The sequence below is a fragment of the Streptomyces sp. NPDC088400 genome, from assembly GCF_044753355.1.
Classification (GTDB): Bacteria; Actinomycetota; Actinomycetes; order Streptomycetales; family Streptomycetaceae; genus Streptomyces.
In genome coordinates this window covers 94,628-208,927 of record NZ_JBIVMZ010000003.1, presented here as the reverse complement: position 1 = coordinate 208,927, position 114,300 = coordinate 94,628, and the positions used below count along the sequence as shown (strand labels likewise).

The following is a 114,300-nucleotide window of genomic DNA, read 5'->3' as shown; positions in this document are numbered from 1 at the left end:
TCCACGTTCGCCAGCTCGGTGGCGAGTGCCTCGCGCACCACATCGAGCGGGGGCAGCGCGGCCGGTGCCTCGCGCACCGTGCGCCTGACCCGCTCACCGACCTCTCGGTCGATCATGACGAACGCGTCGTCGTGACTGTCGAAGTAGTTGAAGAACGTACGCGGCGAGACCCCGGCGGCTTCGCTGATCGCCTCGACGGTGACGTTCTCGGCGCCGTGCTCGGCGGCCAGCCGCACCGCCGCCTCCGCCAGGGCCGCCCGGGTGGCCCGCTTCTTGCGCTCGCGGAGTCCCAGATCCCTACCTTCGTTTCTCACATATTGCAGAGTATGCAAAAGTGCACGATCCGCAAAATTAATTCGGAGGCGGCCCACGTAGCATGCTCCGCATGGAGCAGCGCGTATGTGGCAGGACCGGTCAGGAAGTCTCCGCCGTCGGGCTGGGGACATGGCAACTCGGCGCGGACTGGGGGCAGGTGTCCGAGTCGGACGCCTTCGCCGTCCTGGACGCGGCGGTCGAATCGGGCGTCACGTTCTTCGACACGGCTGATGTGTACGGCGACGGCCGGAGCGAGCAGCTGATCGGCCGCTATCTCAAGGACCGGCCCGACGCCGGGGTGTTCGTCGCGACGAAGATGGGGCGACGGGCCGACCAGGTGGAGGAGAACTACGTCCTGGACAACTTCCGCGCCTGGAACGACCGCTCACGGGCCAACCTCGGTGTGGACACGCTCGACCTCGTACAGCTGCACTGCCCGCCCACGGCCGTCTATTCGTCGGACGAGGTCTTCGACGCACTCGACACCCTGGTGGCGGAGCGGCGGATCGCCGCCTACGGCGTGAGCGTCGAGACCTGCGCCGAGGCGCTCACCGCCCTCGCCCGTCCCGGCGTCGCGAGTGTGCAGATCATCCTCAACCCCTTCCGGCCGAAGCCGTTGGAAGAGGTGCTGCCGGCCGCCCGGGAGGCGGGCGTCGGCATCATCGCGCGGGTCCCGCTCGCCTCCGGTCTGCTGACCGGGAAGTACACCAGGGACACGGTCTTCGCCGCCGACGACCACCGTACGTACAACCGGCACGGCGAGGCGTTCGACCAGGGCGAGACCTTTTCCGGCATCGACTACGAGACGGGCCTGGCGGCGGCCGTCGAGTTCGCCGGGCTGGCGCCCGAAGGAGCCACGGCGGCGCAGACCGCGCTGCGGTGGATCATCCAGCAGCCCGGTGTCACCAGTGTCATCCCCGGCGCCCGTTCGGTGGAGCAGGCACGTGCCAATAGTGCGGCCGCGGGCCTCGCGTCCCTGCCGCGGCCGACCCTGGAAGCCGTGCGCGAACTCTACGACCGTCGGCTGCGCGCCTCGGTGCATCACCGCTGGTAGTAGTACGAACAGGTGATCATGTCCCGTTTTGCGGTCTGATCGCGCGGCACAGACGCAAGAGTTGGTTGTTTCTGTGGCTGTATCGCTTCGCGCCCTGTAGCGTCTTGATCAGCTGTCGTGGTTCCGAAGTACCGCTCGCCCGTGACGTGCCGTCACGGGCGTTTGTGCTGTTCAGCGTCTCTGCGGACCAGGGCGATCACCTCCGGTTCCCGCATGGTGCGGGAACCACGCGTCCCTCGAAACGGAGACTGAGCATGGCCAGTGGAACAGTGAAGTGGTTCAACTCGGAAAAGGGCTTCGGCTTTATCGCGCAGGACGGCGGTGGCCCCGACGTGTTCGCGCACTACTCGAACATCTCGACGTCCGGCTTCCGTGAGCTCACGGAGGGCCAGAAGGTCACCTTCGACGTCACCCAGGGCCAGAAGGGCCCGCAGGCGGAGAACATCCTCCCCTCCTGAGGTCTGAGCTGAAATGTCCCTCCCGCTCCCGCAGCGCCTGCGGGGGTACGGACGGACAGGGCGCCGGTCCGGTGGATACCTTCCACCGGGCCGGCGCCTTTTCGCGGTCCTGTCCGGATTTTCGCAGTCCCTGCCGGACCGGCGTCTTCTCGCCCTCCCGGCCGGCTCGGGTCAGGGCGCGCTCTCCCGCTCGGGTGGCGTGGCGCGCAGGACGCTTTCGGGCAGCGTGAGATTCCACGCGGTGATCACCGGCCGGTCGTGCTCCGTGCCGAGGCGGGACAAGGTCCCGGTGGCCAGCTGGAAGAGCGCTCCCGCGGCCGGGGCCAGTCCGAGATAGCGCGCGGTGAGCACACGGAGGAAGTGGCCGTGCGAGACGAGAGCGATGTCGCTGTCACCGGCCTGTTCGAGCGCGTCCAGCGCCCCGGCCAGGACGCGGTCGGCGCGATGGCCGACTTCCGAGGGGCTCTCCCCGGGCTGGTCGGGTCCTGGGACTCCGCCGTCCGTCCAGAGATCCCAGTCGGGGCGGGTGCGGTGGATCTCGGCGCTGGAGACGCCCTCGTAGCGGCCGTAATTCCACTCGTGCAGATCCGGCGTGATCCGGAGGGCGTCCAGTCCGGCCAGCTCGGCGGTGCGCCGTGCCCGGACGAGGGGGCTGACCAGCGTGAGCCCGATGCGGCGCTCGCCGAGAAGAGGTGCCAGAGAGCGTGCCTGGTTCTCGCCCCGCTCGGTCATCGGGAGGTCGGTGAAGCTGGTGTGCTGCCCGGACAGGGACCAGGCGGTCTCTCCGTGCCGTACCAGGATCAACTCGCCCATCTGTGCCGCCCACTTCCCGCTCGCGCTCCGTCATCGGAGCTGTTCTTTACGTCCAGTGTCTCTCGTTCCAGTGTCCGGGACCTGCCCATGGGGTCCCGTGCGACGGGCCGGTCACCCGGCGGGAGCCCGACCGGGCCGTAGCCGCACACCACTGACGAGGCCCGGGCCGGCCTGCCCCCGACCGCGTCCACCGCATGCCTGCCGCGCCGGCCGTCGCTGAGCGCGCCGAGGACGACGTCGTTACGTTGGTCATCGGTGTGCCCCTCTGTCCGCAGCGCGCGCTTCTCGCCCCCCTCCGAGAACCCCACGGAAGAACCCCGCTGGGAAACCCCACCCCGCAAAGAAAAGGAACACCATGACCTCCGTCCCCCATGTCGTACTCAACAACGGCGTCAAGATCCCGCAGCTCGGATTCGGTGTCTTCCAGGTCGAGGACGACCGGACCACCGACGCCGTCCTGGCCGCGCTCGAAGCCGGTTACCGCAGCATCGACACCGCGGCCGTGTACGGCAACGAGGCGGGCGTCGGCCGCGCCATCGCCGCCTCCGGTCTGCCTCGCGACGAGCTGTTCGTCACCACCAAGCTGTGGAACGACGACCAGGGTCACGACGCGACCCTCGCCGCGTTCGAAGCCGGCCTGGCCAAGCTCGGCCTGGACCATGTGGACCTGTACCTCATCCACTGGCCCACTCCCGCGCGCGACCGCTACCTGGACACCTGGCGTGCGATGGAGAAGCTGCTGGCCGACGGCCGGGCCCGCGCCATCGGCGTGTCCAACTTCCAGCCCGCCCACCTCCAGCGCCTGATGGACGAGAGCGACGTCGTGCCCGCCGTCAACCAGATCGAGCTGCACCCGGGCCTCCAGCAGGCCGCGCTGCGGGACTTCCACGCCCAGCACGGCATCGCGACCGAGGCCTGGAGCCCGCTGGCACAGGGCGCGCTGCTCCAGGAGGAGGCGATCACGGAGATCGCGGGCCGGCACGAGAAGACCGCCGCGCAGGTGGTGCTGCGCTGGCACCTCCAGCTCGGGAACATCGTGATCCCCAAGTCCGTCACCCCCGCGCGTATCCGCGAGAACATCGACGTCTTCGACTTCGAACTGTCGGCCGGGGACATGGACGCGCTGGGCACACTCGACCGGGGCCTGCGCACGGGCCCTGACCCCGACACTCTCAACTGACCGGTGGCCTCAACCGGCCGGGAAGATCCGGCAGTTACCGCCTACGACGGTCATCCCGCCCTCACACCTCACGGGTGTGGGGGCGGCGCTGCGTCGTTCACCGGGTCCGCTCGACCGTTCACCACTGTCCGATGACGAGCCGTCAGGTCGCGTCGTCCGGGTTCCAGTCCAGGAGGCGCACCTTCGCCACCGTCCGTACATGGCGTCGCATCGCGGCGGCGGCGGCCTTGCCGCGCCGGGTCTCGATCGCGTCCAGGATCGCGCGGTGCTGAGCCAACGACCGCTTGGGGCGGCCGGGTTGACGCAGGGATTCGTTACGGCTCTCGGCGATCTGCTCGGTGATGGAGTGCATGAACTCCGCGAGCAGGGCACTGTGCGCGGCGGCGGTCACGGCGGTGTGGAAGAGCCGGTCGCCCTCCACGCCGTAGCCGCCCGCCTCGATCTCGTCGGACATATGGTGCAGCGCGTCGTACAGCGCGGCCAGATCCAGGTCCGTGCGGCGCTCGGCGGCGAGTTCGGCGAGTTTGGTCTCCAGTGCCTCGCGCGCCTCCAGTACGTCGGGGAGCCGGCGCTTGCGCTCCACCAGGCGTTCGACCGGCTCCGGGTCGAGGCTGTCCTTCGCGAGGTAGGTACCCCCGCCGTGCCGCACCTCGACCAGGCCCTGCACCTCAAGGACGACTATCGCCTGCTTGACGGAGGCACGGCTGACGCCGAGGCGCTGCGCCAACTCCCGTTCGGGCGGCAGCCGGTCGCCCGCCCCGAGGTCTCCCTCGGTGACATAACTGCGCAGCCGGTCGAGGACCTGTTCGTACAGCCGTGGCCGGGCCATCGGCCGTAGCGCGTCGGACATCCGGACCCCCAATCCCTGCCCATCCCGCCCTGATATCACCCGGTCCCTGCGACCCGAGCCTAGCATCGGGCGGTCAAGTGGCTGAGCCAATTCCTGTCAGATCCCTTGACGCTCCCGCCGGCCGACGGCCAATGTGGTTCAGCCACTTGGCCAGTCGTCCAGTAAGCCAATTGGCCGGCCGAACCGGTCAGTTGGCCGAGCGGCCGGCCAACTCAGCCATGCCCCGCGCATCAAGGGACCCAAGGACGGGAGCCCCCGCCATGTCCGCCGAACTGATCTCGATCCTTGTGCTGGTGGTGGTCTTCGTGATCGCCACCACCCGCTCCATCAATATGGGCGCGCTCGCCTTCGCCGCCGCGTTCGGCGTCGGTGAGCTGGTCGCCGGCCTCGACGCGGACGGTATCTTCGCCGGTTTCCCCGGCGATCTGTTCGTGGTGCTCGTCGGTGTCACCTATCTGTTCGCGATCGCCCGCGCCAACGGCACCACGGACTGGCTGGTCCACGCCTCGATCCGGCTGGTCCGCGGCCGTATCGCGCTGATCCCCTGGGTGATGTTCGCGATCACCGGCGCGCTGACCGCCATCGGAGCCGTCTCGCCGGCGGCCGTGGCGATCGTCGCGCCGATCGCGCTGAGCTTCGCCGCGCAGTACGGGATCAGCCCCCTGCTGATGGGCGCCATGGTGGTGCACGGCGCACAGGGCGGCGGATTCTCGCCGATCAGCATCTACGGTTCGATCGTCAACGGGATCGTGGAGCGCGAGAAGCTCCCCGGCAGCGAACTCACCCTCTTCCTCGCCTCCCTCGTGGCCAACCTCCTCATCGCAGGCATCGTGTTCGTACTCTGCGGCGGACTCAAACTCTCCTCGAAACAGCGAGGACAGGCCGACGGTGAGACGAAGACGAAGACGATGACGAAGGAGAAGGAGACGGATCGAGAAGAAGAGGAGACGGACGGAGAACGGGGGAGTTCCCGCCTCACCCCGGCCCGTATCGCCACCCTCGCCGCCCTGGTCGTGCTCGTCGTCGCCGTCCTCGTCTTCGACCTCGACGCCGGACTCACCTCCGTCACCCTCGCCGTGTTCCTCAGCGCCTTCTGGCCGGACACCAGCCGCAAGGCCGTCGGCGAGATCGCCTGGCCGACCGTGCTGCTCATCTGCGGTGTCCTCACCTACGTGGGCGTCCTGGAGGAGATGGGCACGATCGACTACGCGGGCAACGCCGTCGGCGACATCGGCATCCCGCTCCTCGCCGCCGTGCTGCTCTGCTACATCGGCGCGATCATCTCGGCCTTCGCCTCCTCCGTCGGCATCATGGGAGCGCTCATCCCGCTCGCCGTGCCCTTCCTCGCCCAGGGCGAGATAGGCGCGATCGGCATGGTCGCGGCGCTCGCGATCTCCGCCACGGTCGTCGACGTCAGTCCCTTCTCCACCAATGGCGCCCTGGTACTGGCCGCGGCTCCCGATGTCGACCGTGAGCGTTTCTTCCGGCAGCTCATGGTGTACGGAGGGATCGTGGTGGCGGTGGTACCCGCTGCCGCCTGGCTCCTGCTGGTGGTGCCAGGCTTCGGCTGACCCGGACCGATCGGCCGGACTCGACGACCGTCACAGACAGCAAGGAGAACGACGCGTGTCCCCTCTCTTCCCGGCGCTCACCGCCCGCTCGGATCAGCCCGCGCTCCAGTTCGGCGACCGTACCCTCACGCACGCCGAACTGGCCGACGCGGCTGGTGCCCTGGCCGTCCGTATCGCCGGTGCGCGGCGGATCGCGGTCTGGGCCACACCCACTCTCGGCACCGCCGTGGGGGTGGTGGCCGCGTTGCTGGCCGGGGTCCCCGTCGTACCGGTCAACCCCAGGAGCGGCGAACGCGAGCTGGCTCACATCGTCGCCGACAGCGCCCCCGAACTCGTCGTCGCCGAACCGGGCGTGGCGCTCCCGCCCGCCCTCGCCGCGCTGGACCGGCTGGACGCGGTGACCGACGGTGCCCCGGAGCCGGTGGCCACCGGGCCGTTCCCCGAGCCCCCGCCGGAGTCTCCCGCCCTGGTCGTCTACACCTCGGGCACCACCGGGCCGCCGAAGGGCGCCGTACTGCCGCGCCGCGCCCTCGCCGCGACGCTGGACGCGCTGGAGGACGCCTGGCAGTGGACCGCCGACGACGTACTCGTCCACGGCCTGCCGCTCTTCCACGTCCACGGGCTGATCCTCGGCATCCTCGGCCCGCTGCGGCGCGGCGGGTCGGTGCGCCACCTGGGACGGTTCGACATCGAAGGTGTCACCCGGGAACTCCTCTCCGGGGCCACGATGCTCTTCGGCGTACCGACGATGTACCACCGCATCGCCGAAGCGCTCTCCGAAGATCCCTCACTCGTGAAGGCCCTGGCCGGGGCGCGGCTGCTGGTGTCCGGGTCCGCCGCGCTGCCCGTGCACGACCACCGGCGGATCGCCGCCGCGACCGGCCGCCGGGTCGTCGAGCGGTACGGCATGACGGAGACCCTGATGAACACCAGCGTGCGCGCGGACGGCGAGCCGCGCGCCGGTACGGTCGGTGTGCCGCTGCGCGGCGTCGAGTTGCGGCTCGTCGAGGAATCGGGCGCCACGATCGAGGCGTACGACGGCGAGACGGTCGGTGAGATCCAGGTCCGTGGCCCGAACCTGTTCACCGCATACCTGAACCGCCCCGACGCGACCGAGGAGGCCTTCACCGACGGCTGGTTCCGCACGGGCGACATGGCGATCCGTGACCCCGACGGCTATGTCCGTATCGTCGGCCGCAAGGCCACCGACCTGATCAAGAGCGGCGGTTACAAGATCGGGGCGGGTGAGATCGAGAACGTGCTGCTGGAGCACCCGGGGGTACGGGAAGCCGCCGTGACCGGCGAGCCCGACGCGGACCTCGGCGAACGGATCGTCGCCTGGATCGTTCCGGCGCGTGCCGAAGAACCGCCGTCCGCAGGGGAATTGGCGGACCACGTGGCCGCGCAGCTCGCCGCGCACAAGCGCCCGCGGGTCGTGCGCTATCTGGACGCCCTGCCCCGTAACGACATGGGCAAGATCATGAAGCGTGCGCTCCATGACTGAGCGGGCGCCGCGAGGGAACGGGCCGGGGACCGAGCGGGGACGGCGCGGGAACGGGCCGGGGCAGCGGGAGCGGTGGAGCGCGCGCGAGGCGATCGAGGCCGTGGCCGACGCCGGGACCTTCGCCGAACTGCCCGCGACGAAAGAGCTCTCCCCGTCGAGGGGCGCGTCCCCGCCCAACGGGCCCCTCGGCTGGGAAGGGTACGACGCGATGCGCGTGCGCGCCGGGGAGCGTACCGGCGAGGAGGAGTCCGTCGTCTGCGGCACCGCGCGGGTCGGCGCCACCGAAGCGGTGCTGATCTCCTTCGAGTTCGGCTATCTCGGTGGATCGCTGGGCGAGCGCACCGGCGACCGTCTCGAAGCCGCGCATACCCGCGCGCGTGAGCGGGGCCTGCCGGTCGTCTCGTTGATCGCGACCGGCGGCAGCCGGATGCAGGAAGGCATGCGCGCCCTGCTCCAACTCCAGCGGGTGGCACGGCAGTCCGCACTGACGCGCGCCGCCGGTCTGCCCCAGCTGGCGGTTGCCCGTGACCCGACGACGGGCGGCGGCTGGGCCACTCTGGGCGCGGGCGCCGATGTCGTACTGGCCCTGCCGGACGCCCAGATCGGGTTCGCGGGCTCACGGGTGCGCCCGGCCGACGCCGATCCGGACGCCTATACGGCGCGGGCGCAGCTCGCCGCCGGCCATGTCGACGCGTTGGTCAGCGAGGACGAACTGCGCGCTACCGTCGATCGCTGGCTGACACTGCTGACCGGTGGTACACGGGAAGCGGCACCGCCCCCGGCCGGCCTCGGTCCCGCCCGGCCGCCCGCCACCGGCTGGGACGCCGTCCTTCGGACCCGGTCGCCCCAACGCCCGCGTGCCTCGGCCTACTTGGACACGTATTTCAGCCACCGGGAGGCGATCGTCGGAGACCGCTGCGGTGGTACGGACCCCGGGATGTTGTGCGGTTTCGGGGAGCGCGAGGGCCGGACCGTCGCGTACGCGGCACAGTGTGGCACCCCCACCCTCCCGGCCGGCTACCGCCTCGCGGCCCGGCTGATCCGCCTCGCGGACCGGCTGGGCATCCCCGTACTGACCCTGGTCGACACTCCCGGCGCGGCCAATGACGCCGAGGCGGAGCGCGGGGGAGCGGGCAGTTCCATCGCCGATCTCTTCGCGGCGGTGGCCACCGTCCGGGTGCCCGTCACCACCTTGCTGATCGGCGAGGGCGGCTCGGGCGGGGCCCTGGCGCTGTCGGCGCCGGACAACACCTGGGTCACGCCGGACAGTTATTTCTCCGTCATCGCGCCCGAACTGGCCACGGCGATCCTGAAGCGACCACCCGAGCAGACCCGCGCGACGGCCGACCAACTCATGCTGCGCCCACAGGATCTGGTGGAACTCGGTGTGGTGCGCGGCATGGTGCCGGTCGTCTGAGGCGGCCGCCGGTCCGTCCCCACAGCCGGTTCACGTCGTCCTGTGGGGACGGTCCCGCGTAACGGATTCTCATGGGTCTCTTACCGGCTTTTAAGACAATGTGCTTAAGGTGAGGACCGTGACGTACACGACTCCGCCCGGCTGGCATCCCGATCCAGGTCACTCAGGTGACGGCCCCCGCAAGGAGCGCTGGTGGGACGGTGCGGCCTGGACCGACGAACTCCGCGACACCGCCCCGGCCGAGTGGGGTCCGCCCGCGGCGCCGCCCTATCCCGTCCCGCCCCCGCCCGGTCCGCCGAACCGCGGGCGGCGGATCGCCGTCGGCGTGATCGCCTCGGTCGTGGTGCTGGCCATCGCGGGCGGCTTCTACCTGCTCGGGCGGAGCGGCGACAGCAACACCGCTACGGGCCAGGCGGGTTCCGGTCCCTCCTCGGTGCCCTCGCAGCCGGGACAGCCCGGACAGCGCAGTCCCGGACCCGATGGGCAGCAGGACCCGCGCGGTCCCGGCGGCGGGGAGAGCGGCGCGCCCCAGCAGCCGGAGACCGAGGACGGTTACGCCACCGACGCGGCCAGCGGGATCAGCATTCCGGTACCGGACGGCTGGACCGGCGAGTCCGGGACCGTCGGCGCCGGGGTGACAACCGGGAAGTACTCCTGCCCGGGGGACACGTCCACGGAGTGCGTGCGCGGTGGGGTGTTCTCCGCACCCGCGGCGGCGCTGAAGATCGAGGCCACCGGGGCGAAGGCGGCAGCCGAGAAGGACATCGAGGCCAACGCCGAGGAGTCCTACGGCGGTGCGACCTACGGGAAGATCTCCTCGCACGAGCAGCTGAGGTCCGAGGCGGTCACCGTGGCCGGGCAGAAGGGCTATCTGGTGCGGTGGAAGGTCATCACGAGCAAGGGTGACGACGGCTACGTGCAGTCGCTCGCCTTTCCCTCGCCCGCCTCCTCCAAGATGATGGTCATGGTCCGCTCCGGCTTCGACGTCAACGACAAGGCGCCCAAGTTGTCCGTCATGGACGAGATGACCAAGGGGATCAAGGCGGCCTCGGGCAGCGGCGGGGGTGGCAACGGCCAGGGAGTCTGACGTCCCTGAGCCCGTTTTCCCCCGATTGTCCAGTGATCGTTCAGTAACTGTCCGGCGCCCGACCGCCGTGACACCCCGGGCGGGCCGCTCCCTGCGGCCCGCCCGTTGTTCTGGATCCCAGGGGGCCCGGACGGCGATCCGCGGGTCTTCGGGCCGGATCGCGAGCCGCGCGGCGCCGCGAACGTCCCGGCGCCCTTACACTCCACACATGGGTTGTACACGTGAAGCGGGAGAGTGCCTCCCGCGGGCTCTCCGCGCGCCGTGCGCCGACGCGGGTGCGTCGGCCGCGGGGCCCGGCCCGGTGCCCGCGTCGGAAGCCGGCTGTCGCGCCGTGCACGGCCACGGCTAGCAACCTCCACGCCGCGGTCCGACACCGCTCCGCCCTTCCGAGGCTCTTCGGCACCCTGCCGCCCGAGTGCGGGCGCGTCCTCACGGCCCGCCCCCTTCCGACGCTCCCCTGGCCCCCGTAACGCAGTGGAGCGCTGTCCGCCGGCCCGGTCCGTGACGCTCGCGCCTTCCGGTCCGCTCTCCCCACTTCTTCCTTCACCTTCCACGCACCGCGTTTTCCGCACCGCGCACCGCGTTTTCCGCACCGCGCACCCCCCACCACCTCCGTGGCGCCGGGCCGGGCCGTCGGCGCCTCCTCGGCGACCGCCGGAGACCGGCCGTGCGCCGCACCTTCGAGAGGATCCCTGTGAAGTTGAGCGAGTTGCTCGCCGGGCACGACCACGAGATTCAGCAGGGCGATCCGGAGACGATGATCACCGCGGGCACCTGCTTCGATGCCCATCGGGTCTCACCGGGTTCACTGTTCATCGCGGTGCCCGGGCATCGCGAGGGTGGTCCCGAATCCATCGGCCCGGCCCTCGCGCGTGGCGCGGTGGCGGTGCTGGTCGATGCCGGGGGACCGGATTCGTCGGCGTCGGTGTGGGCGGACACGGAGGTGTGTGTCGTACGGGTACGGGACACCTGCACGACCGCCTCGGTCCTCGCCTCCCGCTACCACGGCGAGCCGGGGCGGAGCATGGACATGGTGGCTGTCACCGGCACCAACGGGAAGACCTCGGTCTCGTACATGGTCGAGTCCGTACTGCGGCTCGCCGAGGGTGCGTCCGTCGGGGTCATCGGAACGGCGGGCAGCAGGATCGGCGACGAACTGATCCCCATGCCGAGGTCGGTACTGTCCACTCCCGAGGCGCCGGACTTCCAGTATCTGCTGGGACGCATGCGCGACCGCGAGGTCGGCACCGTGGTCCTGGAGGCCACCTCCATGGGGCTGTTGACCCACCGGGTGGACCACGCGTTCATCGACGTCGGCATCTTCACCAACCTGACGCAGGATCATCTGGACGACCACGGGACGATGGAGAACTACCGGGACGCCAAACTCCGTCTGTTCCGAGGGCTTTGCCGACGCGCTCTGGTCAACGCCGATGATCCGGTGGGCGTCGGGATCAGCGCGCTGATGCCGGGTGCGGTGACGACGTACGCGCTCGACACCGAGGCGGACTACCGGGCGACCGACCTGACCATGGACGCGTTCGGGACGCGGTTCACCCTTCACCACGAAGGGCGCAAGTACCCGGCGGCGATCCCCGTGCCCGGCCGGTTCTCGGTGTCCAACGCCCTTGCCAGTGTGGCCGCCTGCCATCTCCTGGGGCACGATCTGCGCGGACTGGTCGGCGCTCTCGACCGGATGCCCCCGGTCCCGGGACGGTTCGAACGCTTCGAGACGCCGAACGGCGCCTCCGTCATCGTGGACTACGCGCACTCACCGGACTCGCTGGACAAGGTGCTCTCCGCCATCCGTGAATTCGCCCGCGGCCGGGTCATCACGGTCTTCGGCTGCGGCGGCGACCGTGACATCACCAAGCGCGCGCAGATGGGGGAGATCGCCGGGACACACTCCGATCTGTGCGTTCTCACCTCGGACAACCCGCGCAACGAGGACCCCGGGGCGATCCTCGATCAGATCACCCCGGGGCTCGCGGCCACCGGCACACGGTTCGAACGGCTCGCCGACCGCCGCGGTGCCATCGCCTTCGCCCTGGCCGAGGCCGGGCGCGACGACATCGTCCTGATCGCGGGGAAGGGCAGCGAGCCATACCAGATCGTCGGTGAACAGCTGATTCCGTTCAGCGACATGGCGACGGTCCGCGAACTCGCGCGGTAGCGGCGGGGCAGTGGTACGGGTGGGCCGGCATCGCCGGGCACGGCGGGCCGGGCGTCAGCCCGCCGCGTTCGGCCCCTCGGCGCGGAGGTGATGCAGGTGCGCGTGCAGCGGCGGTGTGCGCTCCGCCCCGTTGTTGTCCGCGCCGTCGTCATGGTCGTGCGGCGAAGGCGGACTACGCGGTACGGGCGCTGGTCGAACTCGCCGCCGACACTGGCGCCACCGGGCGGAGCTGTCCGGATCGGCACGGGAAACGGGCCGGTGTGGCTGCACCCCGACGAGGCCCGTGTGTACCCCAATCTCCCGTGGCTCTCAGAGCTGGGGGAACAGGACGATCAGGAAGACGGCGGCGAGCGGTAACGCGATCCACCGGAGCGTGCGGAAGGACGCGTTCCTGTGGTGGCCGAGCGCGCGGTCGGCGTCATGCGCGTCGGACAGATGCTCACCCGCGATGTCCTGGAAGGTCTGGCGGAAGCTGAGCGAACCGTAGGACCAGTCGCAGTGCGCGCAGACCAGGAAGTCCCGGTGGGGCTTGTACTGGAAATTACGCTCGACGTTGACCGTGAAGGTCTGCCCGCCCGCGTCGTCCGCGGTGATGTGGTGAACGGCGGCGCCCATGAGCGGGTGCTCCTTACCGGGGGTTCACGAGCCGGCGCGCGAGCCGGCCCATGGGTGAGTGTGGGTGGTCCATCCAATCCGATCATGAGGCGCGACAGCAACCGCTCAGAAGGTGCGGCAGCAACCGCCGGGCGCGGGCGCGGTGGGGCGAGCCGCTCGCCGAGACCGCCGAGCAGATCGCCTCCGTGCGCGCGGCCGCGGCGGCCGCCGGCCGTACCGAACCGCCCGGCATCAGCGTGTCCTTCCGTCCGATCCTCGGCGCCACCGAAGAACTCGCCTGGGAACGCGCCCACCGCATCCTGGACACCATCAAGTCCGGTGCCGGACGGCCCTTCTTCGACCAGGCGCGCCACCACGGGAACCAGAACGGACCGCGGAACGCCGGCTCGCAGTGGCATCGACCGCTTCGCCGGTGTCCCCTGGACGGAGGGCCACGACGGGCTGCCCGTGCTGGACCGTGTACCGGTGTGGCTCACCGCCCGGGTGACTCTGCGCCAGCACGTCGGCGACCATCTCCTCGTCGTCGGAGAGGTCGACTCCGGAGGGGGCCACGGCGAGGGACCCGCACTGGTCCACCACGACGGCGCGTTCGCCACGGACGTACACCTTCCACCGCACAACGCGGGCTGACGCCGCCCGGCCCCGGGGCACGGCACGGCGTGGCCGGGCCGTGCCCCGGGGCCGGGCGGCTCTCTGGAATGCTGACGGCATGCAGCCCGCACCGGACGCACCGGAACCGATCAGCCCCGACCCGCCCCGGGATGAACCGAGGCCGCTGCTCACGCAGTCCTGGCTGGATCTGGCCTTTCTGCACTGGGCCGTCGATCCTGCGGAAGTGGCGCCGCTGCTGCCGCCGGGGACGGTCCCCGACACCCTCGACGGGGTGACCTACGTGGGTCTCGTGGCCTTCCGGATGCACCGGGTCGGGTGGCTGGGACTCCCCGGTGTCCCGTATCTGGGCACCTTCCCCGAGACCAATGTCCGCCTCTACTCGGTGGACGGACAGGGCCGCCGGGGTGTCGTCTTCCGTTCCCTGGACGCCTCGCGCCTGATTCCGGTGGCGGTCGGCCGCGCGGTCTTCCGGCTGCCGTACGTGTGGTCCCGTATGACCGTCGACCGTGACGGCGACACCCTGACGTACACCAGCCGGCGGCGCGTGCCCGGGCCCAGGGGCGCCCACAGCCGGATCGGTCTGCGGATCGGGGAACGCATCGAGCGGCCCAGCGCGCCGGAACACTTCATGACCGCACGCTGGGGGATGCACACCACACTCCTCGGCCGGCCGGCGTATGTGCCGAACACACACCCGCGCTGGCCGCTGCACCGGGCGGAACTGCTGGAGTGCACCGAGGACTTGCTGACCGCGGCGGGGCTGCGGGCCCCGGCCGGGGATCCCGTCAGCGTGCTCTATTCGCAGGGTGTCCCGGTCCGCTTCGGCCGCCCTGTCCGAGCCGACGGCTCCGGGGCCCGCTGACCGCGTGCGAGGGGCGCCCCGGCCGAGGACGGTCCATCGTCGACCTGCCCCGGGGGCCCGTTGGCGGCACGCTCAGGACGCGGTGCCGTCACCACGGCCGGCGGTGACGGTGGTTCCGAACGTCTCCGGCCTGCTGGTGTACGGCAGTTCGTCCAGCGGGCGGTCGGCGCAGAAGCGTGCCATGAGGTCGGCGAAGTCCGCGATCCGCTCCACCGGGGCCAGATGGTCGGTCTCGTCGATGGTCATGAACCGTGCCTCGGGCAGCTGGGCCGCCACCTCGCGCCCCATGGTGGGCGTGCACAGCGTGTCGTGCTCGCCGGTGACCACCAGGCTCGGTACGGCCGGCAACGGCTCCGGCCGGTACCACTCGTGCCGCATCAACCGGGTGTTGTGTTCCGCGGACTTGCCCAGCTGCTCGGGGTCCTGCCCGACGATCTGCTGGTAGACGAGCCGGGACACGGCGGCGTGCTTGCGGACCCGGCCCGTTCCTGGCGGCGACATGAAGTGGTCGGCCAGCTCGCGCGCGATGGCCTCCGTCTCACCTCGGTCGATCATGACGGCCCAGCGTTCCATCGCCGCCGCGTAGTCCGCCGGGATCCGGGTGGTCATGCCGACGAGCATCAGCCGGGCCAGCATGTCGGGGTAGTGCTGGGCGAAGCGCATGCCGACCGCACCGCCGTAGCAGGCGGCGATCAGATTGACGCGCGGCACGCCGAGTTCGCCCAGGAGATGCCGGATGGTGGCGGCGAGGAAGTCGACGCCGTAGAACGCGGGCAGGAAGTCCGAGGTGCCGTAGCCCGGGAGATCCACGGTGATCACTTGTCCCACCGGCCTCAGCCATTTCTCGTGCCGTGCCCACGAGTAGCGGTCCTGGGATGAGCCGCCCAGCACCAGAATCGGCTCGGTCACCGGATGTTCCTCGGGGTGGACGATGCGGCAGGTGTAACGGAAGCCGTCGAACGTGAAGTCACGCTCCTCGACCTGTTCGCCCGCCCCGCTCTCATCGGTTGCCTGCCCGGGGATCATCGGGGTACGAGGCGATTCCTGGTCGTGAGTGAGAACGGCGTCGACGGGCATGGGGTACTCCAGGGTTCCGGAACGGGCGATAGCCTCCCTGCCTAGCAGTTGGGCCCGTCCGGCCACGCATCGATGACCCGATCGTGGGCGATTCGCGCGTCGCGGTCCGCAGGTGGATTCGAGTGCCGCTCAGCCGCCCGGGGTGGGCCGCCGTTCCGGGAGCCGGCGGGAGGTGGGAGTCGGAGTGAATCCGGTGTGAGGCGGTCGGTGCGCTTGACTTCGAGAGCGCTCCAATTCGTACCGTCGGACACATGACCACTCCTCAGCACACGATCGGATCAGGGTTCGGAGCCCGGAGCACCGCGGCGGACGTCCTGCGCGGGATCGACCTCACCGGACAGCTCGCCCTTGTCACCGGCGGTTACTCGGGCCTCGGCCTGGAGACGACGCGCGCGCTGGCCGGCGCCGGCGCCCAGGTCGTCGTACCCGCCCGGCGGCGCGAGGCCGCCGAGCAGGCCCTCGCCGGTATCGACCACGTCGAGGTGGACGAGCTCGACCTCGCCGACCTCGACAGCGTCCGCCGGTTCGCGGAGCGCTTCACCGCCACGGGACGCACCATCGACCTCGTCATCAACAACGCCGCGATCATGGCCTGTCCGGAGACCCGGGTCGGCCCCGGCTGGGAGGCCCAGTTCGCGACCAACCACCTCGGCCACTTCGCGCTCGTCAACCGGCTCTGGCCGGCGATCGCGTCCGGCGGGGCACGGGTCGTCTCGGTGTCCTCGTCCGGCCACCGGAATTCGGACATCCGCTGGGACGACGTGATGTTCGAGCAAGGCTACGACAAGTGGCAGGCCTACGGCCAGGCGAAGACGGCCAACGCCCTGTTCGCCGTACAACTCGACGCGCTCGGCCGGGACGCCGGCGTACGGGCCTTCTCGGTGCACCCCGGCGGCATCCTCACGCCGTTGCAACGCCACCTCGCCAAGGAGGAGATGGTGGCCGCCGGCTGGATCGACGAGGAAGGCAACACGATCAACCCCGCGTTCAAGACACCCGAGCAGGGCGCGGCCACGCAGGTGTGGGCGGCGACCTCGCCGCAGCTGGCGGGCGCGGGCGGGGTCTACTGCGAGGACGTCGACATCGCCGCGCCGGCCGCTGCCGACACGTCGGTCCCCGGTGGCGTGCGCGCCTATGCGACCGACCCCGAGCAGGCCGCGCGCCTGTGGCAGCTCTCCGCCGAGCTGACCGGGGTCGACGCGTTCGCGAAGAGCGCCTGAGCGCTTCTTGGTACGAGGTCACCGGCCGCGTACTGCTTCACGATCACGGACCGGCTGTTCAGCACAGTTCGCCGGGCCCAGCCGTGAGGGGTGAGCCGAGAACATCGGCTCACCCCGGTGAGTACATCGGTGCTCACGCGCTTTGGCGGCGGGTCAGCGTCGTCGGCAGGGTGACGTGCCGGCGAGGCGTGGCCGGGTCGTTGATCTCGTCGAGGAGAAGCCGGGTGATGGCGCGTCCGATGTCCTCGCTGGGCTGGCCGACGCTGGTCAGGGGCGGCACGGTGTGCCGGGCGACGATCGAGTCGTCGAAACCGACCACCGCCACGTCGTCGGGCACCCGCCGCCCCCGCTCGCGCAGTTCGGTCAGTGCCCCCGCCGCCATGACGTCGGACGCGGCGAAGACGGCGTCGATGTCCGGCCGTCGTTCGAGGAGTTCACGCATGGCCGTACGGCCGCCCTCCTCGGTGAAGTCGGCGGGCGCGACCAGTGATTCGTCCGGCCGCACGCCCCGTTCGCAGTGGGCGTCGCGCCACCCCTGGAGCCGGGTGTGGCTGACGTCCATGTCGAGGGGGCCGGTGATCGTGGCCACATTCGTACGTCCCCGGCCGAGCAGATGCCGTACGGCCTCGGCCGCCCCGCCGGCGTTGTCGGCGTGGACATGACTCAGCGACTCGGCGGGCGAACGCCGCCCCGCCAGGACCGTCGGTATCCCCAGCTTCTCCAGGAGCGCGGCCAGCGGGTCGTCGTGATGGACCGAGATCAGCAGCACCCCGTCGACCCGTCGCGCCTCCACGAACCGCGTCAGCCGGTCGAGCTCACGCTCGTCGCGTACCAGTATCAGCAGCAACTGCATCTCGGTGTCGGCCAGTTCCGTACTCACACCGCGGATCACGGCGGTGAAGTACGGCTCCGCCGTCAGCCGGCTCTCCGACTCGGGGATCACCAGCGCGATACTGTCGGTCCGGCTCGTGACCAGACTGCGGGCGGCGGGATTCGGTACGTAGTGGAGTTCCGCGACGGCCGCCTCCACCGCGGCCCTGGCCTTCGCACTCACGCCCGGCGCACCGTTGACGACCCGCGAGACCGTCCCCCTGCCCACCCCCGCCAGTTGCGCGACGGCTTCAAGAGTTGGCCTCCGGCCCGGCCGTTCACGGCTGCTCATCACGTCTCCTGACTCTTGCCGCTCCTGCTGAGCGCACAGCTCACCAGGAGATTGTCAGGGGTGTCCGGCGCGGATGCGCCCCGGGGGCCGGTATCCGGGATCAGTCACACAACGGAACCGGCTTCGAGTCTTGACAGAGATCGACGTCTGCGGAGAGTCTTCAACCATCACCTGGGAGCGCTCCCAGAAGTTGGAGCAGTGCGCGACTTCGCGCGCGACTCGCCGACTCACCGTCCAACTCGCCGCTGTACGTGCGCCGTTCGACGTTCCACCTCTGCGGAAGGACCCCTTGTGGCGACCTCCACCTCCGTACCCTCCACACCCTCCACCGGGACAGCCCCGGACCCCTCGGCATCCCTGACCTTCCCTCCGGGCTTCCTCTGGGGCACCGCGACCGCCGCGTACCAGATCGAGGGCGCCGCCCAGGAGGACGGCCGTTCCCCCTCCATCTGGGATGTCTACTCGCGCACTCCGGGCAAGGTGCGCGACGGCGACACCGGTGACGTCGCGACCGACCACTACCACCGGTGGCGCGAGGACATCGGGATCATGTCCGAACTGGGGGTCGGCGCCTACCGCTTCTCGGTGTCCTGGCCCCGTGTGCGGCCCACCGGCAGTGGACCGGCCTCCGCGAAGGGGCTTGACTTCTACCGGCGGCTGGCCGACGGGCTGCTGGAGAAGGGGATCCAGCCCGTCGTCACGCTGTACCACTGGGATCTGCCCCAGCACCTGGAGGACGCCGGAGGCTGGCCCGAGCGCGACACCAGCTACCGCTTCGCCGAGTACGCGGGCATCGTCGCCGACGCCCTCGGCGACCGCGTGAAGACCTGGACCACCCTCAACGAACCCTGGTGCAGCGCGTTCCTCGGCTACGGCTCCGGCGTGCACGCCCCCGGCCGTACCGACCCCGCCGACGCGCTGCGGGCGGCCCACCACCTCAACCTCGGCCACGGGCTCGCGGTGCGGGAACTGCGCGAGCGGCTGCCCGCCGACGCCCAGGTGTCCGTCACGCTCAACCTGCACCACGTAAGGCCCCTGACCGACAAACCGGCGGACATCGACGCGGCCCGCCGTATCGACGGCATCGCCAACCGGGTGTTCACCGGCCCCATGCTCGCCGGGGCGTATCCGGCCGATGTCGTCGAGGACACCGAGCACATCACCGACTGGTCGTTCGTCCGGCCGGGAGACACCGAGCTCATCCATCACCCGCTCGACTTCCTCGGAGTCAACTACTACTCGCCGACCCTGGTCTCCCACCACACGGGCCCGGCCGCCCACGGGTCGGACGGGCATGGCGCGAGCGACCACACCCCCTGGCCGGGGGCGGACCGGGTCGCCTTCCACCAGACCCCCGGCGACCGTACCGCCATGGGCTGGACCATCGACCCGAGCGGTCTGTACGAGCTGCTGATGCGCGTACGGCGGGACCACCCCGACCTGCCCGTGATGATCACCGAGAACGGAGCGGCCTTCGACGACCGCGTCGGCCCCGACGGAGAGGTCGACGACCCGGAACGGATCGCCTACCTGCGGGATCACCTCGCGGCCGTCCGGTCGGCCATCGAGGCGGGCGCCGACGTCCGCGGCTACTTCCTCTGGTCGCTGCTCGACAACTTCGAGTGGGGGTACGGCTACAGCAAGCGCTTCGGGGCGGTGTACGTGGACTACGCGACCCAGCACCGCACCCTCAAGTCCAGCGCCCACTGGTACGCGCGACTGGCGCGCACCGGCACCCTGCCGGCGCGGCGGTAACGCGCGGGGACACCGGCCTGGGGCGCGTCGGCGAACCGCAGGCTCTCGGCCGCGCCCGCCGCTTCGGCCCTCCCGCTGTCCCGACCGTACGGCCGGGACAGCGGGAGGGGAACCCTCAGCAGATACGCGGCAGTTGCTCACCCAGCGGGACATCCACCACCCGGGTCCCGCCGAGGCCTGTCCTCGCCACGACCATGCCCGGATGCTCCGCCGTACAGCTGCCGATCACCACCGCCCCGCCGCCCTGGGGATGCGCGCGCATCGCGGCCAGCACCGCGTCGGCACGCCCCGGCGGGACGAACGCCACGAGCTTGCCCTCGTTGGCGACATACAGCGGGTCCAGGCCCAGGAAGGCGCAGGCGTTGGCGACCGCGTCCGGTACCGGAAGCGCCTGTTCCTGGAGGGTGACACCGACCCCGGCCGCCGACGCGATCTCGTTGAGCGAGGTCGCCAGACCACCGCGGGTCGGATCGCGCAGCACATGCAGATCGGGGCAGACCGCCAGCATGGCCTGGACGAGCGAGGCCAGCGACACCGTGTCGCTCTCGATCTCCACCCCGAACTCCAGCCCCTCACGGACGCTCATGACGGCCACGCCGTGCTCGCCGATCGGCCCGCTCACGATGACCACATCGCCCGGCGCCGCGCGCCGCGGCCGGATGTCGATGCCGTCGGGGATCAGCCCGACACCCGCCGTGTTGATGAAGATGCCGTCGCCGTGACCGGACTCCACGACCTTGGTGTCACCGGTGGCGACGACCACGTCCGCGGCCCTGGCGGCGGCGCCGAGGGCTTCGGCGACCCGGCCCACCGTGGCGAGCTCGATGCCCTCCTCCAGGATGAAACCGCAGGACAGATAGGCGGGCCTGGCACCCATCATGGCCAGGTCGTTGACCGTTCCGTTGACCGCGAGATCGCCGATGCTGCCGCCCGGGAAGAACAGCGGACGCACCACGTACGAGTCGGTGGAGAAGGCCAGCCGCGCCCCGCCGAGGGTGAACGTCGCGGAGTCGCCGAGTTCCGCGAGCAGCTCGCCGCCGAACGCCGGGGCGAAGAGGTGCTGGACGAGTTCGGCGGACAGCTGCCCGCCGCCGCCGTGTCCCATGACGACGCGCTGATGGTCGCGCAGCGGCGTGGGACAGGTCCAGCCCGCGAAGTCCGGTGCGGTGGCCCGCGGTGGCCGCGAGGCGTGTGCGGGCTTCTCGGCCGGCGCCCCTGGGACGACACCGTCCACCTGCCGGATCCCGGTCGTCTCAGCCAACGGGAGTCACCTCTTCCCGCGTGCCGGAGGCGCCCGCCGGCCCGGCCCCCGGCGCCGACAGCCTGCGGTACAGGTAGTACGCGGCGCAGGCGCCCTCGCTCGACACCATCGTGGCGCCGAGCGGATTGCGCGGGGTGCAGGTCGTGCCGAAGGCCGCGCACTCGTGCGGCTTGATCAGGCCCTGGAGCACTTCGCCGCTACGGCAGTCCGTGGACTCCTCCGTACGGATGTCGGTCACCGAGAAGCGGTACTCCGCGTCGTACTGCCGGTACTTGGCGGACAGCCGCCAGCCGCTCGCCGGGATCATGCCGATACCGCGCCAGGCTCGGTCGGTGACCTCGAAGACGTCCTTCAGCATGGCTTGCGCGGCCGGACTGCCCCCGGCCTGGACGGCCCTGGGGTAGGCGTTCTCGACGGTGTGCTCGCCCGCCTCCAGCTGGTGCACGGAACGGCGGATGCCCTCCAGGATGTCCAGCGGTTCGAAGCCGGTGACCACGATGGGGACGCGGTGCCGCTCGGCGAGTTCGGGATACTCGCCGAGCCCCATCACCGTGCAGACATGACCGGCGGCCAGGAAGGCCTGGACCCGGCAGTCGGGGGAGTTCATGATGGCGTCGATCGCCGGTGGGACGCGCACATGGGACACCAGCAGGCTGAAGTTCTCGATGCCCAGCTTCCTGGCCTGGTGGACGGTCATCGCGTTGGGCGGGGCCGTCGTCTCGAACCCGATACCGAAGAACACCACCTGACGGTCCGGGTTCTCCCGGGCGATCCTGAGCGCGTCGAGCGGTGAGTAGACGACTCGTACGTCCGCGCCCTCGCTCTTGACCTTGAACAGGTCCCGGCCGCTGCCCGGCACGCGCAGCATGTCGCCGAAGGAGCAGAAGATCACGTCGGGGCGGGAGGCGATCTCCAGCGCCTTGTCGATGGTCTCCAGCGGGGTCACACAGACCGGGCAGCCGGGGCCGTGGATGAGTTCGACCTCGTCGGGGAGCAGTTGGTCGATGCCATGACGGATGATCGAGTGGGTCTGGCCGCCGCAGACCTCCATCAGGGCCCAGGGGCGGGTGACGGTGGCCCGGATGTCGTCGAACAGCCGCGCGGCCAGATCGGGATCGCTGAATTCGTCGAGGTACTTCATCGCCGGGCCTCCTCCGGAGCGTCGGGATCAGGACGGTGGGGCGTCGGGGGAGCGGCGGGAACACCGGGGAGCGGCGCGGTGCCGGCGGGACGGTCGGCGCCCGCCTCCTTCGCGGCCCGTCCCCACGCGTCCCCGAACTCCTCCTCCAGGACGCCCAGATTCTCGAACAGCTCCAGCGTCCGCCTCGCGGACACCTCGTCCAGACGTTGCAGCGCGAAGCCGACATGCACGATCGCGTAGTCACCGACCTTCATCTCCGGTACGTACTCCAGGCAGACGTCCTTGACGACGCCGCCGAAGTCGACGTGCGCCATCCGGGTTCCGTCACGCTCCTCGATGTCCAGCACTTTGCCGGGCACAGCAAGGCACATTGCTCCTCCTCTCAGCTGGTCGTTCAGGTCCCTCGGTCGTTCGGATCCCTGTCCGGGTCACCGCTCGGTCGCCGTGATCCGGGCGGCGACCATCAACTGGCCCAGTGCCAGCCCGCCGTCGTTCGGCGGAACCCTGCGGTGCCGCAGCACGGTGAACCCGTCGCCCTCCAGCCGCCGCGTACAGCCGCTGGTCAGCAGGGCGTTGCAGAACACCCCGCCGCTCAGCGCGACGGTGGCCAGGCCCGTACGGTCACGGGCCGCCCGGCACACGTCGTGCACCAGAGCGACGACCGCCCCGTGGAAGCGCGCGGCCACCGTCGCGGCGCCGGCACCCGCCCGTATGTCGGCGGCGGCGGCGCTCAGCACCGGTCCGGGGTCGGCCAGCAGAGGCGGGCCGACAGCCGGGCCACCGGCCGGGAGCGAACTCCTGGCGGCAGACAGAGCCTCGGCGGCAGACAGCGAGGGAGCCTCGGCCGCGGACCGGTCGCGGACCAGCCCGAAGCGGTAGCCGCCGGATCCCACGCCCCCGGCCGCGACCGCCGCGCTCTCCAGCTCCATCGCCGCCTGGGCCTCGTACTCGACGCGGTGGCACACCCCCGCGAGCGACGCCACGGCGTCGAAGAGCCGCCCCATGCTGGAGGTGGGCACGCAGTTGATGCCCCGCTCCAACTGACGCTCCAGCAGCCGCCGTTCCCCCGGGGTGCACACGGCGGCACACGGCAGGTCGTCGGACCAGGGGATGCCCGCCGATCGCAGGTGGGACAGCGCCATCCGGTAGGGGTTCCGTACGGCCGCGTCGCCGCCCGGCAGCGGGACGTACGCCAGATGCGCGAACCGCCGGAAGCCGTCGTAGTCCGCGAGCAGCACCTCCCCGCCCCACACCGCGCCGTCGTCGCCGAAGCCGGTGCCGTCGAAGGCCACGCCGATCACCGGCGCCGAGCCGTCCAGACCGTGCTCGGCCATCGTGGACGCCACATGCGCGTGATGGTGCTGTACGCGGCGTACCGGACGGCCCGCCGCCCGCCGCTCGGCCCACTGACCCGAGCGGTAGCCCGGGTGCCGGTCCGCGACCAGCACCCGGGGAGCGACCGAGGTCAGCTCCGACAGATGTCCGACGGCCGTCTCGAAGGCGGTGAGGGTGGCGAGGTCGTCCATGTCGCCGACGTGGGCGGACAGCCAGGCGTACCCGCCCTCCGCGACACAGAAGGTGTTCTTGAGGTCCCCGCCGACGGCGAGTGCCGGTTCCACAGGGACGGGCAGCGCGACCGGCATCGGGGCGTAGCCACGAGAACGGCGTACGGGAAGTTCCCGGCCGTCGCAGATCCGTACCACCGAGTCGTCGCACGGCACATGCACCGGCCGGTCGTGCGTCAGCCACGCGTCCGCGAGCCCGTCGAGCCGGCTCAGCGCCTCCTCGTCATCGGTGACGATGGGCTCGCCCGACCGGTTGCCGCTGGTCATCACGAGGACGGGCGGACCGGCGGGATCGCCCGGCAGGCCCAGCAGCAGGTGGTGCAGCGGGGTGTACGGCATCAGCACGCCGAGATCCGGACTGCCGGGCGCGACACCGTCCGTGACCAGGGACCCGCCGCCCTCGCGGCGCCGCAGCAGTACGACGGGCCTGCGCCGGCCGAGCAGCAGATCGCGTTCCTCGGGGCCCGTGAAGGCGAGCCGCTCCACCGTCTCCAGGGAACCGGTCATCACGGCGAACGGCTTCGCGCCCCGGTTCTTGCGCTCGCGCAGGGTGCGTACGGCGGTGACATCGGAGGCGTCGCAGGCGAGGTGGTAGCCACCGAGCCCCTTCACCGCGACGACCGCTCCGGCGGCCAGCAGTCGACGGGCCCCGGCCAGCGCGTCCTCACCCGTGAGCGAGACGGCACGGCCCGGTCCGATGACGAGGCCGACCCGGGGACCGCAGTCATGGCAGGCGACCGGTTGGGCGTGGAAGCGCCGGTCCGCGGGGTCCTCGTACTCACGCGCGCAGTCGGCGCACATCGGGAACCCGGCCATGGTGGTCAGCGCCCGGTCGTACGGCAGCCCGGTGACGACGGTGAACCGCGGCCCGCAGTGGGTGCAGCTGATGAAGGGATGCCGGTAACGGCGGTCGGCCGGGTCGGCCATCTCGCGCAGACAGTCGTCGCAGGTCGCGGTGTCGGGGGAGACAAGAGTGCGGCCTGCCCCGCCGGCCGAGGGGCGGATGGTGAACCCGCTGCCCCCGGTGGCCCGGACGACCTGGTGCGTCACGGATTCCACGACGGCGAGCGGCGGCGCGTCGGTGGTCAGACGCGCGCAGAACGCCGTCACGTCCGGGTCCGGCCCCTCCACCTCCGTCTCGACACCGTCGGCGTTGTTGGTGACCCAGCCCGTCAGGCCCAGCTCACTCGCGAGCGTGTAGACGAACGGACGGAAGCCCACGCCCTGCACCACTCCGCGTACGACGACGCGCCGGCGTGCGCGCGGGGTGGTGCGCGCGTCCGCGAGGGCTGCGGTGTCGGTGACCGGTCCGCTCATGGCGCCTGTGCCGCTCCGCGAACGGCGGGTGCCACATGCTCCTCGGGCCCGTGATTGTGGTCATGGCTGTGGCTGTGGCTGTGCTCGCCGTCGTGGCCGTGTTCGTGGTCGCCGTCCTCGTCGCCGTGATGATGGTGCAGATACCGCTCGTGCTGACGCGCCAGCAGGGGCCGGTGTACGGGGACACCGTCGGCACACCCGAGGACGAAGGCCAGCAGCTCATCGACTCCGGCGCCGGTCCGCGCCGAGGTCTCCAGCACCGGAACACCCGGATTGACCTGCCGCACATTGCGGTGGAACGCCGCCCCGTCGAACTCGACGGCCTGGGCGATATCGGTCTTGGTGATGACCACGAGATGGGCGAGGCCGAACGCCGTGGGGTACTTGAGCGGCTTGTCCTCGCCCTCGGTGACGGAACCCAGCACGATCCGCAGGCTCTCCCCGATGTCGTACGACGCGGGACAGACGAGATTGCCGACGTTCTCGATGAACAGCACCCGGGTGTCCGCCGGGAGCCAGCCGTCCAGATGCCCCCGGAGCATCCCGGCCTCCAGATGGCACAGACCGTCGGTGAGCACCTGCTTGACGGGCGCCCCGGCGCGCGCCAGGCGTCGCGCGTCGTTCTCGGTGGCCAGGTCGGCGGTCACGGCGGCGACGGGGACGCCCGCCGCCACCGCCCTGCCGAGCAGCAGCTCCAGCAGGGCGGTCTTGCCGCTGCCCGGACTGGACAGCAGGTTCACTTCGGCCGTGCCCTGGGCGGCGAGATGTTCGCGCAGTTCCAGGGCACTGGCGTCGTTCTTGGCCAGTACCGCCTGGCGCAGATCAACGACTCGGCACATGGGTTGCCTCCTCGGACGTATCCCGATCGTCGCCGCTGACCTGGTGGGCCGCATCCGAGGAATCCACGAGGACGACCTCGGCGATCTCCAGTTCCCGGCCCGACAGCAGCTCACCCAGCGGCCGTGCGCACGCCTCGCACCACAGCACGGGCGGCACGCCGACCTCACTCTCCCGGCCGCAGCCCTCGCACCGTCCCCGGCCGGGGACGGTGTCCACGTCCAGCCGGGCACCGGCGAGGACGGTGCCCTCGCTCGCCAGCTCGAACGAGAAGCTGAGCGCTTGCGGGACCACACCGGCCAGTTCGCCGATCCGCAGCCGCAGCGACGCGACCCGGCCGCCCCCGTTCGTGACGACGGCTTCCTCCACCTGGGCGACCACGGCCGTGGCGATGGACAGTTCATGCACGGGTCTCACCTCACGTGACTGACTGACGGGCCCGTACGGCGCTCGACGGCTGGCCCGCCCCGTACGGGCTGGTTAGCGTGGAACGGGCGTCCGCCCCCCGTGTCCGAGCCGGACCGTCGCACGGCCACCTCAGGAGATCGCAGCCATGACGACGCACGACACCGAACGACGGGCGCTGATGACCCCCGTCATCCTGTTGCTCCTCGCCGAGCGGCCCGGACACGGGTACGAACTCACCCAGCGCCTGGGTGCCTTCGGCTGGGCCGAGGCGGAGTCGGCGCATGTGTACCGGTTGCTGCGCGGGATGGAGAAGCGCGGTCACATCTCCTCCCAGTGGCGGGCCTCGGCCTCGGGACCCGCTCGTCGCGAGTACGAGATCACCCCGGCGGGATCGATGAGTCTGGCGCTGTGGTTCGTCCGGCTGGGTGAACTGCACAGCACGCTGCATCTGTTCCTGGAGCGCTATGTCCAGCTGAACGGACCGGGCCGCGCCGACGCCGACGTACAGCCGCTGTTCGGACATCCGCCGGCCACCGGGTAGGCACTCCGCACGTCGCCCCATGTCCCTTCACATCCGCCGCATCCGCAGATAGCGGCGCAGGTCCGGGACGGATTTCGCCGTTTCGTACGCCACTCCGGCCGCGACGACTCCGGCACAGACCCACAGCCATGTCGTGTCCGCGTGCTTGACGGGGGCGGTCCCCTTCATCGGGTGCGTCAGGTGCATGGAACTCAACTCCTTGTGTGTGCCGTGGTGGCGCCAGGTTCCGTGGCCGAGGAAGTGGCCGAAGAGGTGGCCGAAGAGGTGGCCGAGGAAGTGGCCGGGGAGATGGCCGTTTCCGTGGCCGTGCCCGGTGGTTGCCGCCGCAGGAGCTCGATGACCAGGTCGGCCGCCGGTCCCACGGCTGCGGCCACCGGCGGGCTCAGCCCGATCCCCTCCTCCGTGCTGAGGGGCCGGCAGCCGATCACCAGGACCTGCTCGGGGAGGGTGCCGCCGGCCCCGGCGCGCAGGTCGCGGACCAGCCGCAGTACCGCCGCCGGGTCCATGCCGTGGCCGTCGATCGGGGCGGGCGCGGGGGCGGCCGTGTCCATGTCCGGCCCCGTGTCCAGGGGATCGACGTCCAGGGGATCGACCTCGATCACCGAGAGGGTGCCCGGGGAGTCACCGCGGCCGACCGTGTCGACGAGGACGAGCCTGCGGTATCCGTCGAGGAGCCGGTAGGCGAGATGGACCCCCCGGATCCCCGCGTCCATCAGGTCCACGCCGGGCGGCAGCGGCCGGCCCGTCAGCCGGCGTACGGTCTCCACACCGAAGCCGTCGTCGCCGAGGAAGATGTTGCCGATGCCCGCGACCAGGGTCCGGTCGTACCGGCTGTCGGGCAGGGGAACGGAGTCCATGTCAGCCGCCTCCTTCCGTGGTGCGCGCTGTCGTGTCCCACACGTGGGCCCCTCCGGGACCGGCAGCGGGATCGCCGTCGGTGTCATCCGCGGGATCGACCTCGTCCGGCCGGAAGTACAGGAAGCGCCCCTGCTGACGGCGTACGTCCACGCCCGGATCGCCGTCGACCGTGACCGCGATGTGCGTTTCGCCGTCGAAGTCCTGGAGCACCGCTTCGACCGTCGCCGTACGGCCCGTCAGGAAGATGTCCTGGGCGTCGGACCGGCGCAGGCCGGGCCGTAGGACGACCCTGCTGCCCGCCCCGAGGAGCCGCCCGTCTACGGTCACGGTGCTTTCGCCGGGCGCGAACCTCGTGTCCTGGGCGGGGTCCCACCAAGGAAGTTCCGACCCGGTGGGCAGCCGCAGCCCGGCGGACGGCGCGGAAGTGGGGCCCCGGTCCTGTCCGCCGGCCACGTCACCCGTCACCTCGCGCAGACCGCGGATCGCGCCGTGCAGGCGCTCCATGACCTCGGCCGGCATGCCGTCGACCAGGTCGATCACCTCAGCGGCGCGCGCGTCCGTCCCGCGCGCCTCGCGCTTCTCCTGATCCGTGAGCGCCGCCGTCCGCAGCGAGAGGATCTCGTCGATCTCGGTGGCGTCGTAGAGCGGGCCCGGGCTCTCCGCGGCGACCGCGGGATGGTCGTCCAGGATGATCGGAGAGGACAGCAGGACGTCGTCGCGGCCCTCTTCGCAGGCCAGCACCGGCCAGGTGTGCTCATTGCGGCAGGCCCGCGCGGCGGGCCGCGCCCACTCCGGCGGGTCCGTCATCGACAGGAACCGGCCGCCGGGCAGTCCCAGCAGCAGGTGTGCCCCGATCAGGCTGTGGGGCAGGACCGCCGCACGGTCCCCGCCGTTCACACTCGGGTCCGGTGCCCAGCCCGAGACGTTGCGTACGGTCGCGGTCAGCCGGAGCGCTCCGTACGGCCCCGGCAGCGGTTCGGTGGCCAGGTGGATCTCGCCCGCCAACGGCCGGCCGCACCGCACCAGACGGCCGATGACACGGCGCCCGCCGTCGTCGACGGGTTCGTGGTCCACCCCGCCGGGCCGGTCGAACCGTACGGTGTGCCCGCCCTCGGCGAGCCGGTCGAGCGGCACCTGGACCTCGATCCGCTCCTCTTCCCCCTCGTCCCACGGCACCAGCACCCGGTCGGGCAGGTCCAGTTCGGCCACCTCGGTCCAGCTTTGGCCGTCGGGCAGGAGACGTTCGACCGTACGGCGGCGTACGTGGAGGAAGCGCAGCTCGACGTGGAGTTGGCCGGCGCGGCGGGGCTCCAGGAGGCATTCCGTACGCTGCCAGGCGTGCTCGCTGTGCGCGTCCTCCCACGAGGGCGGCACCAACACCCCGAACTGCCAACGCAGTTGGTTCTTGCGCGCGGAGGCCCGGTACGGATACAGCACATACCCCTCGAACAGCAGGGCGTCGGCGACCCGGCGGGCCTCGGTGAAGCCCGCCGTCACACGGTCCACGGTGGTGTCTCGCGTCATGACTGCCTTCCTCGGGGGCCGGGTTCTGCCGCGGCCGGCATGGGCTCGCGGGCGGTACGCAGCAACTCCTCGAAGACCAGCTCCCAGGAGGGCAGGGCCCGTTCCGACCGGTAACGGCGCAGCGAGTCGAGGCAGTCGTCGCGGATCCGCAGCCAGCCGGAGCCGGGGAAGTACTGCTCGATCATGTGCTGCCAGACCTTGACGGGCATCCGGAATCCGGTCTCCTTGTGCCAGGCGATCGGCTCCGCCGTGAAGCCGCGTTCGCCGGAGAAGACGGTGCCGGAGAACAGCAGGAGGAGCGGGACCTCGCCGTCCGCGAGCGCGCGGAAGTACTTGGCCGAGGCCACCTCCATGTCGTACGTGCAGGTCACCGGCAGGTCGATCTCGGTGGAGCCCGTGAAGCCGGGCACGGTCAGCGAGGCGTGGGCGAACTGGAGCGGTTTGAGCGTGGTGCTCCAGCGGTCGGGTTCGCCGAAGAGATCGCCCAGCATCTCCACCTCGGCCGGTGCGTAGCGCCGTTGGACGGGCTCGATCCGCATCTGGCAGCGCAGTGCGACGGCGTGGATCCGCTCGCCGGCTGCTGCCTCGATCCGGAGACGGAACAACAGGGTCGGGCCCGCACCGTACGGTTCGGGCCGTACGTCGACGCAGGAGAACGCCAGGTCGGTCATGAACCGTCCTCCTCGATCACCGGGCGGGCCGCCGCGCGGACGCGGGCGAAGAAGTCCGTCAGGTCCGCACGGGCCTCGGCCCCACCGTCGAATCCCTGCCAGTGCAACCGCATCCGGCCCACCAGCTCGTAACAGGTGTCCACGGGCACCAGATAGCACTCGGTGCTCCCCGCGCCGGTACCACGGGAGGCACCGTCGGCGCCGCGTTCGCGCCGTATCAGCAGGGCTTCGGTGTCGGGCTGGAGCAGCGCGGTGAGCCGGCTGTGGCCGAGGACCTCCCGCCAGGTATCGGGATCCAGTTCGCTCTCCGTGGCACCGGCGGGGCTGGGGTAGAACGCGGCCAGCCGGTCCAGTTCGGAGTTGCGGAAGAAGAACGCGAGCCCGACGGGGATCTGGAGCCGGTTCCAGCTCGCCTCGTCCAGGGTGAAGTCCGGATCGATCAGATACCGGTCGGGGACGGCCTGGAAGTGGCCCGCACCGGCTCCCGGCCGGGTGAAGAGCAGATAGCAGCCGGTGCAGGCGCACAGCAGCGACCGCTTCCTGGTGTCCACCAGGTGCCGGTGTTCCGGGGCCAGGGGTTCGGCGCACAGCTCGCACCGTTCCTGCGCGGGCGGCGGGCGCCGGGTGAAGCCCCGCAGCGCGGCCGGCACGGACGTGGTGGACGGGCGAGGAGCCATGTCCGGGGGAGTGCCGGTCCCGGTTCCGGTGTCCGTGTCCGCGTCCGGAGTCGCGTCCGTTCCCGTCCGCGCGGCCGGGTTCGTGCCGGTGCTCGGGCTTCTGGCGGTGAAGGCGCCCCCGGCAGGCGCCGGCCGGGCCGTCATGACCCCGCCGGGAGCAGGACGCCCGGCAGCGCCACCCGTACGGAACCGTTCTCCTCCAGCAGCGGCACCGGCTCCAGATGGCCGCGCTCGCCCCGGCCGGCCCGGCGGATGTCGTACTCCGCCGCGCAGTCCGGGCAGCGCAGCCGGTCCCCGTCCACCACCGCGTCGCCCAGCCGGCCCGCGCAGAGCGGGCAGTGGTCGCGGTACGCGTAGAGGTTGCCGGGCAGCCGGACCAGCAGCAGGGGCGTGCCCGCCACCTCGCGGACCACGATCTCCCCGTCGGCCGAAGGCGGCGGTGCCGGCAGCGGGTGCCATTGGGCCGGAGCATTTCCGACCGGACCAGTGGCCGTCGCGGAACCGGCGGCGGTCGCGGAACCAGGGGACGGCGTTCCCACGGAGGTGGGGTCGTCCGGTGGCCGGGACCGGATCTGGAGAAGCTGCGGTTGCGGCTCCTCGTCCGTGACACCCTCGACCTCCACCCGCTCGATCTCGGGTGCGCGGCGGGCCACGGCCTCCTCGATGGTCCACCGCACGGTCTGCGCGGAGGAGGGGCATCCGTCGCAGCTGCCGCGCAGCCGCAACCGCAGCGTCATGCCTTCGGCTCCGCCGACGCCGGTTCCGTCCGTCCCGCCGTCCGCGGCCGATTCGATTCCGGCGACCTCCACATCGCCCGCGTGCGACCCCAGATACGGGCGGACCTCGTCCAGCGCCCGCCCCACCCGGGTCATGGTGTCCTCGGGGTGGAGATCGTGCAGTACCAGCAGCCCGCCGACGAGTTCGTCGCCGCCGAGCAGGTCCAGTGGGTCCGTGCCGTCCGGTGCGTCGCCCAGCAGCTCGACGACACGGGCCAGGCCGGTTCCGTAGAACTCGACGATGCTGCGCACGAGTTCGTCCGCGAGATCGCGTCCCGCCGGGCCCATCGACCTGCCGAGTTCGTCGAGCAGCGCGGCGATGTGCTCACCGGCCTGCTGCTCCTTGGCCGTTGCTGCCATGTCACGGTGCCTTTCCTCCGGTGGTTCCGGCGAATCCGGCGAATCCGGCGAATCCGGTGGTTCCGCTGGTGCCGCCGCTCCGGCGGGGACGGCCATCTCGTCGCGGCCGTCCCCGCGCGTCCCGTGTGCGGCGTGCGGTCAGCCCGCCAGTCCGCTGAGCCCGGTGGGCATGTGCATCTCCTGGACCGTCCGGCCGCCGCCGACGTACATGTGCACGCCGCAGGGCAGACACGGGTCGAAGCTGCGCACGGCCCGCATGATGTCGATGCCCTTGAAGGTGTCCGGGGGGTTCTCCTCGAAGATCGGGGTGTTCTGCACCGCGTCCTCGTACGGGCCCGGCGTGCCGTAGGAGTCGCGCACGCTCGCGTTCCACGGAGTGGGCGGGTACGGGTGGTAGTTGGCGATCTTGCCGTCCCTGATCACCATGTGGTGGGACAGCACACCCCGTACCGCCTCGGTGAAGCCGACGCCGATGGACTCGTCCGGCACCTCGAAGCTCTCCCAGGTCTGGGTGTGGCCGGAGCGCACCTCCTCCATCGCCTGCTCGGCGAAGTGCAGGGCGCAGGCCGCCGCGTACGCCTGGAAGTACGTCCGTGCGCGGTTGCGTTCCAGGGCGTTGCTCCACCGCGGGATGTGCCACTCCAGATTGGCTTCCGGCTTGGTCATCGTGCGCGGCAGGTTGATCTTGACGCTGTGGCCGGTGGCCTGCACGTAGCCGAAGTCGACCAGCCCGGAGAGGGCGGTGGACCACAGCCGTGCGAGGGGACCGCCGCCGGTGTCCAGCGCCAGATGGTCCGTACCGTCGAACCAGCGCGGGGACATCACCCAGCTGTACTTGTCCGCGAAGTCCCGCTTCTGCGGGGCGGGGATGGTGTGCTGGTTCCACGGGTGGCGCGCGTCGACGGGGTTGCCCAGCGGGTCGCGGTCGACGAACGTCTCCTGGCCCGCCCAGTCGTCGTAGTACGAGCTGCCGAGCAGGATCCGGATGCCGAGGTTGATGTCGACGAGATCGTTGGTGATCAGCTTGCCGTCGACGACGATCCCGGGGGTGACGAACATGCGCCGGCCCCAGTCGGACATGTTCCGGTACGTGAAGTCGCAGTGCTCGGGGTCGTTGAGCGCGCCCCAGCAGCCGAGCAGCACGCGCCGCCGGCCGACCTCCTCGTACCCGGGCAGGGCCTCGTAGAAGAAGTCGAACAGGTCGTCGTGGAGCGGGACGACGCGCTTCATGAACTCCACGTAGCGCATCAGCCGGGTCAGGTAGTCCGTGAACAGCTGGATGGTGGCCACGGTCCCGACGCCGCCCGGGTAGAGCGTGGAGGGGTGGACGTGCCGCCCCTCCATGAGGCAGAACATCTCCCGGGTGTAGCGGCTGACTTGCAGTGCCTCCCGGTAGAACTCGCCCTCCAGTGGGTTGAGCGAGCGCATGATGTCGGCGATCGTGCGGTAGCCGTGGTCGGCCGCGTGGGGTGCCTCGGTGCGTTCGGCCAGCTCCAGGACGCCGGGGTTGGTCTCGCGGACCATCTTCTCGCAGTAGTCCACCCCGACCAGGTTCTCCTGGAAGATGTTGTGGTCGAACATGTACTCCGCCGCCTCGCCGAGGTTCATGATCCACTCGCCGAGGTGCGGAGGCTTCACGCCGTACGCCATGTTCTGCGCGTACACCGAACAGGTCGCGTGGTTGTCACCGCAGATGCCGCAGATGCGGCTGGTGATGAAGTGCGCGTCCCGCGGGTCCTTGCCCCGCATGAACACGCTGTAGCCGCGGAAGACGGACGAGGTGCTGTAGCACTCGGCCACCCGCTTCTGCTTGAAGTCGATCTTCGTGTGGATGCCGAGGCTGCCCACGATCCGGGTGATCGGATCCCAGGACATCTCCATCAGGCCACTGCCGTCCTCGGCTCGCTTCGTCTTCGGCGCCATGGGGTGCGCACCTTTCCTGGGCGGTGGGGGCTTCTTCTGCCGTGCTCTGCCGTCTGTCGCCGGCGGCTGTGCGGCGTACCTTCATCGCTGCGGCTGCGACTTGATCCGCGGACCGATCACGTTCCTGTGCGGCTTTTCCCGCGTGGCGTTCCTGTGCGGACGGATCACCACGGGGGGTGGTAGCCGGTCAGGATCTTCTCTCCCTTGCGGCGCCACTTCGGTTCCTTGTCGACGGTCCTGGCCGTGACCCCGCGCAGTTTGCGGATGACCTTTCCGTACGCGCCGCTGGCCGCCGCGGACACATGGCCGCCCGGTGGCTCGTCCATGAAGGGCATGAACTTGTCCGGGAAACCGGGCATCGTGCAGGCGATGCAGATGCCGCCCACGTTGGGGCAGCCGCCGACACCGTTGATCCAGCCGCGCTTGGGGACGTTGCACTTGACGACCGGACCCCAGCAGCCCAGTTTCACCAGGCACTGCGGTGAGCCGTACTCGGTCGCGAACTGGCCCTGCTCGTAGTAGCCGGCCCGGTCACATCCCTCGTGCACGGTGGCGCCGAACAGCCAGGTCGGGCGCAGCTGTTCGTCGAGCGGGATCATCGGCGCGGATCCGGCGGCCTGGTAGAGCAGGTAGAGCAGCGTCTCCGAGGCGTTGTCCGGGTGGACCGGGCAGCCGGGGATGCAGACGATCGGGATGCCCGCCTGCGACTTCCAGTCCCAGCCCAGGTAGTCGGGCACGCCCATCGCGCCGGTCGGGTTGCCCTCCATGGCGTGGATTCCGCCGTAGGTGGCGCAGGTGCCGATGGCCACGACGGCCAGCGCCTTCGGAGCGAGCCGGTCGATCCACTCACTGGTGGTGATGGGCTGGCCGGTCTCGGGGTCGTCCCCGAAGCCGCACCAGTAGCCCTCGTTCTTGATCGACTCGTTGGGAATGGATCCCTCGACGACCAGCACGTAGGGGTCTATCTCGCCGCGCTCCGCCTTGAAGAACCACTCGATGAAGTTGTCGGCGCCCTGGACGGGGCCGCACTCGAAATCGATCAGCGGCCAGTGCACGGCCACCTTGGGCAGTCCCGGCAGAGCGCCGAGTGCGAGTTCCTCGATGCTCGGCTGGGTGGCGGCGGTGAGGGAGACGGAGTCTCCGTCGCAGCTCAGCCCCGCGTTGATCCAGAGGATATGGACCGTGGGTGCTTCTTCCGTGTTCTCTCCGCCGGGCGCCGTGCTGCCCTCGGATACCGGTGTGGCGGTCATCATCCCCTCCTCGTTGGGAATTCCGGCGAGGCCTCAGGAGAGACACCCGCGCACGATATGAGGAGCTTTGTCCCTACCTGGATAGCCGACTTCGGCGCGTCCGGTAAGTGCGGGATGGTCCTATGAACGTGGTGCGGGAGGGGGTACGGGGCGTCTGTGCCCCTCGCTGACCGTGCCCGCGCACCGCCCCTCCTCGGATCAGGGCGGGCGGCACCGGCTCGGGGGCGCCTGCGCGGATGACCCGGTCAGTGGAACTGCGGGATGATCAGATACAGCCCGTATGCGACCGCTGCCGCGCAGGCGACGAAGCACAGCCCGGCCACGGCCCTCGACAGCGCGGCCGGCCGTCCCTCCTGCGGTGAGAGAGCCCGCACGCCCAGCGCGAAGACGACCATGACGCCCACGGTCGCGCCGATGCTGACGAGCACCACTTCGCCCAGGGAGCTCCACTCCAGGTCCATCCGGTCCTCTCCCCTCAGACGTTCGCCTTGGCCGCGCTGGGGCGGACGGTCACGGTGTGTTCGTCGTTGACGTTACGAGCGGTGACCGGGTTACGGCGGGAGACGATCACGATGAAGGTCGCCACGGCGGCGGCGACCAGGGCGGTCACGACGGTACCGATGGTTCCGCCGTACACGATCACGGTAGCGGCGAGAGCGCCGACGGCCGCGGAGGCGGGGAGGGTGACGCCCCAGGCGAGGACCATGCGCGCGGCGGTGCCCCAGCGCACGTGTGCCGGCTTCCGGCCGAGCCCCGCGCCGATGATGCTGCCGGAGCAGACCTGCGTGGTGGACAGGGCGAAGCCCAGGTGGGCGGAGGTCAGGATGACGGTCGCGGCAGAGGACTCCGCGGCGAAGCCCTGCGGGGCGCGGATGTCGGTGAGGCCCCTGCCCATGGTCCTGATGATGCGCCAGCCGCCCAGATATGTCCCGAGTCCGATCGCCAGTCCCGAAGCGCCGATGACCCACATGGGCGGCCCCGAGCCCGGCGGGAGCGCGTTCACGGAGATCAGGGTGAGCGTGATGACGCCCATGGTTTTCTGGGCGTCATTGGTCCCGTGGGCCAGGGACACCAGCGAGGCGGAGGCGATCTGCCCGAGCCGGAACCCCCGGTTGACGGAGGAGTCCCGGCCCCCCGCGGTCAGCCGGTAGGCGAGATAGGTGGCCAGCAGCGCGGCGCCACAGGCCACCAGCGGGGAGGCGAGCGCCGGGATGACGATCTTCTCGAGCACCTTGTCGAAGTGCACGCCGTGCTGACCCGCGCCCACCCACACGGCGCCGATCAGGCCGCCGAACAGGGCGTGTGAGGAACTGGACGGCAGCCCCACCAGCCAGGTGGTCAGATTCCACAGGATGGCGCCGATCAGACCCGCGAACACCATGCCCGGGGTGATCAGGAGATCGTCCACGATGCCGCCGGAAATGGTCTTGGCGACCTCCGTGGACAGAAAGGCGCCCGCGATGTTGAGGACACCACTGATGAGCACGGCGACCCTGGGGCGCAGCGCCCTCGTGGCGATCGACGTGGCCATGGCATTCGCGGTGTCATGGAATCCGTTGGTGAAGTCGAACGCCAGAGCGGTCGCGATCACCACTCCCACAAGAATCGTGATGTGGTCCATTGGCCTTATACAAGCGCAGGCGTCGGTGCCCCGGAGAAAGGCGTGCCGATGGTCCGCTCGACTTCCTGCCAATCGTGGTCATCTTCCGGTCACTTGTGATCGTCCGTCATCGGTGGGTCCCCGTGTTTCCGCCGTCGGCCGTTCAGGGGGGCGTGGCGATGACGTCGTCTTCCGGTCACCCCCTGCTGCGAGCCTCCACGGATGTTCGCCCTGACCACCGACGTGGACCCGAACCGATGCCGGACGCTGGGGCTCGTGGGGTCCGCCGCGCTCACCGCCGGTGGGCTGACCGCGGGCGCGCTGCCGGTACGGGAAGCCTTCCTGCCCTCGTCGGGCCGGGCCGCGGTCGGCCTGCTCGGCGTGTACTTCGGCCTGGTCCTGCTCATCGCTGCCTGGTGGTGGCTGGGCCGCGCGGTACGGGGCCCGCGCCCGCCGGCACCGCGCGAGCTGCTGGTGACCCTCGGACTGTGGGCGGCGCCGCTGGTGCTCGGACCGCCGCTGTTCAGCCGGGACGTGTACAGCTATCTCGCGCAGGGAGCCATGGTCGACGCGCACATCGACGTGTACGCCCACGGGCCCGCGCATCTGGGCGGGCCGCTCGCGACCGAGGTCGCACCCGTATGGCGGCACACTCCGGCCCCGTACGGCCCGGTGTTCCTCGCCGTCGCGGAGAAGGCCGCGGGCCTCGCCCGTACCGACCTGACCGCCGCGCTGCTCGGCATGCGGCTCGTCGCGCTGCTCGGCGTCGGGCTGATGATCGCCTTTCTGCCGCTGCTCGCCGACCGCTGCGGTGTCGACCGGTCCGCCGCGCTCTGGCTCGGCGCGCTCAACCCGCTCGTCCTGCTGCACCTTGTCGCGGGGGCCCACAACGACGCCCTGATGATCGGGCTGCTCGGCGCCGGGCTCGTCGTGGCGCTGGGGCGTGACGCGAAAGCGGCGCCGGACGCCGCGGGCCGGGCGGGGCTTTCGCGATACCTCCCAGGCGGGTGGTCCGCCGCCGCTGCGGTCCTCGTCACACTCGCCGCGCTGGTGAAGGCGCCCGCCGCACTGGGCCTGACGGCGGTGGCCGCGCTCTGGTCGGCCCGGCTCGCAGGACGCGCTCCTACGCTCAGAGCCGCCGTACTGACCTGCGCGGTCGCCCTGGCCACCACGGCCCTGGTGACCGCAGTGACCGGCACCGGCTACGGCTGGCTCAGCACGCTCTCCACTCCCGTATCGCCCGACAACTGGTCGCTCACCAGCGCGCTCGGCCGGCTCACCGGCGCGCTGCTGGACACCCTGGGCGGCGGGCTCGGTGAGTCGGCCGTACCGGCGTGGCGGTGGTTCGGCCTGCTGGCCACCGGCGTGGCCGTGGTCGTGCTCTGGCTGCGCAGGGTGCGTCTCGGCCCGGTCTACGCACTGGCGCTGAGCCTGCTCACGGTCTTCGCGCTGGGTCCGGCGTTCCGTCCCTGGTACGCGCTGTGGGGGCTGTTCCTGATCGCCGCCGCGGCGCCCGACGGACGCGTACGGCGCTGGGCCGCGGTGGGCAGCGGGGTCCTCGCGCTGGGCCTGCTGCCCAGCGGATCGCCGCCGGACGGAGCGCAGTTGACGCTCGCGGTGGGCGGCGGCCTGCTCGCACTGCTCGCCCTGTGGTGGATGGTCCAGCTGTCGGGCACGGGCGCCCTGTCCTCGTCCTCCCGGGCCCTCTCGTACTCCCGCGACGCCTCCCGTACCCGGGCCGCGTCGTGAAGTGGCCCCGCCGGGCCGTGGCGACTACGGGCGGCCGGGCGGCCGTGGCCGTGTATCTGGTCGTGACCACCGCCGTCTTCCTCGCCACCGTCCCCCTGCACCGGGACTTCTTCGATGTCGGCGTCTACTACGGCGCGGTCGACGAATGGATTCATCAGGGCGGCCGGATCTACGACTACGTCAAGCCCGGCACCCACTACGGCTTCACCTACCCGCCGTTCGCCGCGGTGTCCATGGCGCCGATGGCGCTGGTCTCCTGGCCCGTGGCCGTCGGGATCAGCATCGCGCTGAGCGTCGTGGCGTCGGCCCTGCTGCTGCGCTGGCTGGCGGGGCCCGTCATCCGGCGCGCGGCCCGGCGCCCCTGGTTCGCCTTCACCGTGGCGGCCTGCCTGTTCGCCCTGTTCGAACCCGTCCGCGACACCTTCAGCTTCGGACAGGTGAACCTGCTGCTCGTCGCGCTCGTCTTCGCCGACGCGCGGCTGCTGGCCACCGGGCGCGGCCGGTACGCGGGCATCGGCATCGGACTGGCGACCGCGATCAAGCTCACGCCGGCGCTCTTCATCGGCTATCTGCTGATCACCGGCCGCCGACGGCAGGCGGCACTGGCGTCGGCCACGGCCGGTGCCGCCACCCTGATCGCCGCGCTGATCGACCCCGACGCCTCCCGGGCCTTCTGGACCGACGCCCTGTGGAACACGGACCGCGTCGGCTCGCTCAGCTATGTCTCCAACCAGTCGCTTCAGGGAGTCCTCGCACGGATCCAGCCGGACCATCCGAGCCGCGCGGTGTGGCTGGTGTGTGTCATCGCCGTCCTCGCGGTCTGGGCGTACCGCTCGCGTGTGGCCGTACGGCAGGGCGACGACCGGGCCGGGTTCGCGCTGACCGGTCTCACCGCCTGCCTCATCAGCCCTGTGACCTGGGTCCATCACCTGGTCTGGCTGATCCCGGCCCTGATCGTCCTGGTGGACACGGCTCAGCGCCGCCTCGACGAGGGACACCGGGACCGCCGCGTGCTGCCGGTCGTGTGCGTCGGGCTGTACGTCGTCCTGTGCAGCAGCGTCGTCTGGCTGTGGCGCTGGGACTCGACGGGCCTGGACGCCTTCCTCGGCGCGAACGCCTATGTCTGGATCACCCTCGGGCTGCTCCTCGTACGGCCGGGACCGCACGGTCCACGGCCGCCCGGGGCCGCGGCGCCCGTCGTCACGGACGCGGCGGGCGCCACTCGATGAGCAGGAGCGTGGCGTCGTCGCGCAGTTGGTTGTTCTGGCGGTCGAGGATCGAGTGGATGAGCCGGCGCAGCACCTCCGGGCCCAGCTCGCCGGCCGCCGATCCCCGGATGATGGAGCTGGTGAAGCCGTCGAGACCGAACTCCTCGCCGCCCTCGACCCGCGCCTCCGTCACCCCGTCCGTGTAGAACAGCACGCGGTCGCCCGGTTCGAGCCTGACCTCATGGGCCTCGCGAACAGCCCCGGCGAACTGGACGGGCAGCCCCATCGGCGGCTGCGGCGACCGCTCCAGGGCCTTGTCCAGTACCCGGTCGTCGCGGATGAGCAGGGGCGGCGGATGGCCGCAGTTGCACCATTGGAAGACCCCGTCCGTCAGATTCAGCCGGCTGACGACGCCGGTGCAGTACTGGTCGGGGAGCCATTGGCCCAGCGCCTCGTCGATGGTGCGGATGAGCTGGGGAAGTTCGGCACCCGCCCTGCGGGCATTGCGGCAGCCGGCCATCGCCACGGCGGTGGTCAGTCCCGAGGCGAGGTTGTGGCCCATGGCGTCGAAGATCGCCGCATGCAGGGTGGATTCGGTCAGGGAGTGATCGAACGCGTCGCCGCCGATGTGGTAAGCCGGTTCCAGCACCGCTGTGGACACGGCGTAGCGGTTGCCGATGGTCCGCGGGGGCAGCAGGGAGCGGAGCATCTCCGCGGGCAGGTCCATGGATTCGGTACGGGCATGGCGCGCGAAGCTGTCGCTGTACGCCCGCTTCGAGGCGATGGCCATCGCGAGCACGGAGGCGATCATGTGGCAGCGCCGGAGCCGTACGGGGTCGAGCGAACTCATCCGTACCCCGAGGATGCCGAGCCGCTCCGCCCCGTCGACCAGCGGCAGCCAGGCGGTGAGTTCCTCCTCCCCGGATTCCTCGATGCGCAGGTCGAGGGTGCGATAGGCCCAGCCGGCCGTGGAGAAGTCCACATCGATGGTGGGCAGACCGTGGGTCAGGGGAACCAGATGCCGCTGTTGGAGGTCTACGAGATAGATGACGATTTCTTCAAGACCGACCGCGGTCGCGCACCGGTTCACGAGGATCGGCAGTTCCATGGGGGCCGCCGCGTGGACCTCGGTGAGCAACTCTCCGAGCAACTGTTCGTTGAGGCCGACGTCAAGATCGAGTGCGGATTCCGGTGCGGATTCCGGTGCGGAGGCCGGCGTGGGGTCTGCTGCGGGGTCTGGTGCGGGAGATTCACTCGCCACCGGGCGTCACCTCCTCATTGGCAGTCTCACACCGCCGCCGCTGTTCCGCCCGGCCGGACAAGGGGCGTAAGGGGTCGGGCGCGGTCTGGGGATGTCGCCGCAATTCCGGGTACATGTACGTGGTGTGTGCATGTGACACAGATGGGCAGGTGGACCGCATGTTCGATCATCACCAGATCAACGGGACGTCATCCCCCGGCACGGGCGGGACACGGTCGGCGAAGGCCGGCCGGGCACGGCGGGTGGGTGCCATGGCGGCGGCCGTGGCACTCCTGGCCGTCGGTACGGCCGCGTGCGGAAGCGACAACGGCTCCGGCGGCTCAGGTACGTCGAGTTCCGGCTCCGACAGCTCTTCCGTGAGCTCCTCCTCCGGGACCAGCACCTCCTCGGGGACCGGCTCGTCCTCCGGTACCGGCTCGTCCTCCGCGGCCGGCGGGGACGGGACGTCGGACGCGTCGGGCGGACAGCCGTCGGACACGCCCGCGGCACGGTCGGCCTCCTCGGCGGCACAGGGCGGCGACGCGAAATCGGCCGCCGCGGCGTCGCGGTGTACGGCGGACCACTTGGGCCTGAGCCTGAGCCCGCCGGACGCGGGTGCGGGCAACATCCGCTACAACCTGACGCTCACCAACAAGGGGACGAGCGCGTGCACGTTGCAGGGCTTCCCGGGGGTCTCGCTCCTCGCGGGCGACGGCACGACCATAGGGAAACCGGCCGACCGCGAGGGTGAGGCGCTCGGAGCCGTGAGGCTCGCTCCCGGTGGCACGGCTGATGCCACGCTGCACACCCTGAACAAGGGCATCAAGGGCACATCCTGCTGGGAGAAGCCGAGCCTCCTCAAGGTGTACGCCCCCGGCTCCAAGGACGCGATGACGCTGAGCACGTCGTCGCCCACGGTCTGCGGGGACACCTTCAGGGTGACGGCGGTCCGGGCCGACTGAGGCCGGTGGCGTCACCAGGCCGTGGTGGCGGGACGGGCGGTCGTCAGGACTGGCCGAAGAGCTGTGTCCAGTACGTGCCGGCCGGGCCGCCGCCCGCGAAGCCGATGCCCAGGTGGGTGAAGCCGGGTTTGAGGATGTTGGCGCGGTGGCCGGGGCTGTCCATCCAGCCCTGGACCACCTCGCGCGCGGTGCGCTGACCGCAGGCGATGTTCTCGCCGATGCCCCGGTGCGTGGCACCGGCGGCGGCCGCCCGGTCCCAGGGCGCGGTCCCTTCGGGCGAGGTGTGGGAGTAGAAGGCGCGTGCGGCCATGTCGGCGCTGTAGGCCTGAGCGGCCGCCGCCAGGTGCGGGTCGTCGGCCAGCGGCCGCAGTCCGCCGGCGGTCCGTTCCGTGTTGGTGAGGGCGACGACCTCGGAGGCGGTCCGCATCAGCCCGTCGGCGGTGAACGGGCGGGCCCACAGCGCCGTCCAGTACGTGTCGCCGGAGTGGTCGTCGACGGCACGGCCGATTCCCGCGTCGGTCAGGCCGGGTTCGTACAGCGGGCTCCCCGCCGCATCACCGTCCAGGCAGTAGTCCACGAACTCGCCCGGTGTGCGGGGGCCGGAGACCAGATGCTGGTCGATACGGAGGTAGCGGTAACCACCCGCGGTGATCCGCTGGAAGACGGAGATCCCGTCGGGGCCCTCCGCGCCGAGCCGCCGCTGACGCGCCATGACCGACGCGTGGGCCTGAGCCGCGGCCGAGAGACGTCGGTCCACGGCCAGGGGCGGCAGACCGGCCCTGAGCCGAACGGCCCGGACGAGAGCGGCGACATCGGAGTCCGTACCGCCCGCGACCCCGCTTACCGGGGCGGTCGGTGAGGGCGTGAGGGCTGGTCCGGGGGCTTCCTCCGCGACCTCCACGCCGAAGTCGCGGGCGATTCCGGCCAGCCCGTCGGCGTACCCCTGACCGAGCGCGCGCAGCTTCCAGGCGGTGCCGCGCCGGTAGATCTCGGCGAGCAGCAGCACCGTCTCGTGCGTAGGGCGCGAGGGTGCGAACCGGGCGAGGACACCCCGGCCGTCGTCCCCGGTGACGGTCAGTGCCGGGACGGGCAGCCGGCCCAGGGGAGTGCCGGACTCGGAGGGACTGACGACCACGGTGACACGGCTCGCGCCCGGCCGCAGCCGCCGCGGGTCCACGCTGACGCCACCGGAGCTCAACCGGGCGCCAGGGGCCGACGGCTGGTTGTAGAAGACGAAATCACCGTCCCCGGCGACCTTTCCGCTCTCGTCCGTGATGAGGACGGAGAGATCGAAGGGTCCGGGCACCTGAATTGTCAGCGCCGTGTCCGGCAGGGAAACATTCCCTCCGGGAACCAACTCGCTCATCGCCACCGTCCGTCCGGTCCGGAACAACGCGCCGACCTCGCGTCGGCGCTGTCCGGGAAACGTAGGGGGAGGTCGGAACGGTTCCGCGGGGAACAATCGGCCCGGCGGTCGTGTTTCCTCACCGGAAAAGGAACGTCCCGTTCGATCAGGAGCTGATCATGAGCGTTATCCAGCGGCCCGCCGACGCGTCCGGAAGCTTTCTCCTCGGCGGGGATCTGCCCGTCACCCGGCTCGGCTACGGCACGATGCAGCTGACAGGCCCCGGAGTCTGGGGAGACCCCAAGGATCCGGCGGAAGCCGTACGGGTCCTGCGCCGCGCCGTTGAACTGGGCATCAACTTCATCGACACCGCCGACGCGTACGGCCCCTTCACGGCCGATCTGCTGCTGAAGGAGGCGCTCCACCCGTACCCCGACGACCTGGTGATCGCCACCAAGGTCGGTTTGACCCGCACCGGTCCGAGCGAGTGGATACCGGTCGGGCGCCCGGAATATCTGCGTCAGCAGGTCGAGTTGAACCTGCGCCACCTGGGTCTGGAGCGCATCGACCTGCTTCAGCTGCACCGTATCGACGCGAAGGTGCCGCTCGCCGAGCAGCTCGGTGAGCTGGTGGCCCTCCAGAGCGAGGGCAAGATCCGGCACATCGGACTGAGTGAGGTCTCGGTCGCCCAACTGGTGGAGGCTGCGGGGATCGCCCGGATCGTCTCCGTGCAGAATCGTTTCAACCTCGCGGACCGTGAGGCCGAGGACGTGCTGGAGTACGCGGAGGCGAACAACCTGGCGTTCATCCCCTGGTTCCCGCTGGCAACCGGCGCCCTCACCGGTGACGACAGCCCGCTGACGAAGATCGCGGCCGACCGGGGTGTGGCCCCCTCGCAGCTGGCGCTGGCCTGGCTGCTGCGACGCTCGCCTGCCATCCTCCCGATCCCCGGCACCTCGTCCGTGGCGCACCTGGAGGAGAACACCGTGGGCGCGACCCTCGAACTGACCGACGAGGAGTACGAGGAGCTCTCGCACGCGGCCGGCTGACCTGCGTCACGGCTGACCTGCCGCGCCGGCCGACCAGCATGGGTCGGCCGACGCGGCGCGCCTCTCAGGCCGGTATCTCCCGGTCCCGCCAACTCGGGCTCAGACGCAGGTGTTTGATGGTGCGCCGGTGATGGGTGTAGGCGATGTGCAGTGTCCCGTCGCCGGACCGGGCGATGGACGGGTAGGACAGTTCGCGGTTCAGGCCGTCGCGCGAGTTGTTGGTGAGGCAGTAGCCGTCGCCCGTCTCCAGGTCGTGGCGTACCGGCCAGGTCCTGCCTCCGTCCGAGGACACCGAGAGACTGAGCGGGGCGCGCGGAGCGCCCCAGAAAGCGGCGTCGGACGGCGGCGCGGTGCCGGCCTGCCCGCCGGTCAGGCCCTCGTCGTCGATCTCGTCGTACAGCGACACCCGGCGCTCGGTGGCGTCGGCCGCGCTGCTCGGGTTGTGGACCAGGGCGAGACGTCCGTCCTCCAGCGGGATGTACTGGAGGGAGGAGTTGTTGTTGGGGACGGACAGCGGCTCCGGCGGTGTCCAGGTCTCCCCGCCGTCGTCCGACGTGGAGCTGTGAACGGCGTCCGCCCGGCGGCTGCGGAACAGCGCGAGCAGTGAACCGTCCGGCCGCGCCCGGACGTTCATGTGCACCAGACCGTTGGAGGACGGCACCGGCCGCTCGTCCCAGGTCGCCCCCGCGTCGTCGCTGATCATTACCGAGCTGGTGTCGTCGCCGCCCGACCACGACCGGCCGGGCACGCCGACACAGCGGAACACGGGCAGCAGCCGGCGCCCCGACGGCAGTACGGTGACCGGCTGGCGGACGAAGACGCCGCCCTCCGCCGTCGCGGGGAACAGGGTCCGGGACGGGCCCCACGTCGCGCCGTTGTCGTGACTGACGCGCAGTCGTACCTCGGCCGTGTCCTGGTGACCGGCCCGCTGGGCGGTGTGCAGCAGCCACAACTCGCCCCCGGGAGCGGGGAACAGCACGGGGTTCTGCTCGGAGCACGCGGGGTCGTCGGACAGCCGGACCGGCACGGACCAGGTGTCGGTGTCCGGGGCGAGCCGGGAGAACCACACGGAGATGTCCGCGACGCCCTCCTGCGTCCCCCCGAACCAGACACAGCCGACGTCCCCGCCGGGCAGCACCGCCAGGTTCGCGGCATGGTTCTGCGCGGCGGGCGCGGCCAGCTGGGCCTCCGCGCGGCCCGGTTGCCCCGGGTGGGGACGCAGCACGCCGTCGGCGCCGGAGGGCGGCCCGGTCACCGGGCGTCCTGGACGGGCCGGGCGTCGGAGAGGTGACGGCCGGCGATCTGCTCCAGGTGGGTGAGGTCGCTGGCGACGGTGGCGAAGGTGAAGCCTTCGGCGAGACGCTTGGCGGCGCTCGCGCCGTCCGCGTTGTGGATGCCCGCGGCGATGCCCGCGGCGGCCGCCGCCTCCCGGACGGTGACGAGCGCCGCCTCGAAGCGGTCGGCGACCGCCGGGTCGGTCGAGGTGGCGCCGCCGATGGCGATACGGAGGTCGGAGGGGCCGATGTACACGCCGTCCAGGCCCTCGGTGGCGCAGATCTCGGCCACGTTGGCGAGACCGTCGGCCGTCTCGATCATGGCGAGGACGACGGTCTGCTCGTGCGCGTCGGCGGGGTTGGGGCCGATCCGCAGACCCGAGCGCATGGGGCCGTAGGAGCGGCGGCCCAGCGGCGGGTAGCGGACGGCGGCCACCGCGTCGGCGGCGTCCTGGGCGGTGTCGATGAGCGGGACGATGACACCGGCCGCGCCCGCGTCGAGCGCGCGGCCGATGGGCGCCGGGTCGTTGGCCTCGGTACGGACGAGACCGACGGCGGTGCTGCCCTTGGTGTCGATCGCGGTGAGGGAGGCGAGCAGACCCGAGTACTCGATCAGGCCGTGCTGGGCGTCCAGCGCGACATAGTCGTAGCCGAGGCGCGCGATGCGCTCGGTGGAGACCGGGGAATCGAGGACGGACCAGTAGCCGACGAGCTGTTCACGGGCGCGCAGTGCGGTGGCGAAAGCGGCGGGCGTACCGGACGAGTCGCGGGTCATGAGGATCCCTTCGGGGTGGGGCGGGTTGATCGGCGAGGAGTGTGCGGTCAGCGGTTGTAGGCGGGCATCGGGCCGCGCAGCCGGGCGCCGACCTTGTCGCAGGCCGCCGTCACATCGGCGGGCAGCGAACCGGCTCGGGCCGCGGCGATGTTCGCCCGCAGATGTTCGGTACGGGAGCCGCCGAGCAGCAGCGCGTCGGTCGAGGGCCGGTCCAGCAGCCAGCGCAGCGCGAGTTCCGTGAGGGGGACGCCCGCTTCCCCGGCGATCCGGGTGAGCTCTCCGACGGCGTCGAACAGCCGCTCGTCCCAGTAGCGCTCCCGGTACATCACGGCGAGCTTGGAATCACCGAACCGGCCCGAATCCGGGGTCTCTTCGAAGCGGTGGCGCCCGGTGAGGAGGCCGCCGCCGAGCGGGTTGTAGACCATGGTGCGCAGTCCGGTGACGGCCGCGTACTCGACGTACTCCTCTTCGAGACGGCGCGCGAGAAGGTTGTGCAGCTGCTGCGCGACGACGGGACGGGGCGCCCCCACCTCGCCTGCGGCGCGGACGAGTTCGGCGATCTGCCAGGCCGCGTGGTTCGAGACGCCGAGGGCGAGGATCTTGCCCTCGGCGACGAACTCCGCGACGGCGGACAGGGTTTCCGCGACCGGTGTGGCCCGGTCCGGCTGGTGCAGATAGAAGAGATCGACATGGTCGGTGCCGAGCCGCTTCAGACTGCCCTCCAGCGCGGCCCGCATCCCGGCTGCCGACAGCGGTGCGTGCTCGCCCTGGTCGGGGTGCGGGATCCCCGCCTTGGTCGCCAGGACGATCCGGTCGCGGCGGCCGGGCAGCAGCTCGGCGAGGATGCGCTCGCTCTCGCCGCCCGCGTAGCCGTTCGCCGTGTCGACGCCGGTGACACCCGCGTCCAGCGCCGTGTCCAGCATGGCGGCGGCGCCCGCGCGGTCGACGGTGTCGCCGAAGGTCATGGTGCCGAGGACGAGACCCGACAGCGGGACGGGAATGTGCGGCAGGTCGATGCCGGTGATCACGAGCGGTTGCCTTCCGATGCGGTTGCGGTTGCGTTTTCGAGTGGGGTTGCGTTTTCGAGTGCGGCTGTGGCTTCGGGCGCGGCCGTGGTTCCGGTGACAGGTGACGTCGCGTCGGACGTACCGGTTCCGCTCGCGGTGGGCGGTGTGGCGGTGAGCAGGTGCCGGGGCTTGACGCCCCGGACGGCGGTGGGATCGAGGGCGGCGCGGCGCAGCGCCCGGGTGTAGGACTCGGCAGGCGACGCCAGTACGGAGGCGGTCGGCCCGCTCTCCACGACGCGGCCCGCGTGCATCACCACCACATCGGTGCTGATCTCCCTGACCACCCCGAGGTTGTGGGCGATGACGAGGTAGGCGATGCCGGTCTCCGCCTGGAGTTCCCGCAGCAGATCGAGGACCTGTGCCTGGACGGAGACATCGAGCGCGGAGGTCGCCTCGTCGCACACCAGCAGGTCCGGCCGTGAGGCGAGCGCGCGGGCGATACCGATGCGCTGGCGCTGACCGCCGGAGAACTCGGGCGGGCGGCGGTGCAGCGCCGTGGACGGCAGCCCGACCCGGTCGATCAGCTCGGCCGCCCGCCGGGCCCGCTCCGCCTTGTCGCCCACGCCCGAGATGCGCAGCGGCTCGGCCACGATCTGCTCGGCGGTCAGATGCGGGTCGAGGGAACCGTACGGATCCTGGAAGACCATCTGTACGCGCCGCCGCATCGGGCGCAGGCGGCGCTCGGGCAGCGCGGCGATATCCGTACCGTCGAGGACGATCCGGCCCGAGGTGGGCTTCAGGAGCCGTACGAGGGCACGGGCGAGGGTCGACTTGCCACAGCCCGACTCGCCGACGACGCCGAGCGAGCCGCCGCGCGGCACCTTCAGGCTCACCCGGTCGACAGCGCGGAACGGCCCCTGCGCGGTGGGGTATTCGACCACGAGGTCCTCGACGCTGAGGAACGGTTCACCCGTGGCGACGCCGGGAGACGGCTCAGCCGTGGCGAGGCCGTCTCGGCCCCGGGAACCGTTCACGGGACTTTCCCCCGCTGTGCCGGCCGTCGCGCCGTTCATGTGGCGGCTCCCCGCACAGCGGTCCCGGACACGGCGTCCTCGTCCCAGGGGCCGAGCCGCGGCACGGCCGCGAGCAGGCCGCGGGTGTACGGCTCGGACGGCCGGTCCACGATCTGCTCGGCGGATCCCGACTCCACGAACCGGCCCTCCCTCATCACATGGATACGGTCGGAGACGACCCGGGCCACTCCCAGATCATGGGTGATCATCAGCATCCCGATGCCCTCCTTTTCCTGTAGCTCCATCAGCAGATCGAGGACGCTCGCCTGCACGGTGGCGTCCAGGGCGGAGGTCGGCTCGTCCGCGATCAGCAGCCGCGGCCGCGCGGCGAGCGCCACGGCGATCAGCATGCGCTGGAGCATGCCGCCGGAGAACTGGTGCGGATACGCCTTCCAGCGGGTCTCCGGTTGGGGGATACGGACCTGGGCGAGGAGGTCGATCCCCTTGTCCCGGACATCCTTCCGGGACAGGCCGGGGTGCCGCAGCCGCAACGCGTCGCCCAGCTGACGGCCGATCGTGTGGACCGGGCTGAGAGCCGTCATCGGGTCCTGCGGGATCAGCGACACGGTCCGTCCGCGCACCTGGCGGGCGGCGGCCGGGTCGGCGATCAGGTCGCGGCCCGCGATCCGTACCGTGCCGGACAGCACCGCGAGGCCTTCGGGCAGCAGCCGCAGCACGCCCATGGCGGTGGTGGACTTGCCGGACCCGGACTCGCCGATGAGGGTGACGGTCTCGCCCTCGCCCACGGTGAAGGTCACACCGTCGACGGCGCGGACCACACCGCGTGCGGTGACGAGTTCGATCTGGAGGTTCTCGACGTCCAGGAGCGGGACGGTCGGGCGGTCCGAGGTCCCGGCATCCTTCGTCCTGGTGTCCGTGGTCCTGGTCTCCGTGACGGCGCCGTCCGGTGCCGTGGTCCCGGTCGCAGCGCTGTCGGCGGTGTCGGCGGTGCCGGTGGTGGCCATGGCTCAGGCTCCCTTCTTGAAGCGTGCCGCGCGTGTGCCACGCGGTACGCGCGCTCCGCGCGGTGCCCTGACCGTGCGCGTACGGTCGCGCAGCCCGTCGCCGACCAGGTTGACGCCGACCACGAGCAGGGCGATGACCAGGCCCGGCAGGGTGACCAGCCACCACGAGGTGGTGAGGTAGTCCTGGCCGTCGGAGATGATCCGGCCCCACGTCGCGAACGGCCGCTGCGGTCCCGCGCCGAGGAAGCTGAGCGCGCTCTCCAGCAGGACGGCCTGCGCGAGGAGCAGCAGGACGACGAGGCTCGCCGGGCGGATGACATTGGGGATGACATGGCGGCCGAGGACCGACCAGCCGCGCAGCCCGAGGACGCGCGCGGCGGCGACGTACGGTTTCTCGCGTTCCACGAGGACGAGGGAGCGGGTGAGCCGCGCGACCTCCGGCCACTGGGCGACGGCGATCACACAGGTGATGACGGTGACGGACGGCCCGAACAGGGCGACCACGAGCAGCAGCATCATCAGCAGGGGCAGTGCGAGCTGCGCCTCCAGCAGCCGGGAGACGACCGCGTCGACCCAGCCGCCGAAGAACCCGGCCGCCGAGCCCGCCGCGATACCGATCAGACCGGAGACGAGGACCGCGAGGACGCCGACGGTCAGGGACACCTGGCCGCCGTGCAGGACGCGTGAGAGCAGATCGCGGCCGAGCTGGTCGGTGCCGAACAGGTGCCCGTCGCTCAGCGGCGGCAGCCGTCGCCGCGACAGGTCCTGGGCGTCGGCGCCGGGCAGGGGCAGCAGCCCGGCCAGCGCGACGGGCAGGACGACGAGCGCCGTACAGACCGATCCCGCCCAGAGCTTGAAGCGCGCGCCGCGCCGCTGCCTGGTGGCGGTGGCATGGGCGAGGTCGCGGGCGGTGACGGCACTCGGCCGGGCGCCGGAGGAGGAGGCGCCGGAGACGGCGGTACGCGGAGCGGTGTCGGTGGTCATGTCTCAGGCCGCCTTTCCGAGGCGCACCCGCGGATCGAGCAGCGGGTAGGCGAGGTCGACGAGGAGTTGGACGAGGATCGCGAGCGTCGCGGTGACCAGCACGGTGGCCTGGATGAGCGGGTAGTCGCGGGTCTCCAGGGCGCGGACGACGAGCGAGCCGACGCCGGGCCAGCCGAAGACGACCTCGACCACGACGACCCCGTTGAGCAGGGCGGCGAAGCGCGTACCGATGGCGGTGAGCAGCGGCACTCCCGAGTTGGCGAGGGCGTAACGCCAGGTGAGGGCACGCTCGGACAAGCCGCGGGAGCGGGCGACGGTGATGTACGGGGAGCTGAGCGCGGTGGTCATCTCGCGGCGTACGAGCCGGGAGACGAGCGCCAGTTGCAGGACGGCGACGGTGACCGTCGGCAGGACGAGACCGCTCCAGGAGGTGAATCCGGAGGCCGGCAGCACCGGCAGCAGCACGGCGAAGACGGTCAGGAGCATCACACCGGTCCAGAAGTCCGGCATGGACTGCCCGGTGATGGTGAGTACGTTGGCGCCCAGTTCACGCTTCGAGTCGGCGCGGCGCGCCATCCACACACCGAGCGGCACGGCGACCACGGCGGTGACGGTGATCGCGGAGACGGCGAGTGTGATCGTGTACGGCATCCGGTCCAGGACCACATCGAGGGCCGGGGAGTGGAAGGAGTAGCTGGTGCCGAGATCGCCGGTGAACAGATCGCGCAGGAAGATGCCGTACTGCGTGAACAGCGGCTGGTCGAGGCCGAACCGGCCGCGGATACGGGCGAGATCGGCGGTCGTCGCGGTGGGACCCGCGTACGCGGAGGCGGGGTCGCCGGGGGCGAGACGCACCAGCAGGAAGACGGTGGTCAGCGTCAGGAAGACGGTGAGCAGGCTCTGGCCGATCCGGCGGGCGAGATACTTCGGCACGTCTCAGCCCTCCAGCCGTACGGCGGACAGATCGTAGGAGTTCAGGGGCAGCAGGGCCAGGCCCCGGACCCGGTTCCGGCGGGCGAGCAGCGTCTTGGGGGCGAAGGCCCAGAGGCTGGGCCAGGTGTCCCAGATGGCTTTCTGCACCACGGACAGCTGTTTATCGCGCTCGGTGTGGTCCACCTCGGTGGCGGCGGCCGAGAGCGGCTTCTCGATGCGCGGCACGACGTACCCCATGAAGGCGTCGCGCGTGCGTTCCTTCGCCGCGGTGCCTCCGTACATGCCCTGGAGCGTGGTGAGGGCCTGGCCGGTGGGGCTGCCGTAGCCGTTGCCGATCACGTCCCAGTCGCCCGCCTTGCCCTGGCGCCAGGCGAGGATGTCACCGCCGGGCTCGAACTGCCGGAGCGAGGCGCGTACGCCGATGTCCTTGAACATGTCCAGGACGGCCTCCATCACGGAGGTGTCGGCGGCGAACTCCCCGCTCTCCCAGATGACTTTGATACGGATGTCCTCGGCGCCCAGGGACTTCAGCAGCCCCCGCGCCCGGCCGGGGTCGAAGGTGTACGAGCCGGTCCGCACCGCACCTTCGAGGGCGAGTGGCACCACACCTTCGGCTGCCTCCGCCGAGCCGTTCAGCACGTCGTCGATCAGGGCCTTCCCGTCGATCGCGTACGTCAGCGCCCGCCGGACCCGGGGGTCGGCGAGTGGATGGCCGTCCGGCTTGCGGAAGTTGTAGAAGAGCTGGCACATCCGCACGCCCGCGGCCTCCTCGACCGTGACGCCGGGGAGTCCGGTGAGCTGGTCCGCCGAGTCGGGGGTCAGGGTGTCGACCACGTCGAGTTCGCCGCTGCGCAGCGCGACGACCCGGCTGGACTCCTCGGGGACGAACCGGACGCGCACGTTCTCGGTCCGGGGGCGCGTGCCCCAGTACTTCGGGTTGCGGGCGAGGGTGTACTCGCCGGCGCCGGCGTTCGCCCTGAGGACGCGGTACGGGCCGGAGCCGAGACCGCCGCGCAGTTCCTCGGGCTTGTTGGCGGCGGCCGGGGTGATGTGGATGTTGGCCATCAGCCGGTCGAGCACCGGCAGGGGCTTGTCGGTGTGCAGCAGGAAGGTGCGGGACCCGGTCTTCTCGACGGTGGGCAGTTCGGGGAAGAGGCCGAGCAGGAAGGAACCGTTGACCTTGCCGTACATTCTCAGGGCCGTGGCGACGTCCTCGACGGTGACCGGGCTGCCGTCCGAGTAGCACACGCCCTCGCGCAGCCGCACCGTCCAGGCGGTGGGCCCCGCCATCTCGAACCGGTCGGCCAGGATCAGCTGCGGCTTCATGCCGGGACCGATACGGGTGAGCGCCTGCCGTACCGCGCGCTGCACGGTGACCGCCGCGTCGAACTGGTTGAGCTTGTTGTCGAGGCTCACCAGGGAACGGTTCAGGCCGAGAGTGAGCGTGCCGGGACCGGGCGCCCCGGTGGGGCCCGCGCAGGCGGCCAGAGGGGCGAGAGCCATGCCCGCGCCACCGGCGGCGCCCCAGTGCAGCAGTGTGCGGCGGCTGAGCGGCTCACGCGGGGGAGCGCCGGAGCCGGTCTCCGGCATGCGGCGACCACGGAGGTCGGGGGGGCCGGACCTGGCGCTCTGAGGAGTAAGGGTCATCGTCGACCTTCTCGGGTTCTGGGAGGCGACCGGCTCAGGCTGTGGGTGTCCGGACCGGCATGGGGGTTCCGGCCGGCGCTGGTCCGGCATGTCCGGCACCAACAGGTGTCGCGCCGCAAAAGGTGGCACGATTGCGTGTTTCGCGCAAGAGGTCTCGCGCATTTCGCGCAACCTGTGTCATCATCGGGCACCGAAGCAGCCCGCCCCGGGCCGCCCGGAGGAGGTATCCGTGTTCCTCAAGCCCCGCAGCGGGCGCGAACCGTGCCCCGTACTCGCCCTCGCGGACGATCTGTCCGGAGCGGCCGAGACGGCGGCGGCGCTGTGCCTCCCGGGTCGGATCGTCCTGGGCCCGGCGACGGGCGGGACCGCCGTCGCGCCACCCGTCGCGGGTGAGGCACTGGTTCTCGACCTCGACACCCGGCAACTGGACGCCCGCGAAGCCGCCCGTATCGTCCGCGAGACCGTACGGGACATGGCCCGTGCGACCGTGCGCGCCGGGAACGACACCGTACTGATCAAGAAGACGGATTCGCTGCTGCGAGGCAATCTCGCCGCCGAGGCCGCTGCCTACGCGGAGGGCGCCGGGGGACTCGTGATCGCCCCCGCCCTGCCGGTGGCCGGACGGACCGTGTGTGACGGCGTCGTCCGCCTGCACGGTACCCCGCTCCACGAGACGGACGCCTGGCGCGCGGAGACCGGGAGCGCGCCGCGTTCGGTGGCGGAGGCGCTCGGTGACCTGCGGACCGAGGTCGTACCCCTCGCGGTGGTGCGCTCACCCGGGCGGGAACTGGCGGGCCGGCTCCGGGACCTCGCCGAAGCGGGACTGCATTCCGTGTGCGACGCGGAAACGGACGCCGACCTCGACGCGATCGCCGCCGCCGCGCTCCAACTGGGGCCTGGCGTACGGCTCCTGGGCACGGGCGGGCTCGCCTGCGCGCTCGGTCGTCTGCTCGGCGGCCGAAGCGGTGCATCGACTCCCGCAGCTGACACACCGTCAACGGGTGTCGCCCGTACGGCGGACAGACCACTCCTCGTCGTCGTGGGCACCGCGGAACCCACCGCTGCTGCGCAGATCGCGCAACTGACCGCCGCCGGAGCCCGGCACACCGTCCTGCCGGCCGATCTCCTCGCCCGGTCCGGCGCGCCGGACCCGGCCGAGTCGGACGCGCCGCTGCCTCTCCCGGGCGGCCACGGCGTGACCGTCGTCAGCATCGACAACACCCGTGGCATACAGCTCGGTTCGGCCCGCCGGATGGTGACCGGCCTCGGCCGGGCCGTCGCCGCGCTGCCGTACCCCACCGACCTCGTCCTCACCGGAGGCGAGACCGCACGGCGCGTTCTGGACGCGCTCGGCATCACCCGGCTCCGCCCCGTCGGACAGATCCACCACGGAGCCGTGCACTGCCACACGCCCGACGGCCGCACGGTCGTCACCCGCCCCGGCAGCTACGGCGACACCGGATCCCTGCTGCGGATCGCCCGCGCCCTGCGGCCGGACCAGCTCTCCGTACCGGACCAGCACTCCGTACCGGACCAGCACTCCGTCCCGGTCGAACCCTCCGTCCCGGTCGAACCCTCCGTACCGGCCGAATCCGCCGTACCGGGCGTGGAGTTCGACGCGCCCGTCCCTCCACCGCCCGTGTCACACGTACCGCAAGGAGAAGTCCTGTGAACGCAGCCCCGACGACCGCCCCCGTGGAGCAGACCGACACGGTTGGCCGGCCGCTCCCGCTCATCGCGGTCACCATGGGCGACGGCGCCGGCATCGGCCCCGAGGTGATCGTCCCGGCGCTGCTCCACGCCGACACCGTGCGCCGTTGCCGCCCCGTCGTCATCGGCGACGCGGAGCGCCTCCGCCGGGCGGCCGCCATTCTCGGTGTCAGCTGCGAGATCGTGCCGGTCGAGAGTCCGGCCGAGGCCGAGTTCAGCCCCGGCCGCATCAATGTCGTCGACCTCGGGCTGCTCCCCGCCGACCTGCCCTGGGGTCAGCTGTCCGCCGTCGCGGGCGACGCGGCGTACCAGTACGTACGGGTCGCCGCCGAACTCGCCGTGAGCGGTGAGGTGCAGGGCATCTGCACCGCGCCGCTCAACAAGGAGGCGCTGCACGCGGGCGGCCACCCCTTCCCCGGACACACCGAACTCCTCGCCCACCTCACGGGGGTCGAGGAGGTGTCGATGATGCTGTCCACGCCCAAGGTGAAGGTCATTCACGTCACCACGCACATCGGTCTGATCGACGCGGTCAACCGCATCGAACCCGGACTCGTCGAGCGGACCGTGCGCCGTGGCCACGAAGCCATGGTGCGGGCCGGTGTCGAGAAGCCGGTGATCGGGGTGTGCGGCATCAATCCGCACGCGGGCGAGAACGGACTGTTCGGCTACGGCGAGGAGGAGGAGAAGATCGTCCCGGCCGTGGAGATCCTGCGGGCCGACGGCATCGACGCCGTCGGGCCGCTGCCCGCCGACACCGCGTTCTTCCTCGCCTCGCGCGGCGACTACGACCTGATCGTGGCCATGTACCACGACCAGGGCCACGGCCCCGTCAAGGTCATGGGCATCGAGGCGGGCGTCAACCTCACCGTCGGCCTGCCGGTGATCCGTACCTCCGTCGACCACGGGACCGCGTTCGACATCGCGGGAACGGGCCGTGCCGAGGCCGGTAGCATGGTGGAGGCACTGCGCCAGGCCGCCGAGATGTCCACCACTCCGGCCCGTTGACCACCGGTTCCGTCCGCACCTGAGGACAGAAGACTGAGGACAGAAGACTGATGTCTGCGATCGGATCGAAGGCCCGGCGCGACCGAATCGTCCACCTCGCCACGACCACCGGGCTCGCCAGCGTCGAGGAGCTCTCCCAGCTGTTCGGGGTCACGGCGTCCACCATCCGCCGTGACCTGGCGAAGCTGACCAGCAACGGGCAACTCGCCCGTACCTACGGCGGGGCCATGGCGCTGGCGGCCCATCCGGAGGCGTCGCTGCGGCAGCGTACGGGCGAGGCATTCGAGGCCAAACAGGCCATCGCGCGGTGGGCGGCGGCGGAAGTACGCCCGGGGGAGTCGCTGCTGCTGGACGCGGGTTCGACGGTCGGGGCCCTCGCCCACGAACTGCGTACGGCGAAGGATGTCACCGTGGCGACCACGGGCCTGACGGCCCTTCAGGAACTGGCGGACGTCGAGACGGTCCATGTCGAATGTCTCGGCGGTACGCTGCGCCCGCTCAGCCAGGGCTTTGTGGGACCGCTGACCGAAGCGGCCCTGGAACGGCTGACGTTCGACCGGCTCTTCCTGGGCACGGACGGCGTCTCGCCCGAACACGGCATCTGCGAGGCCGATCTGCGCCAGACCCGCCTCAAGGAACTCATGGCGCGCCGTGCCGACCGGGTGTACGTCCTGGCGCACGCGGCGAAGCTGGGACGGCGTCCCTTCCACACCTGGACCCCGCTCAGGCCTGACTGGACGCTGGTGACCGACGACGGGGCCGACCGACAGATCGTCGAGGAGCTGCGCTCGCGCGGCATCACGGTCGTCCGGACGACACCGGAGCGGCATACGGGCGCCTGACGGACGGGCGCCTGACGGACGGACGGCTGTCGGGCAGCCGGCGAGTGGCCTGTAGCGGCTGTCGGGGAGGCCCGGTGGAGCGCATCGGCTCCACCGGGCCTCCCCGTGTGCCGTCCGCGTGTGTGCCCGTAAGCGCCCGGTGCCGGTACGAGCGGGTGTTTCCGGCGATCCCGCGGTCGGCCAGGATGGCCGTATGTCTGACGCAACGAACGCTCAGTCAGCGCCGCTGCCGTCGCCGCTTTCGCTGCCGCGCGGGATCGCGGACGCATACGTCGACGCGCTGGTCGTCCTCGACCCGGTCACCGGGACGATGCTCGGCGACCGGGGCAGCCACGGCACACTGCCCGACTTCTCCCCGGACGGCGGCGATCAGATCGCGGCCCTGGCCAAGGACACCCTGCGGCGTCTCGCCGAAACGCGCCAACTGCCCGGCAGCAGCGCCGGTATCGCCACCAGTGGCGGGAGCGGTGGCGACTCGGCTGTCGAACGGAACTGCGCCCGGCTGCTGCGTGAACGGCTCACCGCCGAACTGGCCATGCACGAGACGGGTGAGACCCTCCGTTCGCTCTCCGCCATCTTCTCTCCCGTGCACCGCGTACGGACCGCGCTCCTCCTCACCCCGACCCACGACGCGGAGGACTGGCGGGCAGTGGTGTCACGGCTGCGGGCCGTCCCGGCCTCCCTGGAGAGCTACCGGGCCTCGCTCGCCGAAGGCCTGCGGCGGGGGCTGCCCGGCGGGCCGAGCCAAGTCGCCACCATGATCGAGCAGTTGGACGAGTGGATCGGTGTGCGGGGCGGCTGGTTCGCCCGGTTCACCGCCGCCGGACCCGCGTCGCTGCGCACGGAGCTGGACAGCGCGGCCCGGCAGGCCGCCGGTGGCGCGGCCCGGCTGCGGGACTGGCTGCGGGAGGTGTACGGCCCCGCCATCGCAGGCGCCCCGGACGTGGTGGGGCGGGAGCGATACGCCGTCTCCGCACGCTACTTCACGGGGCTCGACCTGGATCTGGACGAGGCGTACGAGTACGGCTGGTCCGAATTCCACCGTGTGCTGGGCGAGATGAAGACCGAGGCGGCGAAGATCCTGCCGGGTGCGGCGACCCCGTGGGCGGCGCTGAGACATCTCGACACCCACGGCCACGCCGTGGAGGGGGAGGAGGCGGTACGTGCCTGGCTCCAGGAGCTGATGGACGAGACCATCGGCCAACTGGACGGCACCCACTTCGACATCGCCGAGCCGCTCCGGCGCGTCGAGTCCCGTATCGCCCCCGCCGGCAGCGGTGCCGCCCCGTACTACACCGCACCGTCGCAGGACTTCAGCCGACCGGGCCGCACCTGGCTGCCGACCTTGGGCAGGACCCGCTTCCCGACGTACGAGCTGGTCGCGACCTGGTACCACGAGGGCGTCCCCGGCCACCATCTGCAACTGGCGCGGTGGGCGCACCTGTCCGGCCGGCTGTCCCGTTACCAGACGGGCGTCGGCTCGGTGAGCGCCAATACCGAGGGGTGGGCGCTGTACGCGGAGCGGCTCATGGACGAACTGGGCTTCCTCGCCCGCCCCGAACACCGGCTGGGTTACCTCGATCTTCAGATGATGCGTGCGGTGCGGGTCGTCATCGACCTCGGGATGCATCTGGAGCTGGACATCCCCGCGCACTCCCCGTTCCACCCGGGCGGCCGGTGGACGCCCGGGCCGGCAGGAGAGTTCCTCGCGTCACACAGCGGCCGCCCGGACGCCTTCGTACGGAACGAGCTGATCCGCTATCAGGGGGCGCCGGGGCAGGCCATAGGCTACAAGCTGGGCGAACGGGCATGGCTGCGCGGCCGGGAGGCGGCCCGGACGGCGCGTGGCCGCGATTTCGATCTGAAGCGGTGGCACATGGCCGCACTGTCGCAGGGCTCGTTGGGTCTTGCCGATCTGGAGGCCGAACTGGCGGCTCTGTGAGACGGGACGGGTGACGCGACATCAGTACCCCCTAAGGCTGCTCCCGCTCGTCGTCGGACGAGATCGAGGCCCGCAGCCGTGCGTTGGCCATGCGCATGTGTTCGGCCATGGCCTGGTTCGCCGCGTCGGGATCGTGAGCGCGGATCGCGTCCAGCACCGCGTCGTGCTCGCACAGCGTGCCGCTCACTGTGCCTTCCAGATCGCTGACCCGTTCCATCCACACCTGCAACAGGGCGCGAATGCTGTGCAGGATGTCGCTGAGCACCGAGTTGCGCGCGATGTTCGCCGTTTCCAGGTGGAAGGCGATGTCTGCGTCCACGAACGCGGCGGCATCCGTGCCGGCGTCACGCATCCGCCGGAGGTGTTCCTCGAGCCGCGCCACGTCCTCATCGGAGGCGCGCTCCGCCGCCAGCCGCGCCGAGACGCCTTCCATGTGCGTGCGCACCTCGACCAGATCCTGAGTGCGCCGCTGGCCCAGCATGAGACCCCAGTTGATGGCGCGCGGCAGGAATTCCGAGGTCCCTTCCCGTACGTACGAGCCGGAGCCGGGACGGATCTCGATGATGCCGAGCACATCGAGCGCGGAGAGCGCGCCCCGCACGCTGGAACGCGCGACCCCCAGTGACTCGGCGAGCACGCGTTCCGCGGGCAGCCGCGTGCCGGGCTTGATGTCCCCGGCGGACAGGTGATCAAGGAGCCGTTTGGCCACCTCGCTGACCGAGGACTCGCGCACGACGGGGCGCAGAAGCTGGGCGAGATCCGGGGTGCCGGACGAATTCCGAGCGGGCTGACTGGTCACGGTCACCAGTACACCAGATGGGTGTTCGCGCTGCTCAGGTGCCTCGCGAAGCCCTTCGCCCAGGCCGACGCAGGGGTCCTTGCCAAGGGGTATGTCCACCATTCGAAGAGCGACCCACGCCGCATTGGTCAATTGGTGACCAATTTTCTTCCAGGGGGTTACGTTGAAGACACATCAGCCAGTCGAGCGGGTGCTGCGCTCTGTTTCAGTCACGATCGCTGCCGACTATGACCCCCAATCCGGACAGAGCTGTCCGGCGCAGCCGAGGAGTCGCCATGGGTGCCACCGCGTTGTCGTCCGCGCCATCCGCGCCATCCGCAGTGGAGAAATCAGCGATCAGGAAGGTCTCGCTCCGGCTTGTTCCGTTCGTGGCCCTGATGTTCTTCGTGAACTATCTGGACCGCACCGCGGTGTCTTTCGCGGAACCGAACGGAATGGGGCAGGACCTCGCGCTCACCGCCGCGCAGTTCGGGTTCGCGTCCGGGGTCTTCTTCATCGGATACATCGTCCTCGAGGTCCCCAGCAACATGGCGCTGCACCGCTTCGGCGCCCGCCGCTGGCTGTCCAGGATCATGGTGACCTGGGGCACCGTGTCGCTGCTGTTCACCTGGGTGCAGAGCACCGAGCAGCTGTACGCCCTGCGCTTCCTGCTCGGTGTCGCCGAGGCGGGCTTCTTCCCCGGGGCGATCCTCTTCCTCAGCCAGTGGGTGCCCACCCGGCACCGTACGAAGGTCCTCGCGCTCTTCTACCTCGCGCAGCCGCTGACCACGGTCGTCGGAGCCCCGCTCGCGGGCTGGCTGATCGGCCAGGACGGCCTGTTCGGCCTGGAGGGCTGGCGCGTGATGTTCCTGTTCGTGTCGATCCCCGCGATCCTCCTCGGCGTCGTCGCCTGGTTCTACCTGATCGACCGCCCCGCCGACGCGGCGTGGCTGACGGCGGACGAGAAGGAGTGGCTGACCGGGGAACTGGCCGCCGAGAACGCGGCCAAGACGGGCAACTCGAAGCGGAGCCATGGCCGCGAGGCGCTGAAGGAAGCGTTCCGCAGCGGCCGGGTCTGGGTGCTCGCGATGGTCTACTTCGGGTTCATCTACGGCCTCTACGCGCTGGCCTTCTTCCTGCCGACCATCATCGAGGGCTTCCAGGACAGCTTCGGCACGTCGTTCAGCGTGATGCAGGAGGCGCTGATCACCGCCATCCCGTACGTGCCGGCCGCGGTCGTCCTCTTCTTCTGGTCCCGGAACGCCACCCGGCACGGGACACGCACCTGGCATGTCGCGGGACCGGCCGTCGTCGGCGGCATCTCCATCCCGCTCGCCCTGTACATGAATTCGCCGGCCGCCACCATCGCCGTGATCACCGTGACGGCGTGCGCCGTCTTCGCGGCGCTGCCGGTGTTCTGGTCGATCCCCTCCCGCTTCCTCACCGGCGCCGTCGCGGCCGCGGGGATCGCCCTGATCAACACGGTCGGCAACATCGCGGGCTTCGCGGCCGGCTACGTGACCGGCTGGCTCAAGGACTTCAGCGGCAGCTACACCCTGTCCATGTTCGTCGTGGGCGGCTTCATGATCCTTTCCGCGGTTCTCATGATCGCCCTCTCCCGGCGCCGTCCCGCCGATCCCACCGAACAGCCGCTTCACGAGGTGCACTGACATGACCCGCTTGTCCAACGCTCCCGCCGCCTTCGCCGACGAGGCGCTCGAAGGCTTCGTCGCGGCCCACCGCCGCTGGATGCGGCCCGTGTCCGGCGGTGTCGTACGCGACGCGCCCACCGCCCCCGGCCAGGTCGCCGTCGTCACCGACGACATCTCCAACGCGGACGCGGCCGATCCGGAGAAGCGGCGGGGGATCGCCGGTGACCTCCCGGTGTTCAAGGCCGCCGCCGCGGCGGCCGAACACATCACCACCGTCTGCGCGGTCCTCGCCCACTGGCTGGACGCACGTCCCCAGTACGTCACGAGCCGCGTCATCTACGGTGGCAGCGCGGGCCCCGGCCTGCTCGGCACACTCGGCGACGGCGCGGACGGCCTGTTCCTCGGCCGCTTCGCCCACGACCCGGAGGCGGTCGAGCTGATCCTTGACGAAATGAGCGGCCGTGCCGCCGGAAAGGCGAGCGTGTAATGGCGTACGGACTCGGCACCTACTGCTACTTCTGGCGCAACTCCTCATACGCGCCAGTTCCCCTGACGGTCGAACAGATGCTGCGCGACACGCGGGAGTTGGGCGGCGACGTCTTCCAGATCTGTGACTACCCACTGATCGAGACATTCGACGACGCCCGCCTCGCCGGCATCCGCGCCACCGCCGACGATCTGGGCATCACACTGGAGCTCGGCACGCGCGGGATCCGGCGCGACCATCTCGCCACCTATCTCGAACTGGCGGGCAAACTCGGGGTCACACTCGTCCGCTCGATGATGAACAGCGCCGAGCACCGGCCCGACGCCGCCGAGGCCACCGCCCTCCTGCGGGAGAGCGTCCCCGCCTACGCGGAGCGGGGAGTCACTCTCGGCCTGGAGACCTACGAACAGGTCCCCACCGACGTTCTCCTCGGCGTCGTCCGCGCCGTCGACGATCCCCACCTGGGCATCGTGCTCGACCCGGGCAACTGCGTCGCCGCGCTGGAACGCCCCAGGGACGTCGTGGACGCCACGGCTCCGTATGTCGTCAACCTGCACATCAAGGACTTCGCGTTCAGCCGGCGGGACGGCTGGGTCGGCTTCACCCTCGCCGGCCGCCCACTGGGTGAGGGCCTGCTCGACTACGCCCACATGATCGAGACCGTACGGCCGGAGCAGCGGCGGATCAACCAGATCGTGGAGCACTGGCTCCCGTGGCAGGACGAGGGCTTCGAGGCGACTGTCCGGCTCGAGGACCAGTGGACCAGGCACAGCATCACCACACTTCAGAGGAGCAGGTAATGGCCGCCGAGAACAAGACCGTCACCGTCATCGGTGCCGCCGGCAAGATGGGCCGGCGCGTCTCCGACAACCTCGTCAAGAGCGACTTCAGGGTGCTGTTCTCCGAGAACTCGCCCAAGGGCCAGGAGCTCATCCGTGGGCTCGGCCGCGAGCTGACCGACTCCGAAGAGGCTGCCGAGCAGGCGGACGTGGTCATCCTGGCCGTGCCGGACGTCGTGCTGGGTGTCGTCTCCGAGCAGCTCGTCCCGGTGATGAAGCCCGGTGCCGTACTGCTCACGCTGGACCCTGCCGCGGCCTACGCCGGCCTGCTGACCCGCCGCGACGACGTGCACAACGCCGTCGCCCATCCGTGCCACCCCTCCGTCTTCCTGGAGCGCACCACGAAGGAGGAGTACGCCGACACCTTCGGCGGTATCGCCGCTCCGCAGGAGGTCGTCGCCTCCTTCGAGGGAGCTTCCTCCGAGGGCGGCGACCCGGCTGCCCGGGAGCTGGCCGAGGCCGTGATCCGCACGATGTACGCCCCGGTCGTGGACGTGCACTGGGTGACGGTCAAGCAGCTCGCCGTCCTGGAGCCGACGCTGGTCGAGACCATCGCCTGCATGGTCGGCGCGCTGCTCACGGAGGCGCTCCACGAGACCGTTCACACCGTCGGTGTGCCGGAGGCGGCCGCCCGCGCGATGCTCCTGGGCCACACCCAGGTCGCTCTCGCCAACACCCTCAAGGGCGACAACCCGTTCTCCGACGCCTGCCTGATCGCCATGGACTACGGCCGTGAGTCGATCGTCAAGGACGACTGGAAGAAGGTCTTCGAGGACGACGAGCTCGACAAGGTCATCACGCGCATGCTGCGGATCAAGGAGATCAAGCGCTGACCGCGCGCTGTGACCGCCGCCAGGGTGGTGCGGGGACCACCCCGACGGCAGTCATGGGGCCGCCGCTCTCACCGTCCCTCAGCCGCGGACTCGACCTCGAAATCGACGACGAACGTGGCCGGTGCGGCGGAGAGGCGGTACTGCGGCAGGACACCGGGGCCGCAGGACGCGCTGCCGATGCCCTGCTGGGCCGCGTCGAGGTTCAGGTGGATCGCGTCGCGGCGCACCAGATCCGTGGGGTGCGCCGCGGCGTCCAGGTCCTCGCTGGTCCAGCGGCGGGCGGTGAGCGAGAAGCGCTCGGGGCCGCTGACGCGCAGACCGGTGGTGCCGGTACGGTCCGTCAGGCATGCCCAGCGGATGTCGGCACGGCTGCCGTTCTCCTGCGGGAAGAGGTACGGGGTCTGGAGGCCGTCGACGTCCGAGGTGAACCGGCCCACGCGGGCGGCCGTACGGGTGTCCGGATACGCCTCGCCCGGTCCCGCGCCGAACCAGGTCACCGTGTCCAGGCCGGCCGGAACGGCGGCGCGCAGCCCGAGGCGTGGCAGTGGCAGGTCCCAGGCGCCGACGGGCCGGACGTCGAGGGTGAGCCGCAGCGCGCCGGGGCGGCCGGCGGGCGCCGTCCACCGGTAGACGGCCGACATGGCGGCATCGCTGCCGGCGGCGGCCACCCGGGTGGTGACCGTCAGGCCCTCGTCATCCGTGTCGACGGAGAGGACCTTGTGCTCCAGCCGGTCCAGCCCGGCCCTGCGCCACTCGTCGGCGACCGAACCGCCGGAACCGCGCAGGTCGTTGTCCGTGGGCGCCCGCCACAGATCGAGGAGGGGCCCTTCGACGGGCAGTGTCCCGATCTCGACCAGACGTCCGGTGTACGCGTCGAAGACGCCGTCCCTCAGGGAGATCCGGGCTCCGCCGAGCCGGGGCAGCGTCCCACGCGTGGTGGCGGGCTCGGCGGCGGACTCGGACTCCGTGGTGGCCAACCGCTCCTGTGCCCAGGCGACTTCGTGGCCGGCGGGCGCCCACGCCTCGTCCTTGGCGAGCACCGCGCTCACGGTGAGCCACCGCTCTCCGTCCGTGCCGTCCGCCGCGGCCTCGCGCAGTTCCTCGGACCAGGTCACCGTGGCCGAGCCGCCCGGCGGGACGGCCGGCAGGGCCAGTTCACCCTCCGCGCGCGGGATCCCCTCGTCCTCGACGCGCCAGTGCAGGCGGAGGTGTCCCGTATCGGCGAAGTCCAGGCCGTTGCGCACTTCCACGGCGTGTGACCGGGCGTCGACACCGATCGTCAGCGGCTCGATGACCTTCTTGTACTCGGCCAGCCCGGGGGAGGGGGTACGGTCCGGGAAGACCAGCCCGTCGGCCACGAAGTTGCCGTCGTGGACCACCTCGTCGAAGTCGCCGCCGTACGCGAAGAACTCCCGGCCGTCCGGGGTGCGGCGGCGGATGCCGTGGTCGATCCACTCCCAGACGAAGCCGCCCTGCAAGCGGGGGTGGCGCTCGAAGAGGCGCTGGTACTCGCTCAGGCCGCCGGGGCCGTTGCCCATGGCGTGGGCGTACTCGCACAGGATGAAGGGAATCCCGCGGCGGTGCGCGTCCAGTTCCGGGTCCTGCGTGGGGTCCTCCGTCCCCCGGCCGATGCGTTCGGTCTCCTCGTGGTCGGCGTACATGCGGCTGTACACATCCACATAGCCGCAGTCCCAGTCGCCCTCGTAGTGCACCGGCCGTCCCGGATCGCGGTCGTGGGCCCAGTCGGCCATCGCGCGCAGATTGTCGCCCGTCCCGGCCTCGTTGCCCAGCGACCACATGATGACGCTGGCGTGGTTCTTGTCGCGCTCGACCATGCGGCTCATCCGGTCGAGATACGCGTCGCGCCAACTCGGGTCGGCGCTCGGGTTGTTCCGCCAGCCGGTGAGGTGGAAGCCGTGGGTCTCCAGGTCGCACTCGTCGATCACCCACAGACCCAGTTCGTCGCACAGGTCGAGGAACCGGCCGTCGGGCGGATAGTGGCTGGTGCGCACCGCGTTGATGTTGTGCCGTTTCATCAGCTCGATGTCGCGGCGCATCGTCCCGGGGCTCAGGGTGCGGCCGGTGTCCGGGTCCCACTCGTGCCGGTTCACCCCGCGCAGCAGGATCGGGGTGCCGTTGACCCGGAGGAGGCCGTCCGTCACCGTCACGGTCCGGAAGCCGACGCGCAGGTGTACGCGTTCGCCGGCCGTGGTCAGTTCGGCCTCGTAGAGGCGGGGCGTCTCGGCGGTCCACGGATCGGCCGGGGCCCTCCCCTCCTCCCCGACGGCGAGGTCGAGTCCCAGCTCCGTCACGGTGATCCTGCCGTCGGCGTCGGCCTCCACCCGCAGGGTGCCCTCGCCGGTGCGGGGGTCGTAGCCGGCATGGACGAAGACGTCCGCCACCCCGTCCAGCGGCCGGTGGAGCAGCGCCACGGAACGGAAGATCCCGGACAGCCACCACATGTCCTGGTCTTCGAGATAGCTGCCGGCGGACCACTGGTGGACGCGCACGGCCAGTACGTTGCGGCCCGGACGCAGGGCCTGGGTGGCGTCGAACTCGGTGGGCAGGCGGCTGCCCTTGCCGTTGCCGAGCGGGACGCCGTTCAGATACGCGGCGAAGGCCGAGTCCACACCCTCGAAGCGCAGCACACCCCGCCCGGAGTCGGGCCACTCCTCCGGCAGTGTGAACTCCCGGCGGTACTCACCGGTGGGATTGGCATCGGGCACACGCGGCGGGTCGACGGGAAAGGGATAGGTCAGATTGGTGTAGGCAGGGGTGCCGAAGCGCGGGGAGCCGGCCACGTCGCGCATCTGCCAGCTCGACGGAACGTCCATCCATTCCCACCGCGTGTCGTCATGGTCCGGCGCCTCGAACCCCGGGGTCGACTCGTTCACCGACTGAGCGAGCCGGAAGCGCCAACGTCCGTCCAGCTCAAGGGACATGGCGTCGGAGCGGTATCGGGCCCGAGGAGCGAGCCGCCCCTGCCCCGGGGCAGGGCTTTCGACATGGTCGAGGGAGGCGTGGTCGAGACGTTCGCTGGGCATGGAGGGGTGTCCCTTCAAGGAAGAGCGAGGCCTGAACAGGTGACGTTTTCCACGCAGCGTAAGTGACCGATCCCGGCATCGTCGCCTCCAAGGCGCCCACCGTGCGCCTCGCCGACCGAGCAAGTCCCCTCCCTGCAGGGTCATTTGTGCGGACGTGGGGTGCTGCGGTCCTCGCGGTAGAGACCGGCTGCCAGGGCGATCGCGGTGTGGGTGGCCGGGTGCGTGGTGTGGCCGCGCCAGATGAGGTGGACAGGTATCGGCTCGGCGCCGCGGAGGGGACGGTAGGTGATGCCGTCGCGGCGGTACTGGGCGGCGGTGGCCTGGGGGGTCAGTCCGATGCAGCGGCCGGTGGCGATGGCGGCGAGCCAGTCGTCGATGTCGTGGGTGTACTCGACGGCGGGCCGGCCGTCCTCGGGCCACAGGTCCAGGGCGGTGGTGCCGGTTCGGCGGTCGATGGCCAGGGTGCGGCCGGGGATCTCGTCGAGGTGGATACCGCGCCGGCGGGCCCAGGGATCGTCGGACGCCATGGCGACACAGCGGGTCTCCTGGCCGATCTGCGCGTGGGACCACGGTTTGAGGTCGATCGGGGCACGGATGACGGCGAGGTCGCACAGCCCTTCGGCGAGGCCGCCGGTGGGGGTGTTGTGGCGGATGAGGCGCAGTTCGGTCTCGGGGTGCTGTTCGTGCCAGCTGCGCTGGAATTCGGTGGTGTGCCGGCCGAAGGCGGACCAGGCGTGACCGATGTGCAGGCGGGTATGGCCGGTGGCGGCTTCGCGGACGAGTTCGTCGGCGCCGGCGAGCAGGATGCGGGCGCGGGCCAGCGCTTGCACGCCTGTACTGGTGGGGGCGACGCTGCGGCTGGTGCGGTGCAGCAGCCGTACCCCGAGAAGGCTTTCGAGGCCGGCCAGGGTGCGGGAGACGGCGGCCTGGGAGATGCCGAGTTCGTGGGCGGCGTCGGTGAAGCTGCCGGTGTCGATGATGGCGACGAGGCACCGCAGGTGCTTCAGCTCCAGCGCGGCCGCCCTGTCCCGTATCTCATCCATGCGTCCAGCGTATAGGTGAGCGCATCGATGCATTTTGTGTATACGGGTGGCGCTCTCATCGTGGAGGGCATGAAGCTCGATTCCTCCCCCGCCGCGGTGCCCCGGGCCGCCGCGGTCGACGGGGCCGCTCCTTCCCGGGACTCGGGGCGCGGGGCCGGGGTGGCGCTGATGCTGGGCAGCGGCCTGTCCAACCAGACCGGGGCCTCCATCGCGGCGCTGGCGTTCCCGGTGCTCGGACCCGCCGGGGTCGTGGCGGTCCGCCAGTGGGTGGCCGCCGTCGTGCTCGGGGCCGTCGGCAGGCCACGGCTGCGGCACTTCACCGCGGCGCAGTGGCGTCCTGTGCTGGGCCTCGCGCTGGTGTTCGCGGGGATGAACCTGTCCCTGTACACGGCGATCGAACGGATCGGGCTCGGCCTGGCCGTCACGCTGGAGTTCCTCGGCCCGCTGACCGTTGCCCTGGCCGGCTCCCGGCGCCGTGTCGACCTGGTCGCCGCGGTGGCGGCCGCCGGCGCGGTGGTGGTTCTCGCCCGCCCCACGCCGTCCACCGACTACCTGGGCATCGGCCTGGCTCTGCTGGCCGCGACGTGCTGGGGCTGCTACATCCTGCTCAACCGGACCGTCGGGGCCCGGCTGCCCGGCCTGGAGGGTTCGGCCGCCGCGGCGGCCGTCTCCGGCGCCCTCTACCTGCCCGTCGGCGCGTGGGTGCTGTGGCACCACCCGCCCACGCCCACCGCGCTGGGCTGCGCGCTGGCCGCCGGGGTGCTCTCCTCGGCGGTGCCGTTCCTGGCCGACCTGCTGGCCCTGCGCCGCATACCGGCGCACTTCTTCGGCGTGTTCATGAGTGTCAACCCGGTCTTCGCCGCCCTGGCCGGTCTCGCCGTCCTCGGCCAGCGACTCGATCCCCTCGCCTGGCTCGCCATCGCCGTGATCGTCGGCGCGAACACCGCCGCGGTCTCCACCGCACACCGCCCCACCACCCGACGGAGCGCGACATGAAGGTCCTCATCGCCCCGGCCGGGGGGCGGCGGACTCTCACTTCCGCGACAGGTACCGGTTAGGTACCGTAAGACCATGCCATCACTCAACATCAGCTTCACCGAGGACGAGCTCGAGGCGGTCCGGGCCGCCGCTGCCGCCGAGGGCAAGTCGCTCAAGCAGTACGTTCACGACCTTCCCCTCCGTGAGCAGCAGCGGTTGCAGTTCGTCCGGTACGCCGTCGCCTGGGGGGAGCAGCACCGGGGGGAGTTCGACGAGGCGTTCGCCAACGAGGTCCCGCCCCACCCGCAGGACAGGCAGCGGGTGGAAGCCGCCTGATGCCCCTCGTGTACATCGATGTGGCCTGGCTCCTGGACGTACAGGAACAGGCCGTACCGGAAGACGTGTCCGTGGCCGACTACTCGGCTCTGGTCGCCGCCGTCGCCCGCCACAAGACCCGTATCCCGCGCCCGGCGACCAGCGAACCCGATGTGTCCTGGCGGGCGGCGTCACTGTTCCACACGCTCGTGCGCCTGGAACCGCTGCCCTACCGCAACAGCCTGTACGCCTGCCAGGTGGCCGCCGCGTACATGCACGCGTCCGGCGAGGGGATCGATCCGCCGTACGGCGCCCTCGTGGAACTGGTGCGTGCCATCCAGTCCGGAAAGGTCAGCGTCTACCAGGCGGCGGATCACCTCCGCGGCTGGCGTATCTGACGCTGCCCGCACGTCCGGCGCCGACGGGTGTCAGGACTCCCGTGGCCGGGACAGCACGGGCTGTGCCTGTTCCCGCTTCGGTGAAGATGAGGGTGAAGGCGCCGGTGGCGCCGCCGACGTCGGCTTCGGCACCGCCGGCGCAGGAAGCGGGGTCCGGTCGACCCGTTCCAGGAGTGTGGCCATCGCGTCGAGCACCAGCGCGCTGACCTCCGCCGAATCCGCCGTCGACAGCGGCTCCTTGGGGACCACCACCCGCATCAGCCCGATCCCCAGCAGCCAGGACAGCGCGAGATCCGCCCGCAAAGCCGCGTCCGGGGCGTCGGTCAGCGTGCTCAGGACCCGCGCGTACTCCTCGCCGAACTGACGGCGTACGGCCGAGACCGCACAGCCACTGCCTCCCGACCGGAGGAACGCCTCCAGCGACCGGTCCCGCTCGGACGCCGGCGCCAGGAGATCGCGGAGCGCTTCCGCCAGCAGCTGTTCCGCGGGCGTGCCGGCCAGCCTGTCACGGCCCACCCCCGCCATGACTTCTTCGAACAGCGACTCCTTCGAGCCGAAATAGCGGAAGACCAGGGCCTGATTCGCTTCGGCCCGCCGGGCGATGTCCCGGACCGTGGTGCCGTCGAAGCCACGCTCGGCGAACAGCGCGGACGCGGCGCCGAGCAGCGCCTGCCTGGTCTGGGCGGCATCGCGCCGCCGCTCCGGCCCCTGCTGGGCCATGTCGAACCTCCCGTACTCCGTGCGTCGGACGCCGTCATGCCCGCCGCTGGACCGAAGCCGCCGCGCGGGTGGCCCCGTTGACGGGGAGGTATACCCCTCCTACGGTTTGTAATCGCGTGCTTACAAGCACGATCCGTGCTGCGACGACCCGTGTTTCAGCGACCCGTGTTTCAGCGACCGGTGGTTCAACGAGCCGTGCTTGATCGAGCTGTGCATCAACGATCCGTGCATCAACGATCCGTGCATCAACCTCTCGCGATCGGGGCTTTTCGATGACCGACGTACATCACGCACCAGCCGACCCCGTCAGCTACCCGTTCAACACGTCGAGCGGGATCGAGCTGTCCGACGCGTACGCCCACGCCCGTGAAGTCCCCGGGCTGCTCAGGGTCCAACTGCCGTACGGGGAACCGGCCTGGCTGGCCACGCGCTATGCCGACGCCCGCCTCGTGCTGGGTGACCGCCGGTTCAGCCGGGCGGAGGAGGAGCGTCACGACGCGCCCCGTCAGTGGCCGCAGACGCGGCCCGGCGGGATCCTCAGCATGGACCCGCCGCACCACACCCGGCTGCGCACTCTGGTGGCCAAGGCGTTCACCGTCCACCGGGTCGAGAAGATGCGGCCCGACATCGCCCGGCTCGCCGACGGACTCGTGGACGGACTGATCGAGACCGGCCCGCCCGCCGACCTCGTCGAGGACTACGCGCTGCCGATCCCGGTCGCCGTGATCTGCCAACTGCTCGGTGTGCCGGTCGAGGACCGGCCCCTCTTCCGGGAGTGGAGCGACGCCGCGCTGTCCACCAGCGGGCTGACACCCGAGGAGTACGACACCAAGGGCGAGGAACTCCGCGCCTATATGGCGGGTCTGGTGGAGCGGCACCGCGCGGAGGCCGCCGACGACCTCATGTCCGCGCTCATCCAGGCCCGTGACGTCGACGACCGGCTCTCCGAGCCGGAACTGATCGATCTGTGCGTCGCCATCCTGGTCGCCGGCCACGAGACCACGGCGACCCAGATCCCCAACTTCCTGTTCGCCCTGTTCGAGCACCCGGAACAGTTACGGCGGCTGAGGGCGGAGCCCGCGCTGATCCCGGGCGCCGTCGAGGAGTTGATGCGGTTCGTCCCGATCGGCGCCGGCGCCGCCTTCCCCCGCTACGCTACCGAGGACATCGAGGTCGGCGGCACACTGGTGCGGGCCGGCGAACCCGTACTGGTCGCGGTCGGCTCCGCCAACCGGGACGCGATCCGCTTCAGCGCGCCGGGAGTTCTGGACATCGGACGTGAGGTGAGCCAGCACCTGGGCTTCGGGCACGGCGTCCATCACTGCCTCGGCGCACCGCTGGCCAGGGTGGAACTGCAGGAGGCGCTGCGTGCCCTGCTGACCCGGCTGCCCGGTCTGCGGCCGGCCGGTGACATCGTCTGGAAGGAACAGATGATCGTCCGTGGCCCGCGCACCATGCCGGTCGGGTGGTGACCGGTGGGCTGGCGGATCGAGGTCGACGGGGGCCGCTGCATGGCGTCGGGCATGTGCGCGGGCATGGCGCCGGAGTACTTCGCCCTGGGTGACGACGATCGCGCCAGGCCGCTCGCCGACAGCGTCGGCCCCGACGAGACCGTGCTCGACGCGGCCGATTCCTGCCCGGCGATGGCCATCACGGTCCTCGACGGGGAACGGGAGATCGGTCCGCGCGGCTGACACCGACGTCACCGACACCGACGTCACCGACACCGACGTGACGGACACCGACACCGACGTCACCGACGTTACGGACACCGGCCGCCGTCCGTACCACAACGGCACCGCCACCCCCGTACCGTGCGGTGGCGGTCAGTTGTCCGACGGAAAAATTCACCGGGCCCGCGAGGCGATCCGGCAACCCGTCACCGCACCGGACCGTCCCTCCCGATCTGCGGGTTTTCCCCGCTCGTAACACGTCCGTCGTCGGAGAACGCGCCGGTGACCTGGAACGATGCGGGATTCCTTCGTTGACGGGTGCCGGAGTGATGATTAGCGTCCCGCTCCATGGCCACCCGAGCTCACGCCGACATGATCGATGAGCTGGACCGCCGCGTCATCGCCGCGCTCCAGCTCAACGGCCGTGCCCCGTGGAGTTCGATCGCCCGGTGGGTGGGTGCCAGCGAGACCACCGCGCAGCGGCGCTACCAGGCGTTGCGCGAGCGCCGGCTGGTCCATGTGGTGGGCGCGCTGGAGCTGGACCGGACACGGGCCGGCTCCTCCATGCTCGTACGGGTGCACGCCCGGCCGGGCAAAGGGCTGGAGCTCGCCGAACTGCTGGCCGAATGCCCGGAGGTACGGTTCCTCGCGGTGGTCACCGGCACGGCCGACCTGATCGTCGACTTCGTCGCGCAGGACAACGAGCAGCTGATGCGGCTGCTCTTCACCGACCTGCCCGGCGCGCACCTGATCACCAGCACCGAGTGTGTCGCCGTCATCCGCACCTTCACCTCCGCGGCGCTGTGGGACACCGGCCTGCTGCCGCGTGAGGCCGCCGCCGATCTGCGGCCCGCCTCGCTGGCCACACCGTTCGACCGCGAGGACTGGGACCAGGCGCCACAAGCGCTCTCCGACCTCGAACACGCCGTCGCGGGAGCCCTCGCACAGGACGGCCGACTGCCCGTCAGCACACTGGCCCGCCGGCTGGAACGCAGCGAGTCCAGTGTGTCGCGTGCCCTGGACCGGCTGGTGGCGCGGGGCACCCTGCACTTCCGCACCCTGGTGGAGCCGGCCCTCCTGGGATACGAGGCCGAGTTCATGGTGTGGCTGTCCATCGAGCCGGACCGGCTCGACGCCGCCGGGCGGCAGCTCGCCCGTCACTCGGGCACCAAGTTCCTGGCCGCCGCCACCGGCCGGTTCAACCTGGTGGGACACATGGTCCTGCCGCGCCGTACCGACCTGTTCCGCTACACCGGCGAGGTCATCGGCGCCCTGCCGGGGCTGAACGCCTCCGACGTCACCGTGCACCTGGCCACCCTCAAGGGCGCCTGGACCCGGCTGGACCAGTTCGACTGAGCGGGCGCCCGCCGGACACCTGTGTCGCACGCCCCCTCACCCTCCACCCCCTCACCCCTTCCTCACGTCCCCGAACCTCCCTGTGGAGAGCCACCATGTCCCAGACCGACCCGAACACGCCCGTCGAGAGCTGGCGCTGGCCGGAGAGCGAGTGGCGACGGCACGTCGACGCGGTGCGCGCCGGGCGGCCACTGCTCCCGGAGCGGTGGCCGGACGGAGCCCGCGTCGCGGTCGCGCTGTCCTTCGACTCCGACCACGAGACCATCCCGCTGCGTGACGGCGAGACCAGCCCCGGGCGTCTCGCCCAGGGGGAGTACGGCGCCCGGGTCGGCGCCCCCAGGGTGCTGGAGCTGCTCGCCGCCCATGGCATCCCCGCGACGTTCTTCATGCCGGCCGTCTCCGCCCTGCTCCACCCCGAGGAAGCACGCTCGTACACCCGCGACGGCCATGAGATCGCCGTCCACGGCTGGATCCACGAGCGCAACACACTGCTCGGCCGGGAGGACGAGAAGGCGTTGGTGCGCCGGGCCCTGGACACACTCACCGACCTCACCGGGCAGCGTCCGGCCGGTATCCGCACCCCGTCCTGGGACTTCTCGGAATCGACCCTCGACACCATCATCGACCTGGGCTTCTCCTACGACTCCTCGCTGATGGCCGACGACGAACCGTACGAGATCCTGGCCGGGGGGCGGCCCACCGGTCTGGTCGAGATCCCCGTCGACTGGATCCGGGACGACGCGCCGTACTTCACCATGGACCGCTACGGCTCGGTCCGCCCGCACAGCCGTCCGCGCGACGTGCTGGAGATCTGGACCGACGAATTCGACGCCGCCTACCGGGCCGGCGGCGTCTTCCAGCTCACCCTCCACCCGCATGTCATCGGCCACCGCTCGCGGATGACCGTGCTGCGCGAACTGCTGGACCACATCGCCGCCCACCCGGACGTCTGGTACGCCACCCACGCCCAACTGGCCGAGGCCGCCCGCACCGCGCTTCGCCACGAATCCCCGGAGCACACGCCATGAGCACCGAGTCCCCCGAGACCGTGGCCGCCACCGCGCCGGCGGCGCACAGGCTGAGCGGCAAGCAGCGCAAGGCCATCGTCGCCGGCACCATCGGCAACACCGTCGAATGGGTCGACTGGGCCCTGTACTCGATCTTCGTCAAGATCATCGCCGATGAGTTCTTCCCGGCCGGCGACGGAGCCGTCGCCCTGCTGTCCACCCTGGCCGTCTTCGCCGTCGGCTTCGTCATGCGGCCCGTCGGCGCCGCCGTGCTCGGCGTCTACGCCGACCGGCACGGGCGCAAGAAGGGCATGACCCTGACCGTCGGCCTGATGGCCGGCGCCGCCTTCGTCATCGCGCTCACCCCGGGCTACGAGTCCATAGGGGTGCTGTCCCCGCTGGTCCTGCTGCTGGCCCGGCTGGTCCAGGGATTCTCCGCGGGCGGTGAGTTCGGCTCCTCCTCGGCGTTCCTCGTGGAGTCCGCCGCCCGCGGCCGGCGCGCGTTCGCCGGATCCTGGCAGCAGGTGTCGGTGGCCGGTGGCGTGCTGATCGCCTCGCTGCTCGGCACCGTCTTCACCTCGACGCTCAGCGACGACGCCCTGCACTCCTGGGGCTGGCGGCTGGCCTTCGTGCTCGGCGGCCTGCTCGGCCTGGTCGGCCTGTGGCTGCGCGTCTCGGTGGAGGACACCGATTCCTTCACCGAGGCCCAGGGGTCGGGACGCACCCGGACCAACCCGCTCAAGGCGATGTTCGTCGAGCACCCGGCCGCTGCCCTCCGGGTCGCGGGTATCACCGTCGCCGGCACGCTGACGTACTACATCTGGGTCAACTACCTTCCCACGTACGCCAATCTCACCACCGGCATCCCGCTCAAGACCGCGCTGCTGTCCCAGACCCTCTGCCTGGTGATCTTCGTCGTCCTGCTGCCGTTCGCGGGCCTCCTGTCCGACCGCCTCGGGCGCAAGCCGACCATGGCGGTGTTCGCCGGCGGCTTCGTGGTGCTGGCCTGGCCGCTGCTGCATCTGATGGGCGACAGCTTCCTCAGTCTGTTCCTGGTGCAGCTGACCGGCATGCTGCTGATCCTCGGCTACTCCGCCAACTGCGCGGTGATCATGGCCGAGCAGTTCCCGCCCGAGGTCCGGGCCACCGGGATCGCCCTGCCGTACGCGCTGGCCGTCGCCGTCTTCGGCGGCACTGCCCCGTACCTCACGACCTGGCTCCACGAGAGCGGCCACAGCGACCTGTTGTGGGTCTACGTCTCGGCCGCGTCGCTGATCTCCCTGCTGGTCTACCTCACCATGCCCGAGACCAAGGACAAGGAGTTCCACTGATGACGCATGTCCTCGTCACCGGCGCCGCCGGTGGCATCGGGCGGGCGATCGCCGAGGAGTTCACCGTCGAGGGGGCCGCCGTCACCCTCGCCGACCGTGACCGCGCGGCCCTGGAGGAGACCGCCGTACGGCTCGGCGGCAGCGCCCACACCGTCGACCTGACCGACCCGGAGGCCCCGGCGGACCTGGTCCACCGGGCCTGGGAGTCCCAGGGACCGGTCGACGTCCTGGTCAACGCGGCCGGCGTCTACCCGTCCCTGGACATGGCCGACCTGCGTGCCGAGGAATGGGACCGGCTCTTCGCCGTCAACCTGCGGGCCCCGGTGCTGGCCACCGCCGCCTTCGCCCGGCTGGCCGTCGAGCACGGCAGGGCAGGCTCGGTGGTCAACATCTCCTCGGGCTCCGCGCTGCGGGCCCGCCCGGGCGGCGGACCGTACGCCAGTTCCAAGGCCGCGCTGGAGATGGCCACGCGTGCCGCCGCCCTGGAACTGGGCGCGCACGGCATCCGGGTCAACGCCGTCAGCCCCGGCTTCGTCCCGGTCGACAGCGACTGCAACCCGGTCTCCGAGGAGTACGCGGCGGCGATCGGCGCCAACCCCCTCGGCCGGCCCGGCACCCCTCGCGACATCGCCCGCGCGGTCCGCTGGATCGCCGGCGGCGACGCCTCCTGGATCACCGGCGAGATCCTGCGGGTGGACGGCGGCTCCAGCACCGGCGCCCTCCACCTGCCCCGGATCTGGCCCCCGGACGGCCACGACCGGAACGGATCGCCCGCGCCGGGCGGCCCGGACACACCGCACGCGCACCGCACCCCCCACCGACCGGCCGACGCCGCGGAAGGACACCCCGTATGAGCGACATGCGCGACGACACCTACACGGTGGTAGGAGCCGGAGCCATCGGCGGCACCCTCGCCTTCAGCCTGGCCAGGGCCGGCCACCGGGTGCGCGTCATCGACGCCGACGGGGCGCACGTGGCCGCGATCCGCGCCCATGGCCTGACCGTCGCCCGGGGTGAGCACCGCGAGAGCGTGCCCGTCGAGGCCGCCACCCCCGACGAGTTCGACGGCACCGTCCACCGCGTCCTGCTGGCCGTCAAGGCCCAGGCCACCGACACGGCGCTGAGCTGGATCGCCCCCCGGCTGGCACCGGACGGCTGGGTCGTCTCGGTCCAGAACGGTTTCAACGAGGACCTGATAGCCCGGCGGATCGGACCGGAACGCACCGTCGCGGCCTTCGTCAACATCTTCGCCGATGTGATCGAGCCCGGTGTGATCCTCGACGGTGGCGCCGGAGCCCTGGTGGTCGGCGAGCGGGGCGGCGCGCCCGTCTCCGCGCGGGTCCGCGGTCTCGTGGACGACCTGCGGAGCTGGGGGCCGGCCGTGGCCAGCGACAATGTCGAGGGCTATCTGTGGGCCAAGGCCGGATTCGGAGCCATGCTGGCGGCCACCGCGCTGGCCGACGCGCCGATGGCCGAGCTGATCGACCGGCACGGCCCCGCGATGGACGCGGTGGCCGCCGAAGTCTTCGACGTGGCCGACACGTCGGGCATCAGACTGGAGGCGTTCGACGCCTTCGAACCCGAGGCGTTCCGGCGCGGCGCCGACCCCGAAGCCCGCCGCGCCGCCACCGGCCGGCTCACCGCCTGGCTGCGCACCCAGTCCAAGGACCGCAGCGGGATCTGGCGGGATCTGGCCGTACGGCGCCGGCCGGTCGAGGTGACCACGCACTACGCCGACGTCTTCGAGCTGGCGGGCCGTCATGGGGTCGCCACTCCGGTACTGCGGGCCGTGATCGACGGCCTGCGGGAGCTGGAGCGCGACCCGGAGCTGATGGCGGAGTCGCGCCTGGACGCGCTGGACCGGCTGGCGGGACCGGCCGCCGTGCCCTCCGCCGCACCGTCCGTCCCGGATTCCGACGACGTGCGGCCCGACGCCGCATCCGTACAGGCCGATGCCGTACAAGCCGATGCCGTACGGGCCTGGCTGGCCGCCCGCCAGGAGGAGATGGTCCGCGACCTGGGCCGGTACACCTCCCAGGAGAGCGCCAGCGACGACCCCCGGGCGCTGGCCGCCTGCCTGTCCTGGCTGCGGGACTGGCTCGACGACGCGCTGGGCACCGCGTACACGGAGGAGGTGCTGGAGCGCGAGCAGGGCGGTGACATCCTGGTCCGCCGCTACGCCGGGACCGGGGAGCGCCCCGTCCTGCTGCTCGGCCACTACGACACCGTATGGCCCACCGGCACACTGGCCGAGTGGCCCTTCCAGCGCGACGGTGACCGGATCACCGGGCCCGGCGTCTTCGACATGAAGGCGGGCCTGGTACAGGGGGTATGGGCGTTGCGTGCCCTGGACGCCCTCGGGCTGCCCCGCCCGGCCTGCACACTCATGCTCAACGGGGACGAGGAGACCGGCAGCCTCGCCTCCAGCGACGCCATCGTCGCCGAGGCCCGTGACAGCCGCGCCACCCTGGTCTTCGAAGCCGCCGCCGACGGCGCCATCAAGACCGCGCGCAAGGGCGTCGGCCTGTTCACCGTCACGGTCACCGGGCAGGAGGCACACGCGGGCCTCGATCCCACGGCCGGCGCCAGCGCGGTGGAGGAACTGGCCCACCAGATCCTGCGGTTGGGCGCGCTCCGAGACCTGGAGGCGGGCACCTCGGTGAACGTCGGTGTGATCGAGGGCGGCACCCGCAGCAATGTCACGGCGGGGCGGGCCGTCGGCCGTCTCGACATCAGGGTCGCCACCGCCGCCGAACAGGCCCGGGTCGGCGCGGCCCTGGCCGCGCTGCGGCCGGTCGATCCCCGCACCTCGGTCGAGGTGACCGGAGGATGGAACCGCCCGGTCTTCGAACGCACTCCGGAAGTCGCCGAGTTGGCGGACCTGGCACGCGGCTGCGCGGCCCTGCTGGGGTACGAACTGCGCGAGACCGCCGTGGGCGGCGCCAGCGACGGCAACTTCGTCGTCGCCGCAGGCCTCCCGGTGCTGGACGGCATCGGCGCGATGGGGTCCGGCGCGCACGCCCGCTCCGAACACACCACCGTCACCGGCATGGTGGAGCGCGCCGCGCTGACCGCCGTGATCCTGGGCGCGCTGGCCCGCGGCTGACCGCCCAAGGCCGTCGCCCTCACAGGACCCTGTGGGGGCGACGGCCTTGGGGCCGGAATTCACTACGCTGTGCGAGGGGAGCGCATGTCCGCCAGTGTCTATGACCGGAGTTGTCGAAGCGCTTCGATCCCCCTATGGACAGGTCATAGTCGTGCCACTTAACCTCGAAGGCACATGCGTCGAAGCGCTTCACCGACGGGCGCTTCACCGATGGTCTGCCTTGGAGAGCTGAATGGTCACCCTCGCCGATGTCGCTCAGCATGCCGGAGTCTCCGCCAGCACCGTGAGCTACGTCCTGAGCGGCAAGAGGTCCATCTCCACCTCCACCCGCGCACGCGTCGAGCGCAGTATCGAGCAGCTCGGCTACCACCCCAACGCCGGGGCCCGCGCGCTGGCCAGCAGCCGGTCGAACGTCATCGCGCTCATGATGCCGCTGCGCACCGACATGTACGTACCGGTGATGATGGAGATCGCCATCGCCGTCGCCACCACAGCCCGCACCTTCGGCTACGACGTCCTGCTGCTGACCGGCGAGGAGGGGCCGACGGCCGTGCGCCGGATCGAGGGCAGCGCGCTCGCGGACGCGATGATCCTGATGGACGTCGAGCTGCACGACGACCGGTTGCCGCCGCTGCGGGAGGCGCACCGGCCCGCGGTCCTGATCGGACTGCCCGCCGACACGGGCGGACTCAGTTGCGTGGACCTCGACTTCGCCGCGGCCGGCGCGCTGTGCGCGGATCATCTGGCCGGGCTCGGCCACCGGGAGATAGCCGTCATCGGCGAGGCGCCCGGCGTGTACGAGCGGCTCACCGGATTCGCCGAGCGCACCCTCAGCGGGTTGCGGGAGCGCAGTCAGGAACTCGGCCTGCGGCTGTTGCACCGTCCCTGCGAGGGCAGTTACGCCGCCGTCTCCGCCACCGTCGGCCGGATCTTCGACGAACGCCCCGGCACCACCGCCTTCGTCGTCCAGAACGAGGCCGCCACCGACCCGCTGCTGGCCCTGCTGCGCCAGCAGCGCCGGGCCGTTCCCGAGGACGTCTCGGTGGTCGCGATCTGCCCCGATCAGGTGGCCGTCCATGCCTCCGTCCCGCTCACCTCGGTCGCCGTCCCGGCCCAGGAGATGGGGCGGCACGCGGTCGAGCAGGTGGTCGCCAAGCTCGCCGGGCGCGGTACGGACGAGGTAGTGCTGCTGAAGCCGGAGCTGACCGTACGGGAGAGCGCGGGCCCCCGGGCCGTGCCCGGGGACCCGCTGTCCTGAGACCGTGTCAGGCTCCGATCCGGACCGGCCGACGTCAGCTGCCCGAGACGGAGAAGCTGTTCGTCGTGAAGTTCAGCCCGCCGGAGGACGAGGTGACCTCGTAGCCGAACTGGACGTCACCGATGGTCTCGTTGCCCCACCAGCCCTTGGTGTCCTTGATCCACTTGAGGATCGGCAGGATGTCCACCGTGCCGGAGCTGGAGTCCGACGTGCGCAGGAACGAGAAGACCTCGTTGCTGCCGTTGGTCCCCTTGTAGACGGTCCAGGTGTGGCCACCGAGCGTCGCCGTCCCCTGCGCGGTGCCGAGCGGGCCGACGGCTCCGTTGTAGTTCACCCAGAGCATGACCTCGTAGTCGTAGTCGCTGTCCCAGATGTCGTACGAGGTGTTGTAGGCACCCGCCGACGGCACGGTGACGTTGTAGCTGCTCCTGAGCGACGACAGGGAGTTGAGGGGCTTTCCGATCACCTTCTTGGCGTTGGGGTACGACTTGATGCCTCCGGTGTTCGGGTGGTTGGCCCACACGCCCCAGTTCGACGAGGAGTTGGCCCAGATGGTCTGGGAGCCCGCGCCCGAACCCCAGATGTTGTTGTAGAGGGTGTAGCCGTCGGAGGTGTTGTACGTGCCCCACTGGTCCGACGAGGTCCAGACGGCGGCCTGGGCGGGGGCGGCGGCGAAGCCGACGAGTGCGGCGAACGCGGCCGCGGGGGCGAGCAGCAGTCCGGTGAGGGTGCGACGTGCCATGGTGTCCCTTCCATGGGTGGGGGAGATACCGCCGCCCCGGGTGAGGCGGCGGCCCCGCCGGACAGGGCCGAGGGGCCGACCGGATCGTGGACCGGTCGGACCGTGGGGGGATCCGGCGGAGGTCTGGGGCGCCTTCCTGCGCTGCGCGTGCACGGGGGCGCGGGTCCGAGGGGCATGCGTCAGGAGGGCATGCGTCAGGAAGGTGTGCGTCAGGAAGGTGTGCGTGCCCGCAGGAGGGCCACACCGTGGCGCTCCAGCTCGACCGAGCCGTCCACGCACCGCTTGCCGAGCAGGTCCTGATGGCGTCCGGCGACCGGGACGGTGACGCTCTTCGCGCCGTGGTTGAGGAGGAAGAGCAGCTCGCCGCGGCGTACCGCCTCCACCCCCTCCGGCAGTCCCTCCAGCACCGGCCGGGCACCCGCGTCGCGCGCCACCCGGGCCAGCAGCGCCCGCAGTGCCGCCGGCTCGGGCAGCGTCGAGACGTACCACGCGCGGCCGTTGCGTACGATCGCCGGGAGCCCGGTCAGCTCCCCGCTCCCGTACGAGGCGACGGTCCCGCCCGTCGACACCTCCAGCTCCTCGGACCACAGGGTGGCGCTGAATCCGTCGCACTCCACGGTCTCGTCCGCGTCGAGCGGCCACCACTCGTGGACCGTACGGATGCCGAACAGCTCGCGCAGCCGCGCGTCCATACCGCCCGCGCGCACCCGGTCGTCCTGGTCCGCGACGCCGGTCAGGAAGCCGGACACGAGCGTGCCCCCGTCCCGTACGTACCGGACGAGGTTGTCGATCGCGGTGTCGTTCAGCAGGTACAGGTGTGGCACGACCACCAGCCGGTACGCGCTCAGATCGTGGTCGGGACGGGCGAAGGCCGTGGGGAGGTTCGACTCCCACAGGGCGCGGTGCCAGGACCGTACGATCTCCGGGTAGTCGACGTGAGCGGAGAGCCGGCCGTCCTGCTGGTCTGCCCACCAGGAGTCCCAGTCGTGCAGGATCGCGATCTCGCTCCGTACCTCGGTGCCTTCCAGGAGCGGTCCCAGCAGGGCGAGTTCGGACCCGATCCGCTTGATCTCCTGGAAGGTGCGGCCCTGTTCGCCCGCGTGGCTGAGCATGCCGGAGTGGAACTTCTCGGCGCCCTGCCGCGACTGGCGCCACTGGAAGTAACAGATGGCGTCGGCGCCGTGGGCGACCGACTGGAGGGACCAGAGGCGGTTGAGGCCACGGGGCTTGGGATGGTTGACGCCCCGCCAGTTGACCGGTCCGGCGGCCTGCTCCAGCAGCGCCCACGGGCCCCGCGCCTGGGAGCGTGTCATGTCGCCGAGCATCGCGTTGTACTGGCCGCCGTGCGGGTCCCTCGGGTCCGGATAGATGTCGACGGAGACGACATCCTCGTGCTCCGCCCACTTCCAGGCGTCCTGGCCGGACCAGAGCGGCATGAAATTGCTGGTCACAGGGATCCGCGGAGTGTGCCGGGCGACGATGTCCCGCTCGGCCACGTAACACTCCAGCAGCGCGTCGGACGTGAAGCGCCGGAAGTCCAGCACCTGGGCCGGGTTCTTCATGTACTGGGCGCGGCGCGGCGGGATGATCTCGTCCCAGGTGTCGTAGTGCTGACTCCAGAAGGCGGTGCCCCACGCCTCGTTGAGCGCGTCGAGGGTGCCGTGCCGCGTGCGCAGCCAGGTCCGGAAGTGGCGTGCCGTCTCGTCGCACCAGCAGTGGGTGCAGTACTCGTTGTTGATGTGCCACATGCGCAGCGCCGGATGGCCCCCGTACCGCGCCGCGAGATCCTCGGTGAGGGCGGCCGCGTAGCCGCGGTAGACCGGTGAACTGGGGCAGAACTGCTGGCGCGAGCCCCACCACACCGTCCGGCCGTCCTCGTCGCGCGGCAGGGTCTCCGGGTGGCGCGAGCCCATCCAGGGCGGCGGGGAGCAGGTCGGGGTGGCCAGCACCACCCCGATGCCGTTCAGTTGCATCAGATCCATCAGCCGGTCCAGCCAGCCGAAGTCCCGTGCCCCGGGCCGGGGTTCGATCCTGGCCCAGGAGAAGACCCCCAGGGTGACGGAGTTGACGCCGGCCTCCTTCATCAGCCGTACGTCCTCGAGCCAGGTCTCCTCCGGCCACTGCTCGGGGTTGTAGTCGCCGCCGAAGAGGATGCGGCCACGTGTGGAGTCGTGCAGGGAAGGCATCAGGCGGGGTCTCCGTACTGGATGCCACGGCCGTTGGTGCCCAGGTACACGCGGCCGTGGACTCGGGGGTCGCCGGTGATCGTCTCGCCGGTCCACCCCCATTGATGGGTGTCGTCGTTGATCCGGGTCCAGCTCGCCCCGGTGTCGTCGGAGCGGTACACACCGACGAAGTTCTCCGTCGCGCCGGTCTGGAAGATCGCCGGATAGCCGGTCGCCGTCGCGGACTTGCCGAAGCCGAGGGCGTACGAGCCCCAGCAACTGGTCACCTTGGTGAAGGAAGTGCCTCCGTCGGTGGACCGGTACAGGCCGTTCCACTTGGCCGAGAGCCAGAGATCCCCCGTCCGACCCGGGGCCGCGGCGATGCGGAACTGGATGTCACCGGCGGGCAGCCCGCTCGCGCCCTTCACGAACGTCGCGCCCGCGTCCGTGGACCGGTACACGGCGCCGCCGTCCGTGTCGTACACGTAGAACCGCGTGCGGTCCACGGGGTCGGCGACCGGCACCGCGCCCTTGGGGAACGTGGGCACCTCACGCCAGGTGGCACCGCTGTCGGTGGAGCGGAAGCCGGGGTGTTTCGTGCCGTCCCAGTGGATGAACGACCACAGCAGGGCGGTGCCGTCGGCGTTCACCGCGATCGGTCCGGGAGCGGTCGACGCGATCGCGGGCTGCGTGGCGAAGGGGCGCCAGCTCTTGCCACCGTCGGCCGAGAGCGCGCCGTTCCCCTGGTCGCCCCAGCCGGCCCGCGCGACAACGGCGGGCTTCAGCGCGGCCATCGCCAGGCCGGTCGCCGAGCCGAAGACCGGATTCGAGGCCATGCCCCGGGACGGGGAGGCGGTGAGTGTGTCGTGGTACATCACCCCGATGTCGCCCAGGCCGCTGAGGAGTTGGGCGCCCCCGGCGGGAGGCGCGATCAACTGCCGTACCGCCGACTCCTCCAGACCCCGGATCTGCGGCGCCCAGTGCACCAGGTCGCGGGTGCCGAAGAGCGTCGCGCCGGTCCCGTACACCAGATGCCTGGAGTCGTACGGATCGATGCCGACGGCCTGGATCCACCAGCCGAACTTGGGTGCGGAACCACCCCAGTTGAGATACGGCGTCTCCCGGACGTCCAGCACCGCCGTGTCCTTGAGAGAGGTCCAGCTCCGGCCGCCGTCGGTGGACCGGTAGAGCGTGTCGACCGGGCCCCAGCGGTTGTTGGTGGTGACGACGACCGTGCCGGCGACCAGGGCGTCGACCGCCACGCCCCCGTAGCCGAAGGCGTCGCCGCCCGAGGGTTTGACGGGGGTCACATCAGTCCACACCCCGGTGGCGGTGTCGAGCCGGTGGACGGCCCCGTCCGTCTGGTTGTTGGGCCCCGGCGTGTTGGCGTAGGTGACGTACAGGGAGCGGGTGTTGGCGTCGAAAGCCGCGCGGACCGGCACGCGCGTGGCGGCGGCGGACGGCTGGCCGGGAACGGGTTCCCATGTGACGCCGTCCCTCGTCCGGTAGAGGGCGCTGCCGCCGTCGCCCCAGCCGGCGTAGACGACACGTTCGGCGGCCACGAGGAAGGTGATGCCCTGGCCGCTCGCGTTCGCCGCGGCGGGGAAGGGCGCGGTGGCCCAGGTCGCCCCCTGGTCCGTGGACTTGAGCAGTCCGTCGTGCCGGGTACCGAGATACAGGACGGCGCTGTCGCGCGGGTCGACGAGCAGCCGCTCGCCCGTGCCCCGGCCGTCCTCGTTGCCGCCGAGCTTCACGGAGAGGCCGGTACGGCTCCAGGTGGCGCCCCGGTCCGCCGAGCGCAGCACGGCCCCGTTGCCCGCCCAGGACTGCGCATACGCGCCGAGAGCGAGATACAGCCGGTTGGTGTTGGCCGGATCGACGGCCATGGCCTCGACACCGAGCAGGTTGTAGTCGTCCCAGCCGAGGTGGTCGGTGAGCGCCGTCCAGCGCTGGGCCGTGTCGTCCCAGCGGTAGGCGCCGCCGATGTCGGTACGGGCGTAGGCGAGCCCCTTCACCTTGGGGTGGAAGAGCACCCCGGTGATGAACCCGGTGCCGCCGATGGCGGCGGTCCGCCAGGTGTACGCCTGCGCCGCCGCCCGGTCGGTGGGCCGGGGTGCGTGGGCGGACCGCGGCGCGGCGAGCGCGGACGGGCCGGTCAGGGCGACGGCCGCGGCCGCCCCTGAGGCTCCGGCGAGCACCGTACGTCTGCTGGGGCCCTGGATCGGGTCGGACATGACGTCACCTTCCGTCGGTGGGGGAGTGCGAGCGGGGGTGGCACCCGTGGCGCGGTGGTTCACCCCTTGACCGCGCCGGTGAGCATGCCTTTTCGGAAGTGCTTCTGGACGAACGGCGAGGCGATCGCGACGGGCAGGAGCGCCATGACCATGACCGCCATCTGGACAGAGAGGGGGGACAGCTGGCCGGTCTTGATCTGCTGGCCGAGGCCCGTCGGCGGCTGCTGCTTCTGCACCAGTTGGATCATGACGTTCTGCAGCGGCATCATGTTCTGGTCCGTGAGGTAGATCGACGCGTTGAACCAGGCGCTCCAGTAACCGACCGCGTAGAACAGCGCGATCACCGCGATCACCGCACGCGAGAGCGGCATGACGATCCCCCAGAGGATCCGCAGGTCTCCCGCGCCGTCGATCCGTGCGCTGTCGACGAGTTCCTGGGAGATGTTCATGAAGAACGAACGCAGGACCAGGATGTTGAAGACGCTCACCGCGCTCGGCAGGATCAGCGCCAGATAGCTGTCGGTCAGCCCGAGCGCCTGCACCAGGAGATACGTGGGGATCAGCCCGGCGCCGAAGAACAGGGTGGCCAGCAGCGTCATCAGGATCCAGCGGTGCCCGAGCGAGCCCGTACGGGAGAGTCCGTACGCGCACAGCACGGACACCACCATGCTGAACAGCGTCCCCACGAGGGTCACCCCCAGGCTGACCAGGGCGGCGCGCTGCACCTGTCCGCCGCCGAGCAGTTCCTGGTAGGCGACGAAGGTGATGTCCCTGGGCACGACCACCAGTCCGCCGGCCGCCTGGATGGTCTGCCGTGACGACAGGCTGGTGACGATCACGATCCAGAGCGGGAAGAGGATCACGAGACACGCGGCGGAGAGGGCGATCGCCTTGCCGGCGAGACCGGTTCTGGTGGGTGCCTCCTCCCAGACCGGGCGGGGCGGGGCGGCCCAGCGGGGGCGCGGGCGCCCCGGCTTCCCCGCGCCGGCGTGCGCGCCGGTGCGCGTCGCGGCATCGGTGTCGGTGGAGGCGTCGGTGGCCGTGTCCGTGGCGCTCATTTTTTGTATACCCCCTGCTCGCCCATGAGGTGGGCCACCTTGTTGGCGGTGAGGACCAGGCCCAGACCGATGACGCCCTTGATCAGACCGGCCGCCGCCGCGTAGCTGAAGTCCTGGTTCCGGATGCCCGTCCACCACACGAAGGTGTCCAGCACCTCCGCCGCGTCCCGTCCCACCGCGTCGCGCTGGAGCAGGATCTGCTCGAAGCCGACGGTCAGCGCGTCGCCGACCCGCAGCACCAGCAGCAGGGCGATCACCGGACGCAGAGCGGGGAGCGTGACATGCCACATCCGGCGCCAGCGGCCCGCCCCGTCCATGGCCGCGGCCTCGTACAGCTCGTTGTTGACCGAGGAGAGCGCCGCGAGGAAGACGATGATGCCCCACCCGGCGTCCTTCCATACGCCCTCGGCCGTCAGCAGGAACTTGAAGACTCCCGGGTCGGTCATCAGGTCGAAGCCCTCGACGCCGTGCTGCCGCAGCGTCTGCGCGATGATGCCCGCGCCGCCGAAGATCTGCTGGAAGACGGTGACGACCAGCACCCAGGAGAAGAAGTGGGGCAGGTACATGACGGCCTGCGCCACCGCGCGCACCCGGGGCCTGATCACACTGTTGATCAGCAGCGCGAACACGATCGGAACCGGGAAGAAGAGCACCAGTTGGAGGAAGAACAGCACGAGGGTGTTCCGCACAGCGGCCCAGAACGCGGAGTCGGCGAAGATCCGCTCGAACTGGTCGAACCCGATCCAGGGGCTTTCCAGCATGGCGACGAACCCGTTCTCACTGAGATACGGGTCGTAGTCCTGGAAGGCCACCACATTGCCGAGGACCGGTATGTAGGCGAAGACCAGGACCAGCAGCACCGCCGGAACCGTCATCAGGAGCAGCGTCCGGTCCCGGCGCAGCCGGATCCTCAGACTCAGCTTCGGCGCCCGCTTCCCGTCCGGGGTCCGGCGTCCGGCCCTCGCCCGGTGCGTCTCCCCCCGCGGGGGCTCCCCGGGGACGGCACCTGCTGGAGCGCCCCCGCCTTCGGGGCCGCCCTCCGGCGCGGTCCGCGCGTCCGGCACTGCGCTGTGCGGCACGTGAACTCCTTGCGTCGTGCGTCGTTCGGTGCGTCGTTCGGTGCGTCGAAGTACGTCGGCCCGTGTCGTACGTCGGCCCGTGTCGTACGTCAGCTCGCGGCGGACCCGGAGGAGTCGAGCAGCTTCTTGTACCAGTCGCGCAGGTCGTCGCCGCCCCCGCGCTTCCAGTCGGAGACGGCCCGCTGCACGTCACTCAGCTTTTTCCGGCCGCGGATGACGTCGTCCTCCAACTGCTCGAAATCGTTGGCCAGATTGGTCCAGCGGTTGGGTTCGGTGATGGTCAGCCCGTAGAACGCGGTCTTCTTGGTGAAGGCCCCCATCCGCTGCTGCCACTCCACCTGGGCCCTGGCGATCTCGGGAAGGTCGGGGTGGGCGATGTACGCGGTCGGGTCGCCGGTGTAGTCGAACGCGCCGATGATCTCCTGGTTGCCGCGGTCGTTCTTGACGGGCAGTCCCTTGCGCATCGTGTAGTGCGTGCCCTCGACGCCGTAGTCGGTGAGCATGCGCTCCTTGGTGCCGTACGGAGCGGCGGTGAAGTTCGAGATGGCCAGGAAGTCCCTGACGAGCTTCTCGGACGAGCCCTTCTTGACGAACGCCCAGATGTTCGCGGGTTGTACGGCATGGAGCTCCGGGTCTCCGCCCGCATGGCCGGAGATGTCCATCGCGGCTATCCGGAAGTCGCCCTTCCCGGCTTGCTCAGCCGTCTTGGCGTACCAGTCGACGAGATTCTGGTTGTAGATCAGGACCTCACCGGCGGTGAAGCGGTTGCCCGCGTCGCCCTGAACCGCCACGGCGTCGGGGTGGACGACGCCGGCCGCGTACAGCTTGCGGGTCCACTCCAGGGCTTCGAGATACTCGGCGGTCTCGACGCGGTTGACCAGCTTGCCGTCGGCCAGGTCCCACCACAGGGCCTTGTCGTCGCCCGGCAGGACGCCGAACATGTTGAAGGCGGTCCACTTCAGGTCGTCGCAGGCCCAGACCTTCGCCCTGGCGCTGGTCATCTCCTTGGCCAGCGCCAGGAGTTCGGTGGCGCTCCCGGGGAGTTCGTAGCCCTTCTTGTCGAAGATGTCCTTGCGGTAGAAGGGCGCGATGCTCGTGACGTACGAGGTGGGCATCGGGATACCGCGGAGCGCGCCGCCGAAGATGGAGCGCTGCCAGGCGTCGGTCGGAACGGCCGCCAGATTCGGGAAGTCCTTGACCTTGTCGCCGGAGAGATACGGTCCGAGGTCCTCGAACTTGGCGTTGACGGCGCTGGGAATCTTCCCGGAGAGGTTCCAGCCGGGCAGGATCACCACATCGGGGATGTCACTGGAGGCGAGCACGGCCCCCAGCTTCTCGTCATAGGTGTTCCCGTCCTGGTTCTGCCAGACGGCCTTGACACCTATCGCCTCGTTCATGGCGGTGTAGTAGGGGTTCGTACCGCTCGGCGGAGTCCCCCAGAACATCGACATGATCCTGATGGTGCTGCCCTTGCCGAGCTTCTCGGGTACGGACGTCCGGAGGTCCGCCGCGGCGATCGCCTTGGTGAATCCGGCCGCGGAGCCGTTCTTGGCGGGGATGTCGGGGGACACGACGGTCTGTGCCACGAAGGCCGGGAGGATCTTCCGCGCGTCCTTCCCGGAGGTGGTGCCCTCCTTCTTGCCGCTCTGCCCGCCGCCACAGGCGGTGAGCAGCGGCGCCCCGCCCGCCACCGCGGCGGCGGCCACCGCCGTGGAGGCGAGAAAGCTTCTCCGGCTCGGGGCGGAGGAGGAGTTCTGCGTCATTGCATCAACCCTTCGTGGCGCGCCAGGACACCCGGCGGGAGTCCGCCGGTCGGCCGCGGTGTCATCAGTGGAACTGGCGTAACTGGCTGATCTGAGGCGGGCGTCGGAGAAGAACGGCCACCGGCTGCCTCGCCCTGAGTCGAAGCGCTTCGATGTTGCTGCGAGGTTAAGTGAACGCTTCCGGAGGCACAAGAGTCGATCCCAAGATTTCCCCATCACCCGGGCGACGTCCTGAACGTCCTCAACAGACCGTAAACAACACATTGTTGCCGGAGCCAGAACGGTGGCCGGTTGCTCCGGTACGTCTTGACACCCGCGCACGGGACCCAGAGCATCGAAGCGCTTCGAAAGCTCTTCGACAGCTCCCGGCCCGCACTTATCCAGGGAGAACCGCCCGTGACCGCAGACCAGCCGCCCTTCCGTGACCCGCGGCTTTCCCCCAGCGAACGCGTCGACGACCTGCTCGCGCGGCTGACACTCGACGAAAAGACCGCCATGCTGCACCAGTTCGCGCCGGCGGTGGAGAGACTCGGCGTCGCGTCGTTCCGTACGGGGCAGGAGGCGCTGCACGGCGTGGCCTGGATGGGACCGGCGACGGTGTTCCCTCAGGCCGTCGGGCTCGGCGCGACCTGGAACGAGGACCTGGTACGGCAGGTCGGCGAGGCCGTGTCCTGCGAGGTACGGGCGATGCGCGCACGGGACGACCGGGTCGGTCTCAACGTCTGGGCGCCGACGGTCAATCTGCTGCGCCACCCGCTGTGGGGGCGCAACGAGGAGGGCTACTCGGAGGACCCCGCGCTCACCGCGGCCACGGCCGTCGCCTACACCAGAGGCCTGCGGGGCGACCACCCCGCGTACTGGCGCACCGCGCCGGTGCTCAAACACTGGCTGGCGCACAACAACGAGACGGACCGGGCCACCACGTCCTCCTCGGTCCGTCCCCGCGTCCTGCACGAATACGATCTGCGGGCCTTCCGCGCGGCCGTCGAAGCGGGCGCCGTGGCCGGCGTCATGCCCGCGTACAACCTGGTCAACGGGCGCCCCAACCATCTCTCGCCCTATCTGGGCGAGCACCTGCGCGGCTGGACCGACCGGGAGCTGCTCGTCTGCTCCGACGCGGGCGCGCCCAGCAACCTGGTGGACTCCGAGGCCTACTTCGACACCCACGAGGAGGCCACCGCGGCGTCGCTGCGCGCGGGGGTCGACAGCTTCACCGATCACGGCACCGACGCGTCCGTCATGACCGGCCGGATCCGCGGGGCCCTGGAGCGGGGGCTGATCGCCGAGAGCGACATCGACACGGCGGTACGGCGTCAGCTGGCGGTGCGTTTCTCGCTCGGCGAGTTCGATCCGGAGCTCGACCCGTACGGGGACGTCAAGGACTTCGACACCGCCAGGCACCGGGCGCTCGCCCAGGAGGCCGCCGAGCAGGCCGTCGTCCTGCTCAAGAACGACGGCGTGCTGCCGATCGCCGCCGGCCGGCGGGTCGCGGTCGTCGGACTGCTCGCCGACGAGTGCAAACTCGACTGGTACAGCGGGACGTTGATCCACCGTTCCACCCCGCTCGACGGGCTGCGCGAACGGTTCGGGGCCGGGCAGATCACCTTCGCCGAAGGCGTGGACCGGGTGAAGCTGCGGGCCGCGTCGGGCGGCTGGCTGCATGTCCCCGAGTCCGACGCGGCGGCCGAGGCGCGCGGCGCGCAGGGCGCGCTCGACCCGGCCCTGCTCGCGGGCCGTACCGATCTGCCCCCGCTGACCTGCGAGGAGGACGCCACCGAACTCGCCCTGATCGACTGGGGCGACGGGCTGATCACGCTGCGCGCGCCGGACGGCCGCTACCTGTCGGTCGCGGAGGACGGTTACGTACGCGCCTCCGCGGATCAGCCCGGGGGCTGGGTGGTGGGGGAGACCTTCCGGTTCGAAGGGCAGGGGGGCAGGACGGGACAACTTGAGGGTGGGACGGGACAACTTGGGGATGAGACGGGACGACATGAGGGGGGACAGCTCCTCGTACACGCGGGCACCGGCCGGTATGTCTCAGTCGCCGCCGACGGCGTAAAGGTTGCCGATCAGGGCGAACGGTTCGAGATCGTCGTCGTGGAGCGCGGCGAGGACGCGGTGGCCCGTGCCGCCGCCGACGCCGACCTGGTCGTCGTCGTGGCGGGCAACGACCCCCACATCAACGGCCGGGAGACCGAGGACCGCCGCACCCTGGCCCTGCCGGACCAGCAGGATCGGCTGTGGCGGGCAGCCCACGCGGCCAACCCGCGCACCGTGCTGGTGATGGCCTCCGCCTATCCGTACGCCGTGCCGGACGCGCACGACCGGCTCCCGGCGCTGCTGTGGACCGCGCACGGCGGCCAGGCGGCGGGCACCGCGCTGGCCCGGGTGCTGGCGGGCGACGTGTCACCGGCGGGGCGTCTGCCGCAGACCTGGTACGCGGCCGACACGGACCTGCCCGATCCACTCGACTACGACATCATCGGATCGCGCCAGACCTACCTCTACTTCGACGGCACACCGCTCTACGCCTTCGGCCATGGACTCTCGTACACGACCTTCGCGTACGACGGCCTGGTGGTGGAGACGACCGTCGAACCCGCCGGTCCCGCCGATCCTGATTCCGATTCCGGTGATCCCGCTGATCCCACCGAATCCGTGGTCCCCGAGGAGTGTGTGCGGGCGCGTGTCACCGTCACCAACACCGGCACGTCGGCGGCAGACGAGGTGGTGCAGCTCTACGTCCGCGAGGCGCTGCCGCGCGTCCCGCGTCCGCACCGGCAGCTTGTCGGTCACACGCGCGTCCATCTCGCTCCGGGGGAGTCCCGGGACGTCGAACTGACCGTACGGTTGACGGAACTCGGCCACTACGACGTGGCACACGGCCACTGGACCGTGCCGGGCGGGGAGTACGTCTTCGAGGCGGCGGCCTCCAGCGCGGACATCCGCCGGTCCGTCGGCTGCGCGATCCCGGGAGACGCCCCGCGCGCCCGGTCCGTACGTACGGACGGCCTGGCCGCCGCCTGCTACGACGAACAGACCGGCACCGAGATCGTCGACCTGACCAAGGTGTCCGGCGACGCGGTGACCCCGGTCGGTCAGACCGGCGAACTGGTCTTCCGTGACTGCGACTTCGGGGACTCGGTGGTCGGTGTCACCGTCGAGGCGGCGGGCGCGGGATCGGTCGACCTCTCGCTGCCGGGAGGCAAGCCGGTCGCCGTACTCGATGTCCCGGCGACCGGGGGACCGTACGACTACACCACCGTCCGCGCCAGGGTCCTGCTCTCCGGCGTTCGGGACCTGCACGTCACACTGCGCGGGCCGGTGCGGCTCGCGCGCATCGACTTCTCCGGCTGAGAGCCCGGAGAAGAGGGCCCGGCACCGCCGCCTCCCGGTGCCGGGCCGGTACCCATTCACGCTGACGAACCGTCAGCGAAGGCTCAGCCGGTACGTCAGCGGTGAGCGGCCCGTGATGAGTACGCGGATGCCGTCCGGGGTGAGCGAGCCGCCGAGCCAGGTGTAGCGCTCGCCGGGGTCGACGACCGGGGGCTGTCTGCCGCCCTTGCCGTTGCCGGGGCCGAACACGATCCGGTCGTCGCCGACGGTGTAAGTGGCTTCGCCGCTGACCAGTTGGTACGTGTCCGTGGCGCCGGCGACGGGCTCCAGGCCGTCCCCCGTCAGTCTGCCGCCACGGCGGAAGCACAACTCCAGGGCCAGCGGAACCTCGGACCCCGACACCTCGAAGGACAGGTCCCAGCCGCCGTCCGCCGTCTCCCGCAGCAGGATCTCCGTACGGAGATCGCGGTACTCCTTCGGGCGGTGCGGGAAGTCCATCGACGACCAGAAGCGACCGTCGTTCGTGAGCGGATACAGGCCGTCGCGCCTGCGGTGCCGGCGCGGCAGCGGCTGATGGAACGCGGCGCGCACATCGGCGCGCAGCCGCCAGCCGTCACCGTCGCGCTCCAGGGACTCGGAGCGGAAGTGACCGAGGGAGAAGAACTGCGGGGACAGCCGCAACGAGTCCAGGATCGCCGCGCCCTTGCGCATCTTGAAGAACGTCGGATTGGTGGACAGCCCCGAGGAGATGGCGTGCAGTTCCGGGAGGTCCGTACCGCCGAAGATGGTCGCGGTGCGCTCGCCGCGCCGGACGCGCACCAGTCGGCAACTGTCGTCGTGGTGCTCGAAATCGGTGGGGAATGAGGTGATGTCGGGCAGCGGGCGGGCCAGTTCCGGGCGGTCGAGCACCTCGGCGAGCCGGTCGCCCAGCGGCGTCTCGCCGAAGGTCTGCCCGGCCCCGCGCTCGCGCAGCAGCGCGGCCACCGCGGCGAACCGCCCGTCACCGTAGCGGATCGCCAACTCCCGGTACTGCATCAGGAATTCGGGCATGTAGCGCAGTGCGGTCTGGTCCTGACGGCGCGAATGGACGCTCTCCAGCTCGCCGTTGGGCTCGGTGACGTAGAGGGACCCGGTGAGGTTGTCCCGTACGTTCGCGTACAGGTCCGCCCGGCCGTAGTGGCGGGCGATCGTCAGCAGTGCCGGGTTGGTCACGACCCCCGAGTAGGTGGGGCTGCGCTCGCTGTACTCGCCGCCCGCCAGCTGGTCGATGCCCTCCGCGAGCCAGGCGTCGATGCGTCGCGCGTACGACGGATCGGGCCATCGGCGGTGGATCCGGGCGAGCGCCGCGCACACCAGCCAGCGGTGGTTCGCGGTGTGCACACCTCCGGTCGCGAGGCCGGGGCCCGCCTTGCGGAGGATGCGCCCGATCGTGGCCCGCAGCCTCTCGGTGGGCGGATGGGCATCCTCCGTGAGCAGGCTGTGGGCCATGTTCAGGTCCACGATGGAGAAGGCGGTGTCCGGCGGTGAGTGGACCGCGCCCTGGTCCCACAGGCCGTCGTCGTACTGCTCCTCCGCCAGGGCGTCCGCGAGCTGACCGAGGGGCGCGAGCAGGGATCGCCGGTGGTGGTGGGCCGATCCGCCGTGTACGTAGACGGAGACGAGGGTGCGCACCGAGCGGGCGGCGGCGCGGGCCTTGCACTGGTCGCGCAGCTCGGTGAGATTGCCGGTGACGCCGTCGAGGACGGCCGGCACGCGCGCGTCGGCGGCCGTGGTGAGGAACGTGACGAAGTCGTCGTCCACCTGGTGCTCCGAGCCGGAGCCATCGGCTGCCTCGGCCGTGCCCCGGGCCGTGGTCGCGGCGATGGAGGCCGTTCCGGCGGTGCCTGCGAGAAAGGTTCTGCGGGCTATCACACGCTCTCCCGGTGCTTGTCGTAGGTGCGGCTCTGGTCGGACGCGCCGGGTGCGCCAGGGGTGGCCGCCGCTCCGGACGCGCGGTTCCGTACATCGACGGCCGTGAGCGCGAGCGCGAGCGGACCCGGTGCCACGAAGGCGAGCGGCACCATCATCCAGGCGCACAGCACGGCTGCCGCGAGGGCGAGCAGCACCAGCCCACTGCCGCCCATGTCCCGCAGGGCGTCCCGGGCCGCGTACCGCAGCGCCGTACGCCAGTCGGTGAGTGATTCGGGGCGCCCGCAGGAGCGCGCCCCCACGACCAGGGCGTACGCCCCGATCACCGCGGCGGCCACCGCGAAGACCCGTGCCCCGGGCAGCCCGGCCCCGGCGAGCGCAGCGTCCGCCACGAGCAGGAGCACACCGGTCAGTGCGACGAGCCCCGCGGCGAGGTCGCCGGGGCGCAGCCGCTGCCGCAGCAGGGCGAAATACCGTACGGCGGTGGCCGGTCGGCCCTCTCCCGCCCCGCGCAGCACCGCGCAGGCGGTGGAGAGCGCCGCCGGGACGGTGACCAGCGGCAGACAGGCCATCGCCGTCACCACCCCGACGCTCAGCACATCCGCGAACAGGGTCATCCGCGGCCCGAACATCTCGCCCGCCTCGCGGGCCTGTTCCCGGCTCATCCCTTGATCCCGGAGTTGGCCATGCCCTCGACCAGGAACCGCTGGAAGGCCAGGAAGAACAGCACGATCGGCAGCAGCGCGATCACCGACATCGCGAACATCGGGCCGAACGCCGACTGGCTGGAGGCGTCCACGAACGACCGCAGCGCCAGCGTCAGGGTGAACTTCTCCGGCGAGAACAGGTAGATCAGCTGGGTGAAGAAGTCGTTCCAGGTCCAGATGAAGGTGAAGATCGCGGTGGTGATCAGCGCGGGCCGGATGAGCGGCAGGATGATGAGCAGGAAACTGCGGAAGGGACCGCAGCCGTCGATCCGGGCCGACTCCTCCAGCTCACGCGGCAGGCCACGCATGAACTGCACGATGAGGAAGACGAAGAAGGCCTCGGTGGCCAGGAACTTCGGCAGGATCAGCGGCCAGTAGGTGTTCACCATGCCGAGCTGGTTGAAGATGATGTACTGCGGGATCAGCACGGCGTGGTGCGGCAGCATGATGGTCGCGATCATGAAGCCGAACAGCGGCCCCCGGAAGCGGAAGCGCAGCCGGGCGAAGGCGTAGGCCGCCAGCGAGCAGCTCAGTACGTTGCCGAGGACCGCACCGCCCGCGATCAGCAGCGAGTTGCCGAGCAGCCGCCAGATCGACACGTCGTTCACACCGTCGAGGGCGGTCGTGTAGTTCGACCACTCCAGATGGCTGGGCAGCAGATTCAGGCTGGCGATCACCTCGTCGGCGGGCTTGAGCGAGGTGGCCAGCAGCCAGCCGAGCGGATAGAGCATCACCAGCAGCGCGGCCAGAGAGCCGGCGTGCAGAGCGATACGGCGTCGGTCGACACCCTTGCGCGAGGCTCCGGTCGCGGGAGGGGGAGCGGTGGGGTTCGTGGTGGGCAGGGTGGTGGTCATCGTGCCTCCTCGCCGGCGTAGAAGACCCAGGAGCGGGAGGTACGGAAGAGCACCGCGGTGACGGCGCCGATGACGAGCAGCAACACCCAGGCCATGGCGGACGCGTAGCCCATGTGGGACGCGACGAAACCGCGGTCGTAGAGGTAGAGCGTGTAGAAGAGGGTGGAGTCGGCGGGCCCGCCCTTGCCCGCGCTGACCGCGAAGGCGGGCGTGAAGACCTGGAACGACTGGATGGTCTGGAGCACCAGGTTGAAGAAGAGGACGGGGGACAGCATCGGCAGGGTGATGGAGAGGAACTGCCGCCTCCGGCTCGCCCCGTCCACCGCCGCGGCCTCGTACAGCTCGGCGGGAATCTGCTGCAGACCGGCCAGGAAGATCACCATGGGGGCGCCGAACTGCCACACCGTCAGCAGGGCCACCGCGACCAGCGCCCAGCCGGGCCGGGTGACCCAGCCGCCCGTGCCCAGCAGCTTGTCGACCGTACCGCCGTCGTTGAAGATCGCCCGCCAGACGAGGGCGATGGACATGGACGCGCCGAGCAGCGAGGGCGCGTAGAACGCGGACCGGTAGAAACCCCTGCCGCGCCGCATCGACTTCAGCGCGAGCGCGACGGCCAGCGCGAGCGCCAGCTGGAGGGGCACGGCGATGACGACATACGTCAGCGTCGCGCCCACCGACCGCCAGTAGCGGGGGTCCTCGGTGAACATCTGCGCGTAATTGCGCAGCCCCACCCACTTCGGGGCGTTGAACATGTCGTAGTCGGTGAACGACAGATACAGCGACACGGCCATCGGCAGCAGTGTCAGTACGGTCGCGCCGAGCACCCAGGGGGAGAGGAACACCCACGCCGCGCCCTCGCGCCGGCGCCTGCCGGGCTTCTTCGGGGGTGCCGGCCGCCCGGTGCGGGCGCTGGTCACGGGTATGTCGGTGGTGGTCATCTACCTCAGCTCCGCCTTCGCCTCGGTGACGTAGTCCTCGGCCGCCTCGCGGGGCGACATCCGCTCGAACGACACCTGGTCGTAGTCACGGCTGAAGGTGGTCTGCAACGCGTTGTCGCCCGAAGGCGGCGCCTGCGGAGGGGACTTGAGGCTCTTCTCCAGGGAGTCCTGGTAATCGGCGATGGTCTTGTCGAAGGCCTCAAGACCGGGGACCACATCGTTACGGATCGACTCGTTGACCGGGATGCCGCGGCTCGCGCCGAGGATCTTCGCCGCCTCCGGATCGTTGATCAGGAAGTCGATGAGCCGGGCCGACTCCTCGGGGTGCGCCGTGGTGGCCGCCGCGCCGACGAACATCGACGGCTTGAAGTACTGGCCCGGCGTACCGTCTTTCCCGGACGGCATCGGCGCCAGCTTCACGCTGTCCCCGACCAGCGCGAGGAAACCGCTGGACGGGGCGTCCCAGTTGAGGTCCGAGACGGCCTTGGCGCGTCCGAGCGGGGTGTTCTCCACCGAGCCGTCGAGCTGTGTCGTCTGCTCGGCGGCGGAGACCGCGCCCTCACGCCGTAGCCCGTCGGCAAAGGTCCACCAGCGGGTCAGGTCGTCGGCCGTGAAGCCGAGCCCGCCGCCCCTCGGGTAGAGGGACTTGCCCTGGCCGCGCAGCCACACCTCGAAGGCGTCCTCGCTCTGGCCGGGGTCGACGGAACCGGCCTTCCCGGTCTTCCGCTTCAGCTCGCGCATGGAATCCGCCCACTCGTCCCAGGTCCAGCCCGCGCGCGGGAGCGCGACCCCGGAGGCCTTCCACTCCTCGGCGTCGTACACCACGGTCTCGGTGCCCCGGGCCATCGGGATCGCGTACTGCGTACCGTCCAGCTTTCCGGTGGCGAGCAGCCCGGCGTCGATCTCGTCCGTGCGCAGCGACTTCGACTGTCCGCCGAGGTCGAGCAGGACCCCGCCGGACGCGTACTGGTCGATCTGCCGGTAGTCGAGCTGCATCACATCGGGCGCGTCACCGCCGGCCGCCTGGGTGGCGAGCTTCTGCTTGTACGCGTCGTAGCCGGCGAACGACGTCTGTACGTCGATCTCCGGGTGCTCCTTCTCGAACAGCGCGACGGCCTTCTCGGTACGGGCCGCCCGGTCGGGATTTCCCCACCAGGTGTAGCGCAGTGTGGCCTTGCCGTCGACGCTCGCACTGCCGGAACCGCCGCAGGCGGTCAGCAGCGCACTGAGCGCGAGGGTCGTGAGGAGCGCCCAGGACCTCGTTGTCCTGTCTGCGGGCATTCTGAACTCCCGTCGTGTCTATATGAGTTGACAGTTGTGACGCGTTGTTGATCCCCGCCGGGAAGCGGGCGTGCGGTGCCGGAGCGGCAGGAGGCGCATACGGTGCTCCTCGAACAGGAAGCGATCTTCATTGACGCCGGTGGACCGGGGTGCCAACCTCGGGGCGTGCAGGTGACGATTCGAGAGGTAGCGAAGGCGGCGGGGGTCTCCCCGTCCACGGTGTCCCGGGCGCTGGCGTCCGGCGGAACGGTGAGTCCGGTGACGCGCGAACGTGTACGGGCCACCGCCGACCGGCTCGGCTACCAGCCGAACCCCGCGGCGCGCGGCCTGATCACCGGACGCAGCGGCCACCTGGGACTGATCGTCCCGGATTTGCTCAACCCCTTCTTCGCGGACATCTGCAAAGGTGTGCAGGCCCGCGCCCGGGGCCTCGGCCACGCGGTGTTCGTGAGCGACGCCGAGCGCGACGAGGGCCTGGAACTGGACGCGATCCGCACCCTCGCACCGCAGGTGGACGGCATCCTGCTGTGCTCGCCGCACCTCAGCGGCGAGGAACTGCGGTCCCTGCACGAACTGACCGACAAGCCCATCGTGCTGCTGCATCGCAAGGAGCCCGGCTTCGCGAGTGTGACGGCCGACCTGCTGGAGGGGATGAGCGACGCGCTGACCCATCTGCACGCGCTGGGCCACCGCAGGATCGCCTATGTGGGCGGCCCGCGCAGCACCTGGGCGGCGGGGGAGCGGGCGGCCGGAATCGAGGCCATGGCCGAGTCCGGCAAGGTCGAGATCGTCCATGTGGGCAGCGTGGCCCCCCATTTCGACGGCGGGATCACCGGCGCGGCGGATGTCGTCCTCGCCAGCGGGGCGAGCGCGGTGGTGGCCTTCAACGACATCGTCGCGTTCGGCCTGATCAGCCGGTTCACCGCGCGCGGGGTCCGGGTGCCGGATGAGATGAGCGTCGTCGGCTGCGACGACATCGCCCTGGCGGGAATGGCCGCCCCGCCGCTCACCACCGTCCACGTACCGAAGGCGCACGGCGCGCGGGCCGCCGTCGACCTGCTGTTCCGCACCCTGGGGACACCCGCCGTCGAAGGGGCGGAACCCCTGCAACGGGTCCTGCCCACACACCTGGTGGTACGGGGATCGACCGCCGCGATCGAGCGCTGAGGCCGGACTCCGCGACAGGTACCGAGGTGTCCGGGGCCCGGACGGGGCCGTGGGACAGCGGGTGGCGGACATCGCGGTCCTTCGCTCGGCGGGTCTGGGGAGAGCGGAAGCACGTCTGCAAACGTTCCCACTCTGTCTCGAACTGGCCCGGAAGTTACGCGCGTCGGCAGAGTTCCGTCAATGCCGAGTACCGAATCACCTGCTGAAAGTTGGAGGCCGCGCACACGCGTGGGGTGGCCTCATGGGCACGTCGCGTCTCTTGCCCGCTCGCCGGGCCGCGTGCAACCGTTGCCGCCGTCATCCGCCCCCGGCGTGGAGGAGAACACCGAACACAACACCGCGCGATGCCACGCAACGGTACACACCACCTCGCCGAACGGAGACCGTATGTCCCCCGACACCGCACGCCGCCGCTGCGCCGTGGTGGGCCTGGGAGCCCGTGCCCAGCTCTTCACCGAGGCCCTGACCGGACCGTACGCGGACCGGATCGATCTGGTCGGCTTCTGTGACGTCAACGCCCACCGCATGGCCGTCCACAACGAATGGATCGCGGCCTCCGGCGACGGACGGCCGGCCGTACCGGCCTACGGCGCCGGGGAGTTCGAGGAGATGCTGCGCCGCGAACGCGTCGACCTCGTCGTCGTGTGCACCGTGGACCGCACCCATGATCACTACATTGTGCGGGCCCTGGAGGCGGGCTGCGACGTGGTGACCGAGAAGCCGATGACCACGGACGCCGAGCGGGCCCGCCGCATCCTGGACGCCCGGCGACGTACGGGACGCCAGGTGCGCGTGGCCTTCAACTACCGCTACAACCCGGTGCACGCCGCCGTACGCGAGACCCTCGCCGCCGGCCGGATCGGCGAGGTCGGCTCGGTGCACTTCGAGTGGCTGCTCGATCTGCGGCACGGCGCCGACTACTTCCGCCGCTGGCACCGCGACAAGGCCAACTCCGGCGGGCTGATGGTGCACAAGGCCACCCACCACTTCGACCTGGTCAACTGGTGGCTGGACTCCGAGCCGGAGACGGTGTTCGCACAGGGCGGGCGCTTCTTCTACGGTGACGAGGCGGGCCGGCGCCGTGGCCTCGCCCGCGACTACGCCCGCGCGCACGGCTCCCCGGCGGCGGCCGACGACCCGTTCGCCGTACACCTGGCGGACTCCCCGGTGCTCAGCGCGCTGTACCTGGACGCCGAGGCCGAGGACGGCTACCACCGCGACCAGAACGTGTTCGGCCCAGGGGTGACGATCGAGGACGACATGGCCGTACTGGTGCGGTATGTCTCCGGCGCCACGCTCACGTACCACCTCACCGCGTACGCGCCCTGGGAGGGGTACCGGATCTCCTTCAACGGCAGTGAGGGACGGCTGGAGTTGCTGGTCGAGGAGTCGACATGGGCCCGGCCCCGGATCCGTACGCACGGCGCGAGCGCGGTGATGCACGGCGCGGCCGTCGGCGACGAGGCGGGGCGTACGGAACTGCTGCTGCGCCGGTTCTGGGAAGAGCCGCGCGAGGTGAGGGTCGCGACCGGCGAGGGCGGGCACGGCGGCGGGGACGTGCGCATGCTGGAGGACCTCTTCGGGCAGCGGGAACCGGGCGGGGCGGACGCCCTGGGACGCGCGGCGGACGCGACCGACGGCGCCCGGTCCCTCGTCACGGGCCTGGCCGCGAACCAGTCGTTCGTGACCGGCCTTCCGGTGCGCGCCCAGGACCTGCTGGACATCTGAGACAACCGGCGCACCTCCGGCAGGCCCGGCTGCCTGCCGGACGCGGCCCGACCGTCGTCCGATCCATGTCGTGCCGCACGACCCATTGACGCCCTCCGCCGCCTCTCCTTATGTTGCCGTTCGAAGTCCTGACCATCGTCCGGTATTTCGAACGAGGAGCCGCAGAGACTCATGCCACGCACACGCTGGAGACCGGCGCTCATGGCCGTGGCGCTCCTGGTGACGGCCAACGCGCTTCAGGCGCCCGCGAACGCCACGGAGGGCACCGCCGGCCGTACCCGCGCCGCCGACCCCGCCCCCACCACCGACTACGGCCTCACCGTCGACACGAGCCGCACGGGTCCGGCGATCGACGACACGATGTACGGCGTCTTCTACGAGGACATCAACCGCGCCGCGGACGGTGGCCTGTACGCCGAGCTCGTCCAGAACCGGTCGTTCGAGTACAGCACCGCCGACAACGCCTCCTACACGCCGATGACCGCGTGGACACCCACCGGGACGGGTACGGCCGCGGCCGTCGGTGACGCCGGGCGTCTCGGCGAGCGCAACCGCACTTACCTGCGCCTGGACCTCGACGGGACGGACGCCGGGACCGGCGTCGTCAACTCCGGCTACAGCACCGGCATCGCCGTGGCGAAGGGGAAACGCTACGACTTCTCCGTCTGGGCGCGCACCGACCGGGCGGCCGGGACGCCGCTCACGGTCGCCCTGCGCTCCGCCGACGGCACCGCGCTCGCGAGTCCGTCGCGCGTCACCGCACGCGGCGACCGGTGGACCAAGTACACCGGCACACTCACGGCCACGGCCACCGACTCCGCGGGGCGCCTCGCCGTCACCGCGGGCGGCACCGGCACGGTACGGCTCGACATGGTCTCCCTCTTTCCCGGGGACACGTACAAGGGGCGCGCGAACGGCCTGCGCAAGGACCTCGCCGAGAAGATCGCCGCGCTGCGGCCCGGTTTTCTCCGCTTCCCCGGCGGCTGCCTCGTCAACACCGGCAGCCACGAGGGGTACGACGAAGCCTCCGGATGGCAGCGCAAGCGCTCCTACCAGTGGAAAGACACCGTGGGCCCGGTCGAGCAGCGCGCGACCAACGCGAACTTCTGGGGCTACAACCAGAGTTACGGCCTGGGCTACTACGAGTACTTCCAGTACGCCGAGGACATCGGCGCGATGGCCCTGCCCGTCGTGCCCGCGCTGGTCACCGGATGCGGACAGAACAAGGCGACCGACGATCCCGCCCTGCTGAAGCGCCACATCCAGGACACCCTCGATCTCATCGAGTTCGCCAACGGGCCCGCCACCTCGACCTGGGGCAGGAAGCGGGCGGAGATGGGCCACCCCCGGCCGTTCGGCCTCACCCATGTGGAGGTGGGCAACGAGGAGAACCTCCCCGACGCGTTCTTCGAGCGCTTCACCCAGTTCAGGAAGGCGATCGAGGCCGCCCACCCGGACATCACCGTGATCTCCAACTCCGGCCCCGACGACAGCGGTCCGACCTTCGACCGGGCCTGGCAGCTCAACCGCGAGGCCGACGTGGCGATGGTGGACGAGCACTACTACAACAGCCCCCAGTGGTTCCTGGAGAACAACGAGCGCTACGACTCCTACGACCGCTCGGGGCCGAAGGTGTTCCTCGGTGAGTACGCCTCGCAGGACAACCGGTTCCGCAACGCGCTCGCCGAGGCGGCGTTCATGACCGGGCTGGAACGCAACGCCGACGTGGTGAAGCTCGCCTCGTACGCCCCGCTCCTCGCCCACACCGGCTCCGTGCAGTGGCGGCCCGACATGATCTGGTTCGACAACACACGTTCCTGGGGCTCGGCGAGCTACGAGACGCAGAAGCTGTTCATGACGAACACCGGCGACCGTGTCGTCCCCAGCACCGCGACCGCCACCCCGGCACCCTCGGCCCCGATCTCGGGCGCGATCGGCCTCTCCACCTGGGCGACGAGCGCCGCCTACGACGATGTACGGGTCACCGGAGCCGACGGAACACCGCTGCTCACCGAGGACTTCTCGGCCGGCGACAGCCGGTGGACGAAGGCGGCGGGTGCCGGCGCCTGGACGGTTCAGGACGGCCAGTACGTCCAGTCCGACGCCGCCGCCGAGAACACCCTGGTCACCGCAGGCGATCCGGCCTGGCAGGACTACGACCTGCGGGTGAAGGCCACCAAGCGGTCCGGCAAGGAAGGGTTCCTGGTCGCCTTCGGGGTCAAGGACACCGGCAACTTCTACTGGTGGAACCTGGGTGGCTGGAACAACACGCAGTCCGCCGTCGAGAAGTCGGTCGGCGGCGCCAAGCAGACCATGATCTCCGACGGTACGAAGATCGAGACCGGCCGCGCCTACGACCTTCGCGTCGAGGTCCGGGGCCGCCAGGTCACCCTCTACGTCGACGGTACGAAGTGGGGAAGCTTCACCGACGACAAGATCGCCGAACCCTTCCGCCAGGTCGTCACCCGCGACAAGAACGACCTGATCGTCAAGGTGGTCAACGCGCAGGACGCGGCGGCCCGCACCAGGATCGACCTGGGCCGGTCCGCGAGCGTCGCACCGACCGCGCGGCTGACGACCCTCAGCGGCGCCCCGGACGCGGTGAACACCGCCGACGACCGGCCGATCACACCCGTGACCTCGACCGTGACGGGCATCGGCGCCACCTTCACCCACACCTTCCCGCCGCATTCGATCACCTTCATGCGGCTCAGGGCCCGATGAGGGAATCGGTCATGTCACGTGCGGGGACCGGTAGTTCACCTCGCGGGGACCGGAAGCCCACCTTGCGGGGACCGGAAGTTCACCACACCATCCGACAGGAGCCGCGCCCATGCACACTGATTCCTCCGATGCGCCGCGTACGAGTCCGGCCACCAGACGCGCGGTGCTGGCGGGAGCCGCCGCCGTGGGCCTGACCGCCGCCGCGGCGGGGACGGCCCGAGCCGCGTCCGGCGGCGGCAGGACACCGACGCGGGAATCGTTCGGCAAGCTCCCCGACGGCACCAAGGTGTACCGCTGGACACTGGAGAACGGCGGCACCCGCCTGAGAGTGCTGAGCTACGGAGGCATCGTCCAGTCGCTGGAGATACCGGACCGTCACGGCCGGTACGCCAATGTCTCACTGGGTTTCGACAACATCGACGACTACCTCAAGGCCACCACCTTCTTCGGCGCGCTGATCGGCCGGTACGGGAACAGGATCGCCGGGGGCCGTTTCACCCTCGACGGCCGCACCTACCAACTCCCCCTGAACGACGGGGTGAACAGCCTGCACGGCGGAACGAAGGGATTCGACCGGAGAGTCTGGGACGTGGAGCCCTTCACCGGCTCCACGGGCGTGGGCATCGTCCTGCGCTACATCAGCGGGGACGGCGAGATGGGCTATCCCGGCACCCTACGGGTGACGGTGACGTACACCCTCACACCACGGGGGACCTGGCGCATCGGCTACGCGGCGACCACGGACAAGGCAACGGTCGTCAACCTCACCAACCACACCTACTTCAACCTCGCGGGGGAGGGCAGCGGTGATGTGTACGGTCACGAGCTGACCCTTGACGCGTCCCGCTACACCCCCGTCGACACCACCCTGATCCCGACCGGGGAACTGGCCGCGGTGGCCCGGACACCCTTCGACTTCCGGCCCGGCAAACGCGTCGGCCGGGACATCCGCACCGGCCACCCGCAACTGCTGCGCGCCCAGGGCTTCGATCACAACTGGGTGCTCGACAAGGGAGTCACGGCCGAACCCCGGCACGCCGCGACACTCCGCGACCCCGGCTCGGGGCGCACGCTGAGGATCGCCACGACCGAACCCGGCGTGCAGTTCTACTCGGGCAACTTCCTCGTCGGCACCCTGGCCGGCACCTCGGGCCGGATCTACCGGCAGGGCGACGGCCTGTGCCTGGAGACCCAGCACTTCCCGGACTCCCCGAACCAGCCGTCGTTCCCGTCCACGGTGCTGCGCCCGGGGGAGACGTACCGGTCGACGACGGAACACTCCTTCCACGCCTGAGCACCCGAGGGGCGACCTGTCGAGTGACGGGGCAGGGGGCCGCCACGGTGCTGCCGGCCTCCTGCCCGCACGTCGCCCGTACGGCCCACGCCGTGTCGCGCGCAGCATCGGTCGGCCGGTCGGGGAGGACGGCGGTCGCCCGCGGCCCATGCCTCTCCGGCACGGCCACCCGCGTAGGCTCCGCCGGAAGGTGGTCGTGGCGTGAACGCGAAGGTGGTTGTGGAGTGAGGCTGACAATTCTCGGCGGTGGCGGATTCCGGGTGCCGCTGGTGTACGGAGCACTGCTCGGCGACCATGCGGAGGGCCGCGTCACCCACGTCACCCTCCACGACCTGGACACCGCCAGGCTCACGGCCGTCGCCCGCGTCCTGGCCGAACAGGCCGCTTCCGTCCCCGACGCACCGGCCGTCTCCGTCACCACCGACCTGGACGAGGCGCTCCGCGGCGCCGACTTCGTCTTCTCCGCGATCCGCGTCGGTGGCCTCGAAGGCCGCGCCGCCGACGAGCGGGTCGCGCTGGACCTGGGGGTCCTGGGCCAGGAGACGGTCGGCGCGGGCGGTATCGCGTACGGACTGCGCACGGTCCCCGTCGCCGTCGACATCGCGCGACGCGTCGCCCGGCTCGCCCCCGACGCCTGGGTCATCAACTTCACCAACCCGGCGGGCCTGGTCACCGAAGCCATGTCCCGCCACCTCGGAGACCGCGTCATCGGCATCTGCGACTCGCCCGTGGGGATGGGCCGGCGCGTCGCGCGCCTCCTCGGCGCCGACCCGGACGAGGCGCGGATCGACTACGTCGGCCTCAACCACCTCGGCTGGCTGCGCGGCCTGTACGTCGCGGGACGCGACGAACTCCCGCGCCTGCTCGCCGACACCGAGGCCCTCGCCTCCTTCGAGGAGGGCAGGCTGTTCGGCCCCGAGTGGCTCCGGTCCCTCGGCTCGATCCCCAACGAGTACCTGCACTACTACTACTTCAACCGGGAAGCCGTACGCGCCTACCAGGAGGCGGAACAGACCCGCGGCGCGTTCCTCCGCGACCAACAGGCCCGTTTCTACGAGGAGATGGAGCGCCCCGGCGCTCCCGCCCTCATGACCTGGGACCGTACCCGCGCCGAACGCGAGGCCACCTACATGGCGGAGAACCGCGAGGCGGCGGGCGTCGGCGAGCGCGACGCCAGTGACCTGGAGTCCGGCGGCTACGAGAAGGTCGCCCTCTCCCTGATGCGCGCCATCGCCCGCGACGAACGCGCCACGCTCATCCTCAACGTCCGCAACCGCACCACGCTGCGGGTCCTGGACGAGGAAGCCGTCATCGAGGTGCCCTGCCTCGTGGACGCGAACGGCGCCCGCCCGCTGTCCGTGGCGCCCCTGCCGGACCATGCCACCGGGCTGGTGTGCGCGGTCAAGGCCGTCGAGCGTGAGGTCCTGTCCGCCGCCGAGAGCGGCTCGCGCGCCACCGCGGCCAAGGCATTCGCACTGCACCCCCTGGTGGACTCCGTGACCGTCGCCCGCAACCTCGTGGACGGCTACACGAGCGTGCACCCCGGCCTCGCGTACCTGAGCCGATAGGGACCTGCGCCCCGCTCCGGAGGCGGCCGATTCAGCCATCTTGATCTTCGTCGTCAGTGTGCCCTCCAGGGCCGGAACACGGCGGAAGGACAGCGGGGAAGCCCTGAACCGGCCCGTGCGGAGCTGACTGTTCCTGTTGTGTCGAAGCCGTGTGCATTGCGGTGGATGCTGGCTGGTCCTGGAGGTTGGTTTCATCTTTCTGTCTTTTCTGTTGTTACGCTCACGCACCTCGCTGATGGTTGTGGGTGGGACGGTCGGCGGGGGAGTGGACGGCAGACAAGGAGTGGCTTCGTGGGCAGGGTCGTCGACGATGCCATCGCCGCCGAGTTCCATGAGTTCTTCGAGCGGTACTACGCGGAACTGTCGCGGCTGGCCTACCTGTTGACGGGTGACGCCGATACGGCCGACGACCTGGCCTCGGATGCCCTGCTCGCGTTGTGGCACCGCTGGGACCGGGTCCGGGCCGCCGACCACCCGGTCGCGTACGCCCGTGGAGTGGTGGCGAATCTGGCGCGCTCCCAGATCCGCAGCGCGGTGCGGGAGCGGCGCCGGGTCTCCCTGTTCTGGTCGCAGCGCGGTGAGCGGTTCGACGACCCGGACGTGCCGGCCGTAGTCGATGTCCGGGCGGCGTTACGGCGGCTGCCGTTCCGTAAGCGCGCCTGCGTGGTGCTGCGTTACGCCCTGGACATCTCCGAACGGGATACTGCGCTCACCCTGGGTATATCCGTGGGCACCGTGAAGAGCCAGTCGTCCCGGGGGATGGCGGAACTGGAACGGCTGCTGGGGCCCGGCACCACAACGGAAGGCGTACGTGCGACGGTTGCTTCGGAACGTGCGGAGGGGAGGAGCTGATGGACGACCTGCACAGGCGGCTGGAAGAGGCGGCACAGGCACACCGTCCGGACCGTGAGCGGATGCTGGCGCGGATCGAACGCGGCATGGCGGGTCCGGAGCAGGACCCCGGCCGTCTGCGGGCTCCCCGTCCGGCCCCGTGGCTGCGGGTGGTCGCGGTGACGGCCGCGGGAGTCGCCACACTGGGCGTGGGCGTCTTCGCCTACGGCGCCGTCACGGGCGGCACCGACACATCGGGGACCGTGGCGACCACTCCGGGACCGGCGAGTCCGCCGGTCGCCCCGGCTCCGGGCCCCTCGGACTCCGGCCGCCCGGTGGAGCCCGCGCCGAGCCGTACCCCGCGACCGACGGATACGCCCGACGCGGAGCGTACGAACGGCCCGTCCACCACGCCCACACCGGACGGCACGCCCGACCCGGCCGGCACCCCCGGCGCCAGGACCCCGGGCGCCGAGGACGGGTATCTCTGGTCGGACGGTTCGCTCGACCCCAACAGCAATGACTACTGGGCGCAGAGCAATATCACGATCAAGGCGGAACAGCCGCTGAACTCGCTGACGGTGGAACTGCGCGTCGCACAGACCGGCGGGGTCAAGGACACCGGCTCCTGGCGGTCGCTGCCCGTCGAGGACTTCGTCGTCTCGGCGCGGATGGAGGACGGGGACCTGGTCTTCCGGTGGACACTGAAGGACGGCGTGGTGGTGCCGGCGGGCGAACATGTCTTCGCGGGACAGTACGACCACGCCGAAGGCGGGCGGGACGCCGGGGACGACAGGTACTCCGCGGTGGCGACGAGCTCGGGCCGGACCGCTGACGTCGGAGGGGACTTCGCCCCGGCCCGGTGAGGGGATCGATCCCGTCACCGGGCCGGGGCACTCCGCCCGAGGAGCGCTCTACCGGCCGTGCGTGCCGGTCAGTTGCCGGTGAGCGGCTCTTCGGCGAGGCGCAGGAGCGTACCGGCGGTGAGAGCGGTCCGGTCGGGCATGTCGCCCGTGACGATGTGCTCGTGCCGGGCGTGTGCTCCGTCGCCGGTGGCGCCCATGCCGCACAGGACCGGGCGGCCCAGGGCGGAGACGAAGTTCGCGTCGCTGCCGCCGCCGACGAACAGTTCCGCCAGGGGGCCCCGGATGTGGGTGGCGACGCTGTCCGCGAGCGCGAACAGCTTGCGGCTGCCTGCACCGGGCTGCATGGGAGGCCGGTTCCAGCCGCCGCCGAGCGTGACGGTGACCCGGGTGTCGGTGGCGGCCAGGCCGGCCAGCACCTGGTCCATGCGCCGGATCTCGTCCTGACTGGCGACGCGGATGTCGACGAGGCCGTGCGCCTCGCCCGCGATGACGTTACGGGCCGTACCGCCGCTGATCCGGCCGACGTTGACGGTGGTGCCCTGTTCCGGGTCGGCGGCGGCGACCAGTTGCTGGATGACGTCGGCCAGCGCGTGGATGGCGCTGGCGCCCTTGGCCGGGTCGAGACCGGCGTGGGCCTCGGTACCGGTCACGGTGAGGGTGAAGATGCCGACGCCCTTGCGGCCCGCCTTGATGCCCCACGCGCCGCCCGGCTCCAGGACCAGGGTGGCCACGGCGTCCTCCGTCGCCCGTTCGATGTGCGGGCGGGAGATGACGCTGCCGGTCTCCTCGTCGCCGTTGAAGACGAAGCGTACGGTGGGCCGGGGCAGGCCGAGTTCACGCAGGGCGCGCAGCGCCCACATGCCCTGGGCCAGGCCCGCCTTCATGTCGAAGGCGCCCGGACCCGACGCGTGGCCGTCGGTGACGGTGAACGGCCAGGCGTCGAGGGTTCCGGCCGGCCAGACGGTGTCGTAGTGGCCGACGACGGTGACGACGGGGCCCGAAGGGGTGGTGCCGGTGTATTCGGCCTCGATGACGTCGCCGAGTTCCGGGTCACGGTGGCGTACGGTGCGGTCCGGCGTGCCCAGCCGGTCGGCGAGCAGCTCCAGGAGGAGATCGGCGGTGGAGTCGAGAAGTGCCTTGTCGTCACTGGGCGACTCCTGCTCGACCAGCCGGCGCAGGTCGGCGAGGCAGGCCTGCTCGTGGTCCGCCTCACGGCACCAGGCCGCGATACGGGACAGCGCGGGGCCGTCGGCCGGGGACAACGGTACGGACAGGGGCGTGGGTTCGGGTGCGGGTGCGGACATGTTCTCTGGGTGCCTCCGTGTTTCTCCGGGCGGTCCGGGTGGTCCCGGACCGAGTCGGTGGTGAGCGCCGGTCGGCGCGTCAGGGGGTCGGTGATCCGGGGCCGAAGGGCAGGCCGACGGAGTACCAGGCGAGGAAGAGCACGGTCCACACGATCAGCATCGCGATGGAGACCGGCAGCGTCAGGGACATCAGGGTGCCGATGCCCGCGGTGGGCCGGTAGCGGCGGACGAAGCCGAGACAGAGGACGAAGTACGGGCTCATCGGGGTGATGGGGTTCGTACAGGAGTCGGCGATCCGGTACAGCGCCCAGGTGGTCTCGGGCGCGACATGCAGCAGCATCATCATGGGCACGAACACCGGCCCGATCAGCGCCCACATGGCGGATCCGCTGGTGAGGAGCAGGTTCATCACACTGACGACGAGGATGACACCGACGAAGATCAGAGTGATCGGCACACCGGAGGAGTCCAGCAGCTCCGCTCCGCTGATGGCCACGACCTCGCCGATCGAGGTCCACTTGAAGTAGGCGAGGAACTGCGAGATCGCGAAGAACAGCACCAGGATCGGGGTCAGTTCGCGCAGTCCCAGGGCCATCATCTCGGGGACGTCCTTGGCGCCGCGGATGACTCCCACCGCCCGGCCGTAGGCGACTCCGGTCGCGAAGAAGATCAGCGAGAGGAAGACGGCGATGTTGTGCACGAGCGGCGAGTCGATGATGGCGCCGTGCTCACCGCGCAGCGGGGACCCGGCGGGCACGGCCGCGACCGCGATGGCGGCGATCAGCGCCAGAGCGATGAAGCCGGCGCTCCGCAGCCCGCGCCGCTCGGCGTCCGACAGCGACAGATCGGGGAGTTCCTCACCGGGCTCGGCGGCTTCCTCCCCGTCGTCGGCCGCCATCATCGCGACCCGTCGCTTCAGCAGGGTCTCGGCGACCACGGTGATGACCAGCGCCAGGACGAGGGAGGAGACCAGCGAGAAGAAGTAGTTGGCCACCGGGGTGACCGTGTAATGAGGGTCGATGGTGTGCGCCGCGGCCGTGGTCAGCGCGGCCAGCGTGGCGTCCGAGGGGGTGACCAGCGGGCTGGCGGCATGTCCCCCGGAGACCGAGACGAAGGCGACCACCGCGCCCAGCACGGGATTCCGCCCGACCGAGCGGTAGGCGATCGCGCCGAGCGGGATCATGACCACGAACGCCGCGTCCGAGGCGATGTGGGCGAGCATCCCGGTGAGCGCGATCATGTAGGTGACGGCCTTGACCGGTACCTTCGCCAGCGCCGCCCGCAGCATGGCAGTGAGCAGTCCGGCCTTGTCCGCGACCGATACGCCGAGCATGACGACGAGGACGACCCCGAGGGGCGGGAACGTCGCGTAGTTGTCGATCAGGTCGTCGAGCATCATCGTGACGCCGGCGTCCGAGACCAGGCTCTTCACCGCCACGGTCGCGCCGTCGGTGGGCGACTCGGCGGACACGCCCATGGCGTGCAGGCCCCAGCTCAGGACGATCAGGACTCCGCTGAGTATCACGAAGAGCCAGAACGGGTGTGGGAGTCTGTTGCCCACGCGTTCGATGCCGCCCAGCAGCCGTAGCGTCAGCGCCACGGATGCCGCAGGACGGTCCACCGTCGTTGTCTTGGTCACTACATCGGTCCTTCCCAGCAGCGGCGCTGCGGCGTATTGATCCGCAATGAGACGTCAGGATGAATGATTGTGTCAATGAGTAGCGCCACCGCGGTCATTTCATCCGCGTAACTTCTTGATGATGGGAAGGGTTAGGATCGGGCCATGGCCTCGCCCACCGTCACTACGCGCCGGTCGTCGGCACGCCCGGAGGAACGGCTCCTGGATGACGTCGATCTTGACCTGGTCGCCGCTCTCCAGGTCGCGCCGCGCACCCCGGTCAATGCCCTCGCCGACGTGCTGGACAGCTCACCGAGCACCATCGCCCGCCGCCTCTCACGGCTGCGCGACGACCGACTGCTGCGGGTGGTCGGCCGGGTGGACTGGCCACTGATCACCACGGAGAACCCGCGCCAGGTGTGGATCAAGTGCGCCCCCGGACGCTCCGAGGAGGTCGCGCGGCGCATCCTGGAGCTGCCCGAGGTGCAGACACTGCTGCTGACGACCGGCAGCGCCGACATCTACTGCAGCGTCTACCCGCTGCTCGGCACCGACATCTTCGATCTGCTGACCAACCGCCTGCCCGCCATAGAGGGCATCGTCTCCACCGAGTCCCAACTGGTCCTGCGCGCACACACCATGGGCCAGAGCTGGCGGCTGCACCGGCTCACCGACGAGCAGACCGGCCACCTGCGCGAGCACGCCGTCCAGGTCACCAGGGACCGGCTGACCTCCCCCGGCCAGCTGTCGGACCTGGAGGAACGCACCCTGGACCTGATGGTGGCCAACGGCCGGATCCCGGCCGCCGACATCGCCCGCGAGCTGGGCGTCAGCCGCTCGACGGCCTACCGCACCTCGCAGTCGCTCCTGGAATGCGGCGCTCTGGTGCCCCGAGTGGAGATCGAACCCACGCTCCTGGGGTTCCCGCTCAACGCCCTGATGGCCCTGACCGTGCTCCCGCAGGCGATCCCCGGACTCCTCGACACCCTGGGCGGCCACCCCTCCGCCCGCCATGTGTCGATGGTGGCCGGCTCCGCCTCGGTCATCCACTACGGAGTCTTCCGCGACGAGGAGGACCTGGCCCACTTCATCACCACGGACCTCGGCGCCTTTCCCGCCGTCACCACGGTCAATACATGCGTGGGCGTCCGGGTGCTGCGCCGCCACTGGACGGCCCGCGACGGCGTCCGCCTCGGCGAACGGGTCGACGCCCCGCCGTCCCGCCCGGCTCCCTAGTGCCCCTCCCGGCAACGTTTGCCCCGTCGCGACGCCCGGCACGCGCGCTCGCCGCGTTGGCCGAAAGCCCAGGTAGCTCCGCTACAAGGGCTTCCGGCCGCCTTGCGATCACACGCACCGGACGCCGCTCCTTGACGGGCAAACATTGCCGGTCGCGGCACTGGACCGAAGCGAGCCACTACCGTCTCGCCCCCGTACCGGGCACCGCCAATTCCTAGGAACTTGTGCGGGATTCGAGATCGCGTCGGGTGTCGTCGCCGTAGACTCCGGTCTCGTCCCCACGGATGCCGTACCAGAGCTGGAAACGGCCGACGGCTTCGGTCAGGGAGGTGTCGTACGTACCGCTCACGCTGCCGCCCTCGTACACGTTGGGGATACGCAGCAGCCGCTCCTGGAGGTCGCTCACCTGCGGGCCGCTGTCTCCCTGCTGCAGTACGCCGGGGTCGGCGGCCGGGGGCGCCGGTTCGGCCGGAATGCCGGGATCGGCCGGGGCGGTGCTCGCGGTCGGCGCGGGTGTCGGTGCCGAGGCCTGTGACCGGTCTTCCGTACCGCTCCAGGTGATCAGCAGCGCGATGCCGAAGCCCATGGCTCCCGCGGTGCCCAGTGCGGCGAGGAGGGCGACCTTGCGGTTACGTGGCCATCGGTCGGTGGGCGTGGTCCACCCGGTGCCGTGCTCCGTGGACGGGACGGGCGGTAACTCGTCGGTGTCCTCGGAGTCCTGCGATGTCTCCGGGGCCGTGGCTGTCGTGCCGGGCGTCGTGACCCGCTCCCAGCCCTCGCCCCGGCCGTCCTCGACCGATCCGGGCCGGCTCTCGTCGGGCCGGAAGAGTTCGTCGAAGTCCGACAGGGGGCGTGGTCGCCGCCGGCGCATGACATGGGTCGGTTCGAGCACTGTACGTCGTGTCGGCTGTCTGCGATCGGATGATCCCGTCACCGAGCCGCCTCCTTCTCCTGACGTCTGCCCCGTCTGTCCGCCCGCCACGGGACGCTACCTTGGTCCCGCCGGTCACGGGGGTGAATGGGCGTAAGTACCTTGCCCGGTACGGGTGGTGGCCGACTCCCGACTCCGCCGGTTCTGCTTCTGGGCCTCCGTTGTCCTCAACCGGTAGGGGAACGCGCCGACATGGCGTCAACCAGGCCCCGGAGCACACTCGGGCCACGCCCGGACCGATCCGTCCGCGCTTCGCCGCGTGGTGACCGGCGCCTCACTCACCGCGCGTTGTGGCAGTCGAGGGTGAGCCGATCCGCCCGGCGGGTTACGGTGCTGGTGTGATGATCACAGGGGAGGACACCGTATCGGGGACCGCGCTGCTGCTCGCGGCCGCTCCGGCAGGCAAAGGGTGTCTCATCGACGCAGCGTCTGCACTACCCGCGCTCGCGGCGGTTTCCCCGAGCACGCTGACGGGCACGGCCGCAGCGACCGTGATCGAACTCGCCGATCCGCTCGCCCCGCAGACCGTACTCACCCGTATCCGGGCCGCGGCCGCCACGGCCGGGCCCCTGTCCCTCTACATCGCGGGACAACTCCATCTGGACCACAAGCAGCGCCTGGTCCACCTCGCGCTGGCCCGTACGACCCCCACCACCCTGCGCTACACGGGCCTGCCGTGGCACTGGCTGACCGGTGAACTCAAGCTGCGCCGTCCGGGCACCACCACGGTCGTCGTGGACCTGGTGGCGGACGCGGAAGCCTGGGAGCAGCTGGGCGTGGAAGGTCTGGCGCTCGGCTACGGCACCCGTCTGTACGGGCGCGTGGCGCCGCCACCGCCGCGCCGTACGATCATCGCTCCCGCCTACCTGAACGCGTACGCGGCGATTTGGCGCAGCGGGGCACAGCCGCCGCTCGCCCAACTGCACCAGCAGGCCGCCACCCGTGCCGGAACCGAGGGTGCGCTGCTCCTCGCCGTCGACGCTCCACCCGCGCTCACGGCTCCGGTTGAGGACGGTGCGCGGACTGTCCAGCGAGCGGCGCCCGTTCAGGGGGGCGCGGCGAGCGGCTGGCAGCCGGTGTCCGAGGGCCGTCCGGTATTCGGCGAGAGCCGCGCTGCGTCGGCCTCGACCCCCGCGTCCGCCTCGCCCCCCGCGCCCGGCGGGGCTCCCGCGCCCGGTTCCGAACCCGAGCGCCACGACCGTACTCCCGCCCCGCCGCCGCCTGGCTCGCACGCCCCCGTCACCGCCGAACTGCCCGCGGACGACCCGCATCCCGCGATCCTGGCCGCCGCCCGTGCCGGGCGCCACACCGAGGCCGCCACGATCGCCGCCATGTGGGAGAGCGAGACCCTCCGTATGTACGGGCCCGGCTCGACGCAGGCGATCCACTGGCTGGAAGTACGCGCCGACCTGGCCCGCCTCGCTCAGGACGCGGCCCGCAGCTGCGAGTTGTGGACGGCCGCGGCCGAAGCCCGCCTGGCGCGCCGACAGCCCCCGGGTGACGAGGAGGTCGAAGCCGCGGCCGATCGCGCCCACCACCAGTGGGAGCAGATCGACGACCAGGCGCGGGCGGGCCTCCTGGCACCCGCACTCGTCGCGCTGCGCCGTCAGGTGCCCGGCCGCCGGCCCGGAGCGCTCCAGGCGATCGAGCGGCGGCTGGAGAACCTGCCCTCGGCGCATGGGAAATTCACAGCTTTCTAGGGGCGCGAATACTCCTGCGGAGCGGGACACTTCGCCGGGGACGGTGGCGCGTGTCGGTGAGGTGAGCGTGCTCGCAAGCCGACGCGCGCGCCTGTCCCGCTCGGCTCGTCTCCGCACCGGCTCATCTCCCCAGGAGTGAACTCTCACGATGCGAACCCCCACACGAACCCTCACGCGAACCCCGGTACGAAGACTGATCGGCGTCCTCGCCGCCGGAACGCTCGCGCTCACCGGCCTCGCCACCACCGGCGCCGCATCCTCCGCTGCCACACCCGCCTCTGGCGCGCTCGCCTCTGGCGACGC

General features: G+C 70.9%; 97 protein-coding genes and 1 pseudogene (2 of these 98 only partly in view). 48 read left to right on the top strand and 50 right to left on the bottom strand.

The window, feature by feature from the left end:
* Positions 1-314, bottom strand: the 5' portion of a protein-coding gene (locus ACIQD6_RS09025) for a TetR/AcrR family transcriptional regulator (protein ID WP_401880022.1). It extends 394 nt beyond the left edge of the window; only the first 314 of its 708 coding nucleotides appear in the window; it begins with the start codon at positions 312-314; its stop codon lies off the left edge, out of view.
* Between the two features lie 62 nt (positions 315-376).
* Here ACIQD6_RS09025 and ACIQD6_RS09020 point away from each other — a divergent pair, with 62 nt between their 5' ends.
* Positions 377-1,369: an aldo/keto reductase gene (locus ACIQD6_RS09020; RefSeq protein WP_401880020.1), complete on the top strand. Its 993-nt coding sequence runs from the start codon at positions 377-379 to the stop codon at positions 1,367-1,369.
* A gap of 254 nt (positions 1,370-1,623) precedes the next feature.
* Positions 1,624-1,827, top strand: coding sequence for a cold-shock protein (locus tag ACIQD6_RS09015; RefSeq protein WP_365819281.1), 204 nt, complete (start codon positions 1,624-1,626; stop codon positions 1,825-1,827).
* A gap of 171 nt (positions 1,828-1,998) precedes the next feature.
* Here the strand turns inward: ACIQD6_RS09015 and ACIQD6_RS09010 are convergent, their stop codons facing one another.
* Entirely contained in the window at positions 1,999-2,640 is a 642-nt protein-coding gene (locus ACIQD6_RS09010; protein ID WP_401880018.1) for a histidine phosphatase family protein, read from the bottom strand.
* 355 nt (positions 2,641-2,995) lie between these two features.
* Here ACIQD6_RS09010 and ACIQD6_RS09005 point away from each other — a divergent pair, with 355 nt between their 5' ends.
* Positions 2,996-3,820 (top strand): aldo/keto reductase, encoded by an 825-nt coding sequence (locus ACIQD6_RS09005; RefSeq protein WP_401880017.1) that lies wholly within the window; start codon positions 2,996-2,998, stop codon positions 3,818-3,820.
* 142 nt (positions 3,821-3,962) lie between these two features.
* On the opposite strand, the gene ACIQD6_RS09000 is transcribed toward ACIQD6_RS09005, so the two are convergent.
* Positions 3,963-4,670, bottom strand: a complete 708-nt coding sequence (locus ACIQD6_RS09000; RefSeq protein ID WP_401880015.1) for a FadR/GntR family transcriptional regulator — start codon at positions 4,668-4,670, stop codon at positions 3,963-3,965.
* A 260-nt stretch (positions 4,671-4,930) separates the two neighbouring features.
* Here ACIQD6_RS09000 and ACIQD6_RS08995 point away from each other — a divergent pair, with 260 nt between their 5' ends.
* From ACIQD6_RS08995 to ACIQD6_RS08975, 5 genes are all read left to right on the top strand, one after another.
* The gene (locus tag ACIQD6_RS08995) at positions 4,931-6,241 is read left to right on the top strand and encodes an SLC13 family permease (protein ID WP_401880013.1); all 1,311 of its coding nucleotides are present in this window, start codon (positions 4,931-4,933) and stop codon (positions 6,239-6,241) included.
* A gap of 55 nt (positions 6,242-6,296) precedes the next feature.
* Positions 6,297-7,745, top strand: coding sequence for an acyl-CoA synthetase (locus tag ACIQD6_RS08990; RefSeq protein WP_401880011.1), 1,449 nt, complete (start codon positions 6,297-6,299; stop codon positions 7,743-7,745).
* Positions 7,738-9,162: a carboxyl transferase domain-containing protein gene (locus tag ACIQD6_RS08985; protein WP_401880009.1), complete on the top strand. Its 1,425-nt coding sequence runs from the start codon at positions 7,738-7,740 to the stop codon at positions 9,160-9,162. The genes ACIQD6_RS08990 and ACIQD6_RS08985 overlap by 8 nt, the downstream gene beginning before the upstream one ends.
* Positions 9,163-9,280: 118 nt before the next feature.
* Positions 9,281-10,249, top strand: coding sequence for a DUF2510 domain-containing protein (locus tag ACIQD6_RS08980; RefSeq protein ID WP_401880007.1), 969 nt, complete (start codon positions 9,281-9,283; stop codon positions 10,247-10,249).
* Between the two features lie 694 nt (positions 10,250-10,943).
* Entirely contained in the window at positions 10,944-12,422 is a 1,479-nt protein-coding gene (locus ACIQD6_RS08975; RefSeq protein ID WP_401880005.1) for a UDP-N-acetylmuramoyl-L-alanyl-D-glutamate--2,6-diaminopimelate ligase, read from the top strand.
* A 309-nt stretch (positions 12,423-12,731) separates the two neighbouring features.
* Here the strand turns inward: ACIQD6_RS08975 and ACIQD6_RS08970 are convergent, their stop codons facing one another.
* The gene (locus tag ACIQD6_RS08970) at positions 12,732-13,037 is read right to left on the bottom strand and encodes a hypothetical protein (protein ID WP_401880003.1); all 306 of its coding nucleotides are present in this window, start codon (positions 13,035-13,037) and stop codon (positions 12,732-12,734) included.
* A gap of 50 nt (positions 13,038-13,087) precedes the next feature.
* Here ACIQD6_RS08970 and ACIQD6_RS08965 point away from each other — a divergent pair.
* The 3 genes and pseudogenes from ACIQD6_RS08965 to ACIQD6_RS08955 form a co-directional block, all read left to right on the top strand.
* A pseudogene (locus tag ACIQD6_RS08965) lies at positions 13,088-13,384 on the top strand (LLM class flavin-dependent oxidoreductase); the annotation flags it as partial.
* Complete coding sequence (locus tag ACIQD6_RS08960) at positions 13,356-13,667, top strand: flavin reductase family protein (protein ID WP_401880001.1); 312 nt, start codon at positions 13,356-13,358, stop codon at positions 13,665-13,667. The pseudogene ACIQD6_RS08965 and the gene ACIQD6_RS08960, both read left to right, overlap by 29 nt.
* A gap of 79 nt (positions 13,668-13,746) precedes the next feature.
* Positions 13,747-14,511 carry a YqjF family protein gene (locus ACIQD6_RS08955; protein WP_401879999.1) on the top strand — a complete coding sequence of 255 codons (765 nt, stop codon included), beginning with the start codon at positions 13,747-13,749 and terminating at the stop codon, positions 14,509-14,511.
* Between the two features lie 72 nt (positions 14,512-14,583).
* On the opposite strand, the gene ACIQD6_RS08950 is transcribed toward ACIQD6_RS08955, so the two are convergent.
* Positions 14,584-15,588, bottom strand: a complete 1,005-nt coding sequence (locus tag ACIQD6_RS08950) for an alpha/beta fold hydrolase (RefSeq protein WP_401879997.1) — start codon at positions 15,586-15,588, stop codon at positions 14,584-14,586.
* A gap of 251 nt (positions 15,589-15,839) precedes the next feature.
* Between ACIQD6_RS08950 and ACIQD6_RS08945 the strand changes: the two genes are divergently transcribed.
* Positions 15,840-16,808 (top strand): SDR family NAD(P)-dependent oxidoreductase, encoded by a 969-nt coding sequence (locus ACIQD6_RS08945; protein WP_401879995.1) that lies wholly within the window; start codon positions 15,840-15,842, stop codon positions 16,806-16,808.
* A 133-nt stretch (positions 16,809-16,941) separates the two neighbouring features.
* Here ACIQD6_RS08945 and ACIQD6_RS08940 read toward each other — a convergent pair whose 3' ends face one another.
* The gene (locus tag ACIQD6_RS08940; RefSeq protein WP_401879993.1) at positions 16,942-17,970 is read right to left on the bottom strand and encodes a LacI family DNA-binding transcriptional regulator; all 1,029 of its coding nucleotides are present in this window, start codon (positions 17,968-17,970) and stop codon (positions 16,942-16,944) included.
* Positions 17,971-18,327: 357 nt separating this feature from the next.
* Between ACIQD6_RS08940 and ACIQD6_RS08935 the strand changes: the two genes are divergently transcribed.
* A complete protein-coding gene (locus ACIQD6_RS08935; RefSeq protein WP_401880760.1) occupies positions 18,328-19,725 on the top strand; it encodes a GH1 family beta-glucosidase in 1,398 nt (465 codons plus the stop codon).
* A gap of 115 nt (positions 19,726-19,840) precedes the next feature.
* On the opposite strand, the gene hypE is transcribed toward ACIQD6_RS08935, so the two are convergent.
* The 6 genes from hypE to ACIQD6_RS08905 form a co-directional block, all read right to left on the bottom strand.
* On the bottom strand, positions 19,841-20,830 hold the full coding sequence (gene hypE / locus ACIQD6_RS08930) for a hydrogenase expression/formation protein HypE (RefSeq protein WP_401880758.1): 990 nt from the start codon (positions 20,828-20,830) through the stop codon (positions 19,841-19,843).
* Between the two features lie 148 nt (positions 20,831-20,978).
* A complete protein-coding gene (gene hypD / locus ACIQD6_RS08925) occupies positions 20,979-22,127 on the bottom strand; it encodes a hydrogenase formation protein HypD (protein ID WP_401879991.1) in 1,149 nt (382 codons plus the stop codon).
* Entirely contained in the window at positions 22,124-22,498 is a 375-nt protein-coding gene (locus tag ACIQD6_RS08920; protein WP_401879989.1) for a HypC/HybG/HupF family hydrogenase formation chaperone, read from the bottom strand. Before ACIQD6_RS08920 ends, hypD begins: the two co-directional genes overlap by 4 nt.
* A gap of 57 nt (positions 22,499-22,555) precedes the next feature.
* On the bottom strand, positions 22,556-25,009 hold the full coding sequence (gene hypF, locus ACIQD6_RS08915; protein WP_401879988.1) for a carbamoyltransferase HypF: 2,454 nt from the start codon (positions 25,007-25,009) through the stop codon (positions 22,556-22,558).
* Entirely contained in the window at positions 25,006-25,848 is an 843-nt protein-coding gene (hypB, locus tag ACIQD6_RS08910) for a hydrogenase nickel incorporation protein HypB (protein WP_401879986.1), read from the bottom strand. Before hypB ends, hypF begins: the two co-directional genes overlap by 4 nt.
* Positions 25,832-26,254, bottom strand: a complete 423-nt coding sequence (locus ACIQD6_RS08905) for a hydrogenase maturation nickel metallochaperone HypA (RefSeq protein WP_401879984.1) — start codon at positions 26,252-26,254, stop codon at positions 25,832-25,834. Before ACIQD6_RS08905 ends, hypB begins: the two co-directional genes overlap by 17 nt.
* 145 nt (positions 26,255-26,399) lie before the next feature.
* Between ACIQD6_RS08905 and ACIQD6_RS08900 the strand changes: the two genes are divergently transcribed.
* Positions 26,400-26,795, top strand: coding sequence for a helix-turn-helix transcriptional regulator (locus ACIQD6_RS08900; RefSeq protein WP_401879982.1), 396 nt, complete (start codon positions 26,400-26,402; stop codon positions 26,793-26,795).
* A 27-nt stretch (positions 26,796-26,822) separates the two neighbouring features.
* Here ACIQD6_RS08900 and ACIQD6_RS08895 read toward each other — a convergent pair whose 3' ends face one another.
* From ACIQD6_RS08895 to ACIQD6_RS08850, 10 genes are all read right to left on the bottom strand, one after another.
* Positions 26,823-26,981, bottom strand: coding sequence for a DUF6893 family small protein (locus ACIQD6_RS08895; protein ID WP_401879980.1), 159 nt, complete (start codon positions 26,979-26,981; stop codon positions 26,823-26,825).
* A gap of 5 nt (positions 26,982-26,986) precedes the next feature.
* On the bottom strand, positions 26,987-27,652 hold the full coding sequence (locus ACIQD6_RS08890; protein WP_401879979.1) for a hydrogenase maturation protease: 666 nt from the start codon (positions 27,650-27,652) through the stop codon (positions 26,987-26,989).
* A gap of 1 nt (position 27,653) precedes the next feature.
* On the bottom strand, positions 27,654-29,177 hold the full coding sequence (locus tag ACIQD6_RS08885; protein WP_401879978.1) for a hypothetical protein: 1,524 nt from the start codon (positions 29,175-29,177) through the stop codon (positions 27,654-27,656).
* Complete coding sequence (locus ACIQD6_RS08880) at positions 29,174-29,848, bottom strand: DUF6084 family protein (RefSeq protein WP_401879976.1); 675 nt, start codon at positions 29,846-29,848, stop codon at positions 29,174-29,176. The genes ACIQD6_RS08885 and ACIQD6_RS08880 overlap by 4 nt, the downstream gene beginning before the upstream one ends.
* Positions 29,845-30,525 (bottom strand): DUF5947 family protein, encoded by a 681-nt coding sequence (locus tag ACIQD6_RS08875; RefSeq protein WP_401880756.1) that lies wholly within the window; start codon positions 30,523-30,525, stop codon positions 29,845-29,847. The genes ACIQD6_RS08880 and ACIQD6_RS08875 overlap by 4 nt, the downstream gene beginning before the upstream one ends.
* Before the next feature lie 140 nt (positions 30,526-30,665).
* Entirely contained in the window at positions 30,666-31,661 is a 996-nt protein-coding gene (locus ACIQD6_RS08870; RefSeq protein WP_401879974.1) for a NifU family protein, read from the bottom strand.
* A gap of 138 nt (positions 31,662-31,799) precedes the next feature.
* Positions 31,800-33,584 (bottom strand): nickel-dependent hydrogenase large subunit, encoded by a 1,785-nt coding sequence (locus ACIQD6_RS08865; protein WP_401879972.1) that lies wholly within the window; start codon positions 33,582-33,584, stop codon positions 31,800-31,802.
* 164 nt (positions 33,585-33,748) lie between these two features.
* Positions 33,749-34,837, bottom strand: a complete 1,089-nt coding sequence (locus ACIQD6_RS08860) for a hydrogenase expression protein HypE (protein ID WP_401879970.1) — start codon at positions 34,835-34,837, stop codon at positions 33,749-33,751.
* 242 nt (positions 34,838-35,079) lie between these two features.
* The gene (locus ACIQD6_RS08855) at positions 35,080-35,295 is read right to left on the bottom strand and encodes a hypothetical protein (protein ID WP_401879968.1); all 216 of its coding nucleotides are present in this window, start codon (positions 35,293-35,295) and stop codon (positions 35,080-35,082) included.
* A 14-nt stretch (positions 35,296-35,309) separates the two neighbouring features.
* Complete coding sequence (locus tag ACIQD6_RS08850; RefSeq protein ID WP_401879966.1) at positions 35,310-36,455, bottom strand: anion permease; 1,146 nt, start codon at positions 36,453-36,455, stop codon at positions 35,310-35,312.
* A gap of 201 nt (positions 36,456-36,656) precedes the next feature.
* Between ACIQD6_RS08850 and mptB the strand changes: the two genes are divergently transcribed.
* Entirely contained in the window at positions 36,657-38,183 is a 1,527-nt protein-coding gene (gene mptB, locus ACIQD6_RS08845) for a polyprenol phosphomannose-dependent alpha 1,6 mannosyltransferase MptB (protein ID WP_401879964.1), read from the top strand.
* A gap of 17 nt (positions 38,184-38,200) precedes the next feature.
* Entirely contained in the window at positions 38,201-39,412 is a 1,212-nt protein-coding gene (locus ACIQD6_RS08840) for a glycosyltransferase 87 family protein (RefSeq protein ID WP_401879963.1), read from the top strand.
* On the opposite strand, the gene ACIQD6_RS08835 is transcribed toward ACIQD6_RS08840, so the two are convergent.
* The gene (locus ACIQD6_RS08835; RefSeq protein WP_401880754.1) at positions 39,384-40,541 is read right to left on the bottom strand and encodes a PP2C family protein-serine/threonine phosphatase; all 1,158 of its coding nucleotides are present in this window, start codon (positions 40,539-40,541) and stop codon (positions 39,384-39,386) included. The genes ACIQD6_RS08840 and ACIQD6_RS08835 overlap by 29 nt on opposite strands.
* A 269-nt stretch (positions 40,542-40,810) precedes the next feature.
* Between ACIQD6_RS08835 and ACIQD6_RS08830 the strand changes: the two genes are divergently transcribed.
* Entirely contained in the window at positions 40,811-41,593 is a 783-nt protein-coding gene (locus ACIQD6_RS08830; protein WP_401879961.1) for a DUF4232 domain-containing protein, read from the top strand.
* A gap of 43 nt (positions 41,594-41,636) precedes the next feature.
* On the opposite strand, the gene ACIQD6_RS08825 is transcribed toward ACIQD6_RS08830, so the two are convergent.
* Entirely contained in the window at positions 41,637-42,959 is a 1,323-nt protein-coding gene (locus ACIQD6_RS08825) for a CAP domain-containing protein (RefSeq protein ID WP_401879959.1), read from the bottom strand.
* Positions 42,960-43,117: 158 nt separating this feature from the next.
* Here ACIQD6_RS08825 and ACIQD6_RS08820 point away from each other — a divergent pair, with 158 nt between their 5' ends.
* Entirely contained in the window at positions 43,118-43,987 is an 870-nt protein-coding gene (locus ACIQD6_RS08820; protein WP_401879957.1) for an aldo/keto reductase, read from the top strand.
* A gap of 64 nt (positions 43,988-44,051) precedes the next feature.
* On the opposite strand, the gene ACIQD6_RS08815 is transcribed toward ACIQD6_RS08820, so the two are convergent.
* From ACIQD6_RS08815 to ACIQD6_RS08780, 8 genes are read right to left on the bottom strand one after another with little or no spacing between them, the layout of a single operon-like run.
* Positions 44,052-45,242 (bottom strand): exo-alpha-sialidase, encoded by a 1,191-nt coding sequence (locus ACIQD6_RS08815; protein WP_401879955.1) that lies wholly within the window; start codon positions 45,240-45,242, stop codon positions 44,052-44,054.
* Positions 45,239-46,036 carry an HpcH/HpaI aldolase/citrate lyase family protein gene (locus ACIQD6_RS08810; RefSeq protein WP_401879953.1) on the bottom strand — a complete coding sequence of 266 codons (798 nt, stop codon included), beginning with the start codon at positions 46,034-46,036 and terminating at the stop codon, positions 45,239-45,241. Before ACIQD6_RS08810 ends, ACIQD6_RS08815 begins: the two co-directional genes overlap by 4 nt.
* Before the next feature lie 47 nt (positions 46,037-46,083).
* A complete protein-coding gene (locus ACIQD6_RS08805; protein ID WP_401879951.1) occupies positions 46,084-47,064 on the bottom strand; it encodes an aldo/keto reductase in 981 nt (326 codons plus the stop codon).
* Positions 47,061-48,077: an ATP-binding cassette domain-containing protein gene (locus tag ACIQD6_RS08800; protein WP_401879949.1), complete on the bottom strand. Its 1,017-nt coding sequence runs from the start codon at positions 48,075-48,077 to the stop codon at positions 47,061-47,063. Before ACIQD6_RS08800 ends, ACIQD6_RS08805 begins: the two co-directional genes overlap by 4 nt.
* Before the next feature lie 35 nt (positions 48,078-48,112).
* Complete coding sequence (locus ACIQD6_RS08795; RefSeq protein ID WP_401879947.1) at positions 48,113-49,081, bottom strand: ABC transporter ATP-binding protein; 969 nt, start codon at positions 49,079-49,081, stop codon at positions 48,113-48,115.
* Positions 49,082-49,084: 3 nt separating this feature from the next.
* Positions 49,085-50,065 carry an ABC transporter permease gene (locus tag ACIQD6_RS08790; protein ID WP_401879945.1) on the bottom strand — a complete coding sequence of 327 codons (981 nt, stop codon included), beginning with the start codon at positions 50,063-50,065 and terminating at the stop codon, positions 49,085-49,087.
* A gap of 3 nt (positions 50,066-50,068) precedes the next feature.
* On the bottom strand, positions 50,069-50,998 hold the full coding sequence (locus ACIQD6_RS08785; protein WP_401879943.1) for an ABC transporter permease: 930 nt from the start codon (positions 50,996-50,998) through the stop codon (positions 50,069-50,071).
* Between the two features lie 3 nt (positions 50,999-51,001).
* Positions 51,002-52,588 carry an ABC transporter substrate-binding protein gene (locus ACIQD6_RS08780; protein WP_401879941.1) on the bottom strand — a complete coding sequence of 529 codons (1,587 nt, stop codon included), beginning with the start codon at positions 52,586-52,588 and terminating at the stop codon, positions 51,002-51,004.
* 286 nt (positions 52,589-52,874) lie between these two features.
* Here ACIQD6_RS08780 and ACIQD6_RS08775 point away from each other — a divergent pair, with 286 nt between their 5' ends.
* The 4 genes from ACIQD6_RS08775 to ACIQD6_RS08760 all read left to right on the top strand — a co-directional run bounded on the left by ACIQD6_RS08775 (position 52,875) and on the right by ACIQD6_RS08760 (position 58,147).
* Complete coding sequence (locus tag ACIQD6_RS08775) at positions 52,875-54,317, top strand: four-carbon acid sugar kinase family protein (RefSeq protein WP_401879939.1); 1,443 nt, start codon at positions 52,875-52,877, stop codon at positions 54,315-54,317.
* Positions 54,314-55,363, top strand: coding sequence for a 4-hydroxythreonine-4-phosphate dehydrogenase PdxA (gene pdxA, locus ACIQD6_RS08770; RefSeq protein ID WP_401879937.1), 1,050 nt, complete (start codon positions 54,314-54,316; stop codon positions 55,361-55,363). The genes ACIQD6_RS08775 and pdxA overlap by 4 nt, the downstream gene beginning before the upstream one ends.
* Positions 55,364-55,413: 50 nt before the next feature.
* Entirely contained in the window at positions 55,414-56,205 is a 792-nt protein-coding gene (locus ACIQD6_RS08765) for a DeoR/GlpR family DNA-binding transcription regulator (protein WP_401879935.1), read from the top strand.
* A 193-nt stretch (positions 56,206-56,398) separates the two neighbouring features.
* Entirely contained in the window at positions 56,399-58,147 is a 1,749-nt protein-coding gene (locus tag ACIQD6_RS08760; RefSeq protein ID WP_401879933.1) for a DUF885 domain-containing protein, read from the top strand.
* A 31-nt stretch (positions 58,148-58,178) separates the two neighbouring features.
* Here ACIQD6_RS08760 and ACIQD6_RS08755 read toward each other — a convergent pair whose 3' ends face one another.
* Entirely contained in the window at positions 58,179-58,952 is a 774-nt protein-coding gene (locus tag ACIQD6_RS08755) for a FadR/GntR family transcriptional regulator (protein ID WP_401879931.1), read from the bottom strand.
* Positions 58,953-59,221: 269 nt separating this feature from the next.
* On the opposite strand from ACIQD6_RS08755, the gene ACIQD6_RS08750 reads away from it, so the two are divergent.
* Genes ACIQD6_RS08750 through ACIQD6_RS08735 form a run of 4 tightly spaced genes read left to right on the top strand, consistent with a single transcriptional unit; the run spans position 59,222 to position 62,736 of the window.
* Positions 59,222-60,595: an MFS transporter gene (locus ACIQD6_RS08750; RefSeq protein ID WP_401879929.1), complete on the top strand. Its 1,374-nt coding sequence runs from the start codon at positions 59,222-59,224 to the stop codon at positions 60,593-60,595.
* A 1-nt stretch (position 60,596) separates the two neighbouring features.
* Entirely contained in the window at positions 60,597-61,064 is a 468-nt protein-coding gene (locus tag ACIQD6_RS08745; RefSeq protein ID WP_401879927.1) for a dihydroxyacetone kinase subunit DhaK, read from the top strand.
* Positions 61,064-61,864, top strand: a complete 801-nt coding sequence (locus ACIQD6_RS08740) for a sugar phosphate isomerase/epimerase family protein (protein WP_401879924.1) — start codon at positions 61,064-61,066, stop codon at positions 61,862-61,864. The genes ACIQD6_RS08745 and ACIQD6_RS08740 overlap by 1 nt, the downstream gene beginning before the upstream one ends.
* Positions 61,864-62,736: a phosphogluconate dehydrogenase C-terminal domain-containing protein gene (locus ACIQD6_RS08735; RefSeq protein ID WP_401879921.1), complete on the top strand. Its 873-nt coding sequence runs from the start codon at positions 61,864-61,866 to the stop codon at positions 62,734-62,736. Before ACIQD6_RS08740 ends, ACIQD6_RS08735 begins: the two co-directional genes overlap by 1 nt.
* Positions 62,737-62,804: 68 nt before the next feature.
* On the opposite strand, the gene ACIQD6_RS08730 is transcribed toward ACIQD6_RS08735, so the two are convergent.
* Together ACIQD6_RS08730 and ACIQD6_RS08725 are read right to left on the bottom strand one after the other, a co-directional pair.
* On the bottom strand, positions 62,805-65,780 hold the full coding sequence (locus ACIQD6_RS08730) for a glycoside hydrolase family 2 TIM barrel-domain containing protein (RefSeq protein WP_401879918.1): 2,976 nt from the start codon (positions 65,778-65,780) through the stop codon (positions 62,805-62,807).
* Positions 65,781-65,920: 140 nt separating this feature from the next.
* Complete coding sequence (locus ACIQD6_RS08725) at positions 65,921-66,823, bottom strand: LysR family transcriptional regulator (protein ID WP_401879915.1); 903 nt, start codon at positions 66,821-66,823, stop codon at positions 65,921-65,923.
* A 159-nt stretch (positions 66,824-66,982) separates the two neighbouring features.
* On the opposite strand from ACIQD6_RS08725, the gene ACIQD6_RS08720 reads away from it, so the two are divergent.
* From ACIQD6_RS08720 to ACIQD6_RS08710, 3 genes are all read left to right on the top strand, one after another.
* Positions 66,983-67,819: an EamA family transporter gene (locus ACIQD6_RS08720; protein WP_401880752.1), complete on the top strand. Its 837-nt coding sequence runs from the start codon at positions 66,983-66,985 to the stop codon at positions 67,817-67,819.
* A gap of 75 nt (positions 67,820-67,894) precedes the next feature.
* On the top strand, positions 67,895-68,137 hold the full coding sequence (locus tag ACIQD6_RS08715) for a hypothetical protein (protein WP_401879912.1): 243 nt from the start codon (positions 67,895-67,897) through the stop codon (positions 68,135-68,137).
* Positions 68,137-68,514, top strand: coding sequence for a toxin Doc (locus ACIQD6_RS08710; RefSeq protein ID WP_401879910.1), 378 nt, complete (start codon positions 68,137-68,139; stop codon positions 68,512-68,514). Before ACIQD6_RS08715 ends, ACIQD6_RS08710 begins: the two co-directional genes overlap by 1 nt.
* Before the next feature lie 30 nt (positions 68,515-68,544).
* Here the strand turns inward: ACIQD6_RS08710 and ACIQD6_RS08705 are convergent, their stop codons facing one another.
* Complete coding sequence (locus ACIQD6_RS08705) at positions 68,545-69,234, bottom strand: TetR/AcrR family transcriptional regulator (RefSeq protein ID WP_401879907.1); 690 nt, start codon at positions 69,232-69,234, stop codon at positions 68,545-68,547.
* A gap of 272 nt (positions 69,235-69,506) precedes the next feature.
* On the opposite strand from ACIQD6_RS08705, the gene ACIQD6_RS08700 reads away from it, so the two are divergent.
* The 8 genes from ACIQD6_RS08700 (at position 69,507) to ACIQD6_RS08665 (ending at position 78,965) form a co-directional block, all read left to right on the top strand.
* The gene (locus ACIQD6_RS08700) at positions 69,507-70,706 is read left to right on the top strand and encodes a cytochrome P450 (protein ID WP_401879904.1); all 1,200 of its coding nucleotides are present in this window, start codon (positions 69,507-69,509) and stop codon (positions 70,704-70,706) included.
* Between the two features lie 3 nt (positions 70,707-70,709).
* Entirely contained in the window at positions 70,710-70,928 is a 219-nt protein-coding gene (locus ACIQD6_RS08695) for a ferredoxin (RefSeq protein WP_401879901.1), read from the top strand.
* Between the two features lie 351 nt (positions 70,929-71,279).
* Positions 71,280-72,263, top strand: coding sequence for an Lrp/AsnC family transcriptional regulator (locus ACIQD6_RS08690; RefSeq protein ID WP_401880750.1), 984 nt, complete (start codon positions 71,280-71,282; stop codon positions 72,261-72,263).
* 95 nt (positions 72,264-72,358) lie between these two features.
* Entirely contained in the window at positions 72,359-73,291 is a 933-nt protein-coding gene (locus ACIQD6_RS08685; protein WP_401879898.1) for a polysaccharide deacetylase, read from the top strand.
* Positions 73,288-74,601: an MFS transporter gene (locus ACIQD6_RS08680; protein WP_401879895.1), complete on the top strand. Its 1,314-nt coding sequence runs from the start codon at positions 73,288-73,290 to the stop codon at positions 74,599-74,601. The genes ACIQD6_RS08685 and ACIQD6_RS08680 overlap by 4 nt, the downstream gene beginning before the upstream one ends.
* On the top strand, positions 74,601-75,455 hold the full coding sequence (locus ACIQD6_RS08675; RefSeq protein WP_401879893.1) for an SDR family NAD(P)-dependent oxidoreductase: 855 nt from the start codon (positions 74,601-74,603) through the stop codon (positions 75,453-75,455). Before ACIQD6_RS08680 ends, ACIQD6_RS08675 begins: the two co-directional genes overlap by 1 nt.
* A 5-nt stretch (positions 75,456-75,460) precedes the next feature.
* Complete coding sequence (locus ACIQD6_RS08670) at positions 75,461-77,707, top strand: 2-dehydropantoate 2-reductase (protein ID WP_401880748.1); 2,247 nt, start codon at positions 75,461-75,463, stop codon at positions 77,705-77,707.
* Positions 77,708-77,939: 232 nt separating this feature from the next.
* Positions 77,940-78,965 carry a LacI family DNA-binding transcriptional regulator gene (locus ACIQD6_RS08665; RefSeq protein ID WP_401879890.1) on the top strand — a complete coding sequence of 342 codons (1,026 nt, stop codon included), beginning with the start codon at positions 77,940-77,942 and terminating at the stop codon, positions 78,963-78,965.
* A gap of 34 nt (positions 78,966-78,999) precedes the next feature.
* On the opposite strand, the gene ACIQD6_RS08660 is transcribed toward ACIQD6_RS08665, so the two are convergent.
* The 6 genes from ACIQD6_RS08660 to ACIQD6_RS08635 form a co-directional block, all read right to left on the bottom strand.
* On the bottom strand, positions 79,000-79,707 hold the full coding sequence (locus ACIQD6_RS08660; protein ID WP_401879887.1) for a hypothetical protein: 708 nt from the start codon (positions 79,705-79,707) through the stop codon (positions 79,000-79,002).
* Between the two features lie 209 nt (positions 79,708-79,916).
* Positions 79,917-81,893 carry a beta-galactosidase gene (locus tag ACIQD6_RS08655; protein WP_401879885.1) on the bottom strand — a complete coding sequence of 659 codons (1,977 nt, stop codon included), beginning with the start codon at positions 81,891-81,893 and terminating at the stop codon, positions 79,917-79,919.
* Complete coding sequence (locus ACIQD6_RS08650) at positions 81,893-84,106, bottom strand: WD40/YVTN/BNR-like repeat-containing protein (protein WP_401879883.1); 2,214 nt, start codon at positions 84,104-84,106, stop codon at positions 81,893-81,895. Before ACIQD6_RS08650 ends, ACIQD6_RS08655 begins: the two co-directional genes overlap by 1 nt.
* 59 nt (positions 84,107-84,165) lie before the next feature.
* Positions 84,166-85,164: a carbohydrate ABC transporter permease gene (locus ACIQD6_RS08645; protein ID WP_401879880.1), complete on the bottom strand. Its 999-nt coding sequence runs from the start codon at positions 85,162-85,164 to the stop codon at positions 84,166-84,168.
* Complete coding sequence (locus tag ACIQD6_RS08640; RefSeq protein ID WP_401879877.1) at positions 85,161-86,243, bottom strand: ABC transporter permease; 1,083 nt, start codon at positions 86,241-86,243, stop codon at positions 85,161-85,163. Before ACIQD6_RS08640 ends, ACIQD6_RS08645 begins: the two co-directional genes overlap by 4 nt.
* An 89-nt stretch (positions 86,244-86,332) precedes the next feature.
* Entirely contained in the window at positions 86,333-88,006 is a 1,674-nt protein-coding gene (locus ACIQD6_RS08635) for an extracellular solute-binding protein (protein ID WP_401879874.1), read from the bottom strand.
* 396 nt (positions 88,007-88,402) lie between these two features.
* On the opposite strand from ACIQD6_RS08635, the gene ACIQD6_RS08630 reads away from it, so the two are divergent.
* The gene (locus tag ACIQD6_RS08630) at positions 88,403-91,363 is read left to right on the top strand and encodes a glycoside hydrolase family 3 C-terminal domain-containing protein (protein ID WP_401879871.1); all 2,961 of its coding nucleotides are present in this window, start codon (positions 88,403-88,405) and stop codon (positions 91,361-91,363) included.
* A 72-nt stretch (positions 91,364-91,435) separates the two neighbouring features.
* On the opposite strand, the gene ACIQD6_RS08625 is transcribed toward ACIQD6_RS08630, so the two are convergent.
* The 5 genes from ACIQD6_RS08625 to ACIQD6_RS08605 all read right to left on the bottom strand — a co-directional run bounded on the left by ACIQD6_RS08625 (position 91,436) and on the right by ACIQD6_RS08605 (position 97,030).
* Positions 91,436-93,253 carry a hypothetical protein gene (locus ACIQD6_RS08625; RefSeq protein WP_401879868.1) on the bottom strand — a complete coding sequence of 606 codons (1,818 nt, stop codon included), beginning with the start codon at positions 93,251-93,253 and terminating at the stop codon, positions 91,436-91,438.
* On the bottom strand, positions 93,250-93,915 hold the full coding sequence (locus ACIQD6_RS08620; protein ID WP_401879865.1) for a hypothetical protein: 666 nt from the start codon (positions 93,913-93,915) through the stop codon (positions 93,250-93,252). Before ACIQD6_RS08620 ends, ACIQD6_RS08625 begins: the two co-directional genes overlap by 4 nt.
* Positions 93,912-94,688: a carbohydrate ABC transporter permease gene (locus tag ACIQD6_RS08615; RefSeq protein ID WP_401880746.1), complete on the bottom strand. Its 777-nt coding sequence runs from the start codon at positions 94,686-94,688 to the stop codon at positions 93,912-93,914. Before ACIQD6_RS08615 ends, ACIQD6_RS08620 begins: the two co-directional genes overlap by 4 nt.
* Positions 94,689-94,807: 119 nt before the next feature.
* Positions 94,808-95,749 carry a carbohydrate ABC transporter permease gene (locus ACIQD6_RS08610; protein ID WP_401879862.1) on the bottom strand — a complete coding sequence of 314 codons (942 nt, stop codon included), beginning with the start codon at positions 95,747-95,749 and terminating at the stop codon, positions 94,808-94,810.
* Complete coding sequence (locus ACIQD6_RS08605; RefSeq protein WP_401879859.1) at positions 95,750-97,030, bottom strand: ABC transporter substrate-binding protein; 1,281 nt, start codon at positions 97,028-97,030, stop codon at positions 95,750-95,752.
* Between the two features lie 165 nt (positions 97,031-97,195).
* On the opposite strand from ACIQD6_RS08605, the gene ACIQD6_RS08600 reads away from it, so the two are divergent.
* The 7 genes from ACIQD6_RS08600 (at position 97,196) to ACIQD6_RS08570 (ending at position 107,208) form a co-directional block, all read left to right on the top strand.
* On the top strand, positions 97,196-98,197 hold the full coding sequence (locus tag ACIQD6_RS08600) for a LacI family DNA-binding transcriptional regulator (RefSeq protein WP_401879856.1): 1,002 nt from the start codon (positions 97,196-97,198) through the stop codon (positions 98,195-98,197).
* A 387-nt stretch (positions 98,198-98,584) separates the two neighbouring features.
* A complete protein-coding gene (locus tag ACIQD6_RS08595; RefSeq protein ID WP_401879854.1) occupies positions 98,585-99,925 on the top strand; it encodes a Gfo/Idh/MocA family protein in 1,341 nt (446 codons plus the stop codon).
* Between the two features lie 171 nt (positions 99,926-100,096).
* Positions 100,097-102,649, top strand: a complete 2,553-nt coding sequence (locus tag ACIQD6_RS08590) for an alpha-L-arabinofuranosidase C-terminal domain-containing protein (RefSeq protein WP_401879851.1) — start codon at positions 100,097-100,099, stop codon at positions 102,647-102,649.
* Positions 102,650-102,758: 109 nt separating this feature from the next.
* Positions 102,759-103,943, top strand: a complete 1,185-nt coding sequence (locus tag ACIQD6_RS08585; RefSeq protein ID WP_401879848.1) for an aldose epimerase family protein — start codon at positions 102,759-102,761, stop codon at positions 103,941-103,943.
* A gap of 224 nt (positions 103,944-104,167) precedes the next feature.
* Positions 104,168-105,511 (top strand): 6-phospho-beta-glucosidase, encoded by a 1,344-nt coding sequence (locus ACIQD6_RS08580; protein WP_401879845.1) that lies wholly within the window; start codon positions 104,168-104,170, stop codon positions 105,509-105,511.
* 291 nt (positions 105,512-105,802) lie between these two features.
* Entirely contained in the window at positions 105,803-106,363 is a 561-nt protein-coding gene (locus ACIQD6_RS08575) for a SigE family RNA polymerase sigma factor (protein ID WP_401879842.1), read from the top strand.
* On the top strand, positions 106,363-107,208 hold the full coding sequence (locus ACIQD6_RS08570) for a hypothetical protein (protein ID WP_401879839.1): 846 nt from the start codon (positions 106,363-106,365) through the stop codon (positions 107,206-107,208). The genes ACIQD6_RS08575 and ACIQD6_RS08570 overlap by 1 nt, the downstream gene beginning before the upstream one ends.
* Positions 107,209-107,276: 68 nt before the next feature.
* On the opposite strand, the gene ACIQD6_RS08565 is transcribed toward ACIQD6_RS08570, so the two are convergent.
* Positions 107,277-108,512 (bottom strand): M20 family metallopeptidase, encoded by a 1,236-nt coding sequence (locus ACIQD6_RS08565; RefSeq protein WP_401879836.1) that lies wholly within the window; start codon positions 108,510-108,512, stop codon positions 107,277-107,279.
* 79 nt (positions 108,513-108,591) lie between these two features.
* Positions 108,592-110,151 (bottom strand): AbgT family transporter, encoded by a 1,560-nt coding sequence (locus tag ACIQD6_RS08560; RefSeq protein WP_401879833.1) that lies wholly within the window; start codon positions 110,149-110,151, stop codon positions 108,592-108,594.
* Positions 110,152-110,295: 144 nt separating this feature from the next.
* Here ACIQD6_RS08560 and ACIQD6_RS08555 point away from each other — a divergent pair, with 144 nt between their 5' ends.
* On the top strand, positions 110,296-111,366 hold the full coding sequence (locus ACIQD6_RS08555) for an AsnC family transcriptional regulator (RefSeq protein ID WP_401879830.1): 1,071 nt from the start codon (positions 110,296-110,298) through the stop codon (positions 111,364-111,366).
* 214 nt (positions 111,367-111,580) lie between these two features.
* On the opposite strand, the gene ACIQD6_RS08550 is transcribed toward ACIQD6_RS08555, so the two are convergent.
* A complete protein-coding gene (locus ACIQD6_RS08550; protein WP_401879827.1) occupies positions 111,581-112,258 on the bottom strand; it encodes a peptidoglycan-binding protein in 678 nt (225 codons plus the stop codon).
* Between the two features lie 380 nt (positions 112,259-112,638).
* Between ACIQD6_RS08550 and ACIQD6_RS08545 the strand changes: the two genes are divergently transcribed.
* Both ACIQD6_RS08545 and ACIQD6_RS08540 read left to right on the top strand, forming a co-directional pair.
* Positions 112,639-113,997 carry a hypothetical protein gene (locus ACIQD6_RS08545; RefSeq protein ID WP_401880744.1) on the top strand — a complete coding sequence of 453 codons (1,359 nt, stop codon included), beginning with the start codon at positions 112,639-112,641 and terminating at the stop codon, positions 113,995-113,997.
* A 148-nt stretch (positions 113,998-114,145) separates the two neighbouring features.
* Positions 114,146-114,300: the beginning of a jacalin-like lectin gene (locus ACIQD6_RS08540; RefSeq protein ID WP_401879824.1), read on the top strand. It continues 1,246 nt past the right edge of the window; the window shows 155 of its 1,401 coding nt (coding positions 1-155); its start codon is at positions 114,146-114,148; its stop codon lies off the right edge, out of view.

What these genes read in the sequence shown, in the direction of transcription:
- ACIQD6_RS08715 (WP_401879912.1), top strand. Translation starts at nt 67,895, where the DNA reads ATGCCATCACTCAACATCAGCTTCACCGAGGACGAGCTCGAGGCGGTC.
- ACIQD6_RS08810 (WP_401879953.1), bottom strand. Translation starts at nt 46,036, where the DNA reads ATGACCCGCGACTCGTCCGGTACGCCCGCCGCTTTCGCCACCGCACTG.
- ACIQD6_RS08650 (WP_401879883.1), bottom strand. Translation starts at nt 84,106, where the DNA reads ATGTCCGACCCGATCCAGGGCCCCAGCAGACGTACGGTGCTCGCCGGA.
- ACIQD6_RS08895 (WP_401879980.1), bottom strand. Translation starts at nt 26,981, where the DNA reads ATGCACCTGACGCACCCGATGAAGGGGACCGCCCCCGTCAAGCACGCG.
- ACIQD6_RS08750 (WP_401879929.1), top strand. Translation starts at nt 59,222, where the DNA reads ATGGGTGCCACCGCGTTGTCGTCCGCGCCATCCGCGCCATCCGCAGTG.
- ACIQD6_RS08730 (WP_401879918.1), bottom strand. Translation starts at nt 65,780, where the DNA reads ATGCCCAGCGAACGTCTCGACCACGCCTCCCTCGACCATGTCGAAAGC.
- ACIQD6_RS08870 (WP_401879974.1), bottom strand. Translation starts at nt 31,661, where the DNA reads ATGGCAGCAACGGCCAAGGAGCAGCAGGCCGGTGAGCACATCGCCGCG.
- ACIQD6_RS08995 (WP_401880013.1), top strand. Translation starts at nt 4,931, where the DNA reads ATGTCCGCCGAACTGATCTCGATCCTTGTGCTGGTGGTGGTCTTCGTG.
- hypF (WP_401879988.1), bottom strand. Translation starts at nt 25,009, where the DNA reads ATGAGCGGACCGGTCACCGACACCGCAGCCCTCGCGGACGCGCGCACC.
- ACIQD6_RS09010 (WP_401880018.1), bottom strand. Translation starts at nt 2,640, where the DNA reads ATGGGCGAGTTGATCCTGGTACGGCACGGAGAGACCGCCTGGTCCCTG.
- ACIQD6_RS08675 (WP_401879893.1), top strand. Translation starts at nt 74,601, where the DNA reads ATGACGCATGTCCTCGTCACCGGCGCCGCCGGTGGCATCGGGCGGGCG.
- ACIQD6_RS08570 (WP_401879839.1), top strand. Translation starts at nt 106,363, where the DNA reads ATGGACGACCTGCACAGGCGGCTGGAAGAGGCGGCACAGGCACACCGT.
- ACIQD6_RS08780 (WP_401879941.1), bottom strand. Translation starts at nt 52,588, where the DNA reads ATGCCGGAGACCGGCTCCGGCGCTCCCCCGCGTGAGCCGCTCAGCCGC.
- ACIQD6_RS08875 (WP_401880756.1), bottom strand. Translation starts at nt 30,525, where the DNA reads ATGGCTCCTCGCCCGTCCACCACGTCCGTGCCGGCCGCGCTGCGGGGC.
- ACIQD6_RS08765 (WP_401879935.1), top strand. Translation starts at nt 55,414, where the DNA reads ATGTCTGCGATCGGATCGAAGGCCCGGCGCGACCGAATCGTCCACCTC.
- ACIQD6_RS08555 (WP_401879830.1), top strand. Translation starts at nt 110,296, where the DNA reads ATGGCCTCGCCCACCGTCACTACGCGCCGGTCGTCGGCACGCCCGGAG.
- ACIQD6_RS08705 (WP_401879907.1), bottom strand. Translation starts at nt 69,234, where the DNA reads ATGGCCCAGCAGGGGCCGGAGCGGCGGCGCGATGCCGCCCAGACCAGG.
- ACIQD6_RS08920 (WP_401879989.1), bottom strand. Translation starts at nt 22,498, where the DNA reads ATGTGCCTTGCTGTGCCCGGCAAAGTGCTGGACATCGAGGAGCGTGAC.
- ACIQD6_RS08615 (WP_401880746.1), bottom strand. Translation starts at nt 94,688, where the DNA reads ATGCTCTATCCGCTCGGCTGGCTGCTGGCCACCTCGCTCAAGCCCGCC.
- ACIQD6_RS08680 (WP_401879895.1), top strand. Translation starts at nt 73,288, where the DNA reads ATGAGCACCGAGTCCCCCGAGACCGTGGCCGCCACCGCGCCGGCGGCG.
- ACIQD6_RS08545 (WP_401880744.1), top strand. Translation starts at nt 112,639, where the DNA reads ATGATCACAGGGGAGGACACCGTATCGGGGACCGCGCTGCTGCTCGCG.
- ACIQD6_RS08595 (WP_401879854.1), top strand. Translation starts at nt 98,585, where the DNA reads ATGTCCCCCGACACCGCACGCCGCCGCTGCGCCGTGGTGGGCCTGGGA.
- ACIQD6_RS08955 (WP_401879999.1), top strand. Translation starts at nt 13,747, where the DNA reads ATGCAGCCCGCACCGGACGCACCGGAACCGATCAGCCCCGACCCGCCC.
- ACIQD6_RS08825 (WP_401879959.1), bottom strand. Translation starts at nt 42,959, where the DNA reads ATGAGCGAGTTGGTTCCCGGAGGGAATGTTTCCCTGCCGGACACGGCG.
- ACIQD6_RS08610 (WP_401879862.1), bottom strand. Translation starts at nt 95,749, where the DNA reads ATGACCACCACCGACATACCCGTGACCAGCGCCCGCACCGGGCGGCCG.
- mptB (WP_401879964.1), top strand. Translation starts at nt 36,657, where the DNA reads ATGTTCGCCCTGACCACCGACGTGGACCCGAACCGATGCCGGACGCTG.
- ACIQD6_RS08660 (WP_401879887.1), bottom strand. Translation starts at nt 79,707, where the DNA reads ATGGCACGTCGCACCCTCACCGGACTGCTGCTCGCCCCCGCGGCCGCG.
- ACIQD6_RS08885 (WP_401879978.1), bottom strand. Translation starts at nt 29,177, where the DNA reads ATGACGCGAGACACCACCGTGGACCGTGTGACGGCGGGCTTCACCGAG.
- hypB (WP_401879986.1), bottom strand. Translation starts at nt 25,848, where the DNA reads ATGTGCCGAGTCGTTGATCTGCGCCAGGCGGTACTGGCCAAGAACGAC.
- ACIQD6_RS08620 (WP_401879865.1), bottom strand. Translation starts at nt 93,915, where the DNA reads ATGAGCCGGGAACAGGCCCGCGAGGCGGGCGAGATGTTCGGGCCGCGG.
- ACIQD6_RS09020 (WP_401880020.1), top strand. Translation starts at nt 377, where the DNA reads ATGCTCCGCATGGAGCAGCGCGTATGTGGCAGGACCGGTCAGGAAGTC.
- ACIQD6_RS08585 (WP_401879848.1), top strand. Translation starts at nt 102,759, where the DNA reads ATGCACACTGATTCCTCCGATGCGCCGCGTACGAGTCCGGCCACCAGA.
- ACIQD6_RS08830 (WP_401879961.1), top strand. Translation starts at nt 40,811, where the DNA reads ATGTTCGATCATCACCAGATCAACGGGACGTCATCCCCCGGCACGGGC.
- ACIQD6_RS08655 (WP_401879885.1), bottom strand. Translation starts at nt 81,893, where the DNA reads ATGCCTTCCCTGCACGACTCCACACGTGGCCGCATCCTCTTCGGCGGC.
- ACIQD6_RS08635 (WP_401879874.1), bottom strand. Translation starts at nt 88,006, where the DNA reads ATGACGCAGAACTCCTCCTCCGCCCCGAGCCGGAGAAGCTTTCTCGCC.
- ACIQD6_RS08880 (WP_401879976.1), bottom strand. Translation starts at nt 29,848, where the DNA reads ATGACCGACCTGGCGTTCTCCTGCGTCGACGTACGGCCCGAACCGTAC.
- ACIQD6_RS09000 (WP_401880015.1), bottom strand. Translation starts at nt 4,670, where the DNA reads ATGTCCGACGCGCTACGGCCGATGGCCCGGCCACGGCTGTACGAACAG.
- ACIQD6_RS08790 (WP_401879945.1), bottom strand. Translation starts at nt 50,065, where the DNA reads ATGACCACCGACACCGCTCCGCGTACCGCCGTCTCCGGCGCCTCCTCC.
- ACIQD6_RS08670 (WP_401880748.1), top strand. Translation starts at nt 75,461, where the DNA reads ATGCGCGACGACACCTACACGGTGGTAGGAGCCGGAGCCATCGGCGGC.
- ACIQD6_RS08900 (WP_401879982.1), top strand. Translation starts at nt 26,400, where the DNA reads ATGACGACGCACGACACCGAACGACGGGCGCTGATGACCCCCGTCATC.
- ACIQD6_RS08950 (WP_401879997.1), bottom strand. Translation starts at nt 15,588, where the DNA reads ATGCCCGTCGACGCCGTTCTCACTCACGACCAGGAATCGCCTCGTACC.
- ACIQD6_RS08710 (WP_401879910.1), top strand. Translation starts at nt 68,137, where the DNA reads ATGCCCCTCGTGTACATCGATGTGGCCTGGCTCCTGGACGTACAGGAA.
- ACIQD6_RS08760 (WP_401879933.1), top strand. Translation starts at nt 56,399, where the DNA reads ATGTCTGACGCAACGAACGCTCAGTCAGCGCCGCTGCCGTCGCCGCTT.
- ACIQD6_RS08605 (WP_401879859.1), bottom strand. Translation starts at nt 97,030, where the DNA reads ATGCCCGCAGACAGGACAACGAGGTCCTGGGCGCTCCTCACGACCCTC.
- ACIQD6_RS08735 (WP_401879921.1), top strand. Translation starts at nt 61,864, where the DNA reads ATGGCCGCCGAGAACAAGACCGTCACCGTCATCGGTGCCGCCGGCAAG.
- ACIQD6_RS08945 (WP_401879995.1), top strand. Translation starts at nt 15,840, where the DNA reads ATGACCACTCCTCAGCACACGATCGGATCAGGGTTCGGAGCCCGGAGC.
- ACIQD6_RS08940 (WP_401879993.1), bottom strand. Translation starts at nt 17,970, where the DNA reads ATGAGCAGCCGTGAACGGCCGGGCCGGAGGCCAACTCTTGAAGCCGTC.
- ACIQD6_RS08700 (WP_401879904.1), top strand. Translation starts at nt 69,507, where the DNA reads ATGACCGACGTACATCACGCACCAGCCGACCCCGTCAGCTACCCGTTC.
- ACIQD6_RS08645 (WP_401879880.1), bottom strand. Translation starts at nt 85,164, where the DNA reads ATGAGCGCCACGGACACGGCCACCGACGCCTCCACCGACACCGATGCC.
- ACIQD6_RS09005 (WP_401880017.1), top strand. Translation starts at nt 2,996, where the DNA reads ATGACCTCCGTCCCCCATGTCGTACTCAACAACGGCGTCAAGATCCCG.
- ACIQD6_RS08740 (WP_401879924.1), top strand. Translation starts at nt 61,064, where the DNA reads ATGGCGTACGGACTCGGCACCTACTGCTACTTCTGGCGCAACTCCTCA.
- ACIQD6_RS08970 (WP_401880003.1), bottom strand. Translation starts at nt 13,037, where the DNA reads ATGGGCGCCGCCGTTCACCACATCACCGCGGACGACGCGGGCGGGCAG.
- ACIQD6_RS08685 (WP_401879898.1), top strand. Translation starts at nt 72,359, where the DNA reads ATGTCCCAGACCGACCCGAACACGCCCGTCGAGAGCTGGCGCTGGCCG.
- ACIQD6_RS08665 (WP_401879890.1), top strand. Translation starts at nt 77,940, where the DNA reads ATGGTCACCCTCGCCGATGTCGCTCAGCATGCCGGAGTCTCCGCCAGC.
- ACIQD6_RS08565 (WP_401879836.1), bottom strand. Translation starts at nt 108,512, where the DNA reads ATGTCCGCACCCGCACCCGAACCCACGCCCCTGTCCGTACCGTTGTCC.
- ACIQD6_RS08590 (WP_401879851.1), top strand. Translation starts at nt 100,097, where the DNA reads ATGCCACGCACACGCTGGAGACCGGCGCTCATGGCCGTGGCGCTCCTG.
- ACIQD6_RS08820 (WP_401879957.1), top strand. Translation starts at nt 43,118, where the DNA reads ATGAGCGTTATCCAGCGGCCCGCCGACGCGTCCGGAAGCTTTCTCCTC.
- ACIQD6_RS08985 (WP_401880009.1), top strand. Translation starts at nt 7,738, where the DNA reads ATGACTGAGCGGGCGCCGCGAGGGAACGGGCCGGGGACCGAGCGGGGA.
- ACIQD6_RS08865 (WP_401879972.1), bottom strand. Translation starts at nt 33,584, where the DNA reads ATGGCGCCGAAGACGAAGCGAGCCGAGGACGGCAGTGGCCTGATGGAG.
- hypE (WP_401880758.1), bottom strand. Translation starts at nt 20,830, where the DNA reads ATGGGACACGGCGGCGGCGGGCAGCTGTCCGCCGAACTCGTCCAGCAC.
- ACIQD6_RS08795 (WP_401879947.1), bottom strand. Translation starts at nt 49,081, where the DNA reads ATGGCCACCACCGGCACCGCCGACACCGCCGACAGCGCTGCGACCGGG.
- hypD (WP_401879991.1), bottom strand. Translation starts at nt 22,127, where the DNA reads ATGAAGTACCTCGACGAATTCAGCGATCCCGATCTGGCCGCGCGGCTG.
- ACIQD6_RS08890 (WP_401879979.1), bottom strand. Translation starts at nt 27,652, where the DNA reads ATGGACTCCGTTCCCCTGCCCGACAGCCGGTACGACCGGACCCTGGTC.
- ACIQD6_RS08690 (WP_401880750.1), top strand. Translation starts at nt 71,280, where the DNA reads ATGATCGATGAGCTGGACCGCCGCGTCATCGCCGCGCTCCAGCTCAAC.
- ACIQD6_RS09015 (WP_365819281.1), top strand. Translation starts at nt 1,624, where the DNA reads ATGGCCAGTGGAACAGTGAAGTGGTTCAACTCGGAAAAGGGCTTCGGC.
- ACIQD6_RS08725 (WP_401879915.1), bottom strand. Translation starts at nt 66,823, where the DNA reads ATGGATGAGATACGGGACAGGGCGGCCGCGCTGGAGCTGAAGCACCTG.
- ACIQD6_RS08850 (WP_401879966.1), bottom strand. Translation starts at nt 36,455, where the DNA reads ATGGACCACATCACGATTCTTGTGGGAGTGGTGATCGCGACCGCTCTG.
- ACIQD6_RS08855 (WP_401879968.1), bottom strand. Translation starts at nt 35,295, where the DNA reads ATGGACCTGGAGTGGAGCTCCCTGGGCGAAGTGGTGCTCGTCAGCATC.
- ACIQD6_RS08745 (WP_401879927.1), top strand. Translation starts at nt 60,597, where the DNA reads ATGACCCGCTTGTCCAACGCTCCCGCCGCCTTCGCCGACGAGGCGCTC.
- ACIQD6_RS08860 (WP_401879970.1), bottom strand. Translation starts at nt 34,837, where the DNA reads ATGATGACCGCCACACCGGTATCCGAGGGCAGCACGGCGCCCGGCGGA.